General features: G+C 54.9%; 88 protein-coding genes and 11 pseudogenes (1 of these 99 running past the window's edge). 79 read left to right on the top strand and 20 right to left on the bottom strand.

Annotated features, from left to right (window positions below; translation table 11 throughout):
- Window positions 1-770: HEPN/Toprim-associated domain-containing protein (locus tag LA04_RS24630; protein ID WP_052119527.1), on the top strand; the 770-nt coding region annotated here is incomplete at its 5' end.
- A 203-nt stretch (window positions 771-973) separates the two neighbouring features.
- Window positions 974-2,332 (top strand): hypothetical protein, encoded by a 1,359-nt coding sequence (locus LA04_RS05675; RefSeq protein ID WP_047650796.1) that lies wholly within the window; start codon window positions 974-976, stop codon window positions 2,330-2,332.
- Window positions 2,333-2,642: 310 nt separating this feature from the next.
- Here LA04_RS05675 and repE read toward each other — a convergent pair whose 3' ends face one another.
- The 3 genes and pseudogenes from repE to LA04_RS05660 all read right to left on the bottom strand — a co-directional run bounded on the left by repE (window position 2,643) and on the right by LA04_RS05660 (window position 5,637).
- Window positions 2,643-3,398, bottom strand: a complete 756-nt coding sequence (repE, locus tag LA04_RS05670) for a replication initiation protein RepE (RefSeq protein ID WP_047650795.1) — start codon at window positions 3,396-3,398, stop codon at window positions 2,643-2,645.
- 443 nt (window positions 3,399-3,841) lie between these two features.
- Window positions 3,842-4,159 (bottom strand): annotated as a pseudogene (locus tag LA04_RS05665) (DUF4113 domain-containing protein); the annotation flags it as partial.
- A gap of 479 nt (window positions 4,160-4,638) precedes the next feature.
- A complete protein-coding gene (locus LA04_RS05660; protein WP_052119526.1) occupies window positions 4,639-5,637 on the bottom strand; it encodes a LysR family transcriptional regulator in 999 nt (332 codons plus the stop codon).
- Window positions 5,638-6,078: 441 nt separating this feature from the next.
- Here LA04_RS05660 and LA04_RS05655 point away from each other — a divergent pair, with 441 nt between their 5' ends.
- The 9 genes and pseudogenes from LA04_RS05655 (at window position 6,079) to LA04_RS05610 (ending at window position 14,325) form a co-directional block, all read left to right on the top strand.
- On the top strand, window positions 6,079-6,813 hold the full coding sequence (locus LA04_RS05655; RefSeq protein ID WP_047650791.1) for a fimbria/pilus periplasmic chaperone: 735 nt from the start codon (window positions 6,079-6,081) through the stop codon (window positions 6,811-6,813).
- Window positions 6,814-6,847: 34 nt separating this feature from the next.
- A complete protein-coding gene (locus LA04_RS05650; protein ID WP_047650790.1) occupies window positions 6,848-9,322 on the top strand; it encodes a fimbria/pilus outer membrane usher protein in 2,475 nt (824 codons plus the stop codon).
- Window positions 9,315-9,761: an AfaD family invasin gene (gene afaD, locus LA04_RS05645; RefSeq protein WP_052119525.1), complete on the top strand. Its 447-nt coding sequence runs from the start codon at window positions 9,315-9,317 to the stop codon at window positions 9,759-9,761. The genes LA04_RS05650 and afaD overlap by 8 nt, the downstream gene beginning before the upstream one ends.
- Before the next feature lie 50 nt (window positions 9,762-9,811).
- A complete protein-coding gene (locus LA04_RS05640; protein ID WP_047650789.1) occupies window positions 9,812-10,339 on the top strand; it encodes a hypothetical protein in 528 nt (175 codons plus the stop codon).
- A 648-nt stretch (window positions 10,340-10,987) separates the two neighbouring features.
- On the top strand, window positions 10,988-11,209 hold the full coding sequence (locus LA04_RS05630; RefSeq protein ID WP_185807270.1) for a hypothetical protein: 222 nt from the start codon (window positions 10,988-10,990) through the stop codon (window positions 11,207-11,209).
- Window positions 11,206-11,423, top strand: a pseudogene (tnpB, locus tag LA04_RS24705) (IS66 family insertion sequence element accessory protein TnpB); the annotation flags it as partial. The gene LA04_RS05630 and the pseudogene tnpB, both read left to right, overlap by 4 nt.
- A pseudogene (gene tnpC, locus LA04_RS05620) lies at window positions 11,415-12,976 on the top strand (IS66 family transposase). The pseudogenes tnpB and tnpC, both read left to right, overlap by 9 nt.
- 670 nt (window positions 12,977-13,646) lie before the next feature.
- Complete coding sequence (locus LA04_RS24700) at window positions 13,647-13,898, top strand: hypothetical protein (RefSeq protein WP_200882518.1); 252 nt, start codon at window positions 13,647-13,649, stop codon at window positions 13,896-13,898.
- On the top strand, window positions 13,816-14,325 hold the full coding sequence (locus LA04_RS05610) for a CfaE/CblD family pilus tip adhesin (protein WP_047650786.1): 510 nt from the start codon (window positions 13,816-13,818) through the stop codon (window positions 14,323-14,325). The genes LA04_RS24700 and LA04_RS05610 overlap by 83 nt, the downstream gene beginning before the upstream one ends.
- Before the next feature lie 54 nt (window positions 14,326-14,379).
- Here the strand turns inward: LA04_RS05610 and LA04_RS24695 are convergent.
- From LA04_RS24695 to LA04_RS05595, 3 genes and pseudogenes are all read right to left on the bottom strand, one after another.
- Window positions 14,380-14,469, bottom strand: a pseudogene (locus LA04_RS24695) (integrase); the annotation flags it as partial.
- Window positions 14,470-14,693: 224 nt separating this feature from the next.
- Entirely contained in the window at window positions 14,694-17,300 is a 2,607-nt protein-coding gene (locus LA04_RS05600) for an autotransporter outer membrane beta-barrel domain-containing protein (protein WP_233443255.1), read from the bottom strand.
- 74 nt (window positions 17,301-17,374) lie between these two features.
- Window positions 17,375-18,268: pseudogene (locus LA04_RS05595) on the bottom strand (IS3 family transposase); the annotation flags it as partial.
- Between the two features lie 67 nt (window positions 18,269-18,335).
- Between LA04_RS05595 and LA04_RS05585 the strand changes: the two are divergent.
- A complete protein-coding gene (locus LA04_RS05585) occupies window positions 18,336-19,487 on the top strand; it encodes an IS30 family transposase (protein WP_047650782.1) in 1,152 nt (383 codons plus the stop codon).
- Window positions 19,488-19,499: 12 nt separating this feature from the next.
- Here the strand turns inward: LA04_RS05585 and LA04_RS05580 are convergent.
- From LA04_RS05580 to umuD, 9 genes and pseudogenes are all read right to left on the bottom strand, one after another.
- Window positions 19,500-19,745, bottom strand: a pseudogene (locus LA04_RS05580) (transposase); the annotation flags it as partial.
- Between the two features lie 263 nt (window positions 19,746-20,008).
- Window positions 20,009-21,079, bottom strand: a pseudogene (gene umuC, locus LA04_RS05575) (translesion error-prone DNA polymerase V subunit UmuC); the annotation flags it as partial.
- Between the two features lie 21 nt (window positions 21,080-21,100).
- Window positions 21,101-22,375 (bottom strand): translesion error-prone DNA polymerase V subunit UmuC, encoded by a 1,275-nt coding sequence (gene umuC, locus LA04_RS05570; RefSeq protein ID WP_047650780.1) that lies wholly within the window; start codon window positions 22,373-22,375, stop codon window positions 21,101-21,103.
- Window positions 22,376-22,725: 350 nt separating this feature from the next.
- Window positions 22,726-22,995 (bottom strand): hypothetical protein, encoded by a 270-nt coding sequence (locus tag LA04_RS05565; RefSeq protein ID WP_047650779.1) that lies wholly within the window; start codon window positions 22,993-22,995, stop codon window positions 22,726-22,728.
- 211 nt (window positions 22,996-23,206) lie between these two features.
- On the bottom strand, window positions 23,207-23,740 hold the full coding sequence (locus LA04_RS05560) for a GNAT family N-acetyltransferase (RefSeq protein WP_013025476.1): 534 nt from the start codon (window positions 23,738-23,740) through the stop codon (window positions 23,207-23,209).
- A gap of 184 nt (window positions 23,741-23,924) precedes the next feature.
- The gene (locus LA04_RS05555; protein WP_047650778.1) at window positions 23,925-26,048 is read right to left on the bottom strand and encodes a tyrosine-type recombinase/integrase; all 2,124 of its coding nucleotides are present in this window, start codon (window positions 26,046-26,048) and stop codon (window positions 23,925-23,927) included.
- A gap of 1 nt (window position 26,049) precedes the next feature.
- Window positions 26,050-27,033, bottom strand: coding sequence for a tyrosine-type recombinase/integrase (locus tag LA04_RS05550; protein ID WP_047650777.1), 984 nt, complete (start codon window positions 27,031-27,033; stop codon window positions 26,050-26,052).
- Between the two features lie 73 nt (window positions 27,034-27,106).
- Window positions 27,107-27,331 (bottom strand): annotated as a pseudogene (locus LA04_RS05545) (Y-family DNA polymerase); the annotation flags it as partial.
- On the bottom strand, window positions 27,331-27,762 hold the full coding sequence (umuD, locus tag LA04_RS05540) for a translesion error-prone DNA polymerase V autoproteolytic subunit (RefSeq protein ID WP_029403851.1): 432 nt from the start codon (window positions 27,760-27,762) through the stop codon (window positions 27,331-27,333). The pseudogene LA04_RS05545 and the gene umuD, both read right to left, overlap by 1 nt.
- A gap of 231 nt (window positions 27,763-27,993) precedes the next feature.
- Here umuD and parM point away from each other — a divergent pair, with 231 nt between their 5' ends.
- From parM to LA04_RS05410, 28 genes and pseudogenes are all read left to right on the top strand, one after another.
- Complete coding sequence (parM, locus tag LA04_RS05535) at window positions 27,994-28,965, top strand: plasmid segregation protein ParM domain-containing protein (RefSeq protein ID WP_080472841.1); 972 nt, start codon at window positions 27,994-27,996, stop codon at window positions 28,963-28,965.
- Between the two features lie 2 nt (window positions 28,966-28,967).
- Complete coding sequence (locus LA04_RS05530) at window positions 28,968-29,630, top strand: plasmid partitioning/stability family protein (protein ID WP_047650775.1); 663 nt, start codon at window positions 28,968-28,970, stop codon at window positions 29,628-29,630.
- 3 nt (window positions 29,631-29,633) lie between these two features.
- Window positions 29,634-29,897, top strand: coding sequence for a hypothetical protein (locus LA04_RS05525; protein ID WP_047650774.1), 264 nt, complete (start codon window positions 29,634-29,636; stop codon window positions 29,895-29,897).
- A 28-nt stretch (window positions 29,898-29,925) separates the two neighbouring features.
- Window positions 29,926-30,129 (top strand): hypothetical protein, encoded by a 204-nt coding sequence (locus LA04_RS05520; RefSeq protein ID WP_029403856.1) that lies wholly within the window; start codon window positions 29,926-29,928, stop codon window positions 30,127-30,129.
- A 373-nt stretch (window positions 30,130-30,502) separates the two neighbouring features.
- Entirely contained in the window at window positions 30,503-30,970 is a 468-nt protein-coding gene (locus LA04_RS23350) for a hypothetical protein (RefSeq protein ID WP_047650773.1), read from the top strand.
- 537 nt (window positions 30,971-31,507) lie between these two features.
- Window positions 31,508-32,200 (top strand): DNA methylase, encoded by a 693-nt coding sequence (locus LA04_RS05510; RefSeq protein ID WP_047650772.1) that lies wholly within the window; start codon window positions 31,508-31,510, stop codon window positions 32,198-32,200.
- Window positions 32,197-32,418, top strand: a complete 222-nt coding sequence (locus tag LA04_RS05505) for a hypothetical protein (protein WP_045261336.1) — start codon at window positions 32,197-32,199, stop codon at window positions 32,416-32,418. The genes LA04_RS05510 and LA04_RS05505 overlap by 4 nt, the downstream gene beginning before the upstream one ends.
- A gap of 56 nt (window positions 32,419-32,474) precedes the next feature.
- Complete coding sequence (locus tag LA04_RS05500; protein ID WP_047650771.1) at window positions 32,475-32,897, top strand: DUF1380 family protein; 423 nt, start codon at window positions 32,475-32,477, stop codon at window positions 32,895-32,897.
- A gap of 356 nt (window positions 32,898-33,253) precedes the next feature.
- On the top strand, window positions 33,254-33,685 hold the full coding sequence (locus LA04_RS05495; RefSeq protein WP_047650770.1) for an antirestriction protein: 432 nt from the start codon (window positions 33,254-33,256) through the stop codon (window positions 33,683-33,685).
- Window positions 33,686-33,727: 42 nt separating this feature from the next.
- Window positions 33,728-34,138: a DUF1380 family protein gene (locus tag LA04_RS05490; RefSeq protein ID WP_032663704.1), complete on the top strand. Its 411-nt coding sequence runs from the start codon at window positions 33,728-33,730 to the stop codon at window positions 34,136-34,138.
- A 49-nt stretch (window positions 34,139-34,187) separates the two neighbouring features.
- Window positions 34,188-34,385 (top strand): hypothetical protein, encoded by a 198-nt coding sequence (locus LA04_RS05485; protein WP_047650769.1) that lies wholly within the window; start codon window positions 34,188-34,190, stop codon window positions 34,383-34,385.
- Window positions 34,386-34,519: 134 nt separating this feature from the next.
- On the top strand, window positions 34,520-34,804 hold the full coding sequence (locus LA04_RS24625) for a hypothetical protein (protein WP_047650768.1): 285 nt from the start codon (window positions 34,520-34,522) through the stop codon (window positions 34,802-34,804).
- A 352-nt stretch (window positions 34,805-35,156) separates the two neighbouring features.
- Window positions 35,157-35,429, top strand: a complete 273-nt coding sequence (locus tag LA04_RS05475) for a hypothetical protein (RefSeq protein ID WP_047650767.1) — start codon at window positions 35,157-35,159, stop codon at window positions 35,427-35,429.
- A 43-nt stretch (window positions 35,430-35,472) separates the two neighbouring features.
- Window positions 35,473-35,838, top strand: coding sequence for a hypothetical protein (locus LA04_RS05470; RefSeq protein WP_045261360.1), 366 nt, complete (start codon window positions 35,473-35,475; stop codon window positions 35,836-35,838).
- A 67-nt stretch (window positions 35,839-35,905) separates the two neighbouring features.
- The gene (locus LA04_RS05465) at window positions 35,906-37,918 is read left to right on the top strand and encodes a ParB/RepB/Spo0J family partition protein (protein WP_047650766.1); all 2,013 of its coding nucleotides are present in this window, start codon (window positions 35,906-35,908) and stop codon (window positions 37,916-37,918) included.
- A 37-nt stretch (window positions 37,919-37,955) separates the two neighbouring features.
- Window positions 37,956-38,390 carry a conjugation system SOS inhibitor PsiB gene (gene psiB / locus LA04_RS05460; protein ID WP_047650765.1) on the top strand — a complete coding sequence of 145 codons (435 nt, stop codon included), beginning with the start codon at window positions 37,956-37,958 and terminating at the stop codon, window positions 38,388-38,390.
- On the top strand, window positions 38,387-39,118 hold the full coding sequence (locus LA04_RS05455) for a plasmid SOS inhibition protein A (RefSeq protein WP_047650764.1): 732 nt from the start codon (window positions 38,387-38,389) through the stop codon (window positions 39,116-39,118). Before psiB ends, LA04_RS05455 begins: the two co-directional genes overlap by 4 nt.
- Window positions 39,119-39,251: 133 nt before the next feature.
- Window positions 39,252-39,467, top strand: a pseudogene (locus LA04_RS24935) (DUF5431 family protein); the annotation flags it as partial.
- Window positions 39,412-39,534, top strand: coding sequence for a type I toxin-antitoxin system Hok family toxin (locus LA04_RS24690; protein WP_326929942.1), 123 nt, complete (start codon window positions 39,412-39,414; stop codon window positions 39,532-39,534). The pseudogene LA04_RS24935 and the gene LA04_RS24690, both read left to right, overlap by 56 nt.
- 32 nt (window positions 39,535-39,566) lie before the next feature.
- Window positions 39,567-39,716 (top strand): annotated as a pseudogene (locus tag LA04_RS24930) (DUF5431 family protein); the annotation flags it as partial.
- Window positions 39,661-39,783: a type I toxin-antitoxin system Hok family toxin gene (locus LA04_RS05445; protein ID WP_233456288.1), complete on the top strand. Its 123-nt coding sequence runs from the start codon at window positions 39,661-39,663 to the stop codon at window positions 39,781-39,783. The pseudogene LA04_RS24930 and the gene LA04_RS05445, both read left to right, overlap by 56 nt.
- An 880-nt stretch (window positions 39,784-40,663) precedes the next feature.
- Window positions 40,664-40,984 carry a hypothetical protein gene (locus tag LA04_RS05440; protein ID WP_047650760.1) on the top strand — a complete coding sequence of 107 codons (321 nt, stop codon included), beginning with the start codon at window positions 40,664-40,666 and terminating at the stop codon, window positions 40,982-40,984.
- Window positions 40,985-41,043: 59 nt separating this feature from the next.
- Window positions 41,044-41,505: a DUF1419 domain-containing protein gene (locus LA04_RS05435; protein WP_052119524.1), complete on the top strand. Its 462-nt coding sequence runs from the start codon at window positions 41,044-41,046 to the stop codon at window positions 41,503-41,505.
- An 87-nt stretch (window positions 41,506-41,592) separates the two neighbouring features.
- The gene (locus LA04_RS05430; protein ID WP_013087182.1) at window positions 41,593-41,793 is read left to right on the top strand and encodes a hypothetical protein; all 201 of its coding nucleotides are present in this window, start codon (window positions 41,593-41,595) and stop codon (window positions 41,791-41,793) included.
- A 40-nt stretch (window positions 41,794-41,833) separates the two neighbouring features.
- Window positions 41,834-42,625 (top strand): N-6 DNA methylase, encoded by a 792-nt coding sequence (locus tag LA04_RS05425; RefSeq protein WP_047650759.1) that lies wholly within the window; start codon window positions 41,834-41,836, stop codon window positions 42,623-42,625.
- Between the two features lie 43 nt (window positions 42,626-42,668).
- On the top strand, window positions 42,669-43,004 hold the full coding sequence (locus LA04_RS05420; protein WP_047650758.1) for a hypothetical protein: 336 nt from the start codon (window positions 42,669-42,671) through the stop codon (window positions 43,002-43,004).
- 688 nt (window positions 43,005-43,692) lie between these two features.
- Window positions 43,693-43,986, top strand: coding sequence for a hypothetical protein (locus tag LA04_RS05415; RefSeq protein WP_047650757.1), 294 nt, complete (start codon window positions 43,693-43,695; stop codon window positions 43,984-43,986).
- A gap of 16 nt (window positions 43,987-44,002) precedes the next feature.
- Window positions 44,003-44,824, top strand: coding sequence for a DUF932 domain-containing protein (locus tag LA04_RS05410; RefSeq protein ID WP_032663726.1), 822 nt, complete (start codon window positions 44,003-44,005; stop codon window positions 44,822-44,824).
- Between the two features lie 28 nt (window positions 44,825-44,852).
- On the opposite strand, the gene LA04_RS05405 is transcribed toward LA04_RS05410, so the two are convergent.
- Window positions 44,853-45,392, bottom strand: a complete 540-nt coding sequence (locus LA04_RS05405) for a lytic transglycosylase domain-containing protein (RefSeq protein ID WP_047650756.1) — start codon at window positions 45,390-45,392, stop codon at window positions 44,853-44,855.
- Between the two features lie 573 nt (window positions 45,393-45,965).
- Between LA04_RS05405 and LA04_RS05395 the strand changes: the two genes are divergently transcribed.
- On the top strand, window positions 45,966-46,361 hold the full coding sequence (locus LA04_RS05395; protein WP_023327730.1) for a relaxosome protein TraM: 396 nt from the start codon (window positions 45,966-45,968) through the stop codon (window positions 46,359-46,361).
- 32 nt (window positions 46,362-46,393) lie between these two features.
- On the opposite strand, the gene LA04_RS05390 is transcribed toward LA04_RS05395, so the two are convergent.
- Window positions 46,394-47,035 carry an Arc family DNA-binding protein gene (locus LA04_RS05390; RefSeq protein WP_047650754.1) on the bottom strand — a complete coding sequence of 214 codons (642 nt, stop codon included), beginning with the start codon at window positions 47,033-47,035 and terminating at the stop codon, window positions 46,394-46,396.
- 196 nt (window positions 47,036-47,231) lie between these two features.
- On the opposite strand from LA04_RS05390, the gene LA04_RS05385 reads away from it, so the two are divergent.
- From LA04_RS05385 to LA04_RS05210, 36 genes and pseudogenes are all read left to right on the top strand, one after another.
- Complete coding sequence (locus LA04_RS05385) at window positions 47,232-47,585, top strand: type IV conjugative transfer system pilin TraA (RefSeq protein ID WP_047650753.1); 354 nt, start codon at window positions 47,232-47,234, stop codon at window positions 47,583-47,585.
- Between the two features lie 3 nt (window positions 47,586-47,588).
- Window positions 47,589-47,891, top strand: a complete 303-nt coding sequence (gene traL / locus LA04_RS05380; RefSeq protein ID WP_047650752.1) for a type IV conjugative transfer system protein TraL — start codon at window positions 47,589-47,591, stop codon at window positions 47,889-47,891.
- Window positions 47,892-47,897: 6 nt separating this feature from the next.
- Window positions 47,898-48,479 (top strand): TraE/TraK family type IV conjugative transfer system protein, encoded by a 582-nt coding sequence (locus tag LA04_RS05375; RefSeq protein ID WP_032663614.1) that lies wholly within the window; start codon window positions 47,898-47,900, stop codon window positions 48,477-48,479.
- A gap of 11 nt (window positions 48,480-48,490) precedes the next feature.
- A complete protein-coding gene (traK, locus tag LA04_RS05370) occupies window positions 48,491-49,231 on the top strand; it encodes a type-F conjugative transfer system secretin TraK (protein WP_023338038.1) in 741 nt (246 codons plus the stop codon).
- A 2-nt stretch (window positions 49,232-49,233) separates the two neighbouring features.
- Window positions 49,234-50,637, top strand: a complete 1,404-nt coding sequence (gene traB, locus LA04_RS05365) for an F-type conjugal transfer pilus assembly protein TraB (protein WP_047650805.1) — start codon at window positions 49,234-49,236, stop codon at window positions 50,635-50,637.
- A gap of 11 nt (window positions 50,638-50,648) precedes the next feature.
- Window positions 50,649-51,128, top strand: coding sequence for a hypothetical protein (locus LA04_RS05360; RefSeq protein WP_047650751.1), 480 nt, complete (start codon window positions 50,649-50,651; stop codon window positions 51,126-51,128).
- Window positions 51,125-51,400 carry a hypothetical protein gene (locus LA04_RS05355; RefSeq protein WP_047650750.1) on the top strand — a complete coding sequence of 92 codons (276 nt, stop codon included), beginning with the start codon at window positions 51,125-51,127 and terminating at the stop codon, window positions 51,398-51,400. The genes LA04_RS05360 and LA04_RS05355 overlap by 4 nt, the downstream gene beginning before the upstream one ends.
- 149 nt (window positions 51,401-51,549) lie before the next feature.
- Window positions 51,550-52,104 (top strand): type IV conjugative transfer system lipoprotein TraV, encoded by a 555-nt coding sequence (gene traV, locus LA04_RS05350; RefSeq protein WP_047650749.1) that lies wholly within the window; start codon window positions 51,550-51,552, stop codon window positions 52,102-52,104.
- Entirely contained in the window at window positions 52,101-52,355 is a 255-nt protein-coding gene (locus LA04_RS05345; protein WP_047650748.1) for a hypothetical protein, read from the top strand. Before traV ends, LA04_RS05345 begins: the two co-directional genes overlap by 4 nt.
- Window positions 52,352-54,905 (top strand): annotated as a pseudogene (traC, locus tag LA04_RS05340) (type IV secretion system protein TraC). The gene LA04_RS05345 and the pseudogene traC overlap by 4 nt, the downstream one beginning before the upstream one ends.
- On the top strand, window positions 54,902-55,315 hold the full coding sequence (trbI, locus tag LA04_RS05335) for a type-F conjugative transfer system protein TrbI (protein WP_047650747.1): 414 nt from the start codon (window positions 54,902-54,904) through the stop codon (window positions 55,313-55,315). Before traC ends, trbI begins: the two are co-directional and overlap by 4 nt.
- Window positions 55,312-55,947 carry a type-F conjugative transfer system protein TraW gene (gene traW, locus LA04_RS05330; RefSeq protein ID WP_047650746.1) on the top strand — a complete coding sequence of 212 codons (636 nt, stop codon included), beginning with the start codon at window positions 55,312-55,314 and terminating at the stop codon, window positions 55,945-55,947. Before trbI ends, traW begins: the two co-directional genes overlap by 4 nt.
- Complete coding sequence (locus tag LA04_RS05325; RefSeq protein ID WP_047650745.1) at window positions 55,944-56,294, top strand: hypothetical protein; 351 nt, start codon at window positions 55,944-55,946, stop codon at window positions 56,292-56,294. The genes traW and LA04_RS05325 overlap by 4 nt, the downstream gene beginning before the upstream one ends.
- Before the next feature lie 445 nt (window positions 56,295-56,739).
- Window positions 56,740-57,132: a hypothetical protein gene (locus LA04_RS05320; RefSeq protein ID WP_047650744.1), complete on the top strand. Its 393-nt coding sequence runs from the start codon at window positions 56,740-56,742 to the stop codon at window positions 57,130-57,132.
- Window positions 57,123-57,401: a hypothetical protein gene (locus tag LA04_RS05315; protein WP_047650742.1), complete on the top strand. Its 279-nt coding sequence runs from the start codon at window positions 57,123-57,125 to the stop codon at window positions 57,399-57,401. The genes LA04_RS05320 and LA04_RS05315 overlap by 10 nt, the downstream gene beginning before the upstream one ends.
- Window positions 57,392-58,405, top strand: a complete 1,014-nt coding sequence (locus tag LA04_RS05310; RefSeq protein ID WP_047650741.1) for a hypothetical protein — start codon at window positions 57,392-57,394, stop codon at window positions 58,403-58,405. Before LA04_RS05315 ends, LA04_RS05310 begins: the two co-directional genes overlap by 10 nt.
- A 102-nt stretch (window positions 58,406-58,507) precedes the next feature.
- Window positions 58,508-58,723 (top strand): hypothetical protein, encoded by a 216-nt coding sequence (locus tag LA04_RS05305; protein ID WP_047650740.1) that lies wholly within the window; start codon window positions 58,508-58,510, stop codon window positions 58,721-58,723.
- Window positions 58,724-58,777: 54 nt separating this feature from the next.
- On the top strand, window positions 58,778-59,101 hold the full coding sequence (locus LA04_RS05300) for a hypothetical protein (protein ID WP_047650739.1): 324 nt from the start codon (window positions 58,778-58,780) through the stop codon (window positions 59,099-59,101).
- Window positions 59,098-60,096 (top strand): conjugal transfer pilus assembly protein TraU, encoded by a 999-nt coding sequence (traU, locus tag LA04_RS05295; RefSeq protein WP_047650738.1) that lies wholly within the window; start codon window positions 59,098-59,100, stop codon window positions 60,094-60,096. The genes LA04_RS05300 and traU overlap by 4 nt, the downstream gene beginning before the upstream one ends.
- Window positions 60,097-60,106: 10 nt before the next feature.
- Window positions 60,107-60,730, top strand: coding sequence for a type-F conjugative transfer system pilin assembly protein TrbC (gene trbC, locus LA04_RS05290; RefSeq protein WP_047650737.1), 624 nt, complete (start codon window positions 60,107-60,109; stop codon window positions 60,728-60,730).
- A complete protein-coding gene (traN, locus tag LA04_RS05285) occupies window positions 60,727-62,586 on the top strand; it encodes a type-F conjugative transfer system mating-pair stabilization protein TraN (protein WP_047650736.1) in 1,860 nt (619 codons plus the stop codon). The genes trbC and traN overlap by 4 nt, the downstream gene beginning before the upstream one ends.
- Window positions 62,583-63,365 (top strand): type-F conjugative transfer system pilin assembly protein TraF, encoded by a 783-nt coding sequence (traF, locus tag LA04_RS05280; RefSeq protein WP_047650735.1) that lies wholly within the window; start codon window positions 62,583-62,585, stop codon window positions 63,363-63,365. Before traN ends, traF begins: the two co-directional genes overlap by 4 nt.
- Before the next feature lie 9 nt (window positions 63,366-63,374).
- Complete coding sequence (locus tag LA04_RS05275) at window positions 63,375-63,866, top strand: hypothetical protein (protein WP_047650734.1); 492 nt, start codon at window positions 63,375-63,377, stop codon at window positions 63,864-63,866.
- Complete coding sequence (locus LA04_RS05270) at window positions 63,863-64,081, top strand: hypothetical protein (protein WP_047650733.1); 219 nt, start codon at window positions 63,863-63,865, stop codon at window positions 64,079-64,081. Before LA04_RS05275 ends, LA04_RS05270 begins: the two co-directional genes overlap by 4 nt.
- On the top strand, window positions 64,071-64,682 hold the full coding sequence (locus LA04_RS05265) for a type-F conjugative transfer system pilin assembly thiol-disulfide isomerase TrbB (RefSeq protein WP_047650732.1): 612 nt from the start codon (window positions 64,071-64,073) through the stop codon (window positions 64,680-64,682). Before LA04_RS05270 ends, LA04_RS05265 begins: the two co-directional genes overlap by 11 nt.
- A gap of 17 nt (window positions 64,683-64,699) precedes the next feature.
- Window positions 64,700-64,963 (top strand): hypothetical protein, encoded by a 264-nt coding sequence (locus LA04_RS05260; protein WP_032641305.1) that lies wholly within the window; start codon window positions 64,700-64,702, stop codon window positions 64,961-64,963.
- On the top strand, window positions 64,960-65,364 hold the full coding sequence (locus LA04_RS05255) for a hypothetical protein (protein WP_047650731.1): 405 nt from the start codon (window positions 64,960-64,962) through the stop codon (window positions 65,362-65,364). Before LA04_RS05260 ends, LA04_RS05255 begins: the two co-directional genes overlap by 4 nt.
- Window positions 65,357-66,721: a conjugal transfer pilus assembly protein TraH gene (gene traH / locus LA04_RS05250; protein ID WP_047650730.1), complete on the top strand. Its 1,365-nt coding sequence runs from the start codon at window positions 65,357-65,359 to the stop codon at window positions 66,719-66,721. Before LA04_RS05255 ends, traH begins: the two co-directional genes overlap by 8 nt.
- Window positions 66,721-70,002 (top strand): conjugal transfer mating-pair stabilization protein TraG, encoded by a 3,282-nt coding sequence (gene traG / locus LA04_RS05245; protein WP_047650729.1) that lies wholly within the window; start codon window positions 66,721-66,723, stop codon window positions 70,000-70,002. Before traH ends, traG begins: the two co-directional genes overlap by 1 nt.
- 8 nt (window positions 70,003-70,010) lie before the next feature.
- On the top strand, window positions 70,011-70,724 hold the full coding sequence (locus tag LA04_RS05240) for a hypothetical protein (RefSeq protein ID WP_047650728.1): 714 nt from the start codon (window positions 70,011-70,013) through the stop codon (window positions 70,722-70,724).
- 147 nt (window positions 70,725-70,871) lie between these two features.
- Window positions 70,872-71,603: a conjugal transfer complement resistance protein TraT gene (gene traT, locus LA04_RS05235; RefSeq protein WP_032641144.1), complete on the top strand. Its 732-nt coding sequence runs from the start codon at window positions 70,872-70,874 to the stop codon at window positions 71,601-71,603.
- Window positions 71,604-71,651: 48 nt separating this feature from the next.
- Window positions 71,652-71,984 (top strand): hypothetical protein, encoded by a 333-nt coding sequence (locus LA04_RS05230; protein ID WP_045325096.1) that lies wholly within the window; start codon window positions 71,652-71,654, stop codon window positions 71,982-71,984.
- A gap of 247 nt (window positions 71,985-72,231) precedes the next feature.
- The gene (locus LA04_RS05225; protein ID WP_047650727.1) at window positions 72,232-72,546 is read left to right on the top strand and encodes a hypothetical protein; all 315 of its coding nucleotides are present in this window, start codon (window positions 72,232-72,234) and stop codon (window positions 72,544-72,546) included.
- A 115-nt stretch (window positions 72,547-72,661) separates the two neighbouring features.
- Window positions 72,662-75,229: a type IV conjugative transfer system coupling protein TraD gene (gene traD, locus LA04_RS05220; RefSeq protein WP_047650726.1), complete on the top strand. Its 2,568-nt coding sequence runs from the start codon at window positions 72,662-72,664 to the stop codon at window positions 75,227-75,229.
- A complete protein-coding gene (traI, locus tag LA04_RS05215; protein ID WP_047650725.1) occupies window positions 75,226-80,649 on the top strand; it encodes a conjugative transfer relaxase/helicase TraI in 5,424 nt (1,807 codons plus the stop codon). The genes traD and traI overlap by 4 nt, the downstream gene beginning before the upstream one ends.
- 28 nt (window positions 80,650-80,677) lie before the next feature.
- Window positions 80,678-81,466 carry a DsbA family protein gene (locus LA04_RS05210; RefSeq protein ID WP_047650724.1) on the top strand — a complete coding sequence of 263 codons (789 nt, stop codon included), beginning with the start codon at window positions 80,678-80,680 and terminating at the stop codon, window positions 81,464-81,466.
- A gap of 125 nt (window positions 81,467-81,591) precedes the next feature.
- Here the strand turns inward: LA04_RS05210 and LA04_RS05205 are convergent, their stop codons facing one another.
- Both LA04_RS05205 and LA04_RS05200 read right to left on the bottom strand, forming a co-directional pair.
- Complete coding sequence (locus LA04_RS05205) at window positions 81,592-82,506, bottom strand: hypothetical protein (protein ID WP_047650723.1); 915 nt, start codon at window positions 82,504-82,506, stop codon at window positions 81,592-81,594.
- A 2-nt stretch (window positions 82,507-82,508) separates the two neighbouring features.
- The gene (locus LA04_RS05200; protein WP_047650722.1) at window positions 82,509-83,576 is read right to left on the bottom strand and encodes a hypothetical protein; all 1,068 of its coding nucleotides are present in this window, start codon (window positions 83,574-83,576) and stop codon (window positions 82,509-82,511) included.
- A gap of 360 nt (window positions 83,577-83,936) precedes the next feature.
- Here LA04_RS05200 and LA04_RS24685 point away from each other — a divergent pair, with 360 nt between their 5' ends.
- Window positions 83,937-84,563: a hypothetical protein gene (locus LA04_RS24685; RefSeq protein WP_047650721.1), complete on the top strand. Its 627-nt coding sequence runs from the start codon at window positions 83,937-83,939 to the stop codon at window positions 84,561-84,563.
- Between the two features lie 35 nt (window positions 84,564-84,598).
- Here the strand turns inward: LA04_RS24685 and LA04_RS05190 are convergent, their stop codons facing one another.
- Complete coding sequence (locus LA04_RS05190) at window positions 84,599-85,588, bottom strand: tyrosine-type recombinase/integrase (RefSeq protein ID WP_047650720.1); 990 nt, start codon at window positions 85,586-85,588, stop codon at window positions 84,599-84,601.
- Window positions 85,589-85,817: 229 nt separating this feature from the next.
- Here LA04_RS05190 and LA04_RS05185 point away from each other — a divergent pair, with 229 nt between their 5' ends.
- Window positions 85,818-86,981 carry the start of an NACHT domain-containing protein gene (locus LA04_RS05185; protein WP_047650719.1) on the top strand. It continues 1,545 nt past the right edge of the window, so 1,164 of the gene's 2,709 nt are visible here — the first part of the coding sequence; the start codon lies at window positions 85,818-85,820; the stop codon falls past the right edge of the window.

Below are 86,981 nucleotides of genomic sequence, written 5' to 3'. Positions count from 1 at the left end.
TGATGGTCAGCTGGGTCGACGACGATTGCTCCTGGGTTCGTGATACGAACTTTAATTTCCCGTGTACACAACAAGACTTTTACGCTTTAGCGATTCTGCTAATCACTGAGGATGACGCTGTATGCGAACTGGACCTGAAATGGCTCATTTCTGCCGGATGGACTGATGATTTTGACGATCTGGAAGAAAAACATGCAGGAGCCACTCAACCGCTTAGACATGCCAGACAGAGCCTTTCAGAGTTAAGTACACTGGTCGCCTCTGCACCCGAAAATCCTGTACTGGTGAGAATGTGTTACTCCGGCATAATTACCGTTATGGAAGCTTACCTTGCAGATATTTTCATACGGGCAGTAAAGCATCCTCCTGTTAAGCGACGTTTCGTTGAGAGCTACGAGGCATTCCAGAATAGCTCCAAAAAGCCACTTTCAGAGGTCTTCAATCTGCTCGATTCGCTGGACAAGACTATCGAGACGGCATTGCTCAGCCTGTCGTTTCATCATATTCCGACAGTGAAACAACTCTATCAGGAATGTCTCCTTGTCAGTTTCCCGCCCAACATATTGAATGATATAGCGCGTTCAGTGATCATTAGACACGACATTGTTCATCGAAATGGCCGGGATAAGAAAGGGAAGCACCACTTAATTGAGTGCCATCATGTAAATCAGCTCGAGGAGCTCATGCACGTGTTTCTGGCTGGTATAGACAAACAGATTCTGGATGGGCTTCAGCAGCAATTCCAGAATAATGATGACGTACAAATGTAATCCTTTTGTGTTTTATTTGTATTTCATTTATGAAGAGCGTCGTCGAAAAATGAAGTACGAGAGATAAGTTGAATCTCAGTACCTGTACTTCATTTTCATTCCAGAAGTATGGTTTATTGTGTTTCATTTGTATTTCGTTTGTAATACTTTTGAAATTCATTTCAATATCATTATTTGAAGCGTTTCGCTGTCAGGAGAAAGGAATGGAACTGGTCTGGAAAAAAAATCCCAGAGGACGGTTTGAGAGGAAACTGACTCTGGCTGAAAAGGAAGCCCTGCTTCACGTCTTCAGTAATGGGCGAAAACCAGGCCAGGCAGATTTGCGCATTGTGAATATGGTTCTCAACGAGATGGACAGACAGGAACTGTGGATCAAGTGCGACTGTGTTAACCCTGACCCTGAAGCTGAAGGCCCATTTAATTGTGAAGTGAACGTAGCCAAATTACGTCATGTAAAGACCACAAGGCCGCATGACGAACAGTGTCCGCTGTTTCGTCTGAAAAAAGAGAAAGACGCTGACAACACGGTTGTTGAAGGTAAAACAAGCCCACTGAATCCTGTTGGCGGGGATGACTGGCTACCGGACAAGAAGAAGGATGTCAGAGCTGCCACCGTGGAAGAACCGGTAGAACCACGTAAGCGCAAGCGAAAAATGCTGAAACCCGTTCCGGCTCTGGGGCGTAAATTACTGACGCTTATCCAGGCTGCGGGCCTGAACCAGCTTGAACTGATTCCTGAGTACCAGAGTCCTGGGCTTACGGGGGCGATCAGCAGGCTCAAAGACGTGCTGGAAGACCACTCAATGAGCAACGGCACACCTCTGAGCAAGTTATTCAGCTGTGTACCCTGGTTAAGCATCGAGCGTATTGGTTGCATGCTTTCAGAGCTGGAAACGATGCTGGGTATCAACAGCCAGAAAAAAGAACCGTGCGTGTATGTCATCGGGATAGCGACAGACGTCAGCCGGGAAGAGGTAGTCTTCAGCGTTCGTGGGAAAAACTTCGTGCACCGACCGGAGGCTAGGGTCAGTATCAATGGTGAAAACACATACAATGTCGGCAGCCGCGCCCCTTACTGGACAATTCTGGAATACCGGAGGGGAGGAGATGGTAACGTTTATTGCCATGAAGGCTACGCCCATGCCGCCTACACGCTTGATAATCCAGTTCCCGTCGACAGTAACAGGGAGCGTGAAACCCTGAAGGTGATCATCAACGCCAGCAGTTATGCCGGCCGTCAACCAAATCATCCGGATGCGATCAGTCTCAGCAAGCCCTTGTTCACGACAAAAAGCATCAAGGACGGTGAGGAGGAAGACATTCACCCCGATTTTATCCTGAACGTAGGTCCGGCCAAAGAAAGTTCAGTGACGACCTTCATCATTGAAACGATGGGGTATGAGTCCAGGGAGTACATCGAGCGCAAACACAAAACTCACAGCTGGATGGCGCAAGAAGGGGTGTTGTTAACAGATCCTCCGGGCTGGCCAGCGGCTTCAGATAAAACGTTTAATATCGTTCTGCTCAGACACATTTTCACCGCTGGAAAAATGCGGAGATAGCGCTGAAGCCGAATTGTTTCAGGCAAAGTGTGACAATTAGCCCTGAAGCAGAATTACAGGATAGAGGATGCTGTTATGCTATCTGTGACAAATGACACTCAGTGCTCAAACTAATGAGTGATAAGTTGCCCTTAGCTAACTGTGACAAACTGCCCTCAATCAGCGGTAAAAAGCTAAGATTCTGAGCTGGTGCGAACCATAATTCCAGTACGGTTCGGGTGTGAAGGTAGCATCTGTGACAAATTACCCTTAACTTTAGAATCAAAGTGTGACGAACCACCCTCATGTTTGTGACATCGAACCCTCAGATTCATTCAGGGGTGATGGATGTTATGTCACTGAAGGAAAAGACTATATGAGTAGTCTGGCGGCCTTTCTTTTTCTCGATATACGATAACCGCATCGGCGTTCTGCTGTTGATTTCATCGACACTCGCCTGCAGGAAACGACGGCGGAAGTCTGGCATACGCTGATAGCTTTGCGGAAGCTGGTAGCGCTCCATGATCCAGTCAATTTTCAGGGATACCACGCCAGAGCCATCCGGCTTACGGTACTGGCATAACGACTCGTAGAGACGCATGGCATAAGGATTCGTGATCTCTTTCGTTTCACTGAGTCGGAACTGTGTAAAACGGTTCTGAAGACCAATGAAGAAAGGGATGAGGTAAGGGTTGATATGTACGCTGTACAGTCCTCTGGATGGACTGTGGGCACGTTTGATGAACCAGGGGAAGGATTCATATCCCTTTTCTTCACCTGCATCTTCTTCAGGGCGATAAAAGACCACTTCCTTACCCGCGAACCCCTTGAGCGCCTGACGGATATCTTTACTGGCCTCGGCGGAGGTCAGGCCGAAGGTTTCCGCATATTTGGCGACCTGAATTTCACAGATCCCATCATGCTCCTGCAGCGTACCGTCAGATTTTCTGATCTGGTCCACAAAGAGATAAAGCATACGCTTTTGATCGCGGGACAGACTGTATGCCGCCTCAGTCAGTTCGTTTGACTGAACTATACGCGGGCTATTCTTACGTTTTTTATGGTTGATAACCGCAACTTCCATCATGACAGATCCGTGTAAAGTGTGACAGATTTTAAGATTGTCACACTAAATGAAAAAGAGTCAACAGGTAGGGATAACTTTGTGAAATACTGCAGCTTTTGAGGGCAATTTGTCACAGGGTTAAGGGCAATCTGTCACAGATAAACCGGGGTTTTGAGGGTGATTTGTCACACTGAAAGGGCAAATTGTCACAAAGATCCTTCTCAAACCCGCATGAATAAAGGGCTGAGAGACGTTCTAAAAAGGTAAACCTAACAACCTATTAAAAAGATCTTATAAAAATATGTCCGTGGATAAGTGGATAAATCTGAAGAAGCTAACCATTAGACTCCGAGCGTAAGCAGAATTTGTCCGTGCAGTTCCCTGGTGCTTCCTCGCTCACTCGCGGGCTTCGCCCTGCCGTTCGGCTGCGGCGAGCACTACTGGCTCTCTCTGAAAGGCGAAATTTAACCGATCCTCGCTATGGGGATATCTTTCCAGCGAGTGGTGTACGCAGGGGAGAGCATATCGCGTTTCATTTGCCATGCAGGCGCAATCCCTCTTCCGGCAAACCAGACCTGTCCCAGACCGGAATGATTAATGCCATCAAGAACCTTCATCAGCTCGGCGCTGTGAGGACGTGGCGGACGTTCGTCGAACAGCTGCAGCTGCGAAACACCGGAGCCGGTGAAGTCATTCAGCATCACACCGGCTTTGGCATACCGGTGGCCATCCTTCCAGATACGCTCCAGAGCCGTTGTAGCGGCTGCAATGATGTCCCGGGTAACGGCGATGACGGGCATAATTAAAAAAGGACGTACGCGAACCGGGGAGGGGCACTTCAGCATAGGATATCTTCTTCTTTCTTAACGGCAGTCAGAGAGGATTGCCAAAGCAGCCAAAGCAAATATACGCCCTGCCGGCCTCAGGTACCTGATTCATCTGGAGAAATCAGATTTTCCGAAAAGGAAATTATAATGACAGCCTCATCCGTCACTCCCGGTCCGCGCTGACGCTTACTGCGCAGACAGGTCGGCTTTCCACGGCAGCAGGTCACTCAGCCGGTTAGCAGGCTGCGCGATTGCTGCAATAGAAGGTCGATCTCACCGCAATTTAAACGTCAATAAACGGCCTACATAAGCCCCTTACTTTCGTAATCATGCTTATAGATGATATTCGGCCGGAGCCTGGGCAAGGATATCAGCACTATGTCAGATGGCGGCGGTTCCATGGCAAATACGACAGCGTCCTTCGCACTGTGCGGTTACGGTTTTCCGCTGTCGTGCCGAGCAAGAAAATCGGGCTGCAGCTGAGGCGCCGCATGGTTATCAGCAAGAAGCTGAGGCCGCGTGTTCCAGCGCTCCTCTATATAATTGCAGAAATCGGTGAAAATCCTGGTCTGTCGGGGGCGCTGCCGCCAGATAAGCCATGCAGGGAGGTCAGGGATATTCCATTCCGGCAGAATGATTTCAAGTTGTCCACGCCCTAAATAACCGGAAGCCAGCCAGCCGGGCGTGGCGACGCTGATCCCGCGTCCCTGAATCGCCAGGTTCAACATAGCGAACAGATTGTTTGAAGAAATGCCTGCTTCAGCATCACGCTCCAGCGCATAGGACTCTTCTCCTCTGAAAAACAGGATCGGACCAGCAAGGCCGTGGTGGTGCAGCCCCAGAAGCTGATGATTTTCCAGATCGCGCGGATGAGAAATGGCCGGATGCTGCTCAAGATAACGGGGACTGGCACACAGCACAAGCTTCAGAGGAGAAAGTTTTCTGTGCACCAGGTCTTCACTTTCAATCCTGCCGCTTCGTAATACCAGGTCATCCAGTTCGGGAGATTCCCGGCTGAGATCGCTACGTTCACGTGCGTCGAGAAACACCTTCACCTTCGGATGCATCTGCGCATAATCGAAGACCCATTCATTGGCCAGAAACTCACACACGATGGCGGGTGCCGTAAGACGGATATGCCCCTTTATTTCATTGTCCGGGTTACGGATGTCCTCAAGCAGCGAATGAAAGGACTCTGTGATCTCCCGAGCACGGTTTAACGTTGTCTGGCCCGCTTCGGTCAGGTTCATTCCCTGTGACGTCCGGCTAAACAACACCGCACCCAGATACTCCTCAAAGCGACTGACGGCCTTGCTGACGGCAGCGGTACTGATATTCAACTGCCGGGCAGCCTCTGAAATGCTTCCGGCTTCTGCCGTGCGGATGAAGATAAGCCAGTCCCGCATACCACGGTTATTATCCTTATCCATCATGGTTCCTTAATCAGTATGTACAAGAAACAGAGCTGATGTGTTTTTCATCACGTCTGTCAGGGAGCCTATGCAATAACAGGATAGCTTAAAGAAGAACTCTTTTTTTTCAAGCCCCGACGCCCGTGGTGAGAGACCTGCTGCCGCCTTGTGAAAGCACAGATCAAAGGCGGGAGAGGGAGCTAAGAATGGTTGCCTGCGGTGCAGCCGACAGGTACTCCGACCACGGGCAAGGTGTATCGCCCCCTTCCCGCTCTGTGCGCTTGTGCCTTTCCCGAAAGTTAACGATGCCTTAACTACAGGCGGGTTTTCCCTCCCCCCCTCCCGACAGTATGATTCGCGCCCTGAATTAAGACCTAAGTTGACAGGCCGCCGCGCTTATTCCTTTCATGCAGACGGCAACCTGTATTTTGCCTGACGGCGTGAATATAACGGGAACATCTCATGAACAACTCACTCATCACCACAGCCCTGCTGACCGGGGCCTTGTTTACTCAGTGCTTCTCTGCAACAGCGGCGGAAATGCTGCCAGCAACGAGCCAGAACACCTTCAGTGTGACGCTCGGTACCACGCGGGTCATCTACCCGGAAGGTGCGGCCGGCGCGCAACTGTCGGTGTCAAACCCACAGGACCGACCCATGCTGGTCCAGTCCTCGGTGACCGGCGAGGACCGCAAAACGCCGGCTCCCTTCCTGGTCACGCCGCCGCTGTTCCGCCTTGAAGCAAACCAGCAGAGCCGGCTGCGCATTATCCGCACCGGAGGCAGCCTTCCTCAGACGCGGGAGAGCCTGTACTGGTTGTGCGTGAAGGCGCTGCCGCCGTCGGGTGAAGCATCGGACAACGCGTCCGGGGTGTCGGTGACAGTGAACATGGCCATCAGCTCGTGTGACAAGCTGATTTTCAGGCCGTCCGGCCTGAAAGGCAGTCCGGAAGGTGCGGCCGGCGCACTCACCTGGGTGCGGGCGGATAAGGAGTTAAGGGTCAGCAACCCGACACCATTTTACATGAACCTGAAGGCGGTGAGCGTGGGAGGGAAAGAGGTCGATAACCTGACCTATGTCCCTCCCCAAGGGAGTGTGACGCTGCCGCTGCCAGCGGGCGCGGACGGGGCCGTGAAGTGGAGCGTCATCAACGACCAGGGCGGCGAGAGCCGCCGTTTCGAGGCCGCAGCTGACTGATTTAGCCTGTTTAACGCGAAGAGAAGGAGGGAGTGTGCGCCGTGCAGCTTTCATCGCGGCCCTGCCGGTAGCGTGCTTCACCTCTGGCGCTGCCGCACAGCAGTATCATTTTGACGCCTCGCTGCTCGGCGGCGCGGCAAAAAACGCGGACCTGTCGCTGTTTGAACAGGGTCTGCAGCAGCCGGGCACCTACCGGATGGATGTCCTGCTTAACGGCGAACAGGTTGACAGTCAGGACATCACGCTGCGGCTTGTGAAAGCGCCGTCGGGAGACAGCCTGCAGCCCTGCCTGAGCGTGGCACAGCTGCTGCGCTGGGGCGTCAACACAGCGGCCTGGCCTGCGCTGGCGGAAGGTGGAAAAACGTGCGCCCGCCTGTCGGCCATACCGCAGGCGCGGGTGACGGCGGATGTGGCGGCACTACAGCTGAGACTGGACATTCCGCAGGCCGCCCTGCGCCCGCACTACGGCGGTCTTGCGCCGGAGGCGCTCTGGGACAACGGCATCACCGCCTTCAGGATGAACTACAGCGCCGGCACCTCACGCACGGACGGCCAGCCCAGCGGTCCGGCGGAAACCTCGTGGGCACAGCTGCAGCCGGGCATCAATGCCGGCCCGTGGCGCGTGCGCAGCAGCCTGAGCTGGAAGAGCGGGGAACGCTGGCAGCGGGCTTACACCTGGGCAGAGCGCGGGTTCATGAAGATAAAGAGCCGCCTGACGCTCGGTGAGCGTACCACCTCCGGCGACGTGTTTGATGGCGTGCCGTTCACCGGTGCCATGCTTGCCACCGACGAGGCCATGATACCGGCGGACGAGCGCGGCTACACGCCGGCGGTGAGGGGGGTGGCCCGCACCCGGGCCAGGATTGAGATACGCCAGCACGGCTATCTGCTCAGGATGCTGCAGGTCGCGCCCGGGCCTTTCAGTATTGAGGATTTGCCTGCGGGACAGGGCGGAGAGGACCTGCAGGTCACGGTGCATGAGGCGGACGGGCATAACCAGTTCTTTACGGTTCCGTGGCAGACGCCTGCCGTGGCGCTGCATCAGGGATACCTCAGGTACAGCGTGACTGCGGGCCGCTACCGCCCGTCTGAGGCGGGAGTTGCTCCGGCGACGTTCGCGCAGGCCACCCTGATGTACGGGCTGCCCCGCGGGCTGACCCTCTATGGAGGACTGCAGGAGGCGGCAGACTACAGCGCAGCGTCGCTGGGACTGGGTAGCTCGCTGGGGCGCTGGGGTGCCGTCTCGGCTGACGCCACGGCGGCCCGGGCCCGCACCCCGTACGACGGGGCGCAGGCGGGAGCCGCCTGGCGGGTGCGATACAGCAGCAGGCTGGGCGACACGACAAGCCTTGCGCTGTCGAGCGTGCAGTACAACTCACCGGGCTACCGGTCCATGTCTGATACCCTGGACCGCTGGCGGCGCAACGGTAACGACTCCATGGGATACGCACAGCGGTCCGTGCGCGGTCGAAGCACGCTGCAGGTGAGCCAGTCGATGGGCGCAGCGGGCGGGCTGGGTCTGAACGTCACCCGCACGGACTGGCGGGGTGACGGTGGACCGGACTACGGTTACGGCGCCAGCTGGAGCACGTCGCTGCACGGCGCGTCCATGTCGCTCAGCTGGCAGCAGAGTCGTACTGGGCGCGGTTGTCGGGACAGTCTGCTGAGCCTGTGGCTGAGCGTCCCGCTGGGCCGTAGCACCAACGCCAGCTGGAGCCTGACGGCCCCGTATCAGGGCGTACAGTCTCAGGAAGTGGCGCTGAGTGGCCGGGCGGTGAACGACCAGCTGGACTGGAGCGTGCGAGAAAACTACCGTTCCGGCAGCGGGTCAGACCCGACGGGCGGCAGCCTGCACGCGGGATGGGCCGGGGCCTACGGTACGGCCGCTGCCGGCTACAGCTACGGCGCGTCGGGCCGGCAGGCCGACGTCAGTGTGGCGGGCGGCGTGATAGCTCACCGGCACGGAGTGACGTTCAGCCAGCCGCTATCGGACACGGTTGCGCTGGTGAGTGCCCCGGGCGCCGCTGATGTGGCCGTGGGCGGCTGGCCCGGGGTCAGTACGGATCGGCGCGGCTACACCGCCGTGTCCGGGCTGGCGGACTATCAGGACAACACGGTGAGCCTGGACCCTACCACTCTGCCGGACGATGCGGACGTGCCGCAGACCGACGTGAGAGTGGTGCCGGCGGCAGGTGCTGTAGTAATGGCGACATTCCGGACGCGGACCGGCGCCCGGGCGCTGGTCACGCTTCAGCACCCGGACGGGACACCCGTGCCGTTCGGGGCGCGGGTGAGCGTGGCGGGACAGGCTGGCAGCGCGGGCCTTGCGGACGGCAGCGGGCAGGCCTTTCTGACCGGCCTGCCGCCTGCGGGCCGCCTGATGGTGCGCGCGGGTAGCGAACGCTGTCAGGCGGACTACCTGCTGCCCGGAGAAAAGGGCCCGGCTGGGCTTTACACCTTCAACGCGGTCTGTCGCCGGGCTGCACAACACGGAGAAGAACATGAATAACGCAACCGCCAGCGCCCGGCGCTGGCAACTTGCCCTGACGGGGCTACTGCTGACCGTGGCGGGAGCCGCTCAGGCCGGCCCTGTGCTTCAGCTGACCGCCACCCCCGGCCTGCAGGCCGGGCCGGTCAGGGATGGCACGCTGCTGATGCGGGGGCGCGTCAGCAGCAACGACCCGCACGGCGGCTTCCGGTTGTGGTGCGCCACACATGCGCCGGGTAACAGCTCAGTCCGCTGTGTACTGATCGGGCAGCGGCATGCCGGGAACATCCTGCGGGTGCGCCTGAGCGGCGAGGGATGGCAGCCGGGGCCGCCACCGGAAGGCGGAATGATGACGGTTAACGCTGAGCGCAGCGTTGCGTTCCGCATTGAGGCCGATGGCGACCAGCAGGCCGCCGTCGACACGTGGGCCGTTGCGCTGAGCGCGGCCACAACAGACTGATATCGGCAATCCTGCCGGTACAGAAATAATAAATAACAGAGGAAAATACCATGAAAGCACGTTTACTGACCGCCCTTGTTGCAGCCGGCTGTTTCAGCCAGATGGCTGTGGCTGATGACACACTGACAACGGGCGACATCACTAATAAAACTACCGCCACTGCCACGCTGAATATAAGCCAGCCCGTAACGCTGGAAAACACCCTTACCCCAGAGCCCGGAGTGAGGGCCGGCCTTAAAAGCGACGGCTCGAAAGAGGTGGTTCTTGCAACGGGTAAACTAGCGATTAAGGAGGCCGGCGCAAAGGCGCGGCTGGCCTTGCTTGGGATCTCTACTTCAAGGGAACTATTTGAAACGTATGCGGCGGGCCATGAAGGCGACGATGAGTACAAGCTAAGCTATGTGGTAGCACCTAACGACAGAGACGATAGCTATAGTACGTTCACGCAACCAGATGGGGAGTATTTTGTCAAAAAAAATGCAGTGAATAGTATCAATTATTCTGTTCTTGCCCTGTTTGGTACCCCCAAAGCGGGCAACTACGTCATCAGCGCTACGGGCGCCGTCTACAATCCGTAACGCATCAACCTGACCTTTTTAACGACCGGCAGGGGGGCACCGCGCGGACCCTGCCGGCGTGACGGGAGAAAACAGTGATACCGATGAGTAAAAACGCGGATACCGGACGGGCCGAGGGCACGTTCAGCGCAACGGACCTGGCCGGCAGGCTGGGGCGGTATGGCTTCACCGAGTGCAGCACGCTGCGGGCTTTTATACTCTGCATCTGCGGCGACACCCCGGGCCCCCCGGAGCTGGGCTACATCCGGCTTAAGCTCAGGGAGTGCCTGGGCCGCCACGACGACGGCAGCGCCTGGTTTGCGGACCTGCGCGAGGCGGAAAGGTGGGTGGGTGCAACCAGCAGGACGAGCCGCGGGCAAGCTGCTGGCTCCCCCTGCGGCTGAAGCTAAAAAAATTAAAACGCGCCCCGTCACGTAAGCCGGTCATGAATCCGCGGGACAGGCTGCGCGATCTGCTGCCCGGGAAAGCCGGTGATAGTGTTCCCCGTCCGAAAGCGGTATCCGTAAGCTCTTTCACTTGATGAAAGAGAGTAAATATCCAGAGCGCTGGTAGCAAAAATTAGCATCAGGGCTATTGCGTATTCCGCCCCAAACCGACCATTTTAACGATAACCTGTTGTTCAACTGGCGCAGCCTTTACAGGAGGGGCATGTTGCTTCCACACAACAGTGAGCCGGTACTGCTTCCTGTCATGCTGTCCGCCGAACCGGGCAGAACCGTCACCGTTCCGTCCTCCGGGCCGGAAAATACTTCCGGTGAAACACTGTGCTGCGAACTGGTTCTTCCTTCCGGTACCGTGAGACTGATAGGCACACTGACGCCGGAGCTGCTGCGTGCGCTGGTCAGCGAACTCAGGGATATCGAGGCATGATTAACTTTCCGGCGGGCTCGCGCATCTGGCTGGTCGCCGGCGTGACTGATATGCGCTGCAGCTTTAACGGGCTGGCGGCGAAAGTGCAGAACACATTGCGAACGGCCCCCTTCAGCGGGCATCTGTTTATCTTCCGGGCAGGCGCGGCGATATGGTGAAAATTCTCTGGGCCGATGCGGACGGCCTGTGTCTGTTCACCAAGCGCATGGAACGCTCACTTTCTGCAGAAAATGCCCGCCTCAGGGTGCTGCTGGACACACAGCAGCGAAGCCTTGAACAGATGGTCGAATACAACCGTCTCCTGTCACAGCGGGTGGCGGCCTACGCCAGTGAGATAAACCGGCTGAAGGCGCTGGTTGCGAAACTGCAGCGCATGCAGTTCGGCAAAAGCTCCGAAAAGCTGCGTGAGAAAGCGGCACGTCAGGTGCGCGAGGCTGAGGAGCGCATCAGCGCCCTGCAGGAGGAGATGGCGAACAGCATGACCCGGTACTGCCACAGCCGCTGCGCCAGTCTTCTGCCCGTAAACCTCTCCCCGCCAAACTCCCGCGCGAAACCCGCATGCTGTTGCCGGCAGAAATCGCCTGCCCGGCGTGCGGCGGAGAGCTCAGCCCCCCCCCGGGCTGCGACGTGTCGGAGCAGCTGGAGCTCATCAGCAGCGCCTTTAAGGTTATCGAAACGCAGCGGCCGAAGCTGGCCTGCCGCAGGTGCGACCATATCGTTCAGGCTGCCATGCCGTCAAAACCCATCGAGCGCAGCTACGCCGGCCCGGGCCTGCTGGCGCGCATCGTCACGGCGAAGTTCGCAGAGCACACGCCGCACTACCGTCAGTCGGAAATCTACCGCCGTCAGGGCGTGGAGCTGAGCCGGGCCACGCTGGGGCGCTGGTCCGGCGCGGTCAGCGAACTGCTGGCGCCGCTGTGTGACCTGCTGCGCCAGTACGTGCTGATGCCGGGCAAGGTGCACACCGACGATATCCCGGTACCGGTTCAGGAGCCGGGCAGCGGCAAAACCCGCACGGCCCGGCTGTGGGTGTACGTGCGGGATGACCGCAACGCAAGGTCGCAGCTGCCGCCGGCGGTCTGGTTCGCGTACTCCCCGGACCGTAAGGGGATGCATCCGCAGCAGCACCTTGCGGGGTACCGCGGTATCCTGCAGGCGGATGCGTACGGTGGTTATAACGCGCTGTACGAAGACGGGCGCATCACGGAAGCGGCCTGCATGGCGCACGCCCGGCGAAAAATCCACGACGTTCACGTCCGTACACCAACGGACATCACCACTGAAGCGCTGAAGCGCATCGGTGAGCTGTACGCCATCGAGGCCGGGATACGCGGCAGCCCGGCAGACGAACGGCTGGCGGTGAGAAAAGCCAGGTCTGTTCCGCTGATGCAGTCGCTGTACGACTGGATACAGGCGCAGATGAAGGTGCTGTCGCGCCACTCGGATACGGCGAAGGCGTTCGCGTACCTGCTGAAGCAGTGGGATGCACTTAACCTATACTGCGGCAACGGCTGGGTCGAAATAGATAACAACATCGCGGAAAACGCGCTGCGCGGCGTTGCCCTGGGCCGGAAGAACTGGCTTTTTGCCGGTTCAGACGCAGGCGGTGAGCGGGCCGCCGTGCTGTATTCACTCATCGGTACCTGCCGGCTGAACGGCGTGGCCCCGGAGGTCTGGCTGCGTTACGTGCTCACGCACATCCAGGACTGGCCGGTGAACCGGGTCCGCGACCTGCTGCCGTGGAAGGCCGACCTGTCTGCGCAGTGAGCGTCAGTGCGGACCGGGTGTGACGGATGAGGCTGTCATTATAATTTCCTTTTCGCAAAATCTGTTTTCGCCAGATGAATCAGGCACCTGAATCGGGAAGTGCGTATAATTGCTTTGGCTGCTTTGGCTGCTTTGGCTGCTTTGGCTGCTTTGGCAATCCTCTCTGGCTGCCGTTAAGAAAGAAGAAGATATTCCATGCTGATGTGCTCCTCCCGCTGTTTTTCCCTGGCTCGTGTTAGTCCTTTTTTAATTATGCTTATTATCGTGTTATCACTTCACGCTGAAACGGCGTCGGCTGCTCTTACGGGTTTTTACGATGCTGAATATGTGCGAAACGATGTACCCGTCTCTCAAATCAAAAAAGGGACTGTGCTGGGGACTCTTTATATGAAAAGCCTGGCTATACAGTTTTACACTAAGAGTAGTATGGGCGCGCCCCCATAAGGTGAGCTTATCCTTTCCTCTGATGTATTCCACTACGGCCCCGGACCCCGGTTGTACCTTGAGTGCGAATCCCAGTGTAGGTATGCTCCGGTACGCAAATACGGGAAGGGTGTCCGTATGCAAAACCGGTGAAGTTTTGGTTTTATCCAGGGATATTATTGTTACTTACACGGGTTATGCCCCAGATACCCCTTACTACGGACGCCTTTACCAGTACAGGGGTAATATGCCAAGAACGAAATTGTTTGACGTGGTCGTGAATGACCCTGATAAAGTTCGCGCCAGTGCGGGGAAAACTGCATTATTACAAATTCGTCAATTAACTGGCCTCACTATAGGAAACGAAGTCGGTACGCCACCTTATGTGTTTCAGCAAACTGATATTCCTTCAATAAATGTTTTCTTCGGTCCCACGCAGCCTGCGGCATTTTTTTCCGCAGCAGAACTCATCACATGCACTGCTGCCCCTGCCTGTTAAGCCGTCCGGCGACCTGACGACGGGCAGCGCCTCCGTCGACCTGTGCCTTTACGATGGCGCGGGGCTGACCACATCACGGTACATGCTGACGTTTCAGGACCAGAACGCCGCCAACACCGGCCCTTACTTTGCGGTTTACAACAACAGCGGAACGGGAAAAATGGACTACAGCGTCAGCCTGACCGACCCGTCCGGTACGCCCCAGGCCGTGACCAACCGCACGCCTTTTTTCTGGAGCAACATGCAGAACGGCGGCGCGGCGCAGGGCCGGCTGAAGTATGTACAGCTGCCGGACGGCATTCAGGGCCTGGTTCCCTGCGTTCCTTCGGTCGTGACCGTTAAGGTAAAGCGCGTGCCCTACAGGAGCCTGCGGGCGGTTAACTACACCGGTCACCTGAATATCCTGTTCACTCCCTCCACCAACTGACAAGGGGACGGACCTGACTGACGACGTCAGTGTGGCCTGAATGTTACGCTTAATTTAGTTCCACGGAATTTTTGAGATTTCCGCGTTTTCGGCCTTCAGCCAGTATTCTTCCGGCATCAGGTTATTCAGAGATTCATGAGGTCGTACGTCCGGTTAAACCGTTTGATAAAGGCATTCTGCATCTGCGGCGACACCCCGGTACTCCGGAACTGTGCTACATTCGGCTTGAGCTCAGGGAGTGCCTGGGCCGCCACGATGATGACAGCGCCAGGTTTGCGTACCTGCGTGAGGCGGAAAGGCGGGTGGGTGCAGCCTGGAAGGCGGCCGGTGGGCAGGCCGCTGACTGTCATCCGCCACGGTGTGAGAACTCAGAACCGGTAGCTCACCTGCAGCGAACCCTGACTGTCGCGATAGCCGCCGCCTCCGGCCTGCTGCGTGAATACCACGGCGCCCGTCAGGCTCTGCGAAAGGCGCCCCTCCACGCCCGTTTTCAGCTCGGCGATATTCCGGCTCCCCCGCACATCATCCGCGTCCTCGTTCATGCGCACGCCGTACACCTGTGTATTGTGCAGCCAGTTCACTTCCACGAACGGCTGGAACTCGCGCACGGTCTGCTGGTCTGCCCGGCTTTTCCCGTTCAGGTACACTCTGAGACCGAGGCGGGTGGTAACGCCGTCGTTTCCAATACCCTGCACGCGGGTGCCGCCCGCCTCTGTGTGGTCATCCGCTCGGACGCCGGACCAGAGGACCTGTGCGTGCGGCTCAAGGAATACCCGGTTTTCCATACCGGCGGCGCTCACCCACTTTGTCACCTGCCACGCGTAGCCCCCCTCAGCCGACGCCTTTATTCCCTGACTGTTGTAACGCTCTGTCGGCAGCGTGTCGCCGGACACCTCGTTGCGGAACCAGTTGTACTGCACCCACGTATCTGCCCACGCGCCGGACTTTGCCTCCGCGTTCTGGTACCAGGTTCCGTAAAGCCCGGCGCTGTATCCGCTCACGCGGCCTTTTGCGTCACGCCCGCTGAGGCCGTTGTGCGAGCTGCTGTCTGCCCTGCCGTATCCCGCCATGAGGCCGGCGTGAACCGCATCGGTGCCACTGGTTGAACCCTGCATAACGTCACCACCCAGCTGCAACACATACCGGTTAGTCTGCGTGCTGTTCTGTCCGTCAGCCATTGATGTCCGCCCGTGTCCGCCGAGGTTACGCATCCACAGGCTGGTTGTCCGCTTCTCACCCGTCAGAGGGTCGGTATAGCGCGTTTCCCCACTGTGTTCACGCAGCGACAAATCAAACAGGGTGTTCGCCGCCTGCAGGTTGGCGGTATAGGCTGCTGCCTCCGGACGGTACATTCTGGCTAGCTCCGGAGTGGGCTGAGGTGACACGGATGTGAAACTGGTCAGGTACCAGCCAGCCGGGTCAGTTCCGGAAACGTTTCCTTTGCGCAGGCTGTAGTCATAGGCACCGGCCACCACGCGGTTACCCAGCGAGAACACCGCGTCAGAGCGCCCTCCCACGCGGATGAGCTGAATGCCGTCCAGGGTCTGCGCACCGCCGCCGTTCTCGTTAGCCACGAAGAGGGTGCTGGCACCGCGCGTGTTCCCGTTCACCACCAGACGGTCGGTCAGTGAGTCATCTCCAGCCAGCACGCTGCCGAGCGACACCGAACTGCCTGGCAGACCGATGTAGTCACCGTTTACGGTCAGGGTGTTGCCTGCGCTGGCAGGGGTGGGATTCAGCACGAGGCTTCCGCGGTTGGTCAGGCTGGCATTGATGACAGAAGCAGCGTTTTTCTCCGTACTGAAAAGCAGCGTGCCATTCTGGGACAGGGCCCCGTCAAGAATGCTGCCGCTTTCCAGCCTCAGGGTGCCGTTGTTTACCGTGCCGTTAGCGGCGGACCAGCGGGCAGATGGTGAGAGCGTCAGTGAACTGCCGGACGTGACGGTAATATTGTCCACGCTTGCGTTATTCGTGGCGGTGAACGCTGCGGACGTGTTTCCATCCCCCACGAACACTGCAGAACCCGCCTGACCGGTTAATGCGCCGTTAATAACCGCTCTGGTCCCACTGATATAAATAGCTGAGTTGCCAAGGTAAACAGAGCCATCGAGCAATCCTGAGTTGTGAATACCGCCGCTAATGTTGCCTGAATTGTATACAGACCAGTTTCCCCCTCTGATTGTGCCGCTGTTTACAATCTGAGAGATGTTACCGGCATTGCTTATACCCGTGTCTGCCCCCTGAATGATTCCACCAGACTCATTGAGGATACTGCCAATCGTTCCTTCGTTGAGAAGACCATTGCCGACGGAGCCCGTAATGGTGCCCGTATTGTCAATTTTACCTATCCGGTTGGTTATTCCACTCGTTGTAAGGTTAGTAATACCTGTCGCAGCTTTGATTTTCCCGTTATTAAAAACCGCGTCAATTGATGAAAGGTTATAAAGGGCGGTGGTGTAATTGTCGTTTCCGGTCAGATCGCTGTTGAGGGCTATATTGGTGATCAGGGAATCATTCTGCAGTGTGCCGCTGTTTGTAAAATCCCCAATAAACCCTGAAACGTTATAAACGGCGGCAATACCTGTCCCTCCGGTCACGGATATAAGTCCATCATTAATAAAGTCATCAATGTGAGTTTCGTTTGACACCCCAGGCCCGTTACTGGCTATGCGTATACCCGTGTAAGCAGAAGTGATGGTGCCACCATTACCAAACACTTCCAGATTGTTGTCCGGAATATAGACCGCGACGCCACCCACGCCCTCACGGGTAACATCAACAGAAGCCCCCTGAGCCACCGAGAAAAAACCCAGTGACGGCGAAACCGTACATTGTTCGGTTTCCTGACTGGTAACGGTCTGAGCTTCATTATCGCCAGCTGAAGCACACACGCTGGCTGCCACTGATGAAAATGACAGTAAATTTAGACTCATCAGGCTGACGGTCCACATTGCGTACTTTTTTTCATAAGACATATTAAACTCCTTTCAGGAAAAAATTAGTAAAACACGGGCGTGAGTGTGAACAAGACTGAATCGCCACGGATAATCTAGACACTTCCGAGCCGTTGATAATACTGGTTTTCATATTCTGTCGGTGACATCTTATCGCTAGAACCATGCCGACGCTTACTGTTATAAAACATTTCGATGTAATCAAAAATATCGCTGCGGGCTTCCTCCCGCGTTCCGTAGATCTTTTTCTTTATCCGTTCGCGTTTCAACAACTGGAAAAAGCTTTCTGCAACCGCATTATCGTGGCAGTTACCGCGACGGCTCATGCTGCCCTCCAGGCCGTGAGATTTCAGGAACGACTGCCACTCATGGGTTGTGTACTGACTGCCCTGATCCGAATAGACCAGCACCTGTTTTTGGGGATTACGCCGCCATACAGCCATCAGCAGTGCGTTCAGGACAATGTCCTTTGTCATCCGGGATTGCATGGACCAGCCGATAATTTTGCGTGAGAACAGATCAACGACCACGGCAAGATACAGCCAGCCTTCGTGGGTCCTGATATAGGTTATGTCGGTTACCCAACGCTCATCCGGAGCATCCGGATTGAACTGTCGCTGGAGCCTGTTGGGCGACACGATACTGGCCTCGCCTTTACGTGCCCGCGGGCTCCGGTATCCGACCTGAGCCTTTATCCCGACACGTTTCATCAGTCGCCAGACTCTGTTGACTCCGCACTGTTGCCCGCTGTCCCGCAGATCCAGATGGATCTTGCGATAACCATAGACGCATCCCGATTCCAGCCAGAACTGTTTAATCTGTCCTGTCAGTCTCAGGTCTGCCTGATGGCGTTGTGAATGCGGCTGCTGAAGCCAGGCGTAAAAACCACTGGGATGAACATCCAGCACCCGACAGAGCAGGCGAACAGGCCAGCAACGGGCGTTGTCACGGATAAAGGCGTACCTCAGTCGGACAGTTTTGCGAAGTACGCCGCTGTAGATTCAATTGGTCAACGCAACAGTCATGTGAAAACATGTAGTTGCGGAGGATTGTTGGATGAGACGTACATTTACAGCAAAGGAAAAAGCATCTGTTTTTGAACTGTGGAAGAACGGAAAAGGCTTCAGTGAAATAGCTAATATCCTGGGTTCAAAACCAGGAACAATCTTCACCATGTTAAGAGATACTGGTGGCATTAAACCCAATGAGCGCAAGCGGGCTGTAGCTCACCTGACGCTGCCTGAGCGCGAGGAAATACGAGCCGGTTTGTCAGCCAAAATGAGCATTCGTGCTATAGCGACTGCGCTGAATCGTAGTCCTTCGACGATCTCACGTGAAGTTCAGCGTAATCGGGGCAGGCGCTATTACAAAGCTGTTGATGCTAATAACCGGGCCAACAGGATGGCGAAAAGACCAAAACCGTGCTTACTGGATCAGAATTTACCGTTGCGAGAGCTTGTCCTGGAAAAGCTGGAGATGAAGTGGTCTCCAGAGCAAATATCAGGATGGTTAAGGCGAACGAAGGTGCGCCAAAAAACACTGCGAATATCACCTGAGACAATTTATAAAACGCTGTACTTTCGTAGCCGTGAAGCGCTACACCACCTGAATGTACAGCATCTGCGCCGGTCGCATAGCCTTCGTCATGGCAGACGCCATACCCGCAAAGGTGAAAGAGGTACGATCAACATAGTGAACGGAACGCCAATTCACGAACGCTCCCGGCATATCGATAACAGACGCTCTCTGGGGCACTGGGAAGGTGATTTAATATCAGGCACAAAAAACTCGCATATAGCCACACTTGTAGACCGAAAATCACGTTATACGATCATCCTTAGACTCAGGGGCAAAGATTCTTTCTCAGTGAATCAGGCTCTTACCGACAAATTCCTGAGCTTGCCGCCTGAACTCCGACGATCACTGACATGGGACAGAGGAATGGAGCTGGCCAGGCATCTGGAATTTACTGGCAGCACCGGAGTTAAAGTTTACTTCTGCGATCCTCAGAGTCCCTGGCAGCGGGGAAAAAACGAGAACACTAATGGGCTAATTCGACAATACTTTCCCAAAAAGACATGCCTTGCCCAATATACTCAGCATGAGCTGGATCAGGTTGCAGCTCAGCTAAACAGCAGACCGAGAAAGACACTGAAGTTCAAAACACCGAAAGAGATAATTGAAAGGGGTGTTGCGTTGACAGATTGAATCTACAGCGACTTTTTTTAATATGTCCCGTTCGTCAGTAACCCGCTTCAGCTCTTTCTGGAGCCGGCGGATCTCGGCCTGAGCATCTGACTGTTCTTTATTAGTGGAAGAATCCGGACCGTACTTTTTTATCCATGCATAAAGGCTGTGGGTGGTGATATCCAGACGTGTTGCAACGCTGGAAACAGAATGGCCACGATCAAAAACCTGTTTGACTGCTTCGATTTTAAACTCTTCTGGATAACGCTTACCGCTCATGGGCACCTCTCTTTAGTCATCTTAAATGACTCCAAGGTGTCTGTTAAACCCGTGGCTATTCAAATAAAGAAAAAAGAATTAAAAAAGACTTTATAAAAATATGCCCGTGGATAAGTGGATAAAGCAGAGTGGGGTATCCATTTAACACCGAGCGTAAGCAGAAATTATCCGTGCAGTTCCCTGGTGCTTCCTCGCTCACTCGCGGGCTTCGCCCTGCCGTTCGGCTGCGGCGAGCACTACTGGCTCTCTCTGAAAAGCGAAATTTAACTGATCCTTGCTATGGGGATATCTTTCCAGCGGGTGGTGTACGCAGGGGAGAGCATGTCGCGTTTCATTTGCCATGCAGGCGCAATCCCTCGCCCGGCAAACCAGACCTGTCCCAGACCGGAATGATTAATACCGTCGAGAACCTTCATCAGCTCAGCGCTGTGAGGACGTGGCGGACGTTCGTCGAACAGCTGCAGCTGCGACACACCGGAGCCGGTAAAGTCATTCAGCATCACACCGGCCTTGGCATATCGGTGGCCATCCTTCCAGATACGCTCCAGAGCCGTTGTGGCAGCCGCAATGATGTCCCGGGTATCCTGAGTAGGGGTAAGCAGTTTCTCGGTAGCCACGTTGCCATAGTAAGGCTCTTTAACGGCGAACGGGGACGTTTTGATGAATACGGAGATATGCCGGCAATACTGGCGCTCTTTCCGCAGCTTTTCTGAGGCCCTCTCTGCGTACTGACAGACAGCCTGCCGCAGCGAATCGTACTCCGTGATTTTCTCTCCAAAACTGCGGCTGCAGACGATCTGCTGTTTCACTGGCGGGGCTTCCTCAAGCGACATGCAGCTTTCCCCGTTCAGTTCGCGTACTGTTCGCTCGAGAACGACGGAGAAGTTTTTCCGGATAAAGGCCGGGTTCGTCAGGGCCAGATCGAGCGCGGTTTTGATGCCCAGAACATTGAGCTTGCGTGCAATACGGTTTCCCACGCCCCAGATCTCTTCGACCGGCTGCAGTGAAAGCAGTTTCCGCGTTCGCTGTGGATTTCCCCGGGTCAGGGCGAGCACACCACGAAACTGTTTCCACTCCTTTGAGGCCCACTGGGCTGATTTTGCAAGGGTTTTCGTCGATCCGGCGCCCACTCCGATGGTCAGACGGGTACAGTCATACACGTGCTGGCGCAGCTGTCGGCCGAAGTCCTCCAGGTCCATGCAGTGCTCCACGCCGGTCAGGTCGAGGAACATCTCGTCAATCGAATACTGTTCCACCCTGGGGGCCAGTTCCTCCAGGCAGCTCATCACTCGCGCTGACATCGAGGCATTTATGTGGAATACAAATACAACGACAGACTCGGTACCTTTGGCTGATTAGAGTACGCGCGCAACTGGGATATCAGACCAGCGTGTCGTCCACGACGGGCTGAGCATCTCACGCTTCATCTTCCACTCAGTATTAATTCCCTGTCCGGCGAACCACACGGTTCCCAGCCCGGACTGATTGATTCCGTCGAGCACTTTCATCAGCTGCGCACTGTTCTTTCGTGGCTGAGTATCATCAAATAGATTTAGCTGGCTGACGCCATTTGGCGTAAAGTCATCAAGCATGATGCCAGCCTTCATATAACGCCGGTCATCAAGCCAGATACGGTCTAGGCTTCGCATGGCCACCTCTATGATGTCTCGAGTGTCCTGAGTGGGCAGCGGGAGCTTCTCATCGATGGTATTGCCATAAAACACTTCGTTCACGGCGTGCGGCGACGTCCGGATAAAGACGCTGATGCGCCTGCAGAACTGCCGTTCGATCCTGAGCTTCTCTGCCGCACGCGTCGCGTACTGGCACAGTGCCTGCTGCATTGCCATCTTTGTGGTGATACGCTCGCCAAACGACCTGGAGCAGCAAATCTGCTGTTTGGCCGGTGGCAGTTCCTCGATCGGTATACAGGATTCGCCATTCAGCTCACGTACGGTTCGCTCCAGCACCACGTTAAAGTTTTTCCGTATAAGGGTTGGGTGGGCGTGAGCCAACTGCAGGGCATTGCGAATACCCATTAGATTGAGACGTTTGCCTATGCGGCGTCCCACCCCCCAGACTTCCTCCACAGGCTGATTTCCTAAGAGAGTAGCGGTTCTTTTAGGGTTACCTGCCGTCAGCGCCAGAACTCCCCGGAACTGCTTCCACTCCTTACTTGCCCACTGTGCGGATTTTGCGAGCGTTTTAGTTGGTCCCATACCCACGCCCACTGTAAGTCCGGTCGTGTTAAGTACGTGAGTGCGTAGCCGTCGCCCAAAATGTTCAAAGTCTTCGCATCCGTCAATACCGGTCAGATCGAGAAACATCTCATCAATACTGTACTGCTCGACGCGGGGCGTCAGCTCTTCCAGCGCAGTCATTACACGCTGGCTGAGATTATGGTAAAGCCCGTAGTTCGAACTGAAAATAAAGACCTTTTCGGGATAGGGTTGATTCTTTATCTGGAACCAGGGCGCACCCATTTTTATGCCCAGCGCTTTAGCACCGGCACTGCGGGCGATAACACAACCGTCATTATTACTGAGTACCACAACAGGTTTACCGCGCAAATCCGGGCGGAAAAGCGCTTCGCAGCTGGCATAAAACGAGTTGACGTCAGCAAGTCCAAACATAGGCATAACTACCTCAAACAAACATGCGTGTTGTTAAAGAGCCATACGGCACTTTGGACAGCCGAGGCTGCTGTATGCATTGTGAAATTAAGTCCAAATTCCCAAGCTGGATTAGAAACGTGGACTCAGTTATCAGGATGTCCGACGTGTATTGCAACAGGCTGGGTGAATAGCGCATAAAACTGCCTCATTAATACTGGTTATAAAAACAGTATTAATGAGCGTTAGTGCGCTGGCAAGTGGACGATGCATCTCTGAAGAAAGTAAAGCCAAAATCCATTGGTTGGTTGTAAGCAGCATCAGTTATCAACAGTAAAGTCAATTTGGTCCTGGCCTGTCAGGAGGAGCTTTCAGCAGCAGTTTATATCCTGGCGCTGTCTTTTTAACGCGGGTGCAATCAGACTGGCAGCGAGTATGAAGGCCAGGCATATCAGTGCCTGTATCCGGAGAGTGACGTGATGATCAATCAGCACACCCATGATGACCGGGGAAGCGCCGCTGCCGAGCACAGTACCCGCCTCAACTGCCGCCCGCACTTTTGCCAGCTGCGCGGAGCCAAACAGCTGTACCCACAGCGACAGCATGTCAGCGCTCTGAGGCAGCAGACGACGTGGCGTCATGCGGTAGTGGCAAGGTCCGCTATGAGCGAGGAGCGGCCGTTTGGGGTGTTCACAGCAGGTGGAAATTTTACTTACACAGCCGTGTTGGGGTTAACGGGAACCGATCAAGACATAAAATTGCCCGTTCGTTCCTTACACTAACTGAACAGGTAATCGGTAAGCAGGCCGAAAGCGGTGTCGATTTTAGAGAGAAAAGGCATTGGCTAATTTTTCAGCAAGCAGATACCAAAAGCTGACCGGCATTTTTCCAGCTGATTCTGAATACCGGGGCATGATCTGATGAAGGCATATCGGATAATGTTCTCTCCACAATGGTGCCCCCGAGGCGCTGATAAAAAGCTGTTGCCTGGGTGTTATCTTCAAACACCCATAAATAGAGCGGTGACTCATCATCCCTGCTCTTGACCCATTCGGCTGCGCGACAGAGAAGTTGTTTTCCTACACCGTGACCACGTAGTGAAGAGCTTACATGCAGGCTGTCTATATAACAGCCCCACTGCGCGTCATAGTGGAGCTTAATACATATGAAGCCTTCAACCTTTCCATCATATTCAGCTACAAACACTGTTTCGCTTTCATTGCTCTGATTCAGTGCTGAGCGCCAGTGTGAAAGTCGATCTTTCTGCGCCTGATTTTCAAGGAAATCCGCAGACATCACTTTCGTGTAGGTATCTCTCCATCCGGCGGTGTGTAGATGTGCTATTGCATCGGCATCACTGTGCTGAGCCTGTCTTAAGTGAATCACTGTTACCTCTCACAAACGCAATGGCGTTTCATGTTAGCAAAATCACATTCAGTCGAAAATCAGCTTACCAGGTTCAAACCATACATCACATCTTGCGCAAGGATGAAAATGAATCTGGAAAACTCATGGTGACAGAATGCTTACCTCATACGTAAATGTCCGCTTCTGGCACAAAACGGACCGTTTAGCCTTCAGGTTTAAGCGCCAATTTTTGAAGAGCCTGCTCAATTTTCTCTGCGTCCTGTTCAACGATGGTCCTCTCATCGGGTGTGAGCGGAACTTCCTCAAGATAACGTCTGACAGAGGCCTTGCTTTCCAGTACCAGTCCGCGAGCGCTCTGTTTGAGCAGATTAAAATCGCAACCGATGCAGGCCATCCGGTGCTGACAGCTACTCCAGAAGGGATTCGTGCAGTACGAATCGCCCAAATCATAGTATGTCGCAGGTCCGGTCAGGCTGGCGGCTTCCGGATCATGGTCAATCAGCACGCTTATCATGTGAGCGACACGGTCTGCTTTGACGAACGAGGCGGCCAGCTGAGTCGGGCGAATACGCAGATAATGCATGGTGGACTGAGGCGTTGAGTGCCCCGTCCACTGCATCAGTTCATACAGCGACATGCCCTGTGGAACGCTCGCCAGCGCGGTCACTGCGGATGCCCGCCCCCGATGGCTGGTGACGGTTCCGCCGCTGTCTTCTGCAGGGACGCCCGCGCGTGCGCACAGCATCGGGATCACCGTCCGGTTGAGGATGTCGCCCCCGGCGGGCTTACCGCGGTACTGGAACAGAAGCCGGACTTTCTCACCGGTTCGCTCGTCGGCGAGCATAGCCTGCTCTGCCGGGCGTTCATCCAGCCAGATGTCGACGTATTTTTTCACCACGGCCGCGACCGGCTTCACGAAGGCTTTTGAGGTCTTCCCGGCTGGTATATTCAGCCAGCACAAGGTGCCAGCCGGGATGATACTGTCATCCTCTTTCACAATATCGTCCGACTGCGCCGCGATGCACCCGGTGGTCAGCCGGAGGAGCTCGCTCTTTCTCAGCCCGGCATGGGTCCAGATAACGGCCATCGCCTGCAGCATGGCAAGCGGGTAATGTATTTCGGTGAGCAGGTCTTCCTGACGTAAATTGAGGCTTGCCCAGATGAGCTTCAGCCAGACCGGATCGTCGATTACCCTGGGATTGACGCCGCGACGGAAAAGGGGCGTATCCGGCGTGGAAAGATGACGTGAAGGGCTGAAGCGCAGTCGTCCCCAGCCCCAGTTTTCGTAATCAATCATAAACCGGCGCAGTGAATAGATAAAATGCGCCCTGGAATGCGGCATCATGGGCTCGCCGGAGCGCGCCGATTTCCGCGTGCCCCTTTCCGTGCCCAGCTGAAGTTCATCCACGTTCATCCGGCCTACTGCCGCAATGAAGCTGGCGCAGGTTTCCATGCTCCAGTCTGCCGGTTCACGCACCTGCGGATGTTCCTTTGCCAGCCAGAGGCCGCAGCGCAGAATAAAGCTGTACTGGTTTTCACGGGTGCGCGGCCTGAGCACCGACGTTGCCCGCCAGCGCCGGCACCAGTGCACCCAGGCTGGATCGATTTCTTCCACTGGCTTCTCGTACCACTGCGTGTAGTTTCGCATCCTTACCGGGGCGCTGATAATACCCAGCGCGGCGAGGCCGTGTGAAACCCGCCCGACAAAACGGGAAGTCCCTGCTTTCGTGCCGGACTGGACCTGCCACAGCAGTTCCGGTGTAAACGTCTCCAGCCGGGGATCCCTGTTCTTAATCATCAGCGTGGCCAGTATGCCGGATATGTGATTTTTCTGACTGGTCGGCGCATAACCCAGCGACGTCAGCGTGTTCGTCAGCCGGTGCAGCTCCTGATGATAAATAGCCTGGCCAAAGATGGCAGAGGCATAGAGGGCGGGTTTGCGTATATCGGGGAGGCTGAGCGGTTCATGAAATCCTGCCAGATGCCAGGCAAAGGCGGCCATTAGCGGACGGCCCTCCCGGACTTCCCTGCAGAGTGTCTGCCAGCGTACCTGCGGCCAGCACCAGCATGGCGTACCGGTTGCGTGCATTTCGCGCAGCAACCAGGCTATCACCAGCCCGGTAATTTTGCTGCCGCATCCGCTTCCGGAGGCAATATCCGTCAGCGGCCTGATGAGATCCGGTGCAGGCCTCATCCGTAATAATCCGGACCGGCTATGGGAGCTTGCCAGCGCCGTCTGTTCAGCGGCAGTCAGCGACGTTCCAAGCCGGTATTCCGTCATGTCGAAGGGGCGCCAGCTGCTTTCAGTCGGTTTGTGTGGGCTCATGTTATTTCTCCGCGCTGAAAATAAGGTTTGCCATTCTGAGATCTGCCGTTTCAATCGCGCCCGCCATCCTGGCGGCAAGATCGCGTCCGGAAAGGTGAATGTAAATCTGGGTGGTACCCGGATCGCGATGTCCCGCATAGGTGGCCAGCTCGTGCAGCTTCCAGCCCGCGCGGGCCAGATGCGTCAGCCGAAGATGCCGGAAGGTATGGGTTGAGATGTCAGGTAACCCTGAACCCAGTGCCCAGTTCCGTACCGTTTTGCTCCAGGTCCAGAATGAGAGCGGCATCCCCTGATTACGATCGGACTCAGAACGGAACAGCGCACCTCTGCTGATTCCATTCTGCTTCATCTGCATAAGATGGGCCGCAAGCACGGGAGCAACGGCCTGGCTGTAACAGACGATGCGTTCACGCCTGCTTTTAGTGGTTTCTGCACGGATACGGATAAGCCGGTGTGCAAAATCGATGTCTTCGATAATCAGTGATGTAATTTCAGATCGCCGCAGCGCGCCGTAATAGCTTAATGCCAGCATCAGGCGGTCACGGAGCGGGGAAGCGGCGGCATGAAAGAGAAAAGACTGCCACTGCGTATCGTCAGGAATGCGCGGCAGCTTTATGACGCGGGGAACCAGTCCCCGGCCGGAATTCAGCATGCCGGGCGTGCCGGAGCGGGGCAGCGGATTTATCAGACAAAGATTCTGGTACATCAGAAAGTCATACCAGAGACGGATCGCAGACAGGCGCAGCTGAAGTGTGGCGCTGGCCGCGGGAAACTGCATACCGGGTAGCTGTGGGCTGATGTAGGCGGCCAGATCTTCAAACCGGGCCTTATCAGGTTTAATTCCGTTCTGGCTGCAGAATGCAAAGTAATGACGGAGGGCATTACGGTAGGCTGTCATCGTGGCCTGTGCGCGGCCCAGATTTGATAAAAGCTTCAGCCAGCGCTCTGCCAGTAACAGAGCATGTTCATCCGGTGGAATCAGCAACGTGTTCTCCTCTGACAGCAATATCGCTGCTCAAAGTTTACTCACTCAATATTGCATTCCACTTAACTTACTAAAGTTCATAGTTGCTTGAGAACGCGTATATTTTTTCCGGGTATCTTTCGTTTTTCATCTGAAACCACGGCGTGCCCATTTTGATCCAGGGCTTCGCCTCGGCACTTCTTGCGATTACGCAGCCATCGTTATTACTGAGCACCACAACCGGCTTTCCTTTCAAATCCGGGCGGAAAACACGTTCGCAGCTGGCATAAAAGCTGTTCACATCGGCCAGGGCAAACATCAGTACATCTCCCTCGGGCGGTGGATGATGTGCGTGACGACGCCAAAGATATCCAGATCGTCCGGGTCGGGGTAAATCGGCGACCAGGCCGCGTTCATGGGTTGCAGCGTGAGTCGTGGCGTCAGCAGAAGCCGTTTAACCGTAAACTCCCCCTGCACGCTGGCCACAACAATATCGCCGTGCCGGGGCTTCTCTGCACTGTCCACAACCAGCAGATCGCCGTTGTAAAGACTGCCGTCGGACATGCTGTCACCGCTGGCACGCAGGTAGTAAGTCGCGCTCGGATGCCGTATGCAGTAATCATGGAGATCCAGGTCGGACTCGACATAGTCAGCGGCAGGGCTGGGAAAACCGCAGCTGGCCAGGTCAGCAAACAACGGATGGGCCTGTGGCGGGAGTTCTTTCCCGGTGCTGAAAAGCTGCAGTTTCATCTTTCCTCCTGACGTCTAAATATACTGGTTATACATACAGTATATTTAACAGCGTGAGGATAATCCAGATCGCCTGCGAAATGAACATAGTGAGTAACCTAAGCTACTCAAAATGCTCATTGATATCATTTTGATTATTTTATGTTACTCATGATGAGAAATAAGGCTTTTATTTTTCCATTTTGCTCTTATAATGTGTATCAAATTGAGTGTAATTGAAGGAGCATAATGGTGAATATTTACTGCGATGATGGTTCAACTAATGTTAAGCTGGCATGGTTTGAAGGAAACGAGCTGCAGACCCGGGTTTCTGCTAACTCCTTCCGGCATGGCTGGAAAGTGGCGGAATTCAGTGCTGCAACGTTCAACTATCAGGTGGGCACGCTGAAATACACCTGGGACAGCGTCAGCCGGGATGCCATCCCGACAACAAACGTGGAATATCAGTACGGTGATCTCAACCTGCTGGCCGTGCATCATGCGCTGCTGAACAGCGGACTTGAGCCGCAGCCGGTGAGCCTGACCGTGACGCTGCCCCTGAGCGAGTATTATGACGGGGACTGCCAGCGGAACGAGGAGAATATCCGACGCAAACGGGAAAACCTGATGCGTGAGCTGGTTTTGAATAAGGGCAGGGCATTTACCGTAACGGACGTGAAGGTGATGCCGGAATCACTGCCGGCGGCGTTCTCCCGTCTCGCGGAGCTGAAGCCCGGACCCGCAGAGACCACCCTGATTATCGATCTCGGCGGAACCACGCTCGATGCCGGCGTGATTGTCGGACAGTTTGACGATATCAGTGCGGTACACGGCAATCCGTCTGTCGGCGTGTCACAGGTCACCCGCGCAGCTGCAGGCGCGCTGCGGGCGGCAGACAGCGAAACCAGCGCGCTTATTGCTGACACGGTCATCCGCAACCGCAATGATCGTCAGTATCTGCAGCGTGTGATCAACGATGCCGGAAAAATCGACGATGTTCTGAACAAAATTACAGAGGCAATCACTTCCCTGGGCGCGCGCGTCACCAGTGAGCTGACGGCCTTCAGGAACGTTAACCGGGTATTCCTGGTCGGGGGAGGGGCATCCCTCATTGAAGAGGCTGTCCGTCAGGCCTGGCCTCTGGCTCCTGACCGTATCGAGGTTATAGGCGATCCGCAGCTGGCGCTGGCCAGAGAGATTGCCCTTTACAATAAAGAGGATTAAACGTGCCGGACGGCCAGTATTCTTTCTATCTGCACAGCGACGATCGCACCGACATCGCAGCGATGGCGACCATCAGCACCATCTCACAGCCCCTGCGCGGAGACTTCATCCGGACCGCAGCCACCGCCGGGGCGGTGGTGTACCAGACGGATGCCCGTTTACCGGCGCTGATCCCGGTGTTCTTTGACGGGCAGCTGAGCGCCATCCGGCTTTGCGCCGTGATGGCCCTGGTCTCCGGCACCTGGTCTTCACTTTCCGGACTTCCTGATGAGCCGGATGGCGGTGTGGCCGCGCTGGCCATGTCACCGGAGACGAAATATCAGCGCCGGCGTTACACCCTGACGCTTCAGGATGACCGTAGCAGTGAACGGGTTGAGCGTGTGCTGACGGGGGTGTCATCGCGCCTGCGTGGAGAGCTGCTGAGAAACCTGATTATCACCGGTCTGGCCCTGCACACGACCGCACCGGAGCTGCCGCGTCTGCTGGCCAGCATGCCGGTACCGCCCGGCACGGTCAGCGAGCTGCAGGTTCTGGTTCAGCAGATGGCCGGTACAGCTGTCGCGAGTAAGGCTGCAGTACCGGAGAAACCAGCAGAGCCTGCCGCACCGGCAACCGGTGATGCGACCAGGATAAAGAAAAATATGCGACGGGCATTCGGAGACTAGAACATGTCAGTGATTAAACAAAAGGCAGAGCAGTGCATTCATAACTTTCTGCGAGCCCGGAATGTGCCTGAATCTCAGTGGCCGGAACTGGTCAAAAAGACCGGCAGGGGAATGATACTGGCAGGCGTGGCCGTTGTGGTTCCCGGCGTTCTGGCTGATAACATCTCCCTGCCGGTGACAATCGCGATGCAGGTCTGCTACGCCTCACTGATCGGCCTCGGGGTTCTCCTGGCGTTTGACGAGAAAAAACCAAAGGGACGGGGATGAATATGAACATTAACCTGAAGGAAACGGTATGAAGCTTGAAGACCTGTCAGGAGACGAACGCACGCTGGTCGTTGTGGCACTGCAGGCGCTGCACCGTGAGAGATTAGCCGCATCAAATGCCGTCTTTACGGTCTGTAGTCTGGCCGGAAAAGAGCAGCCGCCGGAAGATATTTTTGGACTGCGGGAAGTACAGGATGCTCTGAGGCGTATGGGGGCAGCTCCTGCGCGTTAAATCCTCGTTAGACTTCAGGGCTAAAAAAATGGCAGGGTGACATCACATCCCTGCCGTCAAAACTAAACGCTTAATTTTTCGGCGATTATAATGTGTTGTTTTGTGATGTAAATCACATTTTACTTTAATGTGAAATTTTCCTCCGCTTTACTTAACCCGTAAAAATTACCCGCCGTGCCTTCACGCTAACCCGGCCGCTTCTGCCTCCAGGGAAGCTGTCGCCTCCGTCCTCACCCGTTCGCGCCCTGCACGGTGCATTCAGCCCGTGAAGGGCTTGCGCTGCGGCTTCGGCGTCGCCCTGGCGTCTTCCGCTTTTCGCCGGGTTTTTGTGGCGGCACGGCGCAAGAGGGTGCCGGATGCTGAGGACACAACCATGTTCAGACTGACCTGTATTGAACTGAATAACGGCGAATTTGCCGTGTATATCAACAACCACTACCTGGGGAGCGAGGATGCCAGCAGTGAACGACTGTGCCTGGGTGAAATCCGGGAGCAGCTTTCCCAGCTCCCGGGCGTGGAATTACAGACCCTGCATGAAGCGGTGCCGGAGGAGGATGACTGGTGCTGGAATGACATCGCCGATCGCGCGCTGCCGCCTGTTTCAGCCTGCCGGGATGATGTGACGGTGGCAGGACTCATGGCCAGGCTGAAGCAGTACCCACCGGATGCACTGTGTCTGGGGACATTTTGGCTGGCAGATGATTTTCTTTCACTTGATGACAGTCTGTCTGAAGATAAAATTGCAGAAGCAATGCGTATCTGCGACCGAAGCCATGATGCCGGAATCGGATTTAACTGGGACACGCTGCAGATTGCCATTGACGGAGTGAAGGGGCGCTGACGAAAAAAAGCAGGACGCTTTCCGGGAAAAGAGCGTCCTCAAATGAGTCATATTTGTTTTAAGTGAAAACCCTTTACTGTTTTCATCCGTGATAATCACACACCTGGCGAATCGTTTCATCAACTAAATATCACATCAGACCAGCAAAAAAAAGGACGTCTCCGGTCGGGGACGTCCTGAAATCAAAGGCATACATGTAAGATAACGGCGCGAATCCATTATCAGTGTACATTCTGCCATACCCTGCCTGACTCATCAGCTACCAGAACCGGCACCGAAGGATGTCGGTTCCCTCCGCCTTATTGCCGCCAGCCGGCGGCGTGTTCAACGCCGTGCCTTCACGCTAACCCGGCCGCTGCGGCCGCAAGGGAAGCTCATCGCCGTTCTCCTCACCCGTTCGCACCCTTCACGGTGCATTCAGCCCGTGAAGGGCTTGCGCTGCGGCCTGCGGGAACGCCCCTGCGTCCTCCGCTCAGAGCCGGGTTTTTGTGGCGGCACGGCGCAAGAGGGTGCCGCATATCAGAGAGGAGTGTGTCTATGTCCCGTTTTATTCTGGGTGACTGCGTGCAGGTGATGTCCCGTTTCCCGGCGCGTGCCGTCGATTTTATTCTTACCGATCCGCCGTATCTGGTTGGCTATAAAGACCGTACCGGGCGCACCCTGGCCGGGGACAACTCAGCGGAATGGCTCCAGCCCGCCTGTCATGAAATGTACCGCGTGCTGAAAAATGACAGCCTCATGGTGAGTTTCTATGCCTGGAACCGCGCGGATCTGTTTCTGAATGCGTGGAAAACGGCCGGTTTCCGGGTGGTTGGCCATATCGTCTTTGCCAAGAGCTACGCCTCAAAATCGACGTTCGTGGGTTACACACATGAGAGCGCCTACCTGCTGGCGAAGGGGAGGCCGCAAACCCCGGACCGTCCCATCCCGGACGTGATCCCCTGGAAATACACGGGCAACCGACACCACCCGACGGAGAAGCCGGTGCAGAGCCTGCGACCGCTGATTGAATCGCTCACGCATCCGGGGGCCATTGTCCTTGACCCGTTCGCCGGCAGCGGCTCCACCTGCGTGGCCGCCGCCGAAGCCAGCCGCCGCTATATCGGGATCGAGATGCTTGAGCAGTACCACGCCGCCGGCGTTCGCCGCCTGGCGCAGGTTGAGCGGGCGAGAAGGATGCCGGCGGCCAATGACGGTGCGTTTTATCCCGACTGGCCGGAGGCGGCATGAACTACCCGGGCCTTGAAACCCTGCGCGCGGACGTGGCCGCGCTCAGCAATGCCATGTGTGACGTGCGGATGCTGCTGAACCGCCTCGAATCGCAGCACCGGCACGACGCGGCAACGCTTACCGAACGTATGGCTGCGCAGACCCTGCGCCGGATCAACACCCTGCTTCTGGAAGCCTACCGTGAAGCCCTGGTGCTGGACGAAACCTTTCAGGACTGACTTACCCTGCCGGGCTGAGGCCCGGCCTGTAACCCCTTAGCAAGAGAGAAAAAACGATGTACGGAATCCGCGAAGAACTTTGTGTACAGCTTGAAAACATGTTCACGTTTGACGAACCCCTGGTCCTGCTGGTCTGGACGGAAGAGGGGATTAGCGTGGCCTGCCGTGAAGCCCAGCCAGAACCGGACGGGGCTGAAATCCGGGAGGTGATGAAGGCGCTCGGCGAAATGAAAATGACGCAATACCGTCAGCAGGGGGTAAATAATCTGACCATTAGCGACCTTCTGACCCGTCAGCGCGAAGCGGCAAACCGTCAGGTGAGTGTTCCGGCGGTACTCCTGTCCCGCGTCCTGCGTAACTATGAATGCGAGCTGGAAAACCGGATCGGAATGGCCTGGGAAGCCGGGCGGCAGGAGCCAGAAACCGTCAGGAATGAGCTGAAGGACGTTCACGCATTACAGGAGGCGCTGGCCGCGTAAGGGAGAGAGCCGGGGTAACGCCCCGGCAACCGGTGGACATCCACAGCGAAAAGGATGTCAGTGCCTTCCGCTTTTATCCGCCGCTGCCCTCCGGGCCACGTCGGGACAATGAAACTCCCCTGAAGCTCCGTGCGGTGACGGCATGCGCCGTGACTTCACTGTAGCCCGGCCGCATCGGCCACAAGGGTTCGCTGACGCCTCCGTCCTCACCCGTTCGCACCCTTCACGGTGCATTCAGCCCGTGAAGGCTTTGCGCTGCGGCTTGCGGCGTCGCCCCTGTGTCCTCCGCTTTTCGCCGGTCTGTCGTGTCGTCACGGCGATGCCGGAACCGAGAATATGTTAACCGTGGAGGATCTATGAACCAGACCGTGACCTGTTGTGATGCCGTTCGTCTTGAGGGGGCGCAGCGCCTGACTTTCCTGCCTGATTTGTTTGGCGGCGATTTTATGACGTCCGAGGCATCCGTGTACGCCTATGCCTGGCGTTACTGCCCTGAGTATCAGGGGGGATTCTGGCAGTTTTACCGGCTGCCGGAAGGTGGCGGATATATGGCGCCTGACGTGGAGAGCCTGACCCTGTGCAATCCGGGCAACTGGTTTGAGCAGACTGTCAGCGGGGAGGTGGCGGGGATCATCCTCACGGCGCTGGTACTGAATCACCGGAGCTGGCACCACAGTAACCATGACCATGAGGAGCTGTGCCGCCACTTCTGCCGCCGTTATGAGCAGCTTATGGCATTTGCTGATACCCATCCTGAAAGCGCCACGATCTGGCGTGCTCTTGACTGATTCACCACGGGCGGCAATGCCGCCCCACTAATGGAGAAAAACATGATTGGTACAGCAAAAGAGATAGCCATCGAAATGCTGCGTGATGACGATAATGACGGCGAGAAATTTGTATTCGCCAGCTGGAGCCGGAACGATATTCGCGGTCTCTGCATTGACTGGGATCTCAGTGATGAAGAGATCGACGTGGTGATGGAAAGACTGGAGGCAGAGTTGTATCCCTCCGGATGTGTCCCTCTCATCTACAACATTGTTGAGGTGATGGTGGAAGAAAAACGGAAACACCGTAATGTCACCATTCCGGCAGCGGCGCTTGCGGTGGTGATGCAGCTTGCAGGGAAGGAAATGGAGCGTATCGCCGTATGCGCTGAGGATGGCGGCGGATCGGCAGAAGAAACCCTGAAAGAAGAAAACGACGTCATGTTGAGCCTGCGCGCTGCGCTCGATGCCTGACAGAGAAACCGGAGGCGTTGCCTCCGGAAACTGAAAAAAGGAGAACACCATGCAACTGTCACCGGAAACCCGCAGCATCCTGCGCCAGTATAAAACGCTCATCAACGCGCGACGTCGCGAATCAGGACTCAGCCCCGTAACCACAGCGAAAGTGCTGGATGAGATCTGCGAATCGGCTACCCGCCAGTGTGCCGTCTGGCTTTGCGGCCACTTCATTCTCGATGGCGGTCAGAGCGACAGACTGTAAATAATCCGGGCGGGGCATCTGCGCCGCCTGTTCGCGCGCGAAAACCCTGTCATCCCTTCAGGCTGACGGGGCGGCAAGGCCAGCGCCTGCGGCGCTGCCCCCTCCCGCCCTGATGTAAGCCCTGAGCGATGCAGATGAAAACCCTTGTGAGGGAAAATTGTCACGGATACGGTCCTGCGTGGCGTGGCGTGGCGTGGCGTGGCGTGGCGTGGCGTGGCGTGGCGTGGCGTGGCGTGATCACCGGCTATGAAACCCGATCAGCAAATTTTCTCAGAACACCTGAACCCCACTTCTGGCCCCCTTCGGCTCCCGGCCAGCTGCGCCGTCCGGTCGTCGAGCCCCACTCCGCCAGGGCCGCTGCTGCGCACCGTCCAGTCTCCGCCGAATCCCTTCGGGGTTCGGGCTTCGCTAGGGTCTGATGGCTGAGGTCAAAGGCTGCGGCTTCTCCGGCCGTGCCGTCCGGAACGCCTTCACCGCGCCGGCGGAGCCGTCGCTTTAATGTCGCCACGCCGTTCCGACGTGTCGGGTGTGTGCATCCTGTTCATCCGGTGAGGCCATCACCCTGTCCGTCCTCACGCGGAGGGCTGCTTGTAGCACCGTCGTGTCGTCCTCAAAAGGGTGAAGTGAACGCTGCCAAAACTTTTTGCGAAGGGCCGCAAAAACTGTTGTCAGCGCCCTTTTTCTGCCGCCCCGCCGTCGCTCCCCTTGCCCTTTGCCGCGAGAGTACCAGCCAGGGAGATGGATAAACCATCACCACAGGAGAAAACCAGGATGCACACACGAAACGTCAACGTCAAAACCGCCGGAGAAGAAACCGCCGGAAGATGTGGGGAAGAGCAAAACCCTGTTTCTGTCGCGCGGGAGTGGGTGGCTCAGGCCACTTCGCTGAAGGCGGGGGTCACCGTCACCCTGTCCGACGTGTCCCGATACGGCGACGTGCAGGTGGAGATCCGCACCAACGGAACGCTTAACTGGCGCGCCTGGTCGTTTGAACCGGATTTTCTTTTTGAACTGAAACGCAATCTGCAATACGTGCAGCTTTAACCGGAGGCCGGATGTCCGGCCTTAACCCAGAGAAGGAGGAAAAATGCAGAACCTTAACACCCGTCCGGCGACCCGTAAGGTCGGGCAGAGCACCGAAATCGTGAAGCTGCTGCGCATTCAGGCCAGCGACACCCACGTGGTCGAGTTTGACAACGTGGACACCCGCTTTAACGACTGCAACAACTGGCAGGTGATGGCAGGAGGGAAACGAGTCCTGTACAGCAACCGCATGTATGAGCGTTTTTCAGATGTGAAATCGGGGATCGTGGCAACGATCAACGTATGTGAAAACAGCGGCAGCGTAACGGATAAAGCGATGCTGGAAGGGGCAAAAGTCATGATGCAGGTTCTTGATGGCTATCCGTCCTTTGCTGCACTGGCAGCACACCCGAAACGCATCACTGATTAATCGAGTGCCGTGACCGGATAGCCCTCCGGCCACGGCTAACCACAACTATCACTGAGAGGTAAAAATCATGGTCGCCACCAATACTACGGCAAAAAAGACAGCTAAGACCACCCGTCAGACAAAATCTGCGGAAAAAATCGCGCAGTCTACCGAGCAGAAGCTCGTCCAGCTGCTCGCTGATACGCCCGTGCAAATCTTCCCGTACTCCCGCCTGTCACACACTGGCTTAAACACGCGCATCATTCCGCATACCGATCGGGAAGTGGAAGAGATGGCAGACAGCATTCAGGCAATGGGCATCCTCCAGAACCTGATCGGTGCAGAACTGCCGGACGGTACGATCGGCATTGTCGGCGGGGAAGGTCGCCGCAGAGGCACAGGCATTCTGGTGATGCGCGGTGTGCTCGATGCAGACACGCCGTTTGTTCCGGTGAAAGTCCTGCCCGTGGAGATGGCTGTGGCGGCCTCGATGATCGAGAACGGTCGACGTAAAAACATGCATCCCGCCGAGCAGATTATCGGTTTTCGTACCCTTCAGCAGGAAGGTAAAACGGCTTCTCAGATCGGCGCCCTGATGGGTTATCACCCGCGCCACGTTCAGCGCTGCCTGAAGCTGGCGAATCTTGCCCCCTCCCTGCTGGATGCGCTGGCGCGGGATGAAATCTCCCTTGAACAGTGTGAAGTCCTGACACTTGCTGATACCCATGAGCGTCAGGAGCAGGTCTGGAAAGAGGCTGTTGAAAAGTGGCGCGATCCTGCCGTACAGACTCTGCGTAAAATGGTGACCGACGACAAGATGGCCATCAGTCACCCGATGTTTGAGTATGTGGGCGAGGAAGCCTATACCGCCGCTGGCGGTACGCTGGCCGCCGACCTGTTCAGCGACAAGGACAGCACCTTTGCCGATGCGGCGCTGGTGAAATCTCTGCTGGCTGGCAAGCTCACCGTGCTCGCCGCCCGCGTTAAGCAGGAGCAGGGCTGGGGCTGGGCTGAGTATCGTATGACGGAACTCAGCTTCAGCGGTGAGGACGGTGAACTTTACCGTTTTGCCATGCCGAAAGCTGTCCTGACGGAAGAAGAACAGAAGCGCGTCAGCGAGCTGGAAGAACAAAGGGACGCCACTGAAACCTGCGATGACGAATACGAGCTTCAGCAGCAGATCGATGACATTTACTGCGAGGCAGAGTATCGCGAAGCCACGCCGGAATTTCGCGCCGCCCACGGTATCTGGGTGTCATGGGATGGTAACAATTTTCGGGTTCAGCCAGGTATCCGCAAGCTGACCGACGAAGACCGGGCAGAAGAAGAACAGGCGCGTCAGGAACGTGAAAAGAACGTGATCAGATACACCACGCCTGACATTCCCGCAGACGCCTATCCGGCAACGCTGGTTAAGGCCATGTCAGCCGAACGTACTCTGGCTGTTCAGGCCGAACTGGCGGGTCGTCCTGACGTATCGGTGGCGCTCCTGACGTGGACGCTGTGTCTTGCGCTCTTTGAACGCACCCACGGCAAGCGCAGCCAACCGCTGAAAGCCTCCGTGTCCTCGAATCAGTATCACCTTGCATCACTGGCTCCATCCGGTGACGAAGGGAAGGCGCTGACGGCGCTCAATGCACAGAAAAAAGCGCTTCAGGCAATGCTGCCAGAAAACTGGCATCTCGATTTCACCTGGCTGCTGTCATGGTCAGCAGAGCAGATAAACACCCTGCTGGGATTCTGTGCGGCACACGGTATCAACGGTATTCAGGAGCGTATGTACAACCATACGCAGAAAAGCGAACTGGACGGGCTGGAAGCGGCGCTGGACTTTGACCTGCGCAAATGGTGGCAGCCGGATGCTGAGAGCTACTTCGGCAAGCTCACGATTTCCCAGATTGGCAAAGCCTATGAAGAAGCCGGACTCAGCGCCCGTGCGGGTGAAGTTGTGAAGCTCAAGCGCCGCGATGCGGCAAAGGCCGCCGAACAGGATCTGAATGCTCAGGGCTGGCTGCCTGACTGGATGGTGCGCACAGCGCCAGCCGCTGGGGCTGAAGAAGCCACCGAAACCGACGCTGACACCACTGACCACGCTGCTTAATACCGGAGGCCGCCGCCTTCGGGCGGCGGGAACAGAGATGACCATGCAATATGACCTGAACCGAATCAACACCCTGACCGCATCCTACCTGGAGTTTATCCGTCAGCAGGGCGAGGTCGCGCGCCGCGCCCTCAGCGATGCCGTGACCGGCCTCCTGTCGACACCTGAAGGATGGCGCGTCTGCGCCGAGTTCCGCAGCGAGTTCGGCGGCTTCTTCCCCGTCCAGTGCCGCTTCAGCGCGGACGGCAGTGATGACTGGCATCTGTGCGTGTGCAGCCCCGGCGAAGTCTCGCCGTACTGGCTTCTGGTGCTGCTGTCCTCCGGCGGTGACGTGGTGCGTACCCTTTACCAGAGCGACACGCTCCAGCCTGATCGGATAAACCAGATGGTCGCGCAGCTGGCAGGTATGCGCCGCTTTAACTGCACTGCCAGCACCGTGGTGAAGCTGATGAATGTGGAGGTGACAGCATGATCCCGTCCTCACACGCGCTCGTTTCCCTGAAGCCCGCCCGTCAGGCTGCAATACAGGCTATCAGCCATGTTGAGTCTGCCCGCGAACGCGGCGCACGACTGCCCGCCATGCCGTATGTGCGTACATTTCTGCGTCTTCTTACGGGCAGCGGGCGTCTCAACGCCACGGTGGCCAATAAAATACCTGGCCTGCACTGGGTGCCAAATAACCGTCATTCGAACCTGAAACAGGTCGAGGAGGCGCTTAACACCATGATCGCCACCAGTGGCGAAGCCTGCCCGCTGCCGCTCACGATTGACGTACAGGCCGAACTGTTTCCTGAAGTCATGCACACCCGCACGGGTCGACGGCTGCACAGGTCTGGCATTAAGACCACGCGCCAGCTGCGCCGCCAGTCTCGTGATTACGAACAGCGCTGGAAACTGCGCCAGAACCTGCTGGAGCAGGCAAAAATCGACCTGAATTTTCAGTCACCGGAAACCGTCTGCACCTGGTACACCCGGTGGAGCGACGAGTTTGACGCGGCAGAGCTTGCCGGACCGTTCTGGCGCTGGCAGTCGCGGTTCGCGTCGCTGAAGGAACTTGACTGGCTTCGCATCAGCGGCGAGCCACTGTATACAGTGATGTACGATATCCCGTTTATCGTCCGGGAAACGCCGGAGAACATCCGCATGGCTGAACGCTGGCAGGTTCCGAACAAGTTGCGGTATCAGCAGGGGGCTGAATGACGCGCAAAAATGATGAGGATTTATACAGTTTTCAGACTGTTATTCCTGGGCAGATGATCGACGACGGGATATAATGGCGTTGGCGCTTGAGGCTTTTTGCCTCATGACGTGAAGGTGGTTTGTTACCGGTTGTGTGGCAAAAAGAAGAAAGCCCCGTAGGAAGTTAATTTTCATTAACCAACCAAACGAGGCCATCTGCTTGACTAGACACCAACAGAATAGCCTCTTAGCAGCCGCAAGGCAAGGAGAAGACGGCTATGAAACTGCCACGAAATACCCTGATCTGGTGTGTATTGATTGTGTGTCTCACACTGCTGATATTCACTTACCTGACACGGAAATCGCTCTGCGAAATCCGTTACAGGGACACGGACAGGGAGGTGGCGGCTTTCATGGCTTACGAATCCGCNAGTTAATTTTCATTAACCAACCAAACGAGGCCATCTGCTTGACTAGACACCAACAGAATAGCCTCTTAGCAGCCGCAAGGCAAGGAGAAGACGGCTATGAAACTGCCACGAAATACCCTGATCTGGTGTGTATTGATTGTGTGTCTCACACTGCTGATATTCACTTACCTGACACGGAAATCGCTCTGCGAAATCCGTTACAGGGACACGGACAGGGAGGTGGCGGCTTTCATGGCTTACGAATCCGCTAAGTAGCCAACCCCGGCGGGGGGAAACTCCCGCCACTAAGGGGCTGAGGCTGTCTGGACATGCCTGAAGCGCCTTTATGAAGGGGTTGCCGGTTTACCGGTAGCCCCTTTTTCCATCCAGAAGGGTGCAGTCGCATGCATGAACAACCCGGAAGGTCTGTTCCCCTGCGGGGAACGGGGGAAGGGGGACGCGCCTCCGGCGCTGCCCCTCGGCTCCCTCCACCTTGTCCACACTCCAGCCTTTCCTGCCTGATTTTGCTGAAGTCAGCGCGCCATGAGTTACCTGCCTGTACCTGGCTTCAGCCTGGTTTTCCCTGTGTTCTTCATCCCGGGCGTCATATCCGGCGTCCTGCTGGTTAACTTTCTCAGCTGCAGCTCAGTGGCCATAACCCGAAAACAGGGCAGGGCGGTGGCCCCCTTCGGCTCCCGGCCAGCGTTGCTGTCCGGTCGTCGAGCCCCACTCCGCCAGGGCCGCTGCTGCGCACCGTCCAGTCTCCGCCGAATCCCTTCGGGGTTCGGGCTTCGCTAGGGTCTGATGGCTGAGGTCAAGGGCTGCGGCTTCTCCGGCCGTGCCGTCCGGAACGCCTTCACCGCGCCGGCGGAGCCGTCGCTTTAATGTCGCCACGCCGTTCCGACGTGTCGGGTGTGTGCATCCTGTTCATCCGGTGAGGCCATCACCCTGTCCGTCCTCACGCGGAGGGCTGCTTGTAGCACCGTCGTGTCGTCCTCAAAAGGGTGAAGTGAACGCTGCCAAAACTTTTTGCGAAGAGCCGCAAAAACTGTTGTCAGCGCCCTTTTTCTGCCGCCCCGCCGTCGCTCCCCTTGCCCTTTGCCGCGAGAGTACCAGCCAGGGAGATGGACAACCATCACCACAGGAGAAAACCAGGATGCACACACGAAACGTCAACGTCAAAACCGCCGGAGAAGAAACCGCCGGAAGATGGGGGAAAGAACAAAACCCTGTCTCGCACACGATCCTCGTCGCTGAGACGAAAAAAAACTCTGAGGAGGAATCGGACGTTCTGGAGTTCAGCAGCCTTGCTGAGCTGAAGAAACTGCGCAGACGCTGCCCCGAAACAATGCGCTGCACCTATTTCTACGCCCTCAGCAGCGGCGTCGATAAACAGTTCCGCCATATCCATGTGGCTGAAGCTGACCACTTCAAACAGTTTGTGCGCCTGATCGAGCGCGCAGGTATCGACATTTAAATCCGGCTCACCCCGTGCGGCAGCCGCCGCACGGAACCTCATCAGACAGGAGCATAAAAATGAACGTTAACACCCCGGCCGCTGCACCAATGGCCTTTTTCGTTCCGTCACATAACGCCGTTTATGACCGGGCAACCCAGCTGGAAGGGCAGTGGGTGACTCAGCGTGAAGCAATAACGCTGGAATCCCTTCGCCGTCTCTATCCGGATGCGGAGCTGATCCCCGCGACTCTGGTACAGGAAAAGCAGAATGACGGCTATCGCCGTCCCTGGGCGGAAATCACCGAGGCCCGGTATATCGACCAGCTGGAAACGTTGCCGCCAGTGGACTGGTGCAGGGGGTATGGCGGGGAGTCGTTCAAGTCGATGGAATTTACGGGCGGGGATGTGACCGCGATTTTTGTCCGGTACGGCGCGCGTTTCTTTGAGTGCCATGACCTGCACACCCGCCATCACCGGGAGCTGATTGGCGACGTGATCGCCCGTTTCTGTCTCGATGCGCCGCTGAATTCCGCGCATTAAAAAAGCAGGGTTGCCCCTGCTTTCTCAACGCCGGTTAGCCGCTGGAACGGTGAACCGGCAATCACAACCAAAGTAAGGAGATTGATCGTGAAATTTGACCCGCAAACTGTCGCACAGGCGAAGGCATTTGTAAATGCCCTCCGCGCCGGAAAACGCGCTCGCGTCCCCGCGCTGCGCTTCTCACAGTGGCAGCCGTTCCTGTCCGTGGTAAATGCCGAAACGGGCTACGCCACCGATGCTGACTGCGGTCTGGCTGTCAGCGTCTACCCGGCGCTTGGACTGGCTTAACAGGAGACGGCCGCCCGCGGGCGGCCGGTAAGGAGAAACCATGTCACAACTGAGTTTTGAATCCCTGTTCCTGGCAGACCAGATTGATCCGCAGCCGCAGGGTTCTGCGCCTGCCCGGATGCTGTCGCCAGCTGAGGCGCGTAAAGAGTTCGCCAGTGTCTTCCGTCAGACGGCGAAAAATATGCGCCGTTCCGAAGTGTTCCGCGACTTCATCACCCTGGCAGCCAGCGAGCTGGATATGGCCCGTATTCGCTCGCCGGAGAACATCGAAAACAGCCGTCGCATCTGCGAACGGTATCAGCCGGACGATCTGGACGCCATGAAGCAGCTGTTCTGCCTGTTGGTGGAGGGGCTGGCGGGTGAAATTCATGATTTCCTCGGCGCGCTGTATATGGAGCAGGAGCTGGGCGCGGATGAAATGGGGCAGTATTTCTCTCCGTCCTCCATCTCCCGCCTGATGGCCGGACTACTCATGCCCGGCGCTCAGGAGACGATAAAGCGTGAGGGTTGGATGACACTCGATGAGCCTGCCTGTGGTAGCGCCGGTATGGTCATTGCCTTTGCATACTGGATGACTGAGGCGGGATATAACCCGTCAGAACAGCTGTATGCCACCTGCACAGATATTGATCCGATGGTGGCTGATATGGCCTTTATCCAGCTGTCACTGCTGGGTATCCCTGCGAAAGTCGTGACCGGTAATACGCTGACCCTGAAAGCAAATCGCGTGCGTTATACCCCCGTTTATTACTTCAATGACTGGCAGGGACGTCTGGCGTTCCGCAGCCGTTTCGAAGCTATGAAAAACTTTCTGGCCACCGTGGCCGCCTGACTGACAGAGCGGCAGGGCAGACCTGCCGCGGGGAGAGAGAAAAATGATGAGCAACACACTGAACGCTGTTCCGGCCACCGTGCTGGAGACGATGGCAGAACGCCTGCAAGGCCAGTCTGAACCGCTAAAAATCCGCAGCAACGATGATCACGCCGCGCTGGCTGCAGATGTGCTCTGGAAATTTGCCTGTAAAACCGGGCTGAACAGGGAAAGCGAAAGCGTGCAAACTGTCATCACGGATTTTCTGGCCAATCTGCTGCACCTGTGCGAACAGTGCGAGCCGGACGGGGCGGGTATCGACGGATTTAATGCCCTGCTGAATATGGCCATGATGCACTATGAGCAGGAAAACGGAGGTGACAGCGGAGAACCGATCTGATCGGAAATCCTGGCCCCGGTGCATATCATCGGGGCAACCGCATAAACCCTCTTTCCCCTTCGGGGAAACGGGGAGGGCGAAAGCGCCTCCGGCGCTCCTGCCTTTCCCCGTTGCTGTGCTTCTCTCCTTACATGCGATCATAACCGGCGTCCTGCTGGTTAACTTTCTCAGCTGCAGTTCCGTTATGGCCATAACCCAAAAACAGGACAGGGAGATGGCCCCCTTCGGCTCCCGGCCAGCGCTGCTGTCCGGTCGTCGAGCCCCACTCCGCCAGGGCGGCTGCTGTGCACCCGCCGGGCTCCGCCGAACCCCTTCGGGTTTCGGGCTGACGCTAGGGTCTGATGGCGAAGGTCAGGGGCTGCGGCTTCTCCGGCCGTGCCGTCCGGAACGCCTTCACCGCGCCGGCTGATGCCGTCGCTTTAATGTCGCCACGCCGTTCCGACGTGTCGGGTGTGTGCATCCTGTTCATCCGGTGAGGCCATCCCCCATGCGTCCTCACGCGGAGGGCTGGTCGTAGCACCGTCTGGTCGTCATCCGAAGGGTGAAATGCACTCCGCCAAAACTTTTTGCGGGGCGCAAAAACTTTTGTCTCCGCCCTTCTTCTGCCGTCCCGCCGTAGCTACTTGGCCCTTGCCGCGAGAGTACCAGCCTGGGAGATGGACAACCACCACCAGAGGAGAAAAGCAGGATGAACACACAGAACGTCAACGTCAAAACCGCCGGAGAGGAAACCGCCGGAAGATGTGATTCAAACCTCACAATGTCCCAGTTCACGGATCTGTTTTGCTGGGTCCTGGCAGCATCGGAAGGGGAGCCACAACCGGCAATTTTTACGCCGCCAGTGAATGCCACTGAGCTGACGTTAATTAATGACGAATGCCCGGATTATATCTCTGTCTGGTTTGTAGATGGTCGCCCGGTGGCAGCTGCAATGCCGCTGGATAATTTTCATCGCGTTATTTCTTCATCTTTAACTAAATAATCAGGAGTAAATAAAAATGGTCAGTTTCGCAAGCCGCTATCGTATGCCTACCTCGATCCGTAAAGACCGTCCGTTGACGAATGAGGAATTACAGCTCATCGTTCCGAGCGCGTTTTCATCGGATAAACACGATTCACGCTCTGAACGCTATACATATATCCCGACCATAAACATACTTGATCGTTTACGTGATGAAGGTTTTCAGCCGTATTATGCTACGCAGTCACGTACACGTGACCAGGATAAACGCGACTTTACAAAGCATATGCTTCGCCTGCGTCGTCATGACCAGATTAACGGAAAAGAAGTACCGGAAATTATTCTGCTGAATAGCCATGATGGTTCAAGCAGCTATAAAATGATCCCCGGTATGTTCCGTCAGGTTTGTAGTAATGGGTTGGTTGCGTGGAAGGATTTTGGTGAAATCCGCGTACCCCACAAAGGAGATATTGTCGGGCAGGTTATCGAAGGCGCTTACACGGTGCTGAAAACATTTGACGCGGTTGATGAAAATATAGACCTCATGAAAAGCATTCAGCTGACTTTGCCTGAACAACGCCTTTTTGGTGCGACCGCCCTGGAACTTAAGTACGATGGAAAACCAGCGCCGATTACACCGGAGCAAATTATTAACCCTCGCCGTGTGCTCGACAGAGGCCAGGATTTATGGACCACGTTTAACGTGGTGCAGGAAAATGTGATCCGTGGGGGGATTCGTGGCAGAACGGAAAAAGGGAAGATCACCAGAACGCGGGAAGTCACCGGAATAGATGGTGACATCAAATTAAATCAGGTGCTCTGGAAAATGGCTGAGGAGTTTGCAAAACTGAAGGCCTGAAAATTAAGCCGCTCAACAGAGCGGCTTTTTACTGTCCGCTGTTAAGCGATGCTGTTTCTGCAATTTTAATATCATGCTCCTTTCCCGCAGCTGGCGCGAGACGTTCAGAAAGTAACTTTTTTCTGGCCAGTAATACGCGATATATATTTTTGATATCCTGCGCATAGGCCTTGCGCTGCGTAATGAGCTTTTTGCTCGGCCCCGTATTATACATCCCCACGCTGTCCCAGTTTTTTCCGTATGACCTGAAGTTGTGCGCCAGTACCCATGCACCCGTATAAACGCACATACATGGATCATTTAACAGGCGCTCACGGGTAATATTGAAGTTTTTAAGTTTACCGTAATGAGAGCTGTTCACCTGCATCCCACAGACATCTTCTGTCCCATTCCTGTTTGATCCATTTATCGCATCTGGTACCAGATGGCTCTCTTTAATCGAAATTGACATAAGCAGAAGCGGATCAATTTGATAATCTTTCCCGGCCTGATCAAAGCACATCTGCGGAGCTGCGCCAGCAGATAGTGAAAGAGTCAGCAAAGCAGCAGGCAGTAACGATATTTTCATGGTTTGGCCTTTTAGCGAAATAAACGGGCCCTGGAGAGGCGCTTTAAAAAATACCCCGGCGGATCGTCGTAATCAAGTAAATTCACTACAAACGCGCGTGAACGCTTTCCTGATGGGATTTTACATCTGTCCGAAATAAACATGTCAGAGCAGTAGGCGGTATTAACATGCCGCTCTTTACTAACCCTTTAAAACATCACACCCCACGCAAGACTTCGTCTTGCAGATTTTTCTTTTAATTTCATGTGGATGCCTGCAAGAAATTTGCGCGTTATTGAACTGTGACCGTTTAATGTCGTACATACCGACACTACCCTATCGTATAATCCTGATACCTGTTAGTGTCGGTATGTCACACATGTATCGTACAATTGTAGATATGCTTTAATTACATTGAATTATATATCGCACAGTGTCACACTGTCGCACATCATAGTGCTGGATTGTACTACTGTATAGAGCAGAAATTCACAGAAGTATCAATCCATTGCACCTTTGCGCAGCAATATGAAAATCCACCAAAAGGCCATATATAGTGTCGGTTCCGACACTAACTTAAAACAGGTAAGAAATATGGGAAGAGTCGGCATTTACCTTAAAGATAAAATTGAACGTGAAGTTCGCGATATTGTTCAACAAGACCTGCAGAACGGCGCTAATGCTGGAGAAGCAAACATATCAGCTACCTGCAACGAATTAATCCGGCTTGGACTGCTTGTTTATAAACGCGATGGCGAGGATGGCAATCAATTTGATATCGAAGGATATCGAAGAGACCTCATAAGAAAAGCAGCCGGCTCACGCGAAGGCACAGTTCTCATTGCCACCCTAATCGCTGAGATGTATTTAAAAATGACAGGAAAAGACGGCGAAGGCAGCCTTGAAGATACGCTTGATATGATTTTAAGCGGCATAAACACAGCCGAGAACGAAGCAGAAGCAAGGCACTTCATCAACGAAAAAGAATAAATCTGTGAGCCGGACACCCCGGCCCACATCGATCACAGGGACGGTTTTTCATCCCAGGGAAGGTCACCTTTCTCCACCTCCTTTATTTTTTCCTTCAGGAAAACTTCAAACTCCATACAGAGAACTTTAAGTGCCTGTGCATCCTCGTTCTGGTCAAGCAACCTTTCCGTAAAGTAACCCAGCGTATTCATCAGGCGGGTGAGCATTTCGTCATTCAGACTACGGTTATGCACCTTCGCCATTGCCCTGATTTCATCAGCAAGATTCTCGGGAATACGCATGCTATATCCGGTTGTTTTCCCTGGAAGCAAAATTCGCTCACCCTCACGCCACATCCATAATTGCTCTTGTTTGGGCGAGGTTTTAATTTCATTAGCAACATCAACAGATTCACTATCAAGCAATTGCCCTAGCCATTCTTCAAATCTCACCGCCAGTGCAATAAGTCGCTCACCCTCCGCAGTTTTAATGACAGGTTTCCCAGGTTGATAATTCAGCGACAACAAAAGCCTGGCAATAATTTCCTCATTCACACTTCTGTTGCCAGTCCTGGCACATATTCTCAGCTCCATAAGCAGATTATCCGGAGCACGCAATCGCCACTCCACCGCTTCACCCGGCTGGAACTTGCGAGGACGGCCGCGACCATCCCACATTTTCTCTTTTACTTTCATAGCTATAGATCCCGGAGGCCATTTCCGAACTTTCTGGTCAACAAAGCCTACTCACTTACATATTCAGATAAATCCGAATGATTCTAAAAAGTGTGACATGCGTCACGGTTTTTTTTTTTTAGGGTCATGGGACAATTGCGCCCGCGTAAACAAGCACTTACGCGATTCACTTTTGTTTACTTCGGAGAAAACAAGCATGTTAACCAAAGGCAGTGCCCTTAACGTCGGTAAGGGATGGGCGGTAGCGTCTTTATTCCGCAAAGCACGCGAAAATCGCAAAGCTAAATTTTACTTAAAGTCAGCAAGCGCTTTTTTAATTGCACTCATGGTCACTCACCCGGCATTCGCATCCGGTACTGACCTTCTTTCCTCACAGAAAGCAACGGTTAATTCCACTTTCGGCTCTGGCTCATCACTGATTACATGGTTCTACATCGCCGAAATCATCATGGGCCTGTTTATTTACATTAAGGCCCGCAATCCATTGGTCTTTGTCGGTATTGTTATGGCAATCATCTTTACCCGCATCGCCTTCAACATCGCGAGCTAAAAGATGAGCGGGGAAGGAGATAAATATAACTTCCCGGAAACAATGAACCAGCAGGGCCGCTATTTAGGCTTACCAATTGACGAATTGATTGTTACCGCACCCCTTCTACTTTTCGGGGTGCTTAACAACTTGTCACTTGAACTTGGTGTAATCGCGGGAATTCTCTGGTTCATCGTCAGATATCTGAAGAAAGGGCAGGGGTCGTACTGGTTGCTTAATTTCTGCTACTGGCACCTGCCATCGCTTTTATTCAAAGCAACCTTTCGCCAGATACCTGATTCAAGTTTCCGGCACTGGAGGGCATAGTTTTTCATGAAACTGAATATTAAAGGAGAGCGCGATAAACAACTCCGCTATGCGTTTATTGGTCTTTCAGCTTTAACTTTAGTCATGGGCGTAGGGAATGTACTGACAGGGTCACTCGCATGGTATTTCGCCACAACCCAGAAAACCATCACCACGCCATTAACGTTTAACCGCCCATTTGCATCAGATTCTAAAAGTGTTGATGCCACCGGCCTGACACAGTTCGCCGCTTCCTTTATTTACTGGCGACTGAACGTTACTCCGGAAAACATCGAACATAACCAGAAAATGATTCTTGGATTTGTCCCCTCCGCCGAACGGGACGTACTCAAGAAAGCCCTGGACATAGAAACTGAGCGCATTCAGAAAGCGGGCATCACCACTCAGTTCGACACGAAAGAAATTCGCGTCATGGATGATGGCTCCGTGCAGTACAGCGGGGTACTGAAATCCTCCACCACAAACGGCGCAATCATCACGCCACTGAAAGACCAGGAAAAAACCTACCGACTGAAACTGAGCTATGACAACGGTGTGATTAACCTCCACAGCTTTGAAGAACTCAAGCCGGTATCTCCCACTAACTGACAGGACTGCCCATGAAATTTCGCATTTCACCGGCAGCTGCTGCTGTGTTTCTGGCAGCGGGATTATTTACCAGCGGCCTTCGGGCCGCTTCCGCACCCGCAGCCATTCCGTTTGAGAACGACGCCGCCTTTAACGTCACCCTCAGCAACACCAACCCGAGCAAGGTTGTTGTAGACGGAGAACTCATTACCAGCATCAGCGGACCAACCGGTGCGTATGACCAGAGCCAGACCGAGGACGGAGCGCTTATCCTGTCTCCGCTTGTCGGCCAGAACTTCACCCTGTTTATCCAGACTGACCACGGCTCATCGCTGAGCCTGAACGTCAGGCCGCAGCCGGGTAACGGCAAAACACTGCGCTTCACCCCGATGTCACCACCACTTCGTAAGAACGACGATGCGAAGGCATGGGAAGAAGGGCAGACCTATGAAAAAACGCTGGTTGCGCTATCCCGCGCTGTAGTCAATGGTCAGGTGCCGGACGACTACCGGGAATACCCGGTCAGCCGCATGCCGGCTTACACACCCGCCAGTGATGTACGCCTGACGCCTGAACGCCAGTTTGTGGGCAACCACCTGCGGGTTGTTCGCTTCCGGATGAGCAACCCGGGCAGCATCACCCGCAGCCTCCGCGAGCGCGATTTCTGGCGCAAGGGCGTCCGGGCCGTAATGCTGTCACAGAACCAGCTCTACGCTGGCGGCGAAGGCTATGCCTGGATTGTGTTTTCAGATGACGGAGACGCTCGCCCATGACCATAAGCCTGAATGAAAACCTGAAAACCCGCCGCAAGCAGCTGGCCATCCTGGCCGCCGTCATCATTGGCGGCGCAGCTGCAGCAGGCGGCGTAATGTGGTACGGGCAATACCAGCAAAAACAAAAGCAACCCGCACCGGCTGCAACACCAAACCTGACCGGCGTTGTGACCGCGACGTTTAACGAGCAGGTCAACGATGCCGCACTGACGCAGCAGCAGGCAAAGACCTCCGCCCTTGAGCAAAACCTTGCCACGCTTGCCCAGCAGTTCGCGCAGAACAAGCTCACCACCGAGCAAAAGCTGGCCGAAAAGGACGCTGAAATTCAGCGCCTGAACGACCAGCTTACGAAAGCCCCCGGCAGCAACGTGACCACTGGCCAGCAGACACCACCTGCAGGCCCGAACGGAACACCACTCCCCGGTCCCGTTGCTGCCGGTCAGGCCCGACCACCCGAATACAATGTGACCCCCGCAGGTGCACCGGCCGCCACTGGTGTGAATATGGGGCAGGGCGCAGCGTTCTACCCGGGCGGCTCAGGCCAGCGCATGACAGGCGGTCTGTCGACAACAAAGTTCAGCTACGACAGCCTGAAGAAAAAGCCAACTAAATTGCCCTGGATTCCTTCTGGCTCCTTCTCTGACGCCATCATGATTGAAGGTGCCGACGCCAACGCCAGCGTTACCGGTCAGCAGAACACCCAGCCCGTCACCATCCGCCTGCTGGGCAATATCCAGATGCCGAACAACAAAGAATACAGCGCTGACGGCTGCTTTGTTGTGGGTGAAATCTGGGGCGACATCTCCAGCGAGCGCGGGATTGTCCGGACAAAATCAATCAGCTGTGTACTGAAAAACGGCAAGCACGTTGATATGGAGTTCGATGGCCATGTCAGCTACCAGGGGAAAGGCGGCGTTCGCGGTAAGCCCGTTATGCGAAACGGTATGATTGTCGGCTACGCCGGCGCTTCCGGCCTCCTGTCAGGCTTTGGAGAAGGCATCAAATCTGCCGCCACACCATCCGTCGGCCTCGGCGCCACTGCAAGTGTTGGCGCAGGTGATGTGTTTAAGCAGGGCTTCGGAGGCGGAGCCAGCAAGGCGGCCGACACGCTGAGCCAGTACTGGATTAAACGCGCCGAGCAGTACCACCCGGTAATCGACATCGGCGCCGGCAACCTGGTCACCGTCGTGTTCCAGAAGGGCTTCCGCCTGGAAACCCTGGAAGACGCTGAGGACGCTAAAGCGAAAGAGGAACTGCAGAAAGCCGGCAATGCCGCGCAGAACGCCGTGACCCCTCAACCGGCGAGCCAGACCGCTACATCCAGTACCACCTCAGTCGGCAACATCAACCCGGATGACGTTCTCCGCCAGGCCAGCCAGCTGCGCCTCGGTGACACCATCAACTAAGGGAGCTGCATATGTCGTTTAAAACTGAGCTGGATGTTATCGAAGAAGACCTGAAGAAATGGCGTGCCGGGAAAAAGCTACATAAGTACCGGATATTTTGGTGCGCAGCAGCCCTCCCGTGCAGCATGTTTCTCGGCGGTGTTTTTTATCAACAGCCTGGATTTATCATTATGGGCGTGGTCCTAGGTTTCCTCTTGTTCCTGGCAGCATCACGCAAAATGGACGCTCCCGATAGCTGGGAAGGCCGAATCAATCAGGCATTGCAGTCGGTTAGCCCGAGAGATAAAGACGCGTTCGAAAAACTGTGCCGCACAGTGAAAGAGAAGAGGGCAATAGAGCCTGATGACATTGCTGCATGGCTCAAAGACGAAAAAGAAGCGCGTGCGCTTTTCGAGCGTCAACGAGATGAGCAGCAACGCTACAGCTTCACTGAATGGCTGGATAAACGGGAGCCTGACCAGAAGGCCGAATGTAATGAGGAGGGCAAATGAAAACAACAGCGCAGGGGGGCGGGCCAGACTGCAAAGCAAAGGATGTGAACCGTCGAGTAAGGATAACCATTAACTGGTTGTATTCGATCCTTTGGTGGCTCGGGTGGATAGCGGCAATATGGCTAAATATAAAAGGGTTAGAGGAGGTGTATGACTACCGTCGTTTGGGAGCACAGCTGATAGCCATCATCCTTATTTTATTACCCTGGCCAGGTGGCTCCACCGTCCCCCTGAAGGGATTGAATGACGATAACAAAAAGGAGCGCAAATGAAACGCATTGCCTCAGTTTTATTAATGGTGCTTTCTCTGGTCGTATTGCTGCGCAGCTAGTTTTCACTGTGATTCAGTGCAACTGCAAATAATCGAAACTGAGTATTACCCCTCCCTGAATACCCCTTAAATTAAAACCGGAGTTACCCCATGAAAAATCTACTGGGTGCTGCACTGCTGTGCAGCGCACTGACCGGCTGCGCCGGTCTCAATTCTGATTTCGACTGCAACAAGACCGCGACCGACCAGTGTCTGACTACTGGTGAGGCCAACAAGCTGGCCGCTCAGGGTAAAAGTCTGGATGACCTGACGGCAGAGAAAACCGCAAAAAAGCCTGCGGGTGAAACCCTGCCGGCACTGCGCAATTCAGCACCGGTTGTGAATCCCTTCCGTCCTGTCTCCGCCGCAGCAACCGGAACCACCGCCGCTAACTCTGGCGCACAGCGCCCTCTGACCACTGCGCCGGCGAAATCGTCTGGCTCGCTGGTCACGCCGCTGACCACGTCCAGTCATGCCACCCCTGTACCGGTTAACACGGCGGGCCGCGTTCCGGTTCAGCGTATTCCTGACGCCACGCAGCGCCTGTGGATTGCCCCCTGGGTGGACACGGACGACAACTTTCATCAGCCGGCTGTGGTCGAGTTCGTGAAAAACAAATCCCACTGGGATGAGAGCTACCGCGTCATCGGGGAGGGCGGGGAATGAGCAGCCACCACGTTTCCGGCAAGAACGGCGTCGATCATCTGGTGAAATCGTTAGTCCATTCACGTAAAGGAACGGCGCAAATCACCGCCACACAGTCAGTCGATACCGACGATGAAACGCTGGCCGTTCTGAGCGTGAGCTGTGACTGGCAGATTAAGACCGCCGGTGATGCACCGCACACCGGTCAGATGAACGAAGAGAAGCTGCGTCGCCTGGAGTTAATCCGGGCCGCTGCGGAGGGCCGAAAATGAGTTTTGTCGACAGCCTGATGGATATGCTGAAAAACGGGAAAGAGGAAGACGGGGCAGCAACGGCCCGCAACAACCTTTCCCAGACCTGGGACTATCCGTCCCTGGTTGCTGCGCTACCTTACCGGTATTACGACGACAAAAATGAAATTTTCGTCAACGCCGGCTCTGCGGGCTTCATTATGGAGGCTGCCCCGCTTCCCGGCGCGAACGAGCAGGTGATGGCCGCTCTCGATGACATGCTGCGTAAGAAGCTTCCCCGCCAGACCCCTGTGACCGTCATTATGCTTGCCAGCAAGTGTGTCGGGGAACGCATCGATCGCGGCGTGAGTAACGACATGTGGAAAGGGGGGATGGCCGATCACCTCAATAAAATCACCCGCGCGTTCTGGCAGCGTTCCGCCCTGCACGGCCTGGCCAACGAACGGGAATACCCGCTCTACCTGCGTAACTACCGTATCTTTATTGTCTACGGTCAGCCCATTAAGCGCGCTTCCCAGGTGCAGCGGGTGATGGATGACCTGATTCAGATACGTAACACCATCCGCGTCTCTCTGGGGGCCGCGCGCATCGACAGCATGAACACCGATGTGCACGCTTTCCTGTCTGCGGTACGCGAGCAGATGAACTACCGTCAGGAACAGGTATCCCGGGATTGACCTGAGGGTGCATCCATCGCATATCCGGATGGCACTGCCGGAAACCATTGACGCGCGCGGGACCCGTCTTCCGGCATCGGCATGCCGCATCATCAACATGCAGCTTGCTAAAAACCCGCGTCGATTCGCGCTCTGGCAGGGGGCTGACAATCTCCAGAACCTGCGTTTTCCCGATCTCGGGATACCCTGTCCCTTTATGCTGACCTGGACGACGGCGCTGGAAGAACAGACCAAAAGCCAGAGCGAGGCTTTCCGTAAAGACCAGGACCTGTCGAAAAAAGCCAACTCAGCCTATGCAGCACTCTTTCCCGGTACCAAAAAAGCGGCAGAGGAATGGCGACGTACCCGGGAACAGCTTCACAGCAATGAAATCGCGCTCTGCAACACCTACTTCAACCTGACCCTGTTCGCGCCGGACAACAATACCGAGGCGCAGAAGTGTGAACTGGCAGCCGTCAACGTGTTCCGTAAGAACGAGCTGGAAATGGTGACGATACAGTACCAGCAGATGCGTAACTGGCTGGCCAGCTTCCCGTTCGTCATGCAGGAAGGGATGTGGGAAGACCTGAAGATGACGGGGGCAACGCTGCGCGCCAAGTCATGGAACGCGGTGAGCCTGATGCCGGTAGTCGCCGAACGTCAGCTGTCCAACGTGGGTATGCCATTGCCGACCTACCGGAACCAGGTTGCGTTCTACGACATGTTTGGTGAGGAGAACGGCAGTACCAACTTTAATATCGCCGTCACCGGCACGTCCGGGGCAGGTAAATCCTTCCTGACGCAGGGCATCCTTCGCGATGTACTGAATGCCGGGGGGTACGCCTGGGTTATCGACATGGGGGACAGCTACAAGAACTACTGTCACCAGGCCGGCGGGGTATATCTCGATGGCTCTAAACTGCGCTTTAACCCGTTCGCCAACGTTAAGGACATTAATCATTCAGCGGAAGGGATTGTGCGCCTGCTGACGGTGCTCGCCAGTCCGACGCAGCCGCTGGATGGCGTCTGTGAAGCGATCCTGCAGAAAGCGGTAATGGATGCGTGGGAGAAGAAGGCAAATAAAGCCCGTATCGACGACGTTCATAATTACCTGACCAATGAGGATGTGAACCAGGCGTTTTCAGACAAGCCGACCATCATCGCGCGCCTTGCTGAGCTGGCCATGCTGCTCGATACCTACTGCACCTGGGGGCCTGACGGCGAATACTTCAACGCCGATGCCCCGACGCTCGATGGTGAAACCCGCTTCGCGGTGCTGGAACTGCTGAGCCTGGAAGACAAGCCGAAGCTGCTCTCGTCCATCCTGTTCTCGCTCATTCTGGCGATACAGGAAAAGATGTACCACAGCCCGCGCGACCTCAAAAAAGTGTGCATTATCGACGAAGCCTGGCGTCTGTTGGGCGGCTCCAACCCGCACGCGGCACGGTTTATCGAAACCGGCTACCGCACCGTGCGTCGTCACCGTGGGGCGTTTATCACTATCACCCAGGGCATCAAGGACTTCAGCGCCAGTAAGGAAGCGGAAGCCGCCTGGAACAACAGCTCCACCAAAATCACCCTCTTGCAGGATGCGAAGGCGTTTAAACAGTACCTTGCCGATAACCCGGATCAGTTCTCGGACATGGAAAAAGAAGTTATCCGTGGCTTCCAGCCCGCCCTGCAGACCGGTTACAGCTCCCTGCTGATAAACGCCGGTGAATATAGCTCCTTCCATCGCCTGTTCGTCGACCCCGTGACGCGTGCCATGTTCAGCTCGCGCGGCGAGGACTTTGCTTTCATGCAGAAAGCGCAGAAAGAAGCGGGGGCAACTGCGGAAGAAGCGGCGTATATGCTGGCGGAGAAAAAATACGGCAGTGAACTTCGTGAACTTGAAGAGTGGGTGAAAGCAGCATGAGTGAACAACAGAGCAAGCCGTATGACGGCGACAGCGTCCCCGACGGTGTAACAATCGCCAGCAAAACATCCCGCTGGGTTAAAGCCAGCATGCTGGGGCTGGCGGGACTTCTGGTTATGACAGGCGTGGCATATGTGACGGCGAAAGCCGTCACCCCGGAGGTGGTGGTCTTCGACATGAAGGGGACGGTGGACCTCTTCATGCAGCAGTCCGCTCAGTTACAGCTCGATGAAAACAGGGCTAAAGCGATGACCCAGCAGTTCAACGCGGCGCTGACCGGCAGCCTGGATGCATGGCAGTCCTCACACAACGCCATCGTTCTGGTGAAACCGGCGGTGATGAGCCCGCAGCGCGATATCACGAATGAAATTCGTGCTGATATCGCCCGACGCATCCAGGGGGGCCAGTGAAAAAACGACTGCAGCTGACGGCCATGATGCTGCTGATGCTTTCCGCCGGCAGCGGGGCGAAAGATCTCGGTACCTGGGGCAACGTCTTCGAGCCTGCAGAGCAGGACATGCTGGCGTTTATCCAGAATCGACTGAAGGGAATGGAGCAGACGGGTGAACTTGACCGCCTGCGCAAAGAGGCAACGGAAAGAGTGAAGGAGCATGCGGTACGTCCGACGCCGGTGGAAGGGCTCACGAAAGCGAAGGAATACCGCAGCTTTGCCTGGGACCCGACATTTACCGTGAAGGAAACGATCACTGACATGCAGGGCAACGTGATCGCCCGGAAGGGCGATACGGTCAATCCTCTGGATAAGGTGCCATTCAGCCAGGTGCTCTTTTTTATCGACGGCGATGATAAGGAGCAGGTGAAATGGGCCCGACAGCAGCTCGCCGGTCAGACCAGCGTGAAGGTCATCCTGGTGAACGGCAACATAAAAGAAACCAGCGATGCGCTGAATGAACGTATCTACTTCGACCAGTCTGGCGTACTGACCCGTAAATTCGGTTTTGAACACATCCCCGCGCGGATATCGCGCGACGGCCGCGTGATGAAGGTGGAAGAAATACCTGTTAAGGGAGACGGTAAATGATCTTTCTGCTTGTACTGTCCGGTATAACGGGGATCGCAGGTTGTGTGATTACAACAGCATGGTTACCGGCGAATCTGCGCTGGCAGGGAGCCCAGTGCGCGGTATTTACCCTGATTATTCAGGGATGCATTCTTAAGGTCATACCACTCGACACGGACGGTAGCGGACTTTTGATTGCTGCCGGACTGATGCTTTCCCAGTGGTTCGCCCCCCTTATCGCTAGAGAAACAGGGAAATTGAAAGTGCATTTCAGGATACCTTCAGTGCCGGGTTATCTCCTGATGTACATCCTGTGTCTGGTGCTGATCGGTGCCAGCTGGTTTCCCATCTGGATGGTTTTGAGATGAGATAACTCGAGTTGCTTACCAGAAGCTTTTGAGAAGCAAAAAAGTCAGCCCAAAAAATACAACGGTGAAACAGATAGCAAGAAAGAAATACGGAAAGCTGTGATGTGTGGAACCACTACCTGCTATCTGTCGCAAGTTTAAATCAGTAATTAAAGATGCCCATGCGAGTACAAATCCGAAGCAAATAATCAACAATGTCAGGAAAACATAATTAGCGACAGACGTCGCTGGAATACATGATCTCGCGCCCGTGCTGAGAAGTGCAAACAAGGAGCTGGAGGCAATTAAATCCCTCACCAGATTTCGGGTTGCTTCAAGTTGATTATCAGTTGGCTGTATACGCCTGAGTCTGTCCATCATTTTCCCCATTCTTTCCGTTCCCGTGTTTTAGCCAGTCCGCAAGAATTCTGATGATGCACGGTAAAATACATTAAAGGTACTCAAAATGACTGCAACAACGTTAGGTGACCTGTTTCCCGAAATGCGTCAGACGGTCACATCCCATCGGCGTTACGCCAGAAAACCGCGCAAACCCGCTGAGATAACGCCGCGCCAGGGAACAGCAGAACGGCTGAAGACGCTGTACCCCGAAATTGACTCCTGGCATCCGGTACTGGTGACCAAAGCCTGGCTCCACTGGTGTGAGCAGAACCAGCAGGACAGCCGGGAGCCGTCCAGGCGCGATGAACGCTTCCCGGACTACATCATTCACCTATTACTGGAGAACATGCGGGCCGAGGACAGCGCGAAACGTAAAAAGGGCCCGACGCTGTCACTTTCCGAGCGTCTCGACAGGTTGTTTGCAGGCGAAGAGCAGGAGAGCGCCGAATGTCACTGATACACAATACCGCTGTGCCGTCTGTGTCTCAGCATATGACAGGTCACAACGCTGATAACGAAGGCTGTGACGAAACCGTGAATCAACTCTGTCATCTGTACCCTGAAATCGCTTCATGGCAACCGGCGCTGATCGCCGGTGCCTGGCACAAGTGGTGCGCTGAGAACCAGCTTCAGCCGATAGCGCCGGACGAACGTGATGAGGCGTTTCCCCTGTACCTCGTCAGGCTTATCCGCAACAGAATGGAGGAGATGAACGCATGGCGTTAATCAGCTGCTTCACCGGCCCTCAGGGCTTGCAGGGAGTGCTCACCTGTTTGCGCGATACCGAGGGCATGACCGGTATTCTGGTCGTCGTTGCGCTACTCGCTGGCTGGATTGCTGTTCAGTATTTTGCAGATGCACGGCGTGTACGTCTGGCGTGGGAGAGCAGACCGGGATTACCTGTCCCTGTGGCGCAATTTGGCGGTGCCCGACATGCCGAAGCGGTTCATGCATTTGCTAATCGGGAATACTACCAGTTGCTACTGGCTGAACTGGAAAAGGCATTGACTGAAGAGGGCTATGTACTGACCCGTGATGAATCACTGCGCGTGACGATGCCAGAGGTCGATCGGCAAAAAATCAGCCGCCGGATTTTCCGGGCGCGCCAGTGTTATACATCACCGAGAGTAACTGAACAGACGATGCAGGACAGCGAAGATGCGGCAGTGAACGATGGGTACGCCGGCTCCTGGCTCAGCGTACTTATCCGGGGCAGTGAGCGGGAAGGGTGGTACATCAGCCGACAGATGACAGACTGGCAAAAACAGATGTGGCCCGTCAGGCAGGTGATCATCAATGTGACGTCTGATACGTCGACAATCACACGTGATCTGGTTCGGGGATTGAAAGAGGCCGTGCAAATGGTGAGTCGCACACCGTTCCCTGAAAACGATAATGTTATCAGTCTTTGCACTGTGCCCGTAGCATCCCCGGATCTACAGGTAACGATGATGCGTCAGTTGTGCAGTACGCCTCCGGGGTTCTTTCCTGGATTTGCCGGGCGGAACGTACCAGAGGAGCTGGCGAAGTTGATTGCTGTACCACAGGACGAAGAAAAGCGGGTTGTTGCTGTCTTCGCGCAGATAACCTCCCCACATTCAACAGAGAGGTTAGTCCGGTATCTGAATACTGCCGCTGACCGTATTTCCGCCGGGGAGGAACATACTGCTGAATACGATGATGACAATGGTTATGCCTTAATTGTCACACGTACTATTAAAGCTCACTGACTCAACCGCGCGGCCTTTCAGGATGTTCGGTGCTCACTGCGTTGCGCTCCGCCTCAGCCTGAATGCCCCCCGGTTTCCGTTTAAACCCGACCAGGTAACGCCATGAAAAAAGACCCTGTTACTGAAAAGGGCCGGAATGTCACCTCAGTACGTCACGATGAGGGTTCGGCCCGACAGATGGATGAAATCCTCAACGATAATCCACTGTACAAACCCTCGCATGTTCTGCGCGGCGCCATTCTTGCCCTGTACGAAATGAGCCAGGAAGAACGTCTGGCCATCATCATGAAAGCGGCCGGTAAAGCCAATAACCACTGATCCTTTTTAAGCCCTTCCGCCGTCCGGTGGCTGCGGCACTCCCGGAGATACCCCATGACTCACCCTGAACCTGTCAGGCCGGTGACGGTTACCCGTGACCGCAACGGCTTCTGGACGCACCCTCATTATTTTGCACCCGCCAGTGATAAGGCCACACAGACTGAATTTGGCGACTGGATGCGCCAGCACAATCTGACCTGCGCCACCCGCTGGATGGAAAACGACGCGCCTCCCCAGGTGATCGCCGACTGGGAAAAAGGGAAACAAAACATCATTGACTGGCTTCCTTCCGCGCCAGAGGGCGATGGCTGGTTCATTGGCTCCATTCATGACACTGAGGACGGCCCGGTCTGTGTGTGGCTGCGGGAGGTGAAATGAAGCGTTTCTCATGGCTTGCCGGTGTGATGCTGGTCCTGCTGTCCTGGATGCCCGCTCAGGCAACGGCCGCAGCCAGCAACGCGGGTGATGGCCGCTGGGTTAACCCGATAAGCGATGTCTGCTGGAAGTGTCTGTTTCCGATGACGCTCGGCAATATTCAGTTAGCTGCCGGGCCGCAAAAGGATACCAACAACCCGGCTTCGCCGATCCAGATTTGCCCATACGGTGTGTTTTACCGCATCGGTCTGGCCATCGGATTCTGGGAGCCAATGGCGATGGTGGATGTAACCCGTGAGCCGGGCGTCATGGTCAACATGGGTGGTTTTAAAATCAATCTCGGGCGAACGGGAACGGGAACTGCAGGGCAGAGTGACAGACCCGCAGCCGGCACGTTCTACCATGTCCACTGGTATAAATATCCGCTGATTTACTGGCTCAACATCATCGCCACTATGGGCTGTATGCAGACAGGGGATATGGATATCGCCTATCTCTCTGAAGTCGATCCTCTCTGGAACGACAGTACGCTCTCGATGCTGATTAACCCCGAGGCTGCGCTGTTTGGCAACCTGATAGCTCAGGGCGCCTGTGCCGCCGACGCGGTCGCTTCTTCTGCCGGTCTGCCGCTTTCCCCGCTGTTCTGGTGTGCGGGCAGCCAGGGGTCGATATATCCGCTGACGGGCTATACCAGCGGTGAGTTTTCCCCGCTGGAGGCGTCACTGCTGGTCGGGGAACGAATGGCCTTCAAGCTGCACCGCGAGGGGCTGGTCTGGAACTCCGTGGGCGCGGATGTCGCGGTCTGTAACCAATACCCGTCGCCCATTATTCCGAAGGAACGATGGCGCTATCAGATGGTGAACATGTACCCCGAGACCAGTAACTGCCACCCCTTCGGGGCGAGCACGCAGCTCTGGGGCACAACACACAATTCTCCCTCGTCGAAAAAGAACTTCGGCTATCTCTTCTGGCGCAAACGTAACTGCGTCTATCTGTAAGGACATGACGATGAAAACTGCATTGCTTCGGGCGCTGATCTTCAGCGTTCTCGCAGGTGTATTGCCTCAGGCGCAGGCCAGTGCACAGACCGGCATTTCTGTCAGCGACCGGGACTGGATGAAGGGGCAACAGGACTCGCTGGAAGCCCTGAAAGGGAGCCTGAATAACCTGCCAGCCGGTGTGTCGGTATTGCCGCCGGCGCAGCAGGAACTGATTAACCGCCTGCAGGGCGATATCGCGGCCCAAACCAACACGATGGGAGAAAAAGACACCTTTCCGGCCATCTATTTTGTGAGTCTCGGTATCCCGCGTGAAGGCCTGCTGCCCATGCTGAAGGATGCCCGGCGTTTTAATATCCCGCCGACACTGCGGGGGTTGCTTAACAATGATATGCGCCAGACCGCTTCCGCCATGTTTGAGCTGAGCAAGGAAGACAAGGATGCCGGTGTGCAAATCGATCCAACCCTGTTCACTCAGTACAACATCAGTGTGGTACCGGCTCTGGTAGTTACCTGTCCGGGGCACTTTGATGTTATCCGGGGAAGCCTGCCGCTGCAGCAGGCGCTGGAGAAAGTGGCTCAGGGCGGTGACTGTGCCGCAACAGCACGCAGATTACTGGAGGCCGCGCAATGAAAAAGATGCTTATGACTGTGCTGCTGTCTCTGCCGTTTCTGACGATGGCGGCCGATCCTGCTTTTGACGCTGGCGCCAGCTTTGGCAAGGGAAATGCTTCAGCCGGAACGGGAAGCCTGAAAAATCCTGACTCCGTCACTGGCTCGATACCTGGCTATACCGCCAATCCGCCGGAGAAAGGGTACTACGGTGGCGTGGATGGCGGAGACGGTGGACTGGCCAACAAAGGACAAACCTCGCTGCAGGGCAATGACGCAGCGCAATCAGTTATCAACTCCGGAAAAACGAACCCGACGCCCGCCATAGACCCGAACGCACCTTTCATCACTATCGGTAAAAATGCGGAAGCCGGCGCTGACGGTGTGCTAAACGGGACCGCGAACCAGTGTAAGGAGGTGACGGTATCGAAAACCACCTTTGAAAATTACACCTGCGACAAGGATGTGGCCTCGGTGGAAGCCTGCTCAAGAACGGCAACACCTGGCGGACATACCTCCACCACGACAGTGCAGAAAACGTTCACACTGACGGCGGCCAATGGCGATGTTGTTTTTACGAATAACGGTACTTCCTTCAGTTTTAGTTTTAAGGCGCCGGTATCAGGACCGGTGATCAGCGCGCATTTTTACTGGGCAGACCGTGATATTAATGTAGGAAAAATCACCTGGTGGGGAATAAGCCAGACAATTAGAGGGAGGGCGTTTGACTGGGAAATGCCGGGCGCTCCGGGGACACCGTTGTCGCAGGGAGGCGCCTTGCCCGCCGGTTCCTATCAAAGCACCGGGTGTGTTAGCGGAAAGCAGGATGTTTGTAGAAAACATATCCGGGAGCAGATAGCTGACTTTCAGTCCGGCGCGTCAGGCTTCACGCTCGTGCTCGTTATGAATGCGGTCGAGACTACCTTTGTCCCGGAAGTGAACTGGACCTCATCCTGTGGCCTGGATATGTCAAAGGCGCGGAAAACGACGTCAACCTGCACCTCTCCGGGAGGAAATAAAACCATTGTTAACAACGGTCAGAGCTATAACGTTTACAGCGACTGCTGGCAGTACACCGATAACTATGTCGTGCCGTCAGACTCCACCGGAACCTGCGGAACGCTGATGACAAACCCGTCCTGTACGGCGGCAGGCAACACCTGCACCGAATCGACCGACGGGCAGTGTACCCACATGAGCTACACCTACCAGTGTCAGACCACGCATCAGTCGGGTGGCCTGGTCTGCGGCGGCGACTACATCTGTAAGTCAGGCGAGTGTGACGACACCAATGGTGCCGGAAGCAGCGGTTTTGATACGGCGGTGGCCAAACTGGCAGGTCTTGCCTCGGCTGCCGAAGATGGTAAAGACGCCAGCAGTACCATTGATATAAAGGCCTTTACGGGTAAACCGATGCGATGCCGCAAGGCGTTTGCCGGGTTCTCCAACTGCTGTAAGGACTCGGGATGGGGGCAGAGTACCGGACTTGCTTCGTGCGACGACGAAGAAAAAGCAATCGGCAAGGCCAAAGCAAAAAAAATCACCGTCAGCGTGGGCGAGCGGTGCGATCGCCAGGTGCTGGGTGCCTGCATCCAGAAAAGTCAGGTCTACTGCGTCTTTGACGGCAAGCTTGCCCGCATCATTCAGGAGCAGGGGCGTCGCGACCAGCTGGGCGTGAAGTTCGGCAGCGGCGACAGTCCGAACTGTCGGGGGATCACCGTCCCGGAGCTGCAGCGTATCGACTTCGACAAAATCAACTTCTCTGACTTCTACGAGGATTTGATGAAGAATCAGAAAATCCCCGATACCAGCGCGCAGGTCCAGCAGATTAAGGAGCGCATCGCCGCGCAGGTGAACCAGCAGGGAGGTGGTAAATGAAGCGTGTCCTCTGTGGCCTGCTCATGGTGCTGGTGAGCCATACGGTGATGGCCGAGGAGATTGTGACGCCGGCAGAGTCGTTCACCGGCTGGTCCTGGTACAACGAGCCGAAAAAGCCGCCGGAGCAGCCCAGAAAGCCACAACAGCCTGCACCGCAGGCCATTCCGGATCTCAGCAAAATGTCTCCGATGGAGCAGGCCCGGGTACTGAAAGGATACACCCAGGAGGCGCTTAACCGCGCGATTCTGTTCCCGTCGAGGGAAAACACGGCGACGTTCCTGCGCTGGCAGAAGTTCTGGACAGATCGGGCATCGATGTTCAGTCAGTCCTTTGCGGCGGCGCAACTGAGCCACCCGGACCTCGACTACAACCTGGAGTATCCGCACTACAACAGCATGGCGCCGTTTATGCAGACCCGCGACCAGCAGACGCGGCAGAGCGCCGTGGAGCAGCTGGCGCAGCAGTACGGTTTGTTCTACTTCTACCGGGGCAGCGACCCGATTGACGTGCAGATGGCTGGGGTGGTTGCGGACTTTGCTAAAACCAACGGGATTTCGCTCATTCCGGTTTCGGTTGACGGCCAGGTGGCGGCTACGCTGCTGCAGAGCCGTCCGGATACGGGCCAGTCCCGCTCGATGAACATTACGCATTTCCCGGCGCTTTTCCTGGTTGACCCCCGGAGCAAAAACTACCGCGCCCTGTCCTATGGCTTCATGACTCAGGATGACCTTTCAAAACGTTTCCTGAACGTGGCCACCGGTTTTAAACCCAATTCCTGAGAGATTCTTATGACAAAAACACTTTTCACCCTCATCCGTGATGCAGGGCGGGCGGCCCTGTATTCCTTAGTCTTTGGCCCGGCACTGGTGCTGTATGTGTTTGTGATGCTGGCTGTATCAGACGGCTCACTTTCCCGGCAATTCCTGACGACCTTTTATGACCTGACTGACGGTGCGCCTGCCGGCAAGGTCATGGGGTGTGTTAATGAAAATGTGATGGCAGGACGCTTCTTGCCACCTGAACCCGGAGAGTCATTAAAGCCTGTGCCTCCAGCCTTAGCGAAAGCACCGCCTGAAATGTTGTGTCGGCGTGGCCCGGTGGACAGCGATTCCTGGGCGCGTGCGACAGATGCAACGTTACGCAACACCTGGATTATGGCGGTGATGTTTGGCTTTGGCGTGTGGTTTGTATTCCGAGGCCTGAACCTTGCCGCCCGAAAGAAAATTTCACCAGACTCGCATTCGGTTCTGGCACGGCAAAACAAGGAGACACACGAATGAAACCCGCTATTCTCGCAGGACTGATTTTCTGGGGCACGATGGCGCGCGTACTGAGCGAGCTGATGACCTGGTCCGTGGAGCATACGCAGCAAGGGCTCTTATGGTTGTGCAATGGTATGTGGGCCGGTGCGGCTGGCATGGTGGTGTATGCCGTGTATCGCTGGTTCCGTGAAGAAAGAGGGCATACGCATAAGGAAGGCGACCATGAACATTAAAACCGGACTCACGGCTCTGCTGATGTGCCTGCCCCTGCTGGCGAACGCCGGGGCGCGCGAGGAGTTAAAGGCGCTTGAAGCGACAAAAACAGCTTCTTCCGCTGATGCTGCAGCCATCACCGCTTCCACCATTCCTGTGCCCGCGCCAGCCAGCCTGATGGCGCTGCCGGACGGACGTCGGGCTAACATGAAAAATTATGCCGTGGTGCTCTTTATGCAGGCGCACTGCCAGTACAGCGCTAAGTTTGACCCGCTGCTGAAGGGCTGGGCTGATGAGCATGCCATCAGGGTGTACCCGTACACCCTTGACGGCGGCGGGGACGTATCTTACCCGACCCCGATGATCCCGCGTAAGACGGACCCTAACTCTCCCATCGCAGATGAGATTGTCACCTTCTTCGGAAACGGTTTGCCAATTGCGACACCGACGGCCTTTATGGTCAACGTCAACACCCTGAAAGCCTATCCACTCACCCAGGGCGTGATGGACATCCCCGCACTTGAAAGTCGGATGGCCAGCCTGATTCAGGCAGACATGGATAACGTCGATCCGAAGATGCTGCCGCCAATGCCGGCAAGCGCGCAGGTCACCCCTCAGTAATACAAACGGACTACAAAATGACGACAAACACGTATGCGTTATCGCGTACCGAGCGCGTGTGGCTGTTATTCAGCGTGACGCTGCTTGTGTCCGCAGCATTCTACGGGGTGCTCGCCCACCGGGTGGTCAGCGTTATGGACCGCCCTGAACTGACAACCTGTCTGCAGGACTTTCCGGTGCTCCTGCTCATCTCGCTGAGCATCGGATTCTTTTTCACCGTCACCGGGCTTTACGTCTGCCGGCAGACCCTGGCCAGGAAACCCCGGGAGGAGATTGCATGAGGCTTACCAGACTGAAGACGCTTATCCGAAACCAGGCTTTCGCGATACTGAAAGACTGTAGTGCGGATACGGAAGCCCGAAAATGGGCAGACTTGTTAACCCTGAAACTGTGTTATGCCTTAATTTTTACCGCCGTGGTCGAAAGGGTATACGTGAAATGCGCCATCACAACGCTCAGTGAGCTGTCCGTTGACCGCGCCGAACAGTTTACGCTCTCGCTTCTCATCCACTATCCGCAGTACCTGTTGTGGGGCGTTTTGGCCGCGATTATCGCGCTCATTGCGTTGAATTTACTCGTCTGCAGCTGGCTCTGTCTGGCCAGATATCTTTGCCGCAAAATTAACCGTGCTGACAGCCCGGCAGGCAAGAATATGCAAGCTGTGGAGGTGCCACATGATTAAGGCGCTTATTACGGCTGGAGTCGTGTTCTTCTCAGGCCTGGCTGCTCTGCCTGCTCAGGCGGACGTCAACGGCGATCTGAACGGTTTCTTCAATAATCTGGGCTACAGCGGCAACGTGACTCAGGCGCAGGCCTGGCAGGGGCAGGCGGCAGGATACTTCTCCGGCGGCTCGGTATACCTCCGGAACCCTGTAAAAAACGTCCAGCTGATCTCGATGCAGCTGCCTTCCCTGAACGCCGGCTGCGGCGGTATCGATGCCTATCTCGGGTCGTTCAGTATGATCAGCGGCGAGGAAATCCAGCGATTCGTGAAGCAAATCATGAGCAACGCCGCCGGCTATGCTTTCGACCTGGCCCTGCAGACGATGGTACCGGAGCTGAAGCAGGCTAAAGACTTCCTGCAGAAGCTGGCCAGTGATGTTAACTCTATGAACATGAGTTCATGCCAGGCTGCTCAGGGCATCATCGGCGGGTTGTGGCCAGTGACGCAGGTCTCCCAGCAGAAAATCTGCCAGGACATTGCCGGCGAAACCAACATGTTCTCCGACTGGGCGGCTTCCCGTCAGGGCTGTACCGTCGGAGGACAGGGCGACAAAGTCACGGCTAAAGCCGGTGATGCTGAGAAGGATCAGGTGCTGAAGAACAAAAACCTTATCTGGGACACCCTCAGTAAGAATGGACTTCTCGGCAATGACCGCGCGCTGAAGGAGCTGGTCATGAGTACCGTCGGCTCCATCATTTTCAACAAGAATGGCGATGTGACAATTCTGACGCCGCTGGTTGATAACCGCGACCTGATTAAGGTTCTGATGCGCGGGGGAACGGCGAAGGTCTACGGATGTGACGAATCCGACCTCTGCCTGGGACCTGTTGTCACCAATCTGACGATTTCTGAGTCCAACGCTCTGGTCACTCTGGTTAAAAACCTGATGCTCTCAATGCAGAACAAGCTGGTCGACGATACTGCGCTGACCGATCAGGAAAAAGGCTTTGTGAACACCACCTCTGTACCGGTGCTGAAGTATCTGACTAACGCCCAGAGTATGGGGATGAGCGCCACGTACCTTCTGCAGGTTTCCGACTTCATTGCCCAGGACCTGATGATTCAGTACCTCCAGGAGCTGGTGAAACAGGCAAGCCTGTCTCTGGCTGGCAAGAACTTCCCTGAAGAAGCTGCCGCAAAACTACGCGACAACATTATTCATGCGCAGGGACTTCTCGCCGACATGAAGCTGCAGTCAGCCGCTGATCAGAACGCGCTGGACGGTATCGACCGCAACATGCAGTACCTGCAGCAGCAGGTATCCACCATTGTTTCAGGCTCCTATCAAAGCAACTATCACTGGGGTGATCGCTGATGCTTGAGATATACACTATTTATGGCGGGGGAATGTGGAAAACGGCGCTGGACGCCGTAGTCACCCTTGTCGGTCAGAATACTTTCCACACATTAATGCGTATTGCCGGCACCTTCGGGGTGCTGGCCGTACTGCTCACTTTCATCAAACAACGTAACCCGATGGTTTTCGTCCAGTGGCTGGCGGTCTTCATGATCCTGACATCCATCCTGCTGGTACCGAAACGCTCAGTGCAGGTCATTGACCTGTCCGATCCAGGTGCAGTCTGGGTTACTGATAACGTACCGGTTGGCCTGGCAGCCATCGCGTCGCTGACGACCAGTATCGGGTATAAGATGGCGTCTGTTTACGACATGCTGATGGCCAGACCCGACTCGGTGACCTACAGCAAAACCGGGATGCTGTTTGGCTCGCAGATTGTGGCGGAAACCAGTGACTTCACCACGCAAAACCCGGAGCTGGCACAGATGCTGCCGGATTACGTGGAAAACTGTGTGATCGGCGACATTCTCCTTAACGGTAAATACACCATCAATCAACTGCTCAATTCCACTGACCCGCTGACGCTGATAACCAGTAATCCAAGCCCACTGCGGGGCATTTTTAAGATGACCTCCACCTCGCGCCAGTTCCTGACCTGCCAGCAGGCCGCAACGGAGATCCAGAAGCTGGCCAATACTGACGTTAACCCTGGCAGTGCGACGTTCACGTGGCTGACGAGAAAGGTCTTCGGCAACAAGCTGAATGGCGCGTCGCTTCTGGCCAACTCAATGGGTGACAGTTATGGATTCTTCTATGCCGGTGGCATGACGGCTGCGCAGATCATGAAGAACAACATCACGAACAGTGCAGTACGGCAGGGGATTAAAGGTTTTGCTGCTCGCTCATCCGACACGGCTAACCTGCTTAATCTGGCCACAGAGAACGCGGCAACCAAACAGCGTCTCGCCTGGGCTGCAGGTAACGAACTGGCGACCCGCACGCTGCCGTTTGCACAGTCCCTGCTGATGCTTATCCTGGTGTGCCTGTTCCCGCTGATGATTGCGCTGGCTGCGTCAAACCACACGCTTTTTGGTCTGAACACACTGAAAATATACGTTTCCGGGTTTATCTACTTCCAGATGTGGCCGGTTATGTTCGCCATTCTTAACTATGCCGCCAACTACTGGCTGCAGAGTCAGTCCGGGGGCACGCCCCTGGTGCTGGCCAACAAGGATGTGGTTGCACTGCAGCATTCTGACGTGGCGAATCTTGCCGGGTATCTGTCCCTTTCCATTCCGGTGCTGTCGTTCTATCTGACCAAAGGTGCGGCGGCGATGGGCTCTCAGGTGGCAGGGAGTGTACTCAGCTCGGGTGCCTTCACGTCGGCAGGTGTGGCAGCAACCACAGCGGACGGTAACTGGTCGTTTAACAACATGTCGATGGACAATGTCAGCCAGAACAAGATGGATACTAACCTGATGCAGCGTCAGGGGCAGCAGACGTGGCAGGCAGATAATGGCTCCACGCAGACTCAGACGGCAGGTGGCCATACGGTTATCGACGGCTCGGGTGCAATGTCGAATCTGCCGGTGAACATGAAGCTCAGCCAGCTGGCCAGCAGTGGATTCCAGGAGTCTGCCCGTCAGTCGCAGGTTCAGGCGCAGACTGCTCTCGATGGCTACAACCACAGCGTTACCAGCGGCTGGTCACAGCTCTCTCAGCTTTCAAATCAGACAGGTACCAGCGACAGCCTGATTAAAGGCAGTGAAAATAGCCAGGCCACTAATGCAACACGGGGGGCTGGCATGATGTTGTCTGCCGCTGAAAGTTATGCGAAAGCGAATAATATCTCGACGCAGGAAGCCTATAACAAACTGATGGATATCAGTAATCAGGGGTCTCTGTCTGCTGGCATTAAAGGGACGGCCGGAGGTGGATTTAATCTGGGGGTTGTTAAATTTGGTGCTGAAGGAAGTGTTTCTGGCGATTTGCGACATTCGACGGGCAGTTCAAGAGGCGTTCAGGATTCGGGATCCCAAACTCAAGATTCTCGACATGATCAGAACAGCCAGGCTGTTAATGACTTCCGTCAGGGTATGGATATGGTTAAAAGCAGCCGTATCACCGATGGCGCGAATCATTCCGAGAATGCTGCAAGCAGCAATGTTCAGCAGCTAGCTGCAACGCTCAATGATGCTGAAAGCCAGTACCATCAGTACACCACCAGTTCGACACAGAGTAGCGAGTTCAGCAGGATGGCCACCGTTGCTCAGAACCAGAGTGCAAGCCTCGATACGAACTATACGCAGGAGTTTGTGGACTGGGCGGCCAATAAATACGGCGATAAGGCACAGTCCATGCTGACAAGTGCGCCGTCGGCGCGCGAAGCGGCGATGGAGTTCGTAAATGAACGGCTCAAACCAGAAATCATGGGGGATTATCAGCAGGGGCGTTCAGATCTTACCAGCGGTCAGGAGCATGCAGCATTCAGTGGGGAGCATATCGTTCAGCCAGCGCATGGCAGTCAACAGGTATCAGGTTCATCTGGTCATGATGCTGGAGTCAGTTACAGCTCTCAGGATGGCGGTGCTCATAGATCGGGAGGTGTTGGCAGCGCCCAGACTTACGGAACGACTCAGGGCGCTGAATATGTAGGCCAGCAGGGTGGGAATTATTCTGCCAGAACAGACGATTCTGTTTCGCCGGGTATGGAGCAGTCAACTGTTCATCAAGGACAAGCAGCCGGACAGAGAAGCAGCTCGGGTAATATCACCTCGTCGGCAGGCATGGTTGTTGCCGGTGGACGCGCCACTGCAGATGAAAGAACCGGCCACATTGCAGAATCGCACTCGGAGTTCCATCATTCAGGAGCCGTCAGGGAGCAAGGAAGCATGCATGGCCAGGAGAGTGAAGTTACTCATAGCCGTTCAGGCATTAATGTTGGCGGTGAAAAATTACGTGGCGATACTATGCAGGAGTCATATAGAGAAAATCAGGCTAAGTTGCATGAACATTCCTCGCAGGGTTTTGGTCCTCAGAATGAGTTACAGCGCCGAGTGGCGGAACAAAGATCTGAAAATGAGCATAAAATCAACGAATCTGCTGGGGAAATTGATAAAAAACAATCCACTGTTCAGGCGTCCAGTGATATCCTGAAAGGAGAGAATTTAAACGCAACCGGTAATTTCAAAATTCAACGAAAAGAAGCCGAAATTGACCAGCAAACGCCAGTTATAGATAGTGCTGAAAAAAGGAAGTTAGAAGAGCAATTGCTGGAATTGAGGAAAAGGGCCGGCTAGGAGGATAAATGCTAAAGGCTAATCTATGCAGAATTTCGTACATTCCAGTATTTAGTATATATGCTGCTATTCCAATCATTCATGATGCGATGCCTAACCATAACAGGTATTACAGTGAGGATTGGATTGCATTGGCAGGGATGTACGTGTTAGGTACATTAATATCCTTACCATTGTTCTATCTTCTTAAAAAAGCGGATAAGAGTGGCAGTGGTGTTTCAATCGCCTCGCTCTTTCCTCGCTTGCTTACTTCAATTCTAGCGCAAGTAATATGCCTCTATTTCCTTTGGGAAAATTCAATATATCTATATCTGTCGATGTCCACAGTTATGGTTCTTTCCGCCGTGTTATTTGGGGCAGGAAGGAAGGGGTTAAACCTCTTGAAGGATAAAGATACAGGCAATATCTATGAAATACGCGGGAGTAAAGCGTATAGACTATCAGATGAAGAGGCCGTTAGATATCAAACAAGTATGTCTGGCAAGGGAATAGCATTGGCTGAGTTTTCATCGAGCCAATATTCCGGGCTAGACACAAACTCATCTGTTCTACATATCAATTTCGGTCCGAGTCATACGGATATCAATCAAGGGATTGCTATAAACCCTTCATCAGGAATGCCAATGGTTGGTGGCATCTCTGGCCTTGATATACACGGAAACAGTTGGGGAACAAACTTCAACGAACCCTCAAATACGTATGACCCTAACCGGGGATTCTGAGAGTAAGGGGGCAAGGGCCCCCTTAATTTTTGTAGTAATCTAAGTCAACCATCTATTTAACGTAAATTCCCTTTCAAGTCAGCCGATAATGTCTCTGTTAGTTATATCTTGCTAACGGGGACGTTTTTCTATGCACAGGATGAATTCATGAAATTAAAACAATTAGCCGTTGTAGGTCTGATCGCTTCTACTCTCGCTCTGTCTGGTTGTGGTGCCATGTCCACAGCGGTGAAGAAACGTAATCTTGATGTCAAAACCCAGATGAGTGAAACCATCTGGCTGGAGCCATCATCAGAGAAGACTGTTTATTTGCAAATCCGTAATACATCTGACAAGGACATGTCTGGTCTGCAGGCACAAATTACAAATGAACTGGCCGCGAAAGGCTACCGCGTCTCCAGCTCTCCGGACACGGCCTACTACTGGATTCAGGCAAACGTGCTGAAAGCCGAGAAAATGGATCTGCGCGATGCCCAGGGCTTCCTCAAGACCGGCTATGAAGGTGCGGCAATGGGTGCGGCACTGGGCGCGGGTATTACGGCGTATAACTCATCGTCTGCTGGCGCAACGCTGGGTGTCGGTCTGGCCACCGGGCTGATCGGTATGGCTGCAGATGCAATGGTTGAAGACGTCAACTACACGATGGTGACCGATCTGCAAATCTCCGAGCGCAGCAAAGCGGCCGTCACGACCGACAATATTGCCGCCCTGAAGCAGGGAACGTCCGGCATTAAGCTGCAGACCAGCACGGAGCAGGGCAACCGTGCTAAATATCAGACCCGCGTGGTATCCAACGCAAACAAGGTGAACCTCAAGTTTGAAGAGGCAAAACCTGTTCTCGAAGCACAGCTGGCCAAATCCATCGCCGGCATTATGTAACAGCATTGGCGGTCAAAGACCGCCCATTTACCAAAATAAGGAATCAGCATGAAAAAAGCAGGAATTGTGTGTTTATCACTGGTCGTGGCTGTACTCACAGGATGTTCCTCCCCAAAATCTACCCCGGAAGAACCAGAAATGACAGCTGCACGCCAGTGCTCTGATCAGGTGCTCACCGCTTCAAAAAATAAAGCGGGTACAACGAAGTTAACGTCAATCATGAAAGATGAAGCCACCATTGTTCGGGTTGGTGATTCTTCTCAGGAAACCCATCTTATCAAGGGATTCCCTTACGTTGAGTCCACGTCTCTTGATAACGGTAAGCCGGGTTCAACGTGGCGCAACTGCATGCAGGCGAAAGGGTTTACTGTTGGTGGTTGAGCCGCCTGCAACAATAGTGAGCTAATAGCTCGTTATCATTAAAACCGCACTGAAAAGATATCCACATCTCAGTGCGGTAATTATTACCTCTCCTTTCCAACTGACACCAGACCGAGTTCACTTCAAGCAGGGTGCGTCAGTGCTTTCTGTCAGTTACCAGTAATTACGCTTCCTCGCATGACTGCGCCAGGCGCAGCCCTGTCTGCGGCGAGCGTTGTGTCCTTAATTTCAAAGGAGTTCGTCCATCATGATGCATCAGATAAATGAACGTGCAGATTACTCAGCTGAATTCTGGTCGCTTATCCATCTGGAAAGTGAGCTGATGGTAGCGAGGGCTTATCTGAATGTCTTTGGTTCACTTCCTGAGGGGCACGGAATGACCATTGTTGCTTTCTGGGCTGGCTATGAATTTACCCTTTATGATCTGGAGCCCCGGGAGTGGCATTCACCGGTTTATAAGGATGTGGCTTGGTCAGTCCGTTCTGTGGCTGCATACATTAATAAACAGGACTGGGAGGACGGATGTCAGCAGGCCAGGTATGAACTGAGTCTGATGCAATAACCTGACGATTGCCCCCCCACGCGGTACCACATTTTTTCATCAACCTTTTCAACGCTTCTTCTCTGATAACGAACATCACCACGCAGGTGATGCGATAACGGCTGGACAACACTCTATGAGCTTCGCAGGAAAAAACCTCACCCAGGGCGGGCAGATGACCGCCTACCGCTGGCGCATGTTCATTCAGGTGAACAACTGGATAGGATTCTGGATCTTCATCCTGTTCGCCGTGCTGACTACCGCCATTTTTCTCTGGCGAATTCCACAGGAAGCCCTTGATAACGGCTCCCTGTGGTGGTTCGCCAGCATCAACAGCAGTTTTATCGATCAGATGCCGGCAACGGGGACGCCAAAAATTTACGACGTCCACTACTGGTATGCGCCAACGGCGACGATGATGGTGCTCAAAATGACCCTGCCGCAGATCTATGCGGACCCGTACATGCAGGCTATGGGTGACCAGTGTCTGACTGAGCTGCAGTGGGCGGCTGGCGCCAGCGGGCTGTTCAGTATGGTTGTGTTTCTCGCTGTGACCTGGTTTATCGCCAATATCGGTCGTAAGGAAAGTGAAGACGAATACATTTCCGGGATGCAGCTGACTGACAAGCCTGCTGAAGTTAATAAGCTGCTGCGTAAAAACGGTGAGTTCTCTGACTTGCGCGTGGGTGATCTGCATATGGTCAGGATGGCGGAGGTACTCAATTTCCTGATGCATGGCACTATCGGGGTGGGGAAGTCGACGCTAATACGCTGGCTACTCGACTACATCCGCAAACGTGGTGACCGGGCCATCATCTACGACTCCGGCTGTACCTTCACAGAAACCCACTATAACCCGTCTACCGATATCATTCTTAACGCCCACGACGAGCGCTGTGCCAACTGGCAGATGTGGGGTGAGTGTGTCGACGCGGTCGATTATGACAACCTGGCCGCCAGCCTCATTCCGGTTGAAGGAGAGTCCGATCCGTTCTGGGTATCCAGCTCGCGAACCATCTATGCCGACCTGGCCATTCGTATGTCGACGGACCCGGAACGCAGCATTGAGAAGTTCCTCAAAACCCTGCTGTCCCTCAGCATGAAAAATCTGCGTGACTATCTGGCCAACACGCCCTCAGCCAACCTGGTTGAGGAGAAGATCGAGAAAACGGCCATTTCCATTCGCTCAGTGGTAACCAACTACGCCAAAGCGCTGCGGTTTCTTCAGGGGCTGGATGACGGAACGAAGCCGCCGTTCACCATCCGGGAGTGGATGACGCAGGAACGCTATGACAGCAGCTGGCTGTTTATTTCAACCCAGGCTCGTCACCGCAAGAGTGTACGCCCGCTGATCTCACTTTGGGTATCTCTGGCCACGCTGATGCTGCAGAGCATGGGGGAGAACAGCGACCGCCGCGTATGGTTCATTATCGATGAAGCTCCCAGCCTGCAGCGCATTCCCGAGCTTGCCGAGACGCTTGCCGAGGCGCGTAAGTTCGGCGGCTGTTTCGTGCTGGGTATGCAGAACATGGCGCAGCTGGTTCACGTCTACGGCCGCGAGCTGGCCAAAAGCATCTTCGACCTGTTGAACACCCGCATGTACGGTCGTTCACCGAGTGCGGAGATGGCCGAAGTGGTGGAAAAGGAGCTGGGCAACCAGCGTAAGCGAAAGATCCGCGAGCAGAACAGCTACGGTCTGGACCAGGTGCGTGACGGTGTATCTCTCGGTAAAGACGAGGTCAATAACCCCATTGTCGACTACGAGCAGATCATGCGTCTGCCAAACCTCAACTTTTATGTGCGCCTCCCGGGCGAGTATCCGGTCGTTCGCCTGAAGCTGAAATATCGCGCGCCGAAGAAGCGGCAGGCTGGCCTGATCGAGCGCAATATCCGCGATGCGCTCAGTCCGGAGCTGGAGAAGGTTATTAAGGAGAATGAGCGCGCAGCGGCTGCCGCAGGTCTGACGTTCCCGACCGGCGATGAAGTGCTGGAGAAGGGGAGCGAGACATCATCTGCAAATGACGATCCTGCTCCGGTTTCTTCTGCAGGGGCATCCGGCTCGCCGGCAACTCCGGCCACCGAAAAAGTGGCTCGTACCGGAATGGAAGAACCGAGACCTTCGCGCAGCGCTGCACCTGAACGGAAGCCAGTACCAGCCAGGGAGCCCGTCACATCGCGAACCGCGCCAGTGGTGACGGAAGTAGTAACTGAAAATCACAGCACGGTGACAGACCCTGTCACCGAAGACAAAAAAGACAACGTCGTTTCACTTCGATCTTCTCCTCCTTCAGTAACTCGTCAAAAAGAGACTGCGCCCCTTAAACCGGAAATACCTGCAGCATTGCAAAAAATCCGCAGCAGAACCCAGCAGGATACTTCCTCCGAGCCCGCTGCAGCCGGCGCGCTGGGGATGCTGAAACGGCGGCTCAATACCGGAGCCACCTCAGGCGGAGAAGAAGGCCAGGCCAGCGAGAATGCGGGCGAATCAATGAACCTGGATATGAAGGTGACAGCACTGCCAGACGGCGGCCTGAGTCTGACGACTGTTGGGAAGTCAGTGACACCGCAGACCCCGGATGAAGCCCACAGCACCCACCGGCAGCTGGCGCAGGAAGAAGAGAACATCTTACTTCACCGTCACGCGGACGATCCGGGTTACGACGAAAACGACCATCACTATTACGAGAGAGAGCATGACCTATGATGTCAGTCGCCCCAGTAGCGTCAGCCGGCGAGGCTGCAGGCTACTACAGCAATTCCGATAACTACTATTTTCTGGGCAGCCTGCAGAGCCTCTGGATGGGGGAAGGTGCAAAAGAGCTGGGTCTGGAGGGCAATGTCCGAGGCGATGACCTGACGGCCGTGCTCGAGGGCCGTCTGCCGGACGGCTCACGGCTGGGCAAGGAGGTTAACGGACAGCACGTCCACCGCCCGGGCCATGACCTGACCTTTTCCGCTCCCAAGAGCGTGTCCATTCTGGCGCTCATTGGCAATGATAAAGAAATGGTGGAGGCACATAACCATGCCGTCCGCGTGGCGGCCGGCTATGTGGAGAAGCTCATCTCGGCCCGCGACACGAAAGACGGCGTTACGTCCATCGTACACACCGGCAGGATGGTGGCGGCCGCCTATACGCATGATACCTCGCGCAATCTCGACCCGCAGCTGCACACCCATCTCCTGATTGCCAACATGACGGAGTATGCGGGCAAATGGAAAGCCCTGGCCACGGACTATATCCATAACGCCGGCTTTATCGAAACCGTCATGAAGCATCAGGTCACGCTCGGGAAAATTTATCGCAGCGCGCTGCGTGAGCGGGTTGAAGCGCTCGGCCATGAAGTGGAAGAAGTGGGCAAGCATGGCATGTGGGAGATCAAGGGCGTTCCGGAAGAAGTCAGGGACGAATATTCCTCCCGGGGCCGGGAAATTCAGGGGGCCGTGGGGGCTGAAGCCACGCTGCGCAGCCGGGATGTGGCCGCCAAAGACACCCGCAGGGCGAAAGTTGACCCTTCACGGATGCGCCTGATGGAGCGCTGGCTGGGCCAGATGAAGGAGAAGGGATTTGACCTGAAGGCGTATCAGGAGAGCGTGGTGCCGCGTGATGCAGGTCTTCGTGAGACCGCGCCTCAGCCTTCGCGAGAACACCAGGCTAAGCCGGTTCCTGCCGGGCCTGAACAGGCTTCTCTGCAGACGTCGTCCACGGCAGAAAAGAGCGTCGACACACCTGCTCAACTCACAGAACGGGAGAGCCTGTCCCGTCAGCCAGTCCCACAACAGACTGACACGCTGAGTCAGCCGGCACAGACTGTTCCCGAAAAGACGCCGGCGACCAGGAGCATTCCTGCAGCGCAGCTGGACACTGAAATACCCCGCCCGGAACTGACTGAGGCTGTCCGTATGGCCATCTCGCAGCTCAGCGACAGTAAAACGCGCTTCACCTTTGGCGAGCTGATGATGACCACCGCTGAGCTGAGCGAACGGCTGCCGGAGATTCAGGATATTCGTGTGGCCATCGATGCGGCGCTGAAGGACGGCATGATTGTGCCGCTGGACAGTGAGAAAGGGGTCTTCACCTCCCGTATTCACCTGCTCGATGAACTCTCGATCCAGGCGCTGAGTCAGGAGCATCTCAAATCCACAAAAGTCGTCAGTTTCACCCGCCCGGCGCAGTACGCGCCGGCTGCGCTGGAAGTGGTGGAGAAAGACGCCCTGGTTCTGATGAATGCCCCGTCAGGCGTGGCGGGCATCCGTGACCTGACCGCGCAGCTGGCCGGTATTGCCGGCGCGAACGGTCGTGACGTGCAGGTGCTGGCCAGCTCTGCCGAGCGCGCCATTTCACTGGCGAAATCCGACGATTTGCGGGAACGGATCATCAGCCGTCAGCATGTTCTGAGCGGTGATTTTCACCTTAAACCCCAGAGCACGCTGATTATCGAAGGAGCAGAGCGTCTGGGATTAAAGGAGACGCTGGTTCTGCTGGGCGAAGCGCGCGCGCAGGACGCACAGCTGGTCTTTCTCGACAGTGCCGGGCGGCAGGCGAACGGTAATGCCATGTCCGTACTGGAGTCCGCGGGGGTTGTCCGCTCCCGCCGCACTGAGCCGGCACCCGGACTGGAGGCCGAAGTGGTCAGTATTCCGGACAAACGCGACCGTTACGAGGCGCTGGTCAACCGGTTTGCAGAGCTGAGCGGAGGAACTGAAAACGTCACCGCCGTCGTGATCGGCCGGCGTGAACAGGCACAGCTGACGGGCCTGGTACGTGAGGCGCTGCAGAACGCAGGGCAGCTGGGCCGGGATGGCGTGGAGATAGAGGCCCGGCAGCCGGTCTGGCTCGACAGCAAAACGCGGCGCATGCCAGGTTCGTACCGTCCCGGCATGGTGCTTGAAGATCGCACGGACGCAAAAGAGCGTAAGTCCTATGTGATTGACCGGGTGCATGAGGACACGCGAGTCCTCTCGCTCATCGACGGTGACGGCGTGCTGACCCGGATGAAAATCGGGGATATCAGCGCTGACTGGCGTCTCTTCAGCCGTGAAACCCTCAGCGTGGCCACCGGCGAAAAACTGCTGTCCGTGGCGGGCGACCGCGAGCACAGCCTGAAGGCCAAAGATCGTCTTGAGGTGACCGGGATAAGTGAAAAGGGGATTGAGGTGAAACGGGGGGAAGACACTCTGACGCTGCCACAAGACCAGCCGCTCTACCTGTCACATGCTTACGTGACCGCGCCGGGCGGCCGGGATAACGACACCGGCGTGGTGCTGGCCGCGCTGAACAGCCGCGACATATCGACCCAGACCATGAACTCGCTGGCACAGAGTGGCCACCGTGCGGAAGTGTTCACCGCCGAAGTGCAGGACCGGGCTGAAGCCCGGCTGCAGCGCATGAAGACAAATGCCTCTCCCGTGCAGCTGGTCAGAAACCTGAGCGGACACCAGGACGTCAGTCAGGCGGTGGGTTCACTGCATGACAGCGTCCGGACGGACGCGGGACTTGCCGTCTGGCGTGCCATTAACGACCAGCGCACCGTGGTGATCAGCGAGCTGAAGCTCGCGACGGAAGCGCAGAAATATCATCCCGACCTTGAGGCCATCGGGAATGAAATTGGCGCGATGATCAAAAATGGCGAGCTGTTGTCCGTATCCGCAGGGGGAGAGCCGGTACTGGTTTCCCGTGCCACCTGGGAGATGGAGAAAGCCATTCTGCGCGTGGTGGAGGAAGGGAAAGGTACGCAGCAGCCGTTGCTGGAACAGGTACCGGAGGCCGTGCTGAACGGACTCACCGATGGCCAGAAAAAGGCGACCACCCTGGTGCTGGGTACCACGGACCAGTTTATCGGGATTCAGGGCTATGCCGGCGTGGGGAAAACCACGCAGCTGAAGGCGGTGATATCTGCACTGGAGACCATACCGGCGGACGTTCGTCCGGTGATGACGGGGCTTGCTCCTACGCACCAGGCGGTGAAAGAGATGAGCGACGTCGGTGTACGGGCGCAGACCATCAAATCCTTTGTCGTTGAGCATGACCAAGCGACGGCCGCAGGCGGGAAGCCTGACTATAAAGGACAGGTGTTTCTTATCGATGAGTCATCAATGGCAGGCAACCAGGATACGGCGGCATTGTTCCAGGCCATTGCCAGCGGCGGTGGACGTGCAGTCTCGATGGGGGATATCGACCAGTTTGAAGCGGTCGACGTGGGCGCGCCGTTTAAGCTGATGCAGGAGCGAAGCCCGATGGATGTGGCCATCATGAAGCAAATCGTTCGTCAGAAAGACCTGCAGCTGCGCGGTGCCGTTCACGACATCATTGATAACCGGATCGATGCGGCCCTGCAGCGCATTGAAACCCAGACGGCTGACCGCGTTGCGCGTAGCGCTTCAGCCGCGCTCCCGGAGAGTGCCATTCAGGAAACGGAGACGCCTGTTAACGACATCGTGGCTGACTGGACGGACCGGACGCCGGAGGCACGGTCCCGTACCCTCATTATCACCCAGCTGAACGCCGACCGTCGTGCGGTAAATGCCGGCATTCATGCTGTGCTGGCTGCACGGGGAGAGCTGGGGGAGAAGGCCATTACGGTGCCGGTGCTTGATAAAATCACCCACACCCGTCATGAGTTCAATAAAACCGATGCCTGGGAAGCCGGGATGGTGGTTAAACGCGGCGATCGCTACCAGGACGTGCTGGCCGTTGACCGCAACGGCAGTACGGTCACGGTACGTGATGAGGAAGGGAAGATTGGTCTGGTTTCACCGAAGGAACTCATCACCGGCGACGTGCAGCTGTTTCGCCGCAGCGAGAGGGAAGTCCGTGCCGGCGATCTGCTGAAGTTCACGGCGACAGACAAGGAGCAGGGACAGATGGCCAGCCAGCGCTATACGGTCGAGTCGGTCAGCGAAACGGGCAATATTCGTCTGAAGGGGGAGAACGGCCGCATCACCATCAATCCTCAGGCGGTCAGGGCGCAGCAGCATATTGACTACGGCTGGGCCGTCACCGGGTACGGTGCTCAGGGAGCCAGCAGTGATTATGTCATTGCGCTTGAGGGCACGGAAGGCGGGCGTAAGGCACTTGCCTCCCGTCGCGCCTTCTACATCTCGGCCTCGCGCGTGAAAGAGCACGTCCAGATTTATACCGACGGGAAGGCTGACTGGGTTAAGGCGGTAAAAACGCCGGAGCGGGATATCAAAACGGCGCACGATGCGCTGGCGCCAGAAACGCAGCGTAAACAGGCGAAAGCCATCTGGGCAATGGGACAGCCGGTGAATAAAACGGCCATCGGTCGCGCCTGGGTGCGCCATCAGGGCATGCAGGACGCGTCACTGACGGCAAAAATCATCCCGGCCACCCGGCGCTTTCCCGAACCGGCGCTGGCGCTGCCGGTGTATGACAACAACGGCCGGAGTGCGGGCCTGGCTCTGGTTTCCCTGGTTGCCAGCCCGGAAGGGCGGATGACACAGGGGGAGACCCGGATGGTCATGACAGAACGTGCCCGTGGTGCGGTACTGCAGCGAAGCCAGTCAGGCAACACGATTGTGGCCAGCGACCTGGCGGCCGCGCTTGATGCAGTACGACATCACCCGAAGGACGGCGTGGTCTGGCAGACCGGCGATGAACCACCTTCAGCATGGCTGCTTAAGGTGAGCGGCGGGACAAAACAGGATGTGTCACCGGGTATTGTCTCCACGCTGACTGACGAGCAGAACGTACAGCAGCTGCGCGAACAGATGCTGGCAGACCAGATTCGCAATGAAGACGCCGGACGGAACAGGCAGCCGGAGTCGTTGCTGCCGGAAATTCCGCAGGAAGAGGTGATAAGACTGAAACCGGAAGACATTAACCCGCGTAAACCGGAACCACTCACCCCGGATGCAGATGTAATTGCCAGGGTGAGAGGTGAGGAAAATACCGGTGGACAGGAAATAAAAGCCGCTGCAGGCGTCAGAAGCGAGCTGGAAGGTGCTGACAAGACCGCTGGTGAACTGTCGCGGGCATCGCGTGTGATTGCAGATCTGGCAAACGCTGAACGAGACATGCTCAGGGCGGCAGAAAATACTGAACGCGGCCGCATGCCGGAGCGTGAAGAACAGACCCTCACCCGAACCATTCAGAAAGAACGTTAATCTCCCTTTTAACCATGAGAATCAGACAATGAAAGCAAACAAATTAGCCGCATTAATAGTTACAACATACATTGGCTTTATTTCAACGGCACACGCTTCGGCACCTCAGCCCTTATTCAGCCCGGAGCAGGAGGCTCGTATCGGCGAAATCGCTGCCGACTATCTGGTATCTCACCCGGAGATTCTGGTGACCGTCAGTAATAAGCTGCAGGAACAGCAGGAAGCACGTAAGCAGAAGATGTTTGCACTCAACGTCATGGAGAATCAGGCGAACCTTCTGCATGATCCGGACACCCCGGCTTACGGGCCTGATAATGCAAAGGTCGCAGTGATTGAATTCTTTGATTACCAGTGCGTGTTCTGCAGCCGCTTCGCGCCGGAGCTGGAGAAGGTCATGAAAGCGCAGCCGGACGTCCGCTACCTCTTTAAGGAGTGGCCAATATTTGGTGGTCGCTGGGAAACTTCTCTTCAGGCTGCACAGCAGGGGCTGACGGTCTGGCAACAGAAAGGGCCGCAGGCCTATGTCACCTATCACAATGCCATCTACGCCACCGGCCATAATGAAGGCAAACTGACGGCGCAGGATATTCACGGGGCAGCGGGGAAGGCGGGACTGGCCGCCCCAGCTCCTGGCGACCATACCGCGTCCCTTGAGAAAAACAATAATCTGGCAGAGGCGCTGGGCCTCACCGGAACACCGGGGATTATCGTGATGCCGTTCAGTGGCGCCACACCCGACACCATTACTATTTTTCCGGAAGCCGTAACTGCTGAAAAACTACAGGCCGCCATCCGTAAAGCCGCAGCGGCGAAGTAACGTCTTTTCTTGTGGCACGATACGAACGAGCTGATTGAATATGTAGATCCATGTGTGTAGTTGAAAGTCCTGTCAAAAACACGAGATATGTGCTTCTCGATGCAACAGGAATCAGATCTGAGTGATTAATTTCGTTCGTTTATTATACGCAATACTTCTGTTACCAGACCTGAAGCAAAGCGCTGGTCTCGCAGCCTTTCGTCTTCCAGCTCAGGATCATCACCATGCATAAATTGCGCATAACGAACCGGGCCAGTTAACCTGTACCCTTCGGTATCCCCATTGCCCTCAGCAAACGATTTCTGTAATGCGTCCAGACCAGCCGCTATTGCTGATGCATGTTCGCCACCTGCAATGCGGTTCAGGAATTTCTCTGCAACTTGTTCAGGAGTGCCTGCATACCGCATGACATGGATCAGATCAGCTGCATCTTTAGGTTCATTCCGGTTCTTAAATGAGATAGCCTTAAGCAAAATGAAGGCCACCTCATCGGCATACCGTATAGTTTCAATAGCTATACCTGCCCCCGAAACGCCATCCTCGCCAAATAGTTCCGCTTGTATTTCCGACTCTCGGTACCAGTCATATGCCATTTCGGCGAAAGGTATCACAAGTGCAGAGACATCTTCTCCGTCGATAGGTACTGATCTTCCGGGACGACCATCTGAATTATTCCCCTGTAAGAACTCAACCAGGACTGGCGCCTCACCCTGAACAGGAAACTCCCAGCGCCATGAATTGTTATCTTCGTGTTTTCTGAAACCTCTTCCCACCAATTGTTCGTGTAACGAGGCGTAATTCTCACCTTCCGCAATTACCTGAAGGTTAAGCACAACATCGACATCAGATGTGCCGTAATGTGCAGGGACTACAGGAGGTTGCTCGGGTGTTAAATACCGTGGCACTAACCCGCCAACCAGGCGTAGAGTGCCCTTCATTGTTCCAAAAGTAGTCAGCAGAGTGACTAAAACGCGCTCACACGTTTCAGTGTTAATTGCTGAGTAACCAAATCTGGTTTTAGGTTTGGTGTGAACCACCATAGTTATATCTCCAGTATGTCTCTTCGGAATTGCGCTGCAAGCTCAGCATTTCGTCCTTTCCCATCTAACAAAGATAAGTACTGGATGAAGTTACTGGCGCAAGGGAACGGATTATCGATATCAATGAATTGCAGGCCTGCCGGAGGCCATTCATGTATAACAACGTTATATCCCTTTTCGGCCTTTTTTATATCAACTGACTGCATAAAACGGTCAGCTTGACCAAGAGGAACAATGATTTCAGCTATATTCACACCGGTAAGTAGGGGGGAGGCCTGATTGGCCGATAGTGCTCCAGTGATAGCCCATTTTACTGGGAGATCTAAATGGCGTGTCCTTTGATCTATTTTTATTGCACAATCCACCGCGTCTGTTGCAAACAGGTAGCCGTAAAAACTCTTCTTCTTCCGTTGCTTAAAAGATTCAGCCCAAGAGTTAAGCACTGCACTGGGATTGGTCAGTTTCCGTCTTTGTGAACGTCCCCCTTCACTGGATTTTGTGAGCCACTCTCTCCGTTCAAACTCCTTCAGAACACCCGAAACGGTAAAGGACGACGTATCTGAAAACTTGCTTAATTCCTCACCGGAAAACCACTCGCCTCGGGAATGTAGTAACGCGTGAACAACCATTTCTCTTGCACCGGTAAAGAGGTCACCTGCACCAGTTTTGGCGGCACGTTTGCGTGGTCTCTGAATATCGATAAGTGTTTGTTTATGTTTGATATATAGAGTCCCGCTGAGTTCGTAGTATCCAATGTTATGATTTTTCAATACTTCACGTGCACCTTCGCTGATCAAGTCAGCGACAAAAAGAGGTACAACATTCTGTTTTCCCTTATTTTCTTGACGATATTCATCAAATGCCCAAATCGCCTGTTTTACATCTCTTGGATATGCCTGTTTTTTTATCTCAACGGGCACAATCCATTTGCCCTGAACTGTATCTATTTCAAACACATAGTCGATACCAAAATCTTGTCCCGTATAACACAGGTTTGCATTCTTTCCTTCAAGGATCTTCCCAAGATTTGTAATTAAATCCTGTAAGACATTGTTTTCGATATCAATCATGATCAAACCCTTGGTTACTGTTTTTTTCTTAGCTTCTTAGGGTAGTTTATCTGTACAGATAAGGAATAGCAAAAAGCTAATCCTTATGTAGATAAGCTTGTTTATCTGTGCAGATAAAACACTGGATTTGCATAAGGTAAAAATCACAAGATACGTATCTTGGATATGCTGCAGCACCAGTTCGCTGCTGAAGAGTGATGGCGTGATCTCTGGCTTATGTCAGAGACAATCTGTTGAAGTACTGCGTACCGTTAGAATTTTTGATATAAAAAACATAATACTACGCACAGAGAGCTAATTTACATGTGGGAAGCAGTGCTTAAAGCGATCCTGGTAATACCTGTTCCACTGGTAACGGCGATGTTGGCCAGTATCGTTCCTTACCTGACTTACCGCCAAAATGGCGATAAGAATAAACTTGAGTTGATAGGCACATTAGCCAAGGAAATTGAGAAACCAGAACCCTGTGCGTATCTTGTCGAATCCTGTGTCGCCCGTATGCATAATATCCGCCCGCTTCCATGGTCGTTTTTAAGGCTAGTGCTACCCTACAGTAATTCCGTAGAGATCATTCAGCTTGTATCAACAGGAAGGCGTGTGCTGGATTTATTTGAAATTTCAGTAGATAACGGACGGCCCTACGTGAATTACGCTACTGCGCTCAGCAGACCGGTAACAAGATGGCTAACGATGGCGACATGCTTTATGTCAGGGGCGTTTTTTTTAGTCATTATGTCGATTACTGAGTGGGACTTACTCAAAATGTTGTCTGAACAATCCGGAGGTCAGGCGATGTATGGTGAAGCGATATACAAATTTGTTCAGATGCTTTTTTGCGCAGTAGCTTTCTGTGTTTTCACCGTACAGGGAGTGATACTCAAGCGCGCAAATAAACGACTGGCCAAAATACAGGCACTTATTGCTGTCAATTATCCCGCTTCCTATGAAAAGAACCATAGTGATACACAGCAAAACACGACTGACTGAATTGACTCAGAAATGGAACCGCTATTAATTAATCATCATGGCAGTAAAATACGGTCTCGTGCCATACGCAGGCGTGCTTCGCCGCGGCGGTCGTACTGCTGGGTGGTAGTAACGCTGGCGTGACCCATTGCATCCTTCACCGTGATGAGATCTTCACCATTTTCCAGCATGGCCGTCGCAAAGGTTCGCCTTAAATCATGTGGCGCGCATTTCGCTATCCCGGCCTGGTGCTGGCGCACCTGCAGTATATGATACACAGCCTGGTCGGTCAGCCGGTCGTTGGTCAGGGTGTCAAAGCGGCGGATGCGGGTGAACAGCGGCCCGTCTTTTTCCCCCCGAACCTCTTCAACCCACTTCTGCAGGCGCTGCCAGGTGCCGGCCGGCATGTAGGCCAGCCTTTCCTTGTTTCCCTTACCCAGCACCCGTAGTGCCCGTTCATCTGTGACAACGTCACGCAAATCCAGCCCCACGGCCTCCGAACGGCGCAGGCCACAGCCGAGAATGACGGCCAGCATCGCCGCATCGCGGATACCGATACTGGAATCATCGGCCTCGCAGGCAGCAAACAGAGAACGGATCTCCTCCGGCGGCAGGGCCCTGCCGCGCGGGAGACGGCTGCCGCGCAGGTTACGCACCGCCCGGATGTGCTGGAAGCTTTCGACGTCCATCAGCTTCAGCATCCACGCCTCCTTCGCCACGCCCTTCAGTGCCGAAAGATAGGTATTGACGGTGGCCGTGGCCCGGCCGGTGTCGCGCAGCAGCTCGGTCACGGCCATCACGTGATGGCGCCGCAGGCTGCCCCAGCTGCAGGTATCCGGCGATTGGGCGCCGAGCAGAACGGCGACAATGCCGAGGAACGAGGCCATTGTCTGCCGGCTGCGGGGGGAGTTGAGGGAGAGCAGGTAGGCCCGGGCCGGATTGACCGGGGCTTCACCACCGGACAGTGCCGGCAGGAATGCCTCACCGGCTGGCATGACAGCTGCGGGCAGACTCAGCTCCGGTTCGTCGTCGGGCATCAGGATCATGTCGGGCTCCGTCCGGGCCGGAAACCGTCCGGCGCGCTGCGTGAAAAATTGGGGGGCAATGTACTGTCAGAGCGTACCGCAGAAAGTCTACTTTTTCAAAGATACATTTTAATAAGTAGAAATTTAATGAAATTCTGAATATATCTCACACAAAGAGATAGACCATTCGCTTACTCTATGATTAATATAAATTATATTTAACACATCATAAACTACTGAGTAAATGAATATGGAAGATACCAGCCAGCAGGTTTACCTGAAAGCTATGCAAAAAATGAAGGAAGATGATTTCTCAAAATACCTTATAAAGCCACTATTTGAATCTATGGGTTTTTATCGTGTTGACTTCTACGGGGGGGCTTATGAATCAGGAAAAGACTTGATAGCGTTTGTTGAAGTACCTGTTAATAAAACTATGAGTTACGCGATCCAATCAAAAAAAATTGGTGAAGAATCTAACACATCGGAGAAAGCAATTCTTGGAGAGCTTGTTTTTCAACTGAGGCAATGTTTTACAAATCCTATCAAATTACATAATGGAGATGAGGTAATCCCTGATCAAGTATATTTGGCAAGCCCCTTTCAAATAAGCCTTCGTTTAATCAATGAAATACATGGAATGCTAAAAATAGATGGAAAGAAAGTTGAAATATTGGATGGGCCGTTAGTAATTAGCTTATTAAAAAAACATAAGCCAACGTTGTTAGAGAAATTACTTTCTGTAGATGATATATTTAGTACACAAGATACTAGTCAGTTATGCAATGTAGAACTAATGTCTGCTTTAAATCAACAGAATTCAATACACGAGCTAGATTGTTATAGCGATCTGGCTTTTTTTATGGGAACAATTGACAGCAACGTTCTGCTTAATAGTAGATTTACTATTAAGCCAGATATATTTCAGGTTACCCAAGGGAAATGGGAATGGTTTGAGCGGACAGTATACAATCCATTAAAATCTTTGACTGCTATCGAACCTCTAATCCAAGATGCTAACTCGGTGCTAAAAAAATATAGCAACGAGCTAAATATTTATACATCAAAAGAAAACAAAAAAATTAAAAATGGTATAGATCAAGCCAATCAATTACTGGCTGGAAATATTTCATTTATTAGAGAAGTGATTTCAGAGTTAGAAGCAAGCATCAATAACATCACGACGTATAGGTTGGAAAACGCAAATCTTGGAGTAATGATTAACAGCGTCACCTGCTTGAAAAAATGTTTAGAAACTAGTTTTAATAAAGATTCAATAGATAATTTTGATAGCTTTATAAACACAACAAAACTTCAGGATCTTGCAAAAACGAATGCAAAAAGTTTATTGCCAAAAATAATAGATTGTTATAAAAAAGCTAAAGCCTCAAATTTACAAACTATTGAACTACGT

It is taken from the genome of Enterobacter sp. UCD-UG_FMILLET (genome assembly GCF_000762975.1).
In the GTDB taxonomy this organism is placed as follows: Bacteria; Pseudomonadota; Gammaproteobacteria; order Enterobacterales; family Enterobacteriaceae; genus Enterobacter; species Enterobacter dykesii.
Note: the sequence above shows the minus strand (reverse complement) of the source record. Positions and strands in the feature narration are given on the sequence as shown.

Excerpts from the sequence above, each read along its gene's own strand:
- LA04_RS05660 (WP_052119526.1), bottom strand. The coding sequence starts at position 5,637 with ATGATGGATAAGGATAATAACCGTGGTATGCGGGACTGGCTTATCTTC.
- LA04_RS05415 (WP_047650757.1), top strand. The coding sequence starts at position 43,693 with ATGAACACACAGAACGTCAACGTCAAAACCGCCGGAGAGGAAACCGCC.
- umuC (WP_047650780.1), bottom strand. The coding sequence starts at position 22,375 with ATGTTTGGACTTGCTGACGTCAACTCGTTTTATGCCAGCTGCGAAGCG.
- LA04_RS05210 (WP_047650724.1), top strand. The coding sequence starts at position 80,678 with ATGAAAGCAAACAAATTAGCCGCATTAATAGTTACAACATACATTGGC.
- LA04_RS05395 (WP_023327730.1), top strand. The coding sequence starts at position 45,966 with ATGGGAAGAGTCGGCATTTACCTTAAAGATAAAATTGAACGTGAAGTT.
- LA04_RS05495 (WP_047650770.1), top strand. The coding sequence starts at position 33,254 with ATGAACCAGACCGTGACCTGTTGTGATGCCGTTCGTCTTGAGGGGGCG.
- LA04_RS05630 (WP_185807270.1), top strand. The coding sequence starts at position 10,988 with ATGTTGCTTCCACACAACAGTGAGCCGGTACTGCTTCCTGTCATGCTG.
- LA04_RS05525 (WP_047650774.1), top strand. The coding sequence starts at position 29,634 with ATGTCAGTGATTAAACAAAAGGCAGAGCAGTGCATTCATAACTTTCTG.
- traF (WP_047650735.1), top strand. The coding sequence starts at position 62,583 with ATGAAGCGTGTCCTCTGTGGCCTGCTCATGGTGCTGGTGAGCCATACG.
- LA04_RS05455 (WP_047650764.1), top strand. The coding sequence starts at position 38,387 with ATGATCCCGTCCTCACACGCGCTCGTTTCCCTGAAGCCCGCCCGTCAG.
- LA04_RS24700 (WP_200882518.1), top strand. The coding sequence starts at position 13,647 with ATGCCAAGAACGAAATTGTTTGACGTGGTCGTGAATGACCCTGATAAA.
- LA04_RS05555 (WP_047650778.1), bottom strand. The coding sequence starts at position 26,048 with ATGAGCCCACACAAACCGACTGAAAGCAGCTGGCGCCCCTTCGACATG.
- LA04_RS05410 (WP_032663726.1), top strand. The coding sequence starts at position 44,003 with ATGGTCAGTTTCGCAAGCCGCTATCGTATGCCTACCTCGATCCGTAAA.
- LA04_RS24625 (WP_047650768.1), top strand. The coding sequence starts at position 34,520 with ATGAAAACCCTTGTGAGGGAAAATTGTCACGGATACGGTCCTGCGTGG.
- LA04_RS05355 (WP_047650750.1), top strand. The coding sequence starts at position 51,125 with ATGAAAACAACAGCGCAGGGGGGCGGGCCAGACTGCAAAGCAAAGGAT.
- LA04_RS05260 (WP_032641305.1), top strand. The coding sequence starts at position 64,700 with ATGACGACAAACACGTATGCGTTATCGCGTACCGAGCGCGTGTGGCTG.
- LA04_RS23350 (WP_047650773.1), top strand. The coding sequence starts at position 30,503 with ATGTTCAGACTGACCTGTATTGAACTGAATAACGGCGAATTTGCCGTG.
- LA04_RS05425 (WP_047650759.1), top strand. The coding sequence starts at position 41,834 with ATGTCACAACTGAGTTTTGAATCCCTGTTCCTGGCAGACCAGATTGAT.
- LA04_RS05265 (WP_047650732.1), top strand. The coding sequence starts at position 64,071 with ATGAACATTAAAACCGGACTCACGGCTCTGCTGATGTGCCTGCCCCTG.
- LA04_RS05505 (WP_045261336.1), top strand. The coding sequence starts at position 32,197 with ATGAACTACCCGGGCCTTGAAACCCTGCGCGCGGACGTGGCCGCGCTC.
- LA04_RS05310 (WP_047650741.1), top strand. The coding sequence starts at position 57,392 with ATGGCGTTAATCAGCTGCTTCACCGGCCCTCAGGGCTTGCAGGGAGTG.
- LA04_RS05585 (WP_047650782.1), top strand. The coding sequence starts at position 18,336 with ATGAGACGTACATTTACAGCAAAGGAAAAAGCATCTGTTTTTGAACTG.
- traT (WP_032641144.1), top strand. The coding sequence starts at position 70,872 with ATGAAATTAAAACAATTAGCCGTTGTAGGTCTGATCGCTTCTACTCTC.
- traK (WP_023338038.1), top strand. The coding sequence starts at position 48,491 with ATGAAATTTCGCATTTCACCGGCAGCTGCTGCTGTGTTTCTGGCAGCG.
- LA04_RS24685 (WP_047650721.1), top strand. The coding sequence starts at position 83,937 with ATGTTGGCCAGTATCGTTCCTTACCTGACTTACCGCCAAAATGGCGAT.
- LA04_RS05385 (WP_047650753.1), top strand. The coding sequence starts at position 47,232 with ATGTTAACCAAAGGCAGTGCCCTTAACGTCGGTAAGGGATGGGCGGTA.
- LA04_RS05230 (WP_045325096.1), top strand. The coding sequence starts at position 71,652 with ATGAAAAAAGCAGGAATTGTGTGTTTATCACTGGTCGTGGCTGTACTC.
- LA04_RS05205 (WP_047650723.1), bottom strand. The coding sequence starts at position 82,506 with ATGGTGGTTCACACCAAACCTAAAACCAGATTTGGTTACTCAGCAATT.
- LA04_RS05510 (WP_047650772.1), top strand. The coding sequence starts at position 31,508 with ATGTCCCGTTTTATTCTGGGTGACTGCGTGCAGGTGATGTCCCGTTTC.
- LA04_RS05240 (WP_047650728.1), top strand. The coding sequence starts at position 70,011 with ATGCTAAAGGCTAATCTATGCAGAATTTCGTACATTCCAGTATTTAGT.
- umuD (WP_029403851.1), bottom strand. The coding sequence starts at position 27,762 with ATGAAACTGCAGCTTTTCAGCACCGGGAAAGAACTCCCGCCACAGGCC.
- LA04_RS05375 (WP_032663614.1), top strand. The coding sequence starts at position 47,898 with ATGAAACTGAATATTAAAGGAGAGCGCGATAAACAACTCCGCTATGCG.
- LA04_RS05465 (WP_047650766.1), top strand. The coding sequence starts at position 35,906 with ATGGTCGCCACCAATACTACGGCAAAAAAGACAGCTAAGACCACCCGT.
- traN (WP_047650736.1), top strand. The coding sequence starts at position 60,727 with ATGAAAAAGATGCTTATGACTGTGCTGCTGTCTCTGCCGTTTCTGACG.
- LA04_RS05475 (WP_047650767.1), top strand. The coding sequence starts at position 35,157 with ATGCACACACGAAACGTCAACGTCAAAACCGCCGGAGAAGAAACCGCC.
- LA04_RS05470 (WP_045261360.1), top strand. The coding sequence starts at position 35,473 with ATGCAGAACCTTAACACCCGTCCGGCGACCCGTAAGGTCGGGCAGAGC.
- LA04_RS05360 (WP_047650751.1), top strand. The coding sequence starts at position 50,649 with ATGTCGTTTAAAACTGAGCTGGATGTTATCGAAGAAGACCTGAAGAAA.
- LA04_RS05315 (WP_047650742.1), top strand. The coding sequence starts at position 57,123 with ATGTCACTGATACACAATACCGCTGTGCCGTCTGTGTCTCAGCATATG.
- LA04_RS05255 (WP_047650731.1), top strand. The coding sequence starts at position 64,960 with ATGAGGCTTACCAGACTGAAGACGCTTATCCGAAACCAGGCTTTCGCG.
- trbC (WP_047650737.1), top strand. The coding sequence starts at position 60,107 with ATGAAAACTGCATTGCTTCGGGCGCTGATCTTCAGCGTTCTCGCAGGT.
- traH (WP_047650730.1), top strand. The coding sequence starts at position 65,357 with ATGATTAAGGCGCTTATTACGGCTGGAGTCGTGTTCTTCTCAGGCCTG.
- LA04_RS05300 (WP_047650739.1), top strand. The coding sequence starts at position 58,778 with ATGACTCACCCTGAACCTGTCAGGCCGGTGACGGTTACCCGTGACCGC.
- LA04_RS05485 (WP_047650769.1), top strand. The coding sequence starts at position 34,188 with ATGCAACTGTCACCGGAAACCCGCAGCATCCTGCGCCAGTATAAAACG.
- LA04_RS05325 (WP_047650745.1), top strand. The coding sequence starts at position 55,944 with ATGATCTTTCTGCTTGTACTGTCCGGTATAACGGGGATCGCAGGTTGT.
- LA04_RS05190 (WP_047650720.1), bottom strand. The coding sequence starts at position 85,588 with ATGATCCTGATGCCCGACGACGAACCGGAGCTGAGTCTGCCCGCAGCT.
- traD (WP_047650726.1), top strand. The coding sequence starts at position 72,662 with ATGAGCTTCGCAGGAAAAAACCTCACCCAGGGCGGGCAGATGACCGCC.
- LA04_RS05640 (WP_047650789.1), top strand. The coding sequence starts at position 9,812 with ATGAAAGCACGTTTACTGACCGCCCTTGTTGCAGCCGGCTGTTTCAGC.
- LA04_RS05275 (WP_047650734.1), top strand. The coding sequence starts at position 63,375 with ATGACAAAAACACTTTTCACCCTCATCCGTGATGCAGGGCGGGCGGCC.
- LA04_RS05490 (WP_032663704.1), top strand. The coding sequence starts at position 33,728 with ATGATTGGTACAGCAAAAGAGATAGCCATCGAAATGCTGCGTGATGAC.
- trbI (WP_047650747.1), top strand. The coding sequence starts at position 54,902 with ATGAGTGAACAACAGAGCAAGCCGTATGACGGCGACAGCGTCCCCGAC.
- afaD (WP_052119525.1), top strand. The coding sequence starts at position 9,315 with ATGAATAACGCAACCGCCAGCGCCCGGCGCTGGCAACTTGCCCTGACG.
- repE (WP_047650795.1), bottom strand. The coding sequence starts at position 3,398 with ATGATGGAAGTTGCGGTTATCAACCATAAAAAACGTAAGAATAGCCCG.
- LA04_RS05675 (WP_047650796.1), top strand. The coding sequence starts at position 974 with ATGGAACTGGTCTGGAAAAAAAATCCCAGAGGACGGTTTGAGAGGAAA.
- LA04_RS05345 (WP_047650748.1), top strand. The coding sequence starts at position 52,101 with ATGAGCAGCCACCACGTTTCCGGCAAGAACGGCGTCGATCATCTGGTG.
- traU (WP_047650738.1), top strand. The coding sequence starts at position 59,098 with ATGAAGCGTTTCTCATGGCTTGCCGGTGTGATGCTGGTCCTGCTGTCC.
- LA04_RS05305 (WP_047650740.1), top strand. The coding sequence starts at position 58,508 with ATGAAAAAAGACCCTGTTACTGAAAAGGGCCGGAATGTCACCTCAGTA.
- LA04_RS05500 (WP_047650771.1), top strand. The coding sequence starts at position 32,475 with ATGTACGGAATCCGCGAAGAACTTTGTGTACAGCTTGAAAACATGTTC.
- LA04_RS05600 (WP_233443255.1), bottom strand. The coding sequence starts at position 17,300 with ATGTCTTATGAAAAAAAGTACGCAATGTGGACCGTCAGCCTGATGAGT.
- LA04_RS05610 (WP_047650786.1), top strand. The coding sequence starts at position 13,816 with ATGTTTTCTTCGGTCCCACGCAGCCTGCGGCATTTTTTTCCGCAGCAG.
- LA04_RS05565 (WP_047650779.1), bottom strand. The coding sequence starts at position 22,995 with ATGACGCCACGTCGTCTGCTGCCTCAGAGCGCTGACATGCTGTCGCTG.
- LA04_RS05440 (WP_047650760.1), top strand. The coding sequence starts at position 40,664 with ATGCACACACGAAACGTCAACGTCAAAACCGCCGGAGAAGAAACCGCC.
- psiB (WP_047650765.1), top strand. The coding sequence starts at position 37,956 with ATGACCATGCAATATGACCTGAACCGAATCAACACCCTGACCGCATCC.
- traG (WP_047650729.1), top strand. The coding sequence starts at position 66,721 with ATGCTTGAGATATACACTATTTATGGCGGGGGAATGTGGAAAACGGCG.
- LA04_RS05420 (WP_047650758.1), top strand. The coding sequence starts at position 42,669 with ATGATGAGCAACACACTGAACGCTGTTCCGGCCACCGTGCTGGAGACG.
- LA04_RS05405 (WP_047650756.1), bottom strand. The coding sequence starts at position 45,392 with ATGAAAATATCGTTACTGCCTGCTGCTTTGCTGACTCTTTCACTATCT.
- traV (WP_047650749.1), top strand. The coding sequence starts at position 51,550 with ATGAAAAATCTACTGGGTGCTGCACTGCTGTGCAGCGCACTGACCGGC.
- LA04_RS05435 (WP_052119524.1), top strand. The coding sequence starts at position 41,044 with ATGAACGTTAACACCCCGGCCGCTGCACCAATGGCCTTTTTCGTTCCG.
- LA04_RS05390 (WP_047650754.1), bottom strand. The coding sequence starts at position 47,035 with ATGAAAGTAAAAGAGAAAATGTGGGATGGTCGCGGCCGTCCTCGCAAG.
- LA04_RS05655 (WP_047650791.1), top strand. The coding sequence starts at position 6,079 with ATGAACAACTCACTCATCACCACAGCCCTGCTGACCGGGGCCTTGTTT.
- LA04_RS05520 (WP_029403856.1), top strand. The coding sequence starts at position 29,926 with ATGAAGCTTGAAGACCTGTCAGGAGACGAACGCACGCTGGTCGTTGTG.
- LA04_RS05320 (WP_047650744.1), top strand. The coding sequence starts at position 56,740 with ATGACTGCAACAACGTTAGGTGACCTGTTTCCCGAAATGCGTCAGACG.
- LA04_RS05270 (WP_047650733.1), top strand. The coding sequence starts at position 63,863 with ATGAAACCCGCTATTCTCGCAGGACTGATTTTCTGGGGCACGATGGCG.
- traL (WP_047650752.1), top strand. The coding sequence starts at position 47,589 with ATGAGCGGGGAAGGAGATAAATATAACTTCCCGGAAACAATGAACCAG.
- LA04_RS05200 (WP_047650722.1), bottom strand. The coding sequence starts at position 83,576 with ATGATTGATATCGAAAACAATGTCTTACAGGATTTAATTACAAATCTT.
- LA04_RS05225 (WP_047650727.1), top strand. The coding sequence starts at position 72,232 with ATGATGCATCAGATAAATGAACGTGCAGATTACTCAGCTGAATTCTGG.
- traI (WP_047650725.1), top strand. The coding sequence starts at position 75,226 with ATGATGTCAGTCGCCCCAGTAGCGTCAGCCGGCGAGGCTGCAGGCTAC.